The organism is Pseudonocardia tropica, from assembly GCF_040105315.1.
GTDB lineage: Bacteria > Actinomycetota > Actinomycetes > Mycobacteriales > Pseudonocardiaceae > Pseudonocardia > Pseudonocardia alni.
On sequence record NZ_JBEDNP010000016.1, the window covers coordinates 1 to 113,200 of the forward strand.

Sequence of the window (113,200 nt, forward strand, 5' to 3'; positions counted from 1 at the left end):
ACTCCTATCGGACCCGCGCCCGACGCGAGCTACTGGCGAAGCACAACCGCGCCAGCAACGACTGAACACCGACAGGGGTCAGTCCCAGTCCGTCGTTACGGGGTCACTCCAAACCCGCCGTTGACAGGGGACATGGATCGGCAGACGTGGGCGACGATGACGCCGGAGCAGCAGGCGGAGTGGGCCCGCTTCCAGCAATGGCAGTCGCAGCAGCAGCGCGCCACCACTGCGACCCAGATCCCCGCGCCGAGGACCCCGGCCCCCGCCGGCGCGGCCCCCGCCCGGTCGAAGAACCGTCGGATCTGGCCGTGGGTCGCTGTGACCTCGGTGCTCGCCCTCGCCGCGATCACGGGTGTCGCCCTGTCCGCCACCAGCGCTCCGAGCGACATCGCGGTCGCCGAGCCCGCGGCGGCCGCCCCTGCGGCGACGCCGGAGCAGGCCTACCTCGCGGACATCCTCGACACTCCCGGCCTGACCAGCTCCATGAGCGACCAGGACACCATCGCGATCGGGCGGGGCGCCTGCGAGGTGATGGCGTACCAGTCGTACAGCCGCGACGACCTGGTCGCGGAGTTCGGAGCGACGAAGTTCGGCCCCCAGGTCGCGGGCGTGATGATCGACGCCGCCCACCGGAACCTGTGCCCGCAGTACACGTTTCCGCTGGTCTCGTCTGCCGCACCAGTCCAGGCAGGCAGCTCGTCCGCGTCCATGCCGGCCGGTCCGGTGACCTCCGCGTCGGACGGCACCTACGAGGTGGGCGTCGACCTCGAGGCGGGCCGATACAAGACGACGGGCCCGGTTCCGGGCGCCCGGAGCTGCTACCAGGCGCGGCTCAGCGACGACTCCGGTGACTCGTCGTCGATCCTGTCGAACGACCTGACCGACGGCCCGTCCTCGGTGACCGTCGCGGACGGCGAGTTCATCAAGTTCAACGGCGGCTGCACCTGGACGAAGCAGCAGTGACCGTCCGCGGCCCGCGGTGTGAACCCCGCTGAGCCCCTGTCCGTCACGTCGGCACGCGCAGCGCGAGCATGGCCGCCGTGGGGCCCGCAACCACCCCGCGCAGCCGCCGCCCGACCTGCCCAGGCTTGCGGGTCCCGCGGTGGGCGTGCTGTCCTCCGGATGCCGTCGTGATGGTCAGGGGCGCCCCTCCTGTCCAAAACCGAGGCCCCGACCGGAGGTCCTGCCGGAGGCAGGCCGTGGGCCTCCCCGCGGTCCAGGCTCATACTCGGCGACATGACGTGGACGCCCACCGAACCGGCCTGGGCGACCCCGTCACGCCACGAGATCGCGGACCTGCACTGGCTGGCCTACCGCACTCGTCGCGACTCCGGCGGCCCCTGGTTCGCTGGCATCACTAGACCCGGGCCTGGGCCCGCGGTGGCCGGGCGGCACCGATCACCGGCCGCCCGGCTGGACTGGTCAACCGCGAGGTCGCGACCTACGAGGGGTGGGCCGCTACCGCCGCCGCAACACCAGACATCGCGCCGCCGCCGCTGCCGTCGATCGCCGCGGACCTCGGTGTCGATGCGCTCCAGCCGCGACCGGTGGTCCCGGACCTCGCTGACGGGGCCTGGCAGACGATCCGCTGGCTTCTCGGCGAGCCCGGGTGGCGTCCCTCAGGCCTCAACCTTGAGGGACGCCACCGCCTCAGCTCGTTCCGTCTCACCCCTGACCTGGATGAACGTCTAGAACGGGCTCCAGTCTCGCTCGTCTCCCCCAGTCCGAATAGTCCGGATTCTCCGCTCGTATTCGGCCCTGATCTTCGGTGCTTCATCGACGTTCTGCATCAGCCACGTCGTCATCTTGATCGCCTGCACTGGCCGAAGAACTTCGAAGCCCGACCAGCTGGTGACATCGAACCCGTAAGCATCCACGAACTCCCTGTACTGCTTGGCAGTCCAGAAGCCTGCTGTTAGGTACTCGGCAGCCGTGACGTTCAGATCCCACTCCGGCTGCCCGAGCGCCATGTTCTCCAGGTCGATGACGACCGGCCGGCCATCAGCCGGAACCATCAGGTTCTGCACGTGTGCGTCTCCGTGCAGCACTGCAGGGGCAAGCGGGAACTCCAAGTCACCGAGCTGAACCCGAACCTCGTCCAGGGTCTGCGCGAGGAACGCCCGGTCGTCGTCCGGGATGGGTGACTGCTCGATGCGGTGCACGACCCGGGCGAACGGGTCGAACGTCGGCAGCTCCGGCGCTTGGTCGACAGGCAACTGGTGGATGGACCGCAGGATGCGGGCGAGGTCCCCGACGTCGCTCGGCCGCCCCCGCCGACCGTCGATGTGCTCCCAGAACGTCACCGGGTGTTCCCCGACGTCGAACGGCTGGTCCTCAACGCCCGCGAGCCGGACGACACGCACGCCCTGCTCTGAGAGCCACCGTGAGATCCGGACTTCCTTCACCGCATCGGGCCACCGCTGCGCCGACCGCGCGATCCGAACGACTACGGGCACACCGGCGAGGCGGTAGATCGCGTTCTCACCGAGCCGGAGCAGCTCGGCCCCGTCTGACTGCAGGCCGGCCCGACGACACGCCTCGCGCAGGACAGGCAGCGTCGAGTCGCGCCCGAAGGTCGGGGAGCTGGGTGCACCGGCCACGGCCCAACCGTAGTGAGCAGCTACCACCGCAGCGTCATGGGAGCGAGCGGCGACGCCGGGTCCACCGGTGCGACTTCCAGCTCGTAGCGTCCGATCCAGGACTCCCCGGTGTCGGTGTTGCCGGGGTCCTCGATCCTGGCGATGCCGAGCAGGTGGCCGCGGAACCCGTCGAGGTCGGCCAGGCTGCCCGCCACGACTCGCGGCGGGTATCGGACACCGTCCGGCCCGCGGGCCGTGAGCGTCCAGTACGCGGACGCCAGCGGTGCAGGAGAGACAGCAGGCGACGGCTCAAGTTCCGGCTGCTGTGGCGCGTGCGGCGCGCGAGCTGCGACCAGGGGTCGGCCGGCCCCCTCGACGATGTACCCGGTGGCCCGCAGCACGCCCACCGCGCGCCGCGCGGTCGAGAGCGACACCGCGTGCTCCGCCGCGAGCTCCTCGGCCGTCGGGATCGGCTCTCTCGCGGCCAGCTCGCCGGACTCGATCCGCCGCGCTACCGCAGCGGCGACGAGCTCGTAGGGATGCCGCGGCGCGCGCATTACCGGCTCGCCCTCGACCGGGCGCGCCGGCATCCGGCCCCGATTCCGACGGCCGCCCGCTGATCGGCCTCGGAGACCCACGCCGTGTACGTCCGGAGCGTCGTCACCCCGCCGCTGCCGTGGCCGAGCCGTCCGGCGACCGTCCGCAGGTCGACGCCCGCGACGATCAGCTCGGTCGCGGAGTAGTGCCGGAGCTTGTGGAACGTCGTCCCGATGCCCAGCCGCTTCGCCAGGCGCTCGTAGCGTTGCGTCACGCTGTCTGGCAGGACGAAGTCCGCGCCGTCCGGCGAACGGCCGAACACGAAGCCATCGGGGTTCGGGGTCAGCCCCAATGACTCGGCCTGGCGTTCGTAGCGGCGGCGGTGCTCCCGGAGGACCGTCGCGGTCTCCTGGTCGAGCGCGATCCGGCGCTGCTGGTGGGTCTTGAGAGCGCCCTCGACGGGCCGGCCGTCCTCGCCCTTTGCGATCGCTCGGCGGAGCCACAGGGTCTCCCGCCCCTCGTCGAGCACGACCGCGGACCACCGCACGGCGCACAGCTCCCCACGCCGGGCGCCTGTCGTCATCGCCGTCCAGACCAGCGCGCCCCAGTCCGGGTCCTCCCAGGCCGCGGAGACGATCGCGGCGGCCTGGGCCGCGGTGGGTGGCTGCGGGTTCGGCTTGGACGCGGGCGGTGGCTCCGCCTGGCCGATCGGGCTCGTCGCGATCCAGCGCCACCGGACGGCCTTGCGGAACGCGCCGGACAGGATGAAGTGGATGTGCCGGACCGTCGACGCGGACAGCGGGCAGCACCGGTGCGGTCCGCACCGGTCGTCGCAGTCGTGCGGACGCCTCGTCCGGTGGTCGGTCCGACGGGACCCGTCACAGTGGTCCCGACACCGGCGGAGTTCGGCGTAGTAGGAGTCCAGGGTCTCGGGGTCGAGCTGCGCCACCTTGACCGTCCCCAGCAGCGGCAGGACGTGGTTGCGCACGTAACCGCGGTAGAGCGTCCGGGTGCTCGCCGCGCCGTCGAACTGCTCGAGGTAGCGGTCGAGGAGTTGCTCGATCGTCGCCGCTGTCCGCGGGTTCCGGCGCTCCGCGACCTCCTGGACCAGTCGGGCGCGGACCGCCTCGGCCCTGGCCTCGACGTCCGGCCCCGCCGGCACGACCTCGATCAGCCGGTGCTTCTTCTTCGTGACGGGATCGGTCCCGGCGTGCACGCGCACCCGGCGGGCGCCGCTGGGAAGGACGTCGATCGCGCCCCGTGGGCTCCGTCTGCGCTGATCACGAGGGGCCATGTGGTCACGGTAGGTGCTCACGTGGGTCACAAAAGGGGTCATGCGAGCGGTTCCGCCAGGCAGGGTCCCGGAGTAACCGCAGGTCAAGCGTGGAGCCGGAGGTCGGGATCGAACCGACGACCTACCGCTTACAAGGCGGTTGCTCTACCACTGAGCTACACCGGCGGGCGGTCCCAGCCTAACCCGCCCCTCCGTCGCGACCGCTCACCCCGTCCGGCCGTCGGACGGTGTGAGGTCGGCCGACGCCCCGACGCCGGTCCGCGGCCCGCCCCTAGCCTGGTGTGCGACGCCAGACCCGCACGACGGAATGGAGGGATCGTGGCCGAGGAGACGCCGACGGCCGACCGGTTCGCACGGCGACTGCGCGGCGCGCTGCGGCGTGACGCGAAACGGCTGCTCACCCCGGGTCCGTCGACGGTGCCGATGCTCATGCTCGGCCCGCAGGTCCCCGACGACGCCCGTGTGCAGGAGGTCCTGGACCTCTGCATGCGGATCGGTGAGATCGAGCTGTCCTCCGGCGAGTCGGTCGACGAGGTCACGGCGACGATGCTGCGGCTGGCCAACCTGGCGGGTCTGCCCGCCGTCGACGTGGACATCACGTTCACCTCGATCACCATGTGCTGCCACCGGGGCAACGCCGCGCAGCCGGTGACGACGATGCGGCTGGTCCGCTACCGCACGCTCGACCTGTCCCGGCTGGCCGAGACCGAGGAGATCATCCGCGACGTCGAGGCGGGCCGGCTCGACGTGCGGGCGGCGTCGTCGAAGGTGTCGGAGGTCGTGCGGCACCCGCACCCCTACCCGCGCTGGGTGGCGACGTTCGGCTGGGCCGCGCTGGCCGCGTCGATCGCCCTGCTGCTCGGTGGCGGTCCGCTCACGGCGACGACGGCGTTCGTCACCACCGCGATCATCGACCGGATCGGCCGGTTGCTGGCCCGGCGCGGGGTCGCGGCGTTCTTCCAGCAGGTGGTCGGCGGCTTCCTCGTCACCGCCTCGACGGTCGCGCTGGTGCAGCTGGAGGTGTTCCCGCCGGGCACCCGGGCGTCCTACGTCGTCGCGGCGGGCATCACGGTGCTGCTGTCCGGGCTGAGCGTGGTCTCCACCGTGCAGGACGCCCTGACCGGCTACTACCTGACCGCGGCCGCCCGCATGGTCGAGATCTCGCTGCTGTCGGCGGGGCTGCTGACCGGCGTCGTGCTCGGGCTGCAGCTCGGGCTCGCGATGGGCACCCAGATCGAGGTGTCCGGGGACCTGCCGTCCGGGCCGGGCCAGTTCGGGCTGTCGCTGGTCTCGGGTGCGCTGGCGGCCGCGTTCTACGCGCTCGCCGGGTACGCGCCGCTACGGTCGCTGCCGATCGCGGGTGCGGTCGGCGCGTCGAGCTGGCTGGTCTACGGCCTGCTCACGCAGAACGCCGGGCTCGGACAGGTGCCCGCGACCGGGGCCGCGGCGCTCGTCGTCGGCCTGGCGGCGGGCCTGCTGCGCCGGGGCACCCAGACCCCGCCGATGGTCGTCACGCTGGCCGGGGTCACCCCGCTGCTGCCCGGTCTCGCCGCCTACCGGGGCTTCTACCAGCTGGCGATCGAGGGCCCCTCCGAAGGGCTCGTGACGATCACGATCGCGCTGGCCGTCGGGCTCGCGCTGGCGGCGGGTGTCGCCCTCGGGCAGTTCGTGGCCAGCCCCCGGCGCCGGCCGGAGGACCGGCCGGGCGGAGCCGAGAACTCGCCCACCGGCGGCGCGGCCGTCGGTTCCCCGGTGTCGGACGCCACGGCCGACGGGGCCGATCCGAAGTAGGGTCGGCCGCGGGGCGAGCGTCGAGGAGGGCATGTGTCCACAGGGGAACCGGTGACCGCAGCGGATCTGGTGGTGGTGGCCAACAGGCTCCCCGTGGACCTGGAGCGGCATCCGGACGGCAGCACCACCTGGCGTCGAAGCCCGGGCGGCCTGGTCACGGCGCTGGAGCCGACCCTGCGGGCCCGGGAGGGTGCCTGGGTCGGCTGGCCCGGCGTCCCCGACGCCGAGGTCGAGCCCTTCGCCGAGGACGGCCTGTCGCTGTTCCCGGTGACGCTGACCGCGCAGGAGGTCACCGACTACTACGAGGGCTTCTCCAACGGCACGCTCTGGCCGCTCTACCACGACGTCGTCGCGCCGCCGCAGTTCCACCGGCACTGGTGGCGCGCCTACACCGCGGTGAACCAGCGCTTCGCCGAGGAGGTCGCGAAGGTCGCCGCCCAGGGCGCGACGGTCTGGGTGCAGGACTACCAGCTCCAGCTCGTCCCGGGGAAGCTGCGCGAGCTGCGCCCGGACCTGCGGATCGGCTTCTTCCTGCACATCCCGTTCCCGCCGGTGGAGCTGTTCCGCCAGCTCCCGTGGCGGACCCGGATCATGGAGGGCCTGCTCGGCGCGGACCTCGTCGGCTTCCACACCGACGGCGGCGTCCGCAACTTCCACTGGCTCGCCCAGGAGCTCGCCGGGGCCTCCCCCGACCGCGACCCCGAGGTGCTCCACCACGGCGGACGGCGCATCCGGCTCGGCGCGTTCCCGATCTCGATCGACTCGCACCGGCTCGACGAGCTGGCCCGCACCCCCGAGGTCGAGAAGCGCGCCGCCGAGATCCGGACGGAGCTCGGGAGCCCGGAGAAGATCGTGCTGGGGGTCGACCGGCTCGACTACACCAAGGGCATCGACGTCCGGCTCCGCGCGTTCCACGAGCTCCTCGAGGAGGAGCGGGTGTCCGTCGACGACGCCGTGATGATCCAGCTGGCGACGCCGTCGCGGGAGCGGGTCGAGCACTACCAGCAGATGCGCGCCGACATCGAGCAGGCCGTCGGCCGGATCAACGGCGAGTTCGCCCGCGTCGGGCACCCGGCGGTGCACTACCTGCACCGGTCGCTGCCGCGCGAGGAGCTCGCCGCGTTCTTCCTCGCGGCCGACGTCATGCTCGTGACCCCGCTGCGCGACGGCATGAACCTCGTCGCCAAGGAGTACGTCGCCTGCCGTCCCGACGACGGCGGCTGTCTCGTGCTCTCCGAGTTCGCCGGTGCCGCGATCGAGCTGACCAGCGCGCTGCTGGTCAACCCGCACGACACCGACGGCGTCAAGGAGGCGCTCTACGCGGCGCTGACCATGAACGCCGAGGAGGGGCGCAAGCGGATGCGCACGCTGCGCCGCCAGGTCCTCGACCACGACGTCGACCGCTGGGCCACCGGGTTCCTGGAGGCACTCGGCATCCGGGTCGGGCAGTGAGCCCCGATGCCGCCCTGGAGCAGCTCGCCGGGGTGGGGCGGCTGCTCGTCGCCCTCGACTTCGACGGCGTACTGGCCCCGCTGGTCGACGACCCGTCGGCGTCGCGGCCGCTGCCCGCCTCGGCCGACGCCGTCCGGCGCCTCGCCGCGCACGACGCGACGACCGTCGTGATGCTGTCCGGCCGGGGCCGCGACGACCTCGCGACCGTCTCGGGGTTCGGCCCGCCGGTCGGGCTGGTGGGCAGCCACGGCGCCGAGTACGACGACGGGCTCGCCGCCCTGCTCGGGCGCGGCGGCCTGCTGACGCCCGAGCAGGAGCGCCGGCGGACCGCGCTGCTCGACGGCCTGCGCACCCTGGTCGACGGGACCCCCGGGGCGCGGCTGGAGACCAAGCCCGCGGGCGGAGCGGTGCACGTGCGCGGCATGGACCCGTCCGCCGGGTCGGCACTGCTGGAGCGGGTCGACGCCGAGTGGGCCGGTGACGGCGTGGACGCCGTCGCGGGCAAGGACGTGCTGGACCTGGCCGTCGTCGAGACCACCAAGGGCTCCGCGGTCGAGGCGCTGCGGTCGGCCCTGCACGCCGACGCCGTGCTGTTCGCCGGGGACGACGTCACCGACGAGACCGCGTTCCGGGTGCTGGGCGACGGCGACGTCGGCATCAAGGTCGGCGACGGCGACACCGCGGCCCGCTTCCGGGTCGCCGACCCGCAGGAGATGGCCGGAGTCCTGGCGCGGCTGGCCGCGCTGCGCTGCGGATCCTGACCGGGTCGCGGCAGCTCAGTCGAGGTCGGCCAGCGCGGCCGGGGGCTCGCGGCACGGGTCGTCGGCGGCGGGCAGGTCGGAGGCGTTGCCGGGGATCCCGAGGCCCTCGGTGGCGGCGAGCCCGCCCATCTGGGCGTACCAGCGCGGGGCGCGCTCGCGGGCGTGCCAGTAGCCCTTCGCGCTGATCCAGCCGCGTTCGCCAGGGTCGGCGACGCCGTTGCCGTTGGTGTCGCCGAGGAAGCGCATGCCGCCGCCGGGGGCGCGTTCGACGTGCAGCGGGGACGGCAGCAGCCCGATGAGCTGGGCGGACTCGTCCACACTGAGCGAGCGGCTGGACTTGCCGAAGTAGTACCAGGAGGCGGCGCAGACCCCGTAGACGCGCGGCGCGAACTGCGCGACGTTGACGTAGATCTCCAGGATCCGGCGCTTGGACATGACGAGCTCCATCGTCTCCGCCGGCGGGATCTCCAGCGCCTTGCGCACCGGTTCCAGGGGCGGGTAGCGCCCGGCCCAGAGGAACAGGTTCTTCGACGTCTGCTGGGTGATGGTCGACCCGGACGGGTCGTCGGTGCCGTCCAGGTACGCCTGCACGCGCGCCCACTGCATCCCGTAGTCGACGGCGAGGGTGCGCTCCGGGAACTGCTGGTCCTCCTGCCCCATGACGACGACCAGGAAGTTGCGCGACACGTGCTCGGCGTCGGTCCACTGCGCGACGGTCGGCCCGAAGTTCCACAGCCGGAACATCGTGTACGGCGGGTCGACCAGGGTGAACAGCAACACCAGGACCAGCGGGACGGCCTGGGCGACCAGGGCCCACCGCAGCACCCTGCGCAGCCGGGCCCGGGTCGACGGCGGCGGGGTGCCCGGCGGCCGCTGCGGCCGCAGCCTGCGCAGCCGTTCCCGCAGCGCCGCGACCTGCGGCCCGATCGGGCGGCGCGGGGCGCGGGTCTCCTCGGGGCGGGGCGCGGGCGCCGCTCCGCGACGCGGCGGCGGACCGGTCCGGCGGGCGCCGCGGCGGGTGGGCAGTGGCCGCTGGGCCGGGTGGAGCAGGTCCGGGCGGTCGGACGCCACGGGGCGCGGGACCGGACGCGATGCGTCCGGGGAACCGGACAGTGCGGGGCGCGGGGCCGGGCGCAGGGCGTCCGGGCGGTCGGGCGGCGCGGAGGGCCGCGGGGCCGGAGGGGGTGGCACGGCGCGGGGTGGCCGCCCGCCCGCCGACGGACGTCCGGGCGGTGGGGGCGGCACGACGCGTCGCGGCCCGGCCCCGGGACGCGGCGCGGACGGCGGCATCGGGGGACGCCGCCCGGCGGGGCCCGGTGGCGGCGGCGGTGGCGGACGGCGACGTGGGTCGCGCTCGTCGTTCAGCGCGGCCTCCCCTCGCCCCGGTCCGGCCACCCGGACGGGCGACGCGAACCCGACGATACCGACGGAGCGGGAGGTCCCGTGGCCGGTCCGGTCAGCGCGGCGGGCCGCAGGCGCGGTCGACGGCGTCGAGCACCTCGACCTCGTCACCGACGGCGATCTCCGCGCCCGGGTCGTCCGGGATCAGGTTGACCCCGAACCACACCTTGCCGTCGAACCGCCGGTGCCGGGCCAGGGTCGCCATCGGCTCGCGGCCCTTGACCGCCGTGTCCGGGTCGACGGTGGTGAGCACGCAGCGGGCGCAGCCCTTGACCACCCGGAACTCCGCGGCGCCGATCCGGATGCGCCGCCAGCCGTCCTCGGCCCAGGCGGGTGCGCCGTCGACGACGGCGTTCGGCCGGAACCGGGTCATCGGCAGCGGCGCCTCGGCCGCGTTCGGGCCGTCGGCGACGAGCGCGTCCAGCGCGTGCAGCGAGGCCGTGGAGGCGAGCAGCAGCGGGTAGCCGTCGGCGTAGGAGACGCGGTCGTCGTCGTGGGAGAAGTCGGGGTCGGGGCGGCGCCGGGCCGGGTCGTCGAGGTGGATCAGCCGCACCGGGTCGCCGAGCAGCTCGGAGAACCAGGCGTCGGCCTCCGGGCCGGCCGGGACGCCCGCGGTGTCCCAGCGGTGCACGCGGGCCGGTACCGGCTCGCCGTCGGGCAGGGGGACGGTGAGCGGCGGCAGCCCCGGTCCGGTCAGGCGGAGCCCGTCGGCGGCGGGGGTGGGCGCGACGAGCACGAGCCGCGGGTGGGTGCGCGCGGTGACCATGGCGCCGTCGTCGCGGACCAGCATCCAGCGCCGGTCCCCGGCGAGACCGGCCCGTTCGACGACGGCACGGGCGACGTCCGCACCCCGGCAGGACTTGACCGGGTAGCGGCGCAGCCCGGTCAGGCTCACCATCCCGAGAAGAACTCCCCGGACTGGCGCAGCTCGCGGGTGGTCGCCCCGACGATCAGCTCGGTCGGGAGCGTGACGTGCTCGGGGACGTGGCGGTCGCCGCGTTCGAGCAGCAGCCGCCCGGCCTCGAGGCCCTTCTCCCGGAACGGCTGGCGGACCGTGGTCAGGCCGACGCGCTCGGCCTCGGGCACGCCGTCGAACCCGGCGACCGAGAGGTCCTCGGGCACCCGCAGGCCGCGGTCGCGGGCCTCGCGCAGCGCGCCGAGGGCGAGGATGTCGGAGGTGCACACCAGCGCGGTGATCCCGGGGTGGGAGTCCAGCAGGGTGGCGGCGCCGTCCGCGCCGGCGTCGAGGGAGTGCTCGAACCGCTCGATGACCGGGACGTCGGCCCAGTCGACACCGGCCTCGGCGAGCGCCGCGCGCAGCCCGGCGAGGCGCTCGCGCTGCACGGCGTAGGAGCTGCCCTCCTGCCGGGCGACGTCGGCCCTGCCGTCGTGCCGGTGCGAGGACAGGCGCATGCAGAGCACGCCGACACGGCGGTGGCCGAGCTCGACGAGGTGCCGCCCGAGCGCGAGGGTCCCGGCGCGGTCGTCGACGCCGACCCGGTCCACCCCGGTGATCCCGGTGGGCTGGTCGCACACCACCGTCGGCACCGGGCGCTGCAGCACGGCCCGGAAGTGCGGGTCGTCCTCGCTGACCGAGTAGACGACAAAGCCGTCGACCCCGGCCTGGTAGACGGAGTCGACGTCGGAGTGCTCGGGACTGACCGGGATCAGCAGCAGACCGGTGCCCGCCTTCTCGCAGGCCAGCGCGAGCCCCTCGAGGAAGCCGGTGGCGCCCGGGTCGCGGAAGGCGTAGCTGAGCGCCTCGGTCAGCAGCAGGCCCACCGCTCCGGCGCGCCGGGTGCGGAGCGAGCGGGCGACCGGGTCCGGGCCCGGGTAGCCGAGCCGCCGGGCCGCCTCCAGGACGCGCTCGCGCAACGGCGCGGACAGCTGGTCGGGCCGGTTGTAGGCGTTCGACACGGTCGTCCGGGAGACCCCGAGCTCGGCGGCCAGCGACGCGAGCGTCGCCGGACGCCGCGGGTGCTGGGGGCCAGTCATTCCCCGAACGGTAGCGGCGCGCTCACGCACGTGAAAGCCCGCCCCGACCGGCCACGACGGGATCACACGCCGCGTGCGGTCACGGCCCTCCGTACAGCGGTAGAGTGAATCTGAGAATGATTTCCAATAAATCTATGCCGATAAGTTGATGGGAGTTCCGTCCGTGTCCCGATCCCCGCTCCGCCCGGCCGCGCTCGTGGCCGGGCTGGCCGCACTCGCCCTGGGTCTGACCGCCTGCGGCTCCGGCCAGGTCGACGCCCCCACCAGCGCCGACACCCCCCAGGTCAAGATCGTCGCCTCCACCGACGCCTGGGGCGCGGTCGCCCGCGCCGTCGGCGGCAACTACGCCCAGGTCCAGTCGGTCATCAGCTCCCCCGACGTCGACCCGCACGGCTACGAGCCGACCCCGCAGAACGCGGCGACCGTCGGCGAGGCCCAGCTGCTCGTCGTGAACGGCGGCGGCTACGACTCCTTCATGACCGACCTCGTCGCCGCGTCCGGCAACCAGGCCCCGCTCGTCGACGCCGTCGAGGTCTCCGGCATCGAGGGGGCCCAGGAGGCCGCCGCCGACGACCACGGCCACGACCACGCCGCCGGGGCCACCCCCGAGCCGGCGGGCGAGGCGGACCACGAGCACGAGCACGGCTCGTTCAACGAGCACGTCTGGTACGACCCGGCCGCGGTCGGCCGCGTCGCCGAGCAGCTCGCCGACCAGCTCGGCCGCATCGACCCGAGCGCCGCGGAGTACTTCCGCACCAACGCCGAGACCCTCGAGGGCGGCGTCGCCCAGCTGACGTCGAAGGCGACCGAGATCGGCCGCGCGCACCCGGGGGCCCGGGTCGCCGTCACCGAGCCGGTGCCCGCCTACCTGCTGCAGGCCGCCGGGATCGCGAACGCGACCCCGCAGGAGTTCTCCTCGGCCGTCGAGGAGGGCACCGACCCGCCGGCCGCCGTCGTCGCGCAGATGCTGGGGCTGTTCACCGCACAGCCGCCGGTCGACGCGCTGATCCTCAACAGCCAGACGACCTCGCCGACCACCGACCAGGTCCGCGACGCCGCCCAGAGGGCGAACGTCCCGGTGGTCCAGATGTCGGAGACGCTGCCCGCCGGCACCACCGACTGGGTGCAGTGGATGAACGCCAACCTGGACGAGCTCTCCGCGGCGCTGAGCCGCTGACATGGGTTCCTCGCAGCCGTCCGCGCTGTCGCTGCGCGGCGCAGGCCTCCGGTTCGGGGACCGGACCCTGTGGTCCGGCCTCGACCTGGACGTCGCACCCGGCGAGTTCGTCGCCGTCCTCGGCCCGAACGGCTCCGGCAAGACGACGCTGATGCGCGTCCTGCTGGGGCTGCTCCCGCTCTCCGAGGGCACCGTGACCGTCGGCGGGCACACCCCGCGGCGCGGGAGTCCCGAGATCGGCTACGTCCCGCAGCAGCAGCCGCTCGACCCGGACCTGCCGCTGCGCGGGCGCGACCTCGTCGGCCTCGGCCTCGACGGACACCGCTTCGGTCTCGGCCTGGGCCGGCGACGCGAGCGGCGCGAGCGCGTCGACCGCGCGCTGGCCCAGGTCGGCGGGACCGGGTACGCCGACGCCCCCGTCGGGCGGCTGTCCGGCGGCGAGCAGCAGCGACTGCGGGTGGCGCAGGCACTCGTCGGGGACCCGGCGGTGCTGCTGTGCGACGAGCCCCTGCTCAGCCTGGACCTGTCCCACCAGCGGATCGTGACCCGGCTGATCGACGAGCGCCGCCGCGCCGCGGGCACCGCGGTGCTGTTCGTGACCCACGAGATCAACCCGGTGCTGCCGCTGGTGGACCGGGTCCTCTACCTCGTCGACGGCCGGTTCTCGATCGGCACCACCGACGAGGTCATGACCTCGGAGACGCTGTCCCGGCTCTACCGCACCGACGTCGACGTGCTGCGGGTCCGCGACCGGCTGGTCGTCGTCGGGGCCGAGGACTCCCCGGTCACCCGGGACCGGCACGCCGAGCACGGCGTCGCCGCGGTCGGGGGTGGCGCGTGACCGAGTTCCTGGCCCGGATCCTCGACCTGTCCGGCACCGGCACGCTGCTGGGCTACCCGTTCGTCCGCAACGCGCTCATCGCCTGTGCGGTGCTCGGGCTGGTCGCCGGGCTGCTCGCCCCGCTGGTCGTCAGCCGCGGGATGGCCTTCGCCGTGCACGGCACCGCCGAGCTGGCCTTCACCGGGGCCGCGGCCGGGCTGCTGCTCGGCGTCGCCGTCGGGGTGGGGGCGGTGGTGGGCGCCGTCGTCGCCGCGGTGATCTTCGGCGTGCTGGGCCTGCGCCAACGTGAGCGGGACTCCGCGATCGGCGTGGTGATGGCGTTCGGGCTCGGCCTGGGCGTGCTGTTCCTGGCGCTCTACGACGGCCGATCCTCCAACCGGTTCGGCCTGCTCACCGGCTCCATCGTGTCGGTCGACCAGCAGAACCTCTGGGTCCTGGGGGTCGTCGCCGTCGTCGTGCTCGCGACCCTGGCGCTGCTCTACCGGCCGCTGCTGTTCGCCAGCACCGACCCCGACGTCGCGCTGGCGCGCGGCGTACCCGTCCGCGCGCTGACCCTGGTGTTCGGCGTGCTGATCGGCCTGGTGACGGCGCTGGCCGTGCCGATCGTCGGCGCGATCCTGGTGCTGTCGGTGCTCATCGTGCCCGGCGCCGCGGCGAACCGGGTCACCGCGAACCCGCTGCTGGCGACCGTCCTCGCGATCGTCATCGCGGAGGTCGCGCTGGTCGGCGGGACGATCCTGTCGCTGGCGCCGGGGCTGCCGATCTCGGCCTACGTGGCGACCATCGGGTTCGTCGCCTACCTGCTCTGCCGGCTGGTGAGCCGGCTGCGCGGCCGGACCCCCGCCCGCGCCTGACCCCCGGCCCCGCCGGGTGTGATCCGCTGTCCGCGCGGTGATCCGCCCGTCGCGTGCGTCCGGACGCGCGCGGGGAGCGGACCACCGCGCGTCGCGGCGATCACGCGCGTCGGGTCAGCGCCCGACGCGACGGCGGCGGGCCACCTCGGCCAGCACCACACCGGTGGCGACCGATGCGTTCAGGGACTCCACGCGGCCGGCCAGGGGGATCGAGACGGTCACGTCGCAGGTCTCGCGGACCAGCCGGGACAGGCCCTTGCCCTCCGACCCGGTGACGATCACCAGCGGCCCGGTGGCCAGGTCGAAGTCGTCGAGGGAGACGTCGCCGTCGGCGGCCAGTCCGGCGACCATCAGCCCGGCGGAGGCGTACTCCTGCAGGGTGCGGGTCAGGTTCGTGGCGCGCGCGACCGGGACCCGGGCCGCGGTGCCCGCCGAGGTCCGCCAGGCCACCGCGGTCATCCCCGCGGCGCGGCGCTGCGGCACGACGACACCGTGCCCGCCGAACGCCCCCACCGACCGGACGACCGCACCCAGGTTGCGCGGGTCGGTCACCCCGTCCAGGGCGACGGCCAGCGCCGGGCGCCCGGAGTGCGACGCGGCCTCCAGCACCTCGTCGGGGTGGGCGTAGGCGTACGGCGGCACCTGCAGGGCGAGGCCCTGGTGCAGCGCTCCGCCGCTGATCCGGTCGAGGTCGTTGCGCGGCACCTCCAGGATGGAGATGCCCCGCTCCGCGGCCAGCGCGACGGCCTCGGTGACCCGGTCGTCGGCGGACATGCCGGTCGCCACCTGCAGCGCCGTCGCCGGGACGCCGGCCCGCAGGCACTCGACGACCGGGTTGCGGCCGAGCACGGTCTCCGGGGTCTCCCCGTCACCGCGACGGCCCGCGACCGGGCGTCGGCGCTGCTGCTGGTCCTGGGCGGCGCGGCGCGCGGCCGCCCTCGCCTTCGGATGGCCGGGTCGCATCTCGCCGGGCGGGGTCGGACCCTTGCCCTTCAGTGCGCGCCGGGGCTGGCCGCCGGAACCGACGACCATGCCCTTCTTGGTGCCGTCCTTACGGATCGCACCGCGGCGCTTGGAGTTGCCTGCCATGGGTTCTACGAGTCCTAAGCGTCTTTGAGAGTCCAGGTGGAGCCGACGGCGCCGTCCTCGACGGCGATCCCGGCGGCGAGCAGCTCGTCGCGGAGCCGGTCCGCGGTGGCGAAGTCGCGCTCGGCGCGCGCGGCCCGGCGGCGCTCGAGCATCGTCTCCACCAGGGTGCCCAGCGCCTGCCGGGCGGCGTCGCCCGACTCCTCGGCCACACCGCCGACTGCCAGCGGGTCCAGGCCGAGCACCTCGGTCGTCGCACGGACCGCGGACGCGGCCCGCAGCGCGCCGGTGACGTCCCCGGCGTCGAGGGCGGTGTTGCCCTCACGCACCAGGGTGTGCACGGTGCCGAGCGCGAGCGGGGTGCCCAGGTCATCGTCGAGTGCGGCGGTGAACGCGCCGGGCAGCTCCGCCGCGACCTCGGGCAGACCGTGCCGCTCGCGCACCCGGTGCACGAACGACTCGATCCGCCGGTACGCGGCGACGGCCTCGTCCAGCGCGGCGTCGGAGTACTCGATCGCCGACCGGTAGTGCGGGCCGACCAGGTAGTAGCGCAGCTCGGCCGGGCGGACCCGCTCGAGCAGGTTCTCGATCGCCAGGGTGTTCCCCAGCGACTTCGACATCTTCTCCCCGCCCATGGTCACCCAGGCGTTGTGCAGCCAGAACCGGGCGAACCCGTCCCCGGCCGCGTGGCTCTGGGCGCGCTCGTTCTCGTGGTGCGGGAACACCAGGTCGAGGCCGCCGCCGTGGATGTCGAACTCCGGGCCGAGGTAGGCGGTCGCCATCGCCGAGCACTCCAGGTGCCAGCCGGGACGCCCGTTCCCCCACGGGGTGGGCCAGCTGGGCTCGCCGGGCTTGGCCGCCTTCCACAGCGTGAAGTCCAGGGCGTCGCGCTTGGCGCCGCCGTCGCCCTCACCCTGGTGGACGTCGTCGACGCGCTGACCGGACAGCACGCCGTAGTCGGGCAGGGTGCGCACGGCGAAGTACACGTCGCCGCCCGCGGCGTAGGCGTGACCGCGCTCGATCAGCCGCTCGATCAGCTCGACCATCTGCGTGATGTGCCCGGTCGCCCGGGGCTCCACCGACGGCGGCAGGCAGCCCAGCGCGTCGTACGCGGCGGTGAAGGCCCGCTCGTGGGTGGCCGCCCACTCCCACCACGGACGGCCCGCGGCGTGCGCCTTGCGCAGGATCTTGTCGTCGATGTCGGTGACGTTGCGGACCAGCGTGACGTCGTACCCGGACCGGGCCAGCCAGCGGCGCAGCACGTCGTAGTTCAGGCCCGAGCGGACGTGGCCGATGTGCGGCAGGCCCTGCACCGTCGCCCCACAGACGTACATCGACACTGCTCCGGCCCGCAGCGGCGTGAACGCACGCTGCTCCCTGGTCGCTGAGTCGAGAAGTCTGAGGCTCACGTCACCAGGGTACGGGGCTCCGATTCGTCCACTACACGGGCGGTGCCGCTGCGGCAAGGTGTCCGGCATGGCTGTTCAGCGGATGTACCCGCGGCTGGTCGTGCACGACGCCGACGCCGCGATCGACTTCTACCTCGCCGCGTTCGACGCGGAGCTCGTGGAGCGCTACACCGACGGCTCCGGCGCCGTGGTGCACGCCCTGCTGCGGGCCGGCGGCGCGGAGTGGGCCGTCAAGGACGGCGACCACGTCGACCCCGCGCCGTCGGGGCCCGGCGCGGTGATCCTGGCCCTGGAGGTCGACGACCCGGACGCGGTCGCCGCGGCCATGGTGGAGCACGGCGGCCGGGTGCTGTTCCCGGTGACCGACCACGACTACGGGCAGCGCGGCGGCCGGCTCGCCGACCCGTTCGGCCACGCCTGGATGGTGGCGGCCCACGCCGGCGACCTCACACCGGAGCAGATCCAGGAACGGACCGGGCGTCTCTAGCCCGCGGGCAGCAGCAGCGCCGTCGCGACGGCGGCGCGGCCCTCGCCGCGCCCGGTCAGCCCCAGCCCGTCGGTCGTCGTGCCGGACACCGACACCGGGCCGCCGACCACCTCCGACAGCACCCGTTCGGCCTCGGCCCGGCGCTTCCCGATCTTCGGGTCGTTCCCGACCACCTGGACGGCGGCGTTGCCGACGGTCCAGCCGTCGCGGGTGAGCAGGCGGCGGACCTCGGCGAGCAGGGTCGCGCCGCTCGCACCCGTCCACTCCGGACGGCCGGTGCCGAACACCGCGCCCAGGTCGCCCAGCCCCGCCGCGGACAGCAGGGCGTCGCACAGGGCGTGTGCGGCGACGTCGCCGTCGGAGTGCCCGGCGCAGCCGTCGGCCCCGGGCCACAGCAGGCCCGCGACCCAGCAGTCGCGGCCCGGCTCGACCGGGTGCACGTCGGTACCGATCCCGACCCTCATACGTGTTCCTCGTGCTCGGTGACGCGGCCCGCCCCGGCGAGCAGCAGTTCGGCGATGCGCAGGTCCCACGCGGTGGTGACCTTGAACGCGAGCGGGTCCCCGGCGACGGTGGTGACCGGGTCACCGAGCGCCTCGACCAGCCCGGCGTCGTCGGTGCGGGGGTCGGGCGTACCCGCGTGGGCGCGGCGCAGGTCCGCCGCGCGGAACCCCTGCGGTGTCTGCACCGCACGCAGCTCGGCGCGGTCCACGGTGGACACGACGGTCCCGGCGGCGTCGACCCGCTTGACCGTGTCGGTCACGGGGAGCACCGGGATGACCGCGGGTGCGCCCGCACGCACGGCGTCGACCACCCGGCGGACGACGTCGGGCGGTGTGAGCGGGCGCGCGGCGTCGTGCACCAGCACGACCTCGACGTCCGGCCCGGTCGCGGCGAGACCCGCCGCGACGGAGGCGGTGCGGTCGGCACCGCCGGCGACAACGGTCGCCGGGCGTCCGGGCAGCATCGCTGCGGCGTCGTCCACCTGGTCCGCGGGGACGACGACCACCACGTGTCCGACGACGTCGGACGCGAGAAGGCCGTCGACCGCGCGAACCAGCATGGGAACCCCGGCCAGTCCGACGAACGCCTTGGGCACACCTGCACCCAGACGCACCCCGGAACCGGCCGCGGGGAGCACCGCGACGACACCCGCCCCGGAGGACGGTCCGTGCACGCCGGTCAGGCGTTCGCGGTGGCGAGCACCTCGTCGAGCAGGACCTCGGCCCGCTCCTCGTCGGTGCCCTCGGCCAGCGCGAGCTCACTGACCAGTATCTGCCTCGCCTTGGCCAGCATCCGCTTCTCACCGGCGGACAGGCCCCGGTCCTTCTCACGCCGCCAGAGGTCGCGGACGACCTCGGCGACCTTGTTCACGTCACCGGACGTGAGCTTCTCCCAGTTCGCCTTGTACCGGCGCGACCAGTTCGTGGGCTCCTCGGTGTGCGGCGCGCGCAACACCTCGAAGACCCGATCCAGCCCCTCCTGGCCCACGACGTCACGAACACCGACCACCTCGACGTTGTCGGCGGGGATGCGCACCGTCAGATCACCCTGCTGGACCTTCAGGACGAGGTACTGCACTTCCTCGCCCTTGATCGTCCGGGTCTCGATCGCCTCGATGAGCGCGGCACCGTGGTGCGGGTAGACGACGGTCTCTCCGACCTTGAAAACCATGTGTCCTCTGGCCCCTTTCGCTGGGTCCAGATTAACACGTCGCCCGGACGGGACGGTGACCGGCTTTCACCGTCGTCGCAGGTCAGGGGGTTGACAACGGCGGAGGAACGTGTTTCCCGTGGGCGTGGCGCCCATCCGGAGCAGCCCGGCCACGTGCCGGTCGCCGCCGCGTCACGTCCCGGACCACCGGGTCCGCCGCCCCACCGTCCGGCGGGGACGCGGTCGTCACACCCGGGTGCCCGACCGCGCAACACGTCGGAGCGCGCGACTAGGCTGCCCCCGACAGACCCAGCATGTGCGCCGGGGGCACTTCGGGGCACCGGCAAGGAAGGACACGACGACCGTGAGCCGCACCCGCCGTTCCGCCCGTACCCTGGCCGGGGTCGCCGGCGCCGTCGCCCTGACCGGCCTGCTGGTCAGCGGCTGCGGAGCCGGGCAGATCTCGCAGACCGCCCGCCAGGTCGCCGCCGTCAACGGCGCCAACGCCACGGTCGGCTCGGTCGACCTGCGCGACGTCCAGGTCGCCTACCCGACCACTCCCGCGGGCCCGGACGCGCTCTACCGCCAGGGCGGCGCCGCACCGCTCGTCGCCACCCTGGTCAACACCGCCTCGGTCGCCGACCGTCTGGTGTCGGTGACCTCGCCGGCCGCGGCGTCGGTGCAGATCCAGGGCGACGCGACCATGCCGCAGGACATCGCGCTGGTCTCGCCGGGCAACCTGCAGCTGACCCCGACCAACGCCAGGCGCGTGCAGCTCGTCGCCGAGGGCCTGACCCGTCCGGTCCCGGCCGGCGCGCAGATCCCGATGACGTTCGTGTTCGAGAAGGCCGGCTCGGTGACCGTCACCGTCCCGACCGGCGTGCCGCACGGCGAGGGTTCGCCGGGACACGCCCCGGAGCGCGCGTCGTTCGCCGACGGCGAGGAGGGCGCCGACGGCGCCGAGACCGGCGTCAACTCCGAGACCGGCGGCCAGGCCGAGACCCCGCCGGTCGACCGGCCGAACCCGGTCCCGGCCGGCGAGGGCGCCCCCGTCGCGCCCGGCAACGAGGGCAGCGGCGCCGGCGGCGCCGCCGGCAACTGACCCCCCGGTCCCGCGCCGCCCGCTCGGGCGGCTACCGCTGCACCGAGTGCGACCACCGCACGGCGCAGTGGGTGGGGCGCTGCCCGGGCTGCCAGGCCTGGGGGTCGCTGGAGCAGGTCGAGCCGGTGCGCACCGGTGGGGCGGGCCGGACCGTCGTCGCCGGGGCGCCCAGCACCCCGGCCCGGCGGATCGCCGAGGTGGAGCTGGACTCCGCCCGGGCCCGGCCGACCGGCGTCGACGAGCTGGACCGGGTCCTCGGTGGCGGGCTCGTCCCGGGCGCGGTGGTGCTGCTCGCCGGTGAACCGGGCGTCGGCAAGTCGACGCTGCTCCTGGAGGTCGCCGCGCAGGCCGCGGCCCGGTCCCGGGTCCTCTACGTCTCCGGGGAGGAGTCCGCGGGCCAGGTCCGGCTGCGCGCCGAGCGCACCGGCGGCGTCCACGACGAGCTCTACCTCGCCGCCGAGTCCGACCTCGAGTCGGTGCTCGGCCACATCGACGTGCTGCGGCCGTCGCTGGTGGTGATCGACTCGATCCAGACCATGTCCACCGCCTCGGTCGACGGCAGCCCCGGCGGGGTCACCCAGACCCGCGCCGTCACCGTGGGGCTGACCGCGCTGGCGAAGGAACGCGGCCTGGCCGTGCTGCTCGTCGGCCACGTCACCAAGGACGGCGGCATCGCGGGTCCGCGGGTGCTGGAGCACCTCGTCGACGTGGTGCTGCACTTCGAGGGCGACAAGCACTCGGCCTTGCGGATGGTCCGCGGGGTGAAGAACCGGTTCGGCCCGGCCGACGAGGTCGGCTGCTTCGAGCTGCGCGACTCCGGCATCGTCGGTCTCGCCGACCCCTCGGGGCTGTTCCTCGGCCGGTTCGGCCAGGGCGCCGACGTGGTGCAGCCGGGGACCGCGGTGACCGTCGTGATGGACGGGCGACGGCCGCTGCTGGCCGAGGTGCAGGCGCTGGTCGCGGGGGCGAACATCCCGAGCCCGCGCCGCGCGGTGACCGGGCTGGACTCGTCGCGGGTGCCGATGCTGCTCGCCGTCGTCGAGCGGCGGGGCGGGCTCACGCTGCACGACGCCGAGGTCTACACCGCCACCGTCGGCGGGATGCGGATCACCGAGCCCGCGGCCGACCTCGCGATCGCGCTCGCGGTCGTCTCGGCGAAGCGGGACGCGGCGCTGCCCGCGGACCTCGTCGTGCTGGGCGAGCTCGGGCTGGCCGGCGAGCTGCGCCGGGTGCACGGGGTGGACCGGCGTCTCGCGGAGGCCGCGCGGCTGGGCTTCACCCGGGCGATCGTCCCCACCGGGGCCGAGGTCGGGCGGACCGGGATGCAGATCACCGAGGCCTCGTCGCTGCGCGAGATCATGGCCCGCATCCGCTGAACCTCAGCTCATGAGCAGCGGGGCGGGCTCGCTCACGACCCGGTCGAGCCGGGCCAGTACCCGGTAGCCGCCCGGGCCCACCGGGGTGCGCTCGCCCGCGCAGCCGGGCTCCGAGGCGAGCCCGGTCCAGGTCACGGCGAAGGCCACCGGCTGGCCGGGTACCAGGGTGCGCAGGTCGTCCGACGACGGGTTGGAGCAGTCGTTGGACGACCAGAGCTTGGTCGCCCCGTCACCGCTCCAGACGGCGATCTCCTGCTGGGCGCCGTCGAGGTCGCGCACGCAGGGCCGGCCGGAGACGTTGGTGACGACCAGCCGCAGCTCGGGCCGCGCGCCGGAGGGGTAGGTCGGCTGCCCCGTCTCGACGCGCACCTCGATCATCGCGTCGGTGCAGGGCACCGGACCGGTCGGCGGGGACGGTGCGGCCTGCGGCACCTGCACCGACGGACGTGGCGTGTCGTCGGGGCGGACGTTCCCGCCACGGCGGCCGGAGGGGGTCCGGGCGCGGCGGGGTCGACCCGGGGCGCGGACGTGGGCGGTGCCCCCGTCCCCGGGGCTGGGGATGCCGGGGACGGGGACCCCGGGGACGGCGCGGGTGCGGCCGTCCCTGTGTCCGGTGTGGTCTGCGACGACCGGGGGGTCGTCCGTGCGGCCGTCCCGGCGGGCTCGTCGGAGCCACGCGGGATCAGCAGCCAGGTGGTGAACCACAGCAGCGCGAAGAGCGCGAGCAGCGCGATGCCGACCGCGCACGCGCGCCGGCGCCAGTAGACCGACGCCGGCAGGGGACCCACCGGGTGCATGTCACCGACGGTAGAACTCCGGTTACACGAAGTCGCCGCCGCCGCGCCGGGACCGGACATGTCCGGCGAGGTCCACCCGGCGGGGCGACCCGCGCGTCCCGATCGGGTGGGCGCACTGCCGGAACGACCGCGCGCGCACTCCCCGGACCGGCCCGGACGGGGGTCGGCGACCCGGATCGCCCGACCCCCGGGCGGGTGGCACACCGACCCGGGGTGACCGGCGTCCTCCGGCGACAGGGTCCCGCCCGGCCCCCGCGGACGGGAACCGCCCCGGTCGTGGCGCGCGCCCCGGTGGCGGGCGCGGTAGGGACCGTGATCCACACGCGGGCACCGGGACGGTCGCCGGGCGACGCCGACGGTGCCCGGTCCGTGATCACGGCGGGGCCGTCGCCGGGGCCCGGCCCGGGGCGCGGGACACTGGGGCGGTGGTGGCCGATCTGATCTCCCCGTGGTTCCGGGCGCACGCCCGCGACCTGCCCTGGCGCCGCCCGGAGACCACCCCGTGGGGCGTGCTGGTCAGTGAGTTCATGCTCCAGCAGACCCCGGTCGCCCGGGTCGAGCCGGTCTGGCGGGACTGGATGGAGCGCTGGCCGGCGCCGTCGTCGCTGGCCGCCGCGCCGCGCGCGGACGTGCTGCGGGCCTGGGGCAGGCTCGGCTACCCGCGCCGCGCGATCCGGCTGCACGACGCGGCCGCGGCGATCGCCGCCCAACACGGCGACGCCGTCCCCTCCGACGTCGAGGCGCTCGAGGCCCTGCCCGGTGTCGGCTCCTACACCGCGCGGGCGGTGGCGGCGTTCGGCTTCGGGCTGCGCGCCGCCGTCGTCGACACCAACGTCCGCCGGGTCGTGGCCCGCGCGGTGCACGGTCAGGGCGACGCCGGACCGGCCCGCACCCGGGCCGACCTGGCCGACGTCGACGCGCTGCTGCCCGACCAGGACGCCGAGGCCGCCGTCGTCTCGGCCGGGCTGATGGAGCTGGGCGCGGTCGTCTGCACCGCCCGCGCCCCGCGGTGCGCCGACTGCCCGGTCACGGCCCGCTGCGCCTGGGTGGCGGCCGGTAAACCCGCCTACGACGGCCCGCGCAAGCCGGTCCAGGGCTTCGCCGGCACCGACCGGCAGGTGCGCGGCAGGCTCATGGACGTGCTGCGCACCGCGCACGGGCCGGTCGAGCGTGCCGCGCTGGACGCCGTCTGGTCCGACGCGGGCCAGCGCGACCGGTGCCTGCACTCGCTGCTGGTCGACGGCCTGGCCGAGCAGACCGACGACGGCCGCTTCGCCCTCCCCGTCTGAGCGGGGAGACCGATGCCCAGCACCGTCCGCTTCCGGCTCGACGACGACGGCGCCGCCGCGCTCACCGCCCTGCGCGACCGGCTCGCGGCGGCCGGGATCCCGGTCGCGTCCGGGACGCCGCAGGTGACCGTGGCCGCGGCGGGTACGGTCCCGCCACCCGCCGTGCGGGAGCTGACCGCGGAGCTGCGCCTGGTCGCGCTGCCGGTGCTGTGGCTGGCCGGTCTCGGCTCGGTCGGCCCGGACGCGCCGGACGTGCTGGCGCTGACCGCCGTCACCGACCCCGAGGTGCTCGCCGTGCACACCGCGGTGCACGACGCGCTGGCCGGACGGGTGCGGGGCGCGCATGCCGCGCACCTGCCGGGCTCCTGGCTGCCGCACGTGGTGCTGGCGACCGGGCGGCCCGCCGAGGCGTTCGCGCTGCTGCACCCGGTCGAGCCGGTGCGGGCGCGGATCACCGCGGTCGAGCTGCACGACTCGCGCACCGGGGAGACGGCGGTCCTCGGCGGGCCGGCGGAGGACCGGCCCCGACGACCCTAGGCTTGCCCCGTGGCGGACGAACAGGACGTGCGGCGGATCGCGCTCGGCCTCGACGGCGTCGTCGAGAACCCGAGCGAGGGGTTCGACTTCCGGGTGCGCGGCAAGGGCTTCGTGTGGTCGTGGCCCGAGCGGGTGCCCGGCAGGCGGCGGGTGATCAGGACCGACGTCGCCGTGCTGTACGTCGGCGACGAGGCGGAGAAGCAGGCCCTGCTGCTCGGCGAGCCCGACCTGTTCTTCACCGACCCCGGGCACGCGCCGTGGCCCCTGGTGCTCGTCCGCCTGGACGCGGTGGACACCGCCCGGCTGGCCGAACTGGTCGGCGACGCCCGGCGCATGCGCATCGACGACGCCGGGCAGGGATAACGTGGCGGACATGGCCATTGTGAAGATCAACGCGATCGAGGTCCCGGAGAACGCAGGTCCCGAGCTGGAGAAGCGGTTCGCGCACCGGTTGGGTGCGGTGGACGGAGCGAAGGGGTTCCTCGGGTTCGAGCTCCTGCGCCCGGTGGCCGGGGAGTCCCGCTACTTCGTGGTGACCCGGTGGGAGAGCGACGAGGACTTCCGAGCCTGGATGGCCGGCGACGGGCAGGCCGCGCACGCCGGTGAGCGGGCACGTCCGGTCGGCACCGGCTCCTCGGTGCTGGAGTTCGAGGTCGTCGACCTGCAGCAGATCGCGGCGGGGTCCTGATCGACGCTCGCGAGGTCGCCGCTGCCTTCGCCGACGAGATCGCCGCGGCGGCCGGCCTGGTCCGCGACGCGGGCGCGCTGCTGGTCACCGCCGGCGCCGGGATGGGCGTCGACTCCGGGCTGCCGGACTTCCGCGGCGACGAGGGCTTCTGGCGGGCGTACCCGCCCTACGCGCGGCTCGGCCTGCGGTTCTCCGAGCTCGCCGACCCGGAGCACTTCGCCGACGACCCGGCGCTGGCCTGGGGATTCTACGGCCACCGCCTGCACCTCTACCGGGACACCGTGCCGCACCCCGGGTTCGCGGTGCTGCGCCGCTGGGCCGGCCGGGTGCCCTCGAACGTGTTCACCTCGAACGTCGACGGCCAGTTCCAGCGGGCGGGCTTCGCCCCGGACGACGTCGCCGAGGTGCACGGCTCCATCCACCACCTGCAGTGCCTGCGGCTCTGCGGTCACGGCGTGTGGCCCGCCGACGGCGTCGAGGTGCCGGTCGACGAGGCCACGATGCGTGCCGCCGGCGAGCTGCCCCGCTGCCCGGGCTGCGGCGGCATCGCCCGTCCGGCGATCCTGATGTTCGGCGACGGCGGGTGGGACGACTCGCACGCCGCGACGGCGATGCAGCGCCACGTGGACTGGCTGGCGGCGCACCGGACCGAGGTGGTCGTCGTCGAGCTGGGGGCGGGCGGTGCCCTGCCCACGGTGCGTCGCCGCTCGGAGCTGGCCTCGGCCGCGACCGGCGCGCTGGTGCGGATCAACGTCCGCGAGCCGCAGGTGCGCCACGGCCGCGGCGTCGGCATCGCGGCCCCCGCGGCCGCGGCCCTCGCCGCGATCGACGCCGCCCTCTGACCCGACCGCCCCGCGCACCTCCGTGCCGCGGGGCGGGGCGGCTCAGGAGGGGACGGCCTTCTGGTCCGGGACGACGATCGCGGGCAGGTCGGCGAGGCCGGCCAGTGCCGCGTCGTGGACCTCGGTCGCCGCGACGGTGCCGTGCACGCCGGGCAGGTCGCGGGTGGCCGTCGCCGCCGCGACGACGGTCGGCACGTAGCCGCCGGAGAACGCGCTGCGCGCGGTGGAGTTCACGCACATGTGCGTCATGAACCCGGCGAGCACCAGGTCCTGGTAGCCCTCCAGCAGCTCCGTCAGCCCGGTGTGGACGAACGCGCTGGGGAAGTTCTTGGTCACCACGGCCTCGCCGTCGCGCGGGGCGACCGAGTCGTGGATGGCGCCGATCGGCGCGGTGACGTCGTACGGGCTGCCCTCACCGGCGTCGTGCCGGATGTGGATGATCCGGGACCCGGCGGAGCGGGCGCGGTCGAGCAGCGCGGCCGCCTCCTCGAGGGCGGGCTCGACGTTCTCCAGCCGCATCACACCCTCGGTGTAGGTGTTCTGCAGGTCGATCATGATGAGTGCGGAGCGGGACAGCGGCGCCGGTTCCGCCGGCAGGCCCATCAGTCCGCGCAGGGTGTGCGTCATCGCTGCTCCTCGGCCGGGAACGACCACGGCCCGGGACGGATGTCCCGGGCCGTGGTGGGGGTGGTCAGTCCTGCATCGCCCGGTACTCGTCGTCGGTGAACAGCCGCGAGCGGATCAGGAAACGGACGCCTTCCGGCGCCTCGACCGAGAACCCGCTGCCGCGTCCCTTGACGACGTCGACCGTGAGATGCGTGTGCTTCCAGTACTCGTACTGCGACGCCGACATCCAGAAGCCGATCGGCTTCCCGACGCCGTCCACCTGCAGGTCACCCAGGTGGACGTCCTGCTCACCGATCTTGAAGTCACCGTCCGGGTAGCACATCGGGGCGCTGCCGTCGCAGCACCCGCCGGACTGGTGGAACATCAGCGGGCCGTGCAGGTCGGTGAGCCTGACCAGCAGATCGGCGGCGGCCAGCGTCAGCGCCACCCGCTCCACGCGGGTGGCGCCGCCGCCGTCACCCATCAGAAGAAGCCCAGCGCGTTCGGCGAGTAGCTCTGCAGGATGTTCTTGGTCTGCTGGTAGTGGTCCAGCATCATCTTGTGGTTCTCGCGCCCGATGCCGGACTGCTTGTAGCCACCGAAGGCCGCGTGCGCCGGGTAGGCGTGGTAGTTGTTCACCCACACCCGGCCGGCCTGGATCTCGCGGCCCGCGCGGTAGGTGGTGTTCGCGTCGCGGCTCCACACGCCGGCACCGAGGCCGTAGAGCGTGTCGTTGGCGATCTTCATGGCGTCGTCGTAGTCGCTGAAGCGCGCGACCGACACGACCGGGCCGAAGATCTCCTCCTGGAAGATCCGCATCTGGTTGTTGCCCTCGAACACGGTCGGCTTGATGTAGTAGCCGCCCGCGAGGTCGCCGCCCAGCTCGGCCTTCTCGCCACCGGCGAGGACCTTCGCGCCCTCCTGCCGACCGATGTCGATGTAGGAGAGGATCTTCTCGAACTGGTCGTTCGACGCCTGCGCGCCCATCTGGACGTCGGTGTCGAGCGGGTTGCCCTGCTTGATCTGCTCGACGCGCTTGACGGCCTGCTCGATGAACTCGTCGTAGATGCCGCCCTGGACGAGGGCACGCGACGGGCAGGTGCAGACCTCGCCCTGGTTGAGGGCGAACATCGCGAAGCCCTCGAGCGCCTTGTCGTAGAAGGCGTCCTGCTGCGAGGCGACGTCGTCGAAGAAGATGTTGGGGCTCTTGCCGCCCAGCTCCAGGGTGACCGGGATCAGGTTCTCCGAGGCGTACTGCATGATCAGCCGGCCGGTGGTGGTCTCACCGGTGAAGGCGATCTTGCGGATGCGCTTGTTCTGCGCCAGCGGCTTGCCGGCCTCGACGCCGAAGCCGTTGACGACGTTCAGCACACCCGGCGGGAGCAGGTCGGCGACCAGCTCGAGCAGCACGTGGATCGAGACCGGGGTCTGCTCGGCGGGCTTCAGGACGACCGCGTTGCCGGCGGCGAGCGCGGGGGCCAGCTTCCAGATCGCCATCAGGATCGGGAAGTTCCACGGGATGATCTGGCCGACGACGCCCAGCGGCTCGTGGAAGTGGTAGGCGATGGTGTCGGCGTCGATCTCCGACGACGTGCCCTCCTGCGCCCGGATCGCACCGGCGAAGTAGCGCAGGTGGTCGACGGCCAGCGGGATGTCGGCGGCCAGGGTCTCGCGGCAGGCCTTGCCGTTGTCCCAGGACTCGGCGATGGCGATCAGCTCGAGGTTGGCCTCGACCCGGTCCGCGATCTTGTTCAGGATGTTCGCGCGCTCGCCGGCGGAGGTCTTCCCCCAGGCCGGGGCGGCGGCGTGCGCGGCGTCGAGCGCCTTCTCCACGTCCTCCGCGGTGCCCCGGGCGACCTCGGTGAAGTTCTCACCGGTGATCGGGGTCGTGTTCTCGAAGTACTGGCCCTTCACCGGAGCGACGTACTCGCCGCCGATGAAGTGCTCGTAGCGCGGCTTGAAGGAGACGACGCTGCCCGGCTGACCGGGGTTGGCGTAGACGGCCATGAATGGTCCTTCCCTGAGGTGCTTCGTCGAACCGAGGGCGCGGTGCAGAACGCACGTTGCGCGTGACCGCCGACACTAGGAAGGTAGGGGTTGCACAGAAGTTGCACGCAGATGCGGAACCTGATCCTCCGGTGAGTACCTATGGCGCGGACTCGATTCAGGTAAGGCAAAGCTGACCGTAAGGTGAGGACGTGACAGCGCAACACGCGGATCGCCGGGTGTACGAGCGGGCGCGCGACGCCGTGCTCGGCGGCTCCCCCGGTGCGCGCCCCGCCGGGATCCGGCCCGAGGTCCGCGCGTCCTGGGCCCGCTCGCTGGCCGCGGCGGTCGACCCGGAACACTCCCGTCCGCCGCACGACTACGACCGCGCCGAGCTCACCGACCGGCGGACGGCGCACCCCCTCGCGTCGGTGCTGCCGGTGCTGCGCGACACGCTCACCGAGGCCGCCGAGCAGGCCCGGCACATGATGATCGTGACCGACGGGCAGGGGCGGATCCTGTGGCGCGAGGGCGCCCGTGCGGTGCTGACCAGGGCCGAGCGGGTCGACCTCGTCGAGGGCACCCGGTGGAGCGAGGACGCCGTCGGCACCAACGCGATGGGCACCGCGCTGGCCGGCGCCGCCCCGGTCCGCATCCACTCCGCCGAGCACCTGGTCAGCGCCTACCACCCGTGGACCTGCGCGGCCGCCCCGGTGCGCGACCCGGCGACCGGCCGGGTGGTGGGCACCGTCGACGTCACCGGGCCGGAGGAGAGCTTCCACCCGACGACGCTGGCGCTGGTCACCGCGGCCGCGCGGTTGGCCGAGCACCGGCTGCTGGCCATCGCCGAGGCGCACGACCGGCGGCTGCGCGAGGAGTACTGGCCGCACCTGACCCGGCTCGGCGGCGCCCCGGGCGCGCTGCTGTCCGCGCACGGGCGGGTGCTGGCCGCGTCGCCGGGCAGCGAGTTCCCGGAGCGGATCGCCCTGCCCGACGGCGGGGACCGGGTCGTCGTCGACGGCGTCGCGGTCGGCGGGGTGCCGCTGGGCGGCGGGCCCGTCGCGGGGGTGCTGGAGCCGCTCGGCGAGGGCTGGCTGCTGCGGCTGCCCGCGGGCGGACCCGTCCGGACGGCCCTGACGCTGCCGCTGCTCGGGGCGCGCACCCCCGTCGTCGCCCGCCGGGACGGGCGCCCGGTGCGCCTGGGCCTGCGGCACTCCGAGGTCCTCGCGCTGCTCGCGCTGCACCCGGAGGGGCTGACCGCCGACCAGCTCGCCGCCGCCCTCTACGGCGACGGCGGCCGGGCCATCACCGTGCGCGCCGAGGTGCACCGGCTGCGCCGCGCCGTCGGCGAAGACACCGTGCGGACCCAGCCCTACCGGCTCGTCGCCGATGTCGACGCCGACTTCCTGCGGCTGCGCGCCGCGCTGCGGGAGGGCCGGATCCACGACGCCGCGGCCGAGGCCGCCCGCGGGCCGCTGCTGCCGACCTCGGAGGCGCCGGAGATCTGCCGGGCCCGCGAGCAGCTCGCCGTCGCGGTCCGGTCGGCGCTGCTGCGGGCCGACGACCCGGACGCGTTGTGGACCCTGGTCCGGGCCGGCCGGGGCGACGGCACCGACGACGAGGAGCTGCGCCACCGGCTGCGGGCACTGCTGCCGTCGTCGGACCCGCGGCGCGACGAGCTCGGCTGAGCGCTCAGTCCGGGTCGGTGTGGTCGGGGATGCCGTCGTCGTCGGAGTCGGGCAGCCGCGGGTCCTCCTCACCGGCACGCACCGCCTCCAGCTGCGCGGACAGCGCCACCCCGGCCAGCAGCGCGACCCCGGTGATGTTCGCCCAGATCAGCAGGGCCATCACCGCCGTCAGCGGGCCGTAGGTCTCGCCGAAGGTGTCCGCGACGGCGACGTAGAGGCCCAGCAGCCCGGACGCGACCAGCCACAGCAGCACCGTCACCGCGGCCCCGACCCCCAGCCAGGACAGCCCCGGCTGGCGGCGGCGCGGCGCGAACCGCAGCAGCACCGTCACCGCGACGACGAGCAGCGCCAGCCCGACCGGCCAGCGCACGACGTCCCACACCGTCTCGGCGACCGCGCCCCACCGGTACACCTCGCGCACCGCGTCCCCGAACGGCTCCCCCGCCACGATCAGCAGCAGCCCGGCCGCCATCGCGACGCCCGCGGTGGCGGTGAGCGCCGCGGCACGGGCGTACTTGGCGAGCGCGGGCCGGTCCCGCTCGGTGCCGTAGATCCGGTTCGCGCCCCGCTCCAGCTGCGCGAACGCCGAGGTCGCCGCGGCGAACGCGGTGAGCAGGCCCAGTACGAGCACCAGCTCGCCGCGCTCGCCGGTGGGGGTGTCGTCGCGTTCGAGCTGCTCGCCGGGGTCCTCCGGGTCACCGGTGCCGGGGCCCGTCGCCCCCGAGCCTCGGACCGCGTCGGCGACCAGCTCGTCGCTGGTGCCCGGGGACAGCGCGAGCACCGTCCGGGCGACGACCTCCGAGGCGCCCTCGGCGCCCGCCGCGGCGGACAGCCCGACCCCGGCGATGATCAGCGGGACGGCGGCGAGCGCGAGCTGCAGGCCGAACGCGCGGGCGTGGGAGAAGCCGTCGCCGTAGCGGAAGCGCAGGAAGCCCGCGGACAGCAGGTGCCCGAGGCCGTAGCGGCGCAGCGTGTGGGCGGCGTCGTCGGCGGAGAGCTCCTCGCCGGTCATCAGCCGGGTCTCGGGGACCGGGCGCACCGAGCTCATGCGCAGAACCTAGCCGCAGGCGGGCGAGAATGACGGTCGTGGACACCCCGGCACGGATCGACCGCTTCGACGAGCTGGTGGAGCGCGCGCGGGCGCTCGCCGCCGGACGACGACGGGCGGTGCTCGGCATCGCGGGCGCCCCCGGGGCCGGGAAGACGACCGTCGCGCTGGCCCTGGTCCGGGCGCTCGCCGCCACACCCCCGGACGGGCTCGGCCCGGGCCGGGTCACCCACGTCCCGATGGACGGCTTCCACCTCGCCGACGTCGAGCTGGACCGGCTGGGCCGCCGTCACCGCAAGGGCGCCCCGGACACCTTCGACGCCGACGGCTACGCCGCGCTGCTCGCCCGGCTGCGGGTCACCCCGGACGACGGCGCGGGCCCGGTGTACGCCCCGGCGTTCGACCGGGAGATCGAGCAGCCCGTCGCCGGGTCGGTCCCGGTGCACCCGGAGTGCCGGCTCGTGGTCAGCGAGGGCAACTACCTGCTCCTCGACACCCCCGGCTGGCGGGCGGTACGGGCCGGATTCGACGCGGTGTGGTTCCACGAGACCGACGAGGCACTCCGGCTGGAACGCCTCGTCGCGCGGCACGTGCACTTCGGCAAGACCCCGGAGGCGGCCCGGGCCTGGGTGGAGCGGACCGACGAGCCGAACGCCCGGCTCGTCGAGGCGTCGCGGGACCGGGCCGAGCTGGTCCTCGCGCTGCCCCCGGCGTAGGACCCGCACACGACGGCGGGCCGCCCCGGAGTCTCCCGGGACGGCCCGCCGTCGTCATGCGTGGGTCTGTCTCACTCCTCGCCGGCCAGCGCGGTGGGCGGGGAGTCCGGCACCGGCTCGGACGGCTTGCGCTCACCACGGAAGGTGAACTTGGCCTTGTCCGACCAGGCGTTGGAGCCCTCCTCCGCGGAGGTGTCGAGGCCCTCGACGTCGACGATGACGATCTGCCCGGCCTCGATCTCGCCGAACAGGATCTTCTCCGACAGCTGGTCCTCGATCTCCCGCTGGATCGTCCGGCGCAGCGGCCGGGCGCCCAGGACCGGGTCGAACCCGCGGTGGGCCAGCAGCTTCTTGGCGGAGTCGGTGAGCTCGATGCCCATGTCCTTGTTCGCCAGCTGCTTCTCGACCCGGTTGATCATCAGGTCGACCATCTGGATGATCTGGTCCTGGGTGAGCTGGTGGAAGACGATGATGTCGTCGATGCGGTTGAGGAACTCCGGCCTGAAGTGCTTCTTCAGCTCGTCGTTGACCTTCGTCTTCATCCGCTCGTAGTTCGACTTCTCGTCGCCACCGGAGGAGAAGCCCAGCCCCACGGCCTTCGAGATGTCCTGGGTGCCCAGGTTCGAGGTGAAGATCAGCACGGTGTTCTTGAAGTCGACCGTGCGGCCCTGGCCGTCGGTGAGACGGCCGTCCTCGAGCACCTGCAGGAGCGTGTTGTAGATCTCCTGGTGCGCCTTCTCGATCTCGTCGAACAGCACCACCGAGAACGGCTTGCGCCGCACCTTCTCGGTGAGCTGGCCGCCCTCCTCGTAGCCGACGTACCCGGGAGGGGCACCGAACAGCCGCGAGGCGGTGTAGCGGTCGTGGAACTCACCCATGTCGATCTGGATGAGGGCGTCGTCCTCGCCGAACAGGAAGTTCGCGAGCGCCTTGGACAGCTCGGTCTTACCGACACCGGACGGGCCGGCGAAGATGAACGAGCCGGACGGGCGCTTCGGGTCCTTCAGACCGGCGCGGGTACGGCGGATCGCCTGCGAGACGGATCGGACCGCGTCCTCCTGGCCGATGATCCGCTTGTGGACCTCGTCCTCCATCTTGAGCAGACGGGTCGTCTCCTCCTCGGTCAGCTTGAACACCGGGATGCCGGTCCAGTTCCCCAGCACCTCGGCGATCTGCTCGCCGTCGACCTCCGCGACGACGTCGAGGTCGCCCGACTTCCACTGCTTCTCACGCTCGGCCTTCTCGCCGAGCAGGGTCTTCTCCTGGTCGCGCAGGTGCGCGGCCCGCTCGAAGTCCTGCGCGTCGATCGCCGACTCCTTGTCCCGGCGGACGTTCGCGATCTTCTCGTCGAACTCCCGCAGGTCCGGCGGAGCGGTCATCCGGCGGATGCGCATCCGGGCGCCGGCCTCGTCGATCAGGTCGATCGCCTTGTCCGGCAGGAAGCGGTCGTTGATGTAGCGGTCGGCCAGCGTCGCGGCCGAGGCCAGCGCGTCGTCGGTGATCGTGACGCGGTGGTGCGCCTCGTACCGGTCACGCAGACCACGCAGGATCTCGATCGTGTGCTCGACCGACGGCTCGGACACCTGGATCGGCTGGAAGCGGCGCTCCAGCGCGGGGTCCTTCTCGACGTACTTGCGGTACTCGTCGAGCGTCGTCGCACCGATGGTCTGCAGCTCGCCGCGGGCCAGCATCGGCTTGAGGATCGAGGCGGCGTCGATCGCGCCCTCGGCGGCACCCGCACCCACCAGGGTGTGGATCTCGTCGATGAACAGGATGATGTCGCCGCGGGTGCGGATCTCCTTGAGCACCTTCTTCAGGCGCTCCTCGAAGTCACCGCGGTAGCGGGAACCGGCGACCAGCGAGCCCAGGTCGAGGGTGTAGAGCTGCTTGTCCTTCAGCGTCTCCGGGACCTCGCCCTTGACGATCGCCTGGCCGAGGCCCTCGACGGCGGCGGTCTTGCCGACGCCGGCCTCACCGATCAGCACCGGGTTGTTCTTGGTCCTCCGCGAGAGGACCTGCATGATCCGCTCGATCTCCTTCTCCCGGCCGATGACCGGGTCCAGCTTGCCCTCACGGGCCTGCTGGGTGAGGTTGCGACCGAACTGGTCCAGCACCAGCGACGAGGACGGGGTGCCCTCGCCACGGCCACCGGTGCCGCTCTCCTGCGGCTCCTTGCCCTGGTAGCCGGACAGCAGCTGGAGCACCTGCTGACGGACACGGTTGAGGTCGGCGCCCAGCTTGACCAGCACCTGGGCCGCGACGCCCTCGCCCTCGCGGATGAGGCCGAGCAGGATGTGCTCGGTCCCGATGTAGTTGTGGCCGAGCTGCAGCGCCTCGCGCAGCGACAGCTCCAGCACCTTCTTCGCCCGGGGGGTGAAGGGGATGTGCCCGGACGGGGCCTGCTGCCCCTGGCCGATGATCTCCTCGACCTGCTGTCGCACGCCCTCCAGAGCGATACCGAGGGACTCGAGCGCCTTCGCGGCGACGCCCTCTCCCTCGTGGATCAGGCCAAGGAGGATGTGCTCGGTCCCGATGTAGTTGTGGTTGAGCATCCGGGCCTCTTCCTGGGCCAGGACGACAACACGTCGCGCTCGGTCGGTGAACCTCTCGAACAATTCGCACTCCTTGCCTGCTGCGCCTCACTGACGGCGCGACCAGCATCTCCGTACGGTCCGGGCTCGCCCGAACCGACACTGTGCCTTCGGGAAACCCTGCGCCCTCGCGTGACACCGCGCCAGGCCACCCTCTCGGGAGACCTCATACCACTGTATCGGTCGAAGGGGCCCCGGCGCCTCCACCTGACGTGCACCGGGGTACGTGCCCGCAGTAACACGGGTGACACCTGCCGTGTTCCCGACGGCCGTCAGCCGGTCGTGGCGGTGACCTCCTCGCGTTCCCGCTCGGCCGCCTTGAACTGCCGGAACCCCTCCTCGTCGCGGCCGCGACGCCAGTAGCCGGAGATCGACAGGTCGTCCTTGGCGACGCCGCGCTCGCGGGTGAGGTGCCTGCGGAGTTCGCGCACGGCGATCGCCTCACCGTGCACGAAGGCGTGCACGCGCCCGGGGAGGAACTCCAGGTCCGCGACGACGGCGGGCAGCTGCTCCGAGTCCGGGTCGCCACCGGCGTCGGTGCGGTACAGCCACCGCACGTCCACCCCGGGACCCGCGGGCACGTCGATCTCGTCGCCGGGACCGTCCACCTGCAGGACGGCGACGACCGGCCGACCGGCCGGGATCCGCTCGAGCGCGGCGCAGATCGCGGGCAGCGCCGCCTCGTCCCCGACGAGCAGGTGCCAGTCGGCGTCCGGGTCCGGGGCGTAGGCGCCGCCCGGGCCGAGCATCCGCAGCCGGTCGCCCGGGCGGGCGGCGGCCGCCCACGGGCCGGCGAGGCCGGTGTCGCCGTGGTGGACGAAGTCGATGACGAGCTCGCCCGCGGCGTGGTCGAGCGAGCGGACGGTGTAGGTCCGCTGGGCGGGCCACCGGTCGCGCGGCAGCTCGGCGTGCACCCGGTCCATGTCCAGCGGATCGGGGTACTCGACGCCGGGGAGCGGGAAGAGGATCTTGACGTAGCGGTCGGTGTGCTCCGTGACGGGGAACGCCGCCAGGCCGTCGCCGCCGGCGACGACGCGCACCATGTGCGGGCTCAGGCGTTCGGTGCGGAGCACCCGGAGATCGGTGACGGGGCGGGCCATCAGGCTGCCTCCCAACGACGAGAGGGGAAGGGGCCGTCGCGACGGTACCCCTCCCCCGCCCCGCGAGGTAAGGCAGACCTTAGTTCTCCTGGTGGTAGGCCTCGAGCACCTCGGCCGGGATGCGGCCGCGGTCCGAGACCTTCATCCCGCGGTTGCGGGCCCACTCGCGGATCGCCTGGTTCTGCTCGCGGTCGACCGACGGGCGGCGGGCCGCCCCGCCCGACGAGCCGCTGCTGCGCCGGCGGGCCGCGCCACCGGCCCGGCGGGCCGCCGCGACGTAGTCGGCGAGCACGTCGCGCAGCTTCTTCGCATTCCCGTCGGACAGGTCGATCTCGTAGTTGCGTCCGTCGAGACCGAACTCGATCGTCTCGTCCGCGGCGTCGCCGGTCAGATCGTCGACGAGCCGGACTTCCTTGATCTGCGCCATCTCCGCAGCCTCCCTGAATGGCCGAACACGTTCATGATGAGGGACCGGGGCGGACATCGGCGACTGCGCGGTGCAATAGCAGGACGCAATATGAGGCCACCGGGTACCGGTTCCGACTCGAATCAGAGAGTATCCGAGAAATGTTCGTGACGTCGACCTGGGTACGGAGAATCGGCGAAACGAGTTCGACACCACTCGTACGGGTCCGACAAACACACGGCGTCCCCGGCCGCTCTCCGCGGCCGGGGACGTCGTCGGATGTGCGTTCGGAACCGGTTCAGGACTCCCCGCGGACCAGCGGGAACAGGATCGTCTCGCGGATTCCGAGGCCGGTCAGCGTCATCAGGAGACGGTCGATACCCATTCCCATCCCACCGGTGGGCGGCATGCCGTACTCCATCGCGCGGAGGAAGTCCTCGTCGAGCTGCATGGCCTCCGGGTCGCCGGCCGCGGCCTTGAGCGACTGGGCGTGCAGGCGTTCCCGCTGCTCGACCGGGTCCACCAGCTCGGAGTAGGCCGTGGCCAGCTCCACACCGAAGACGATGAGGTCCCAGGACTCCGACAGCCGTGGGTCGTCGCGGTGCGCGCGGGTCAGCGGCCGCACCTCGACCGGGAAGTCGCGCACGAAGGTCGGCTCGCGCAGGGTGTGCTCGACCAGCTTCTCGAACAACTCGAGCACGATCTGTGCGGCCGTCGGATAATCGGTGATGTCGACGTCGTGCTCGTGCGCGATGCCCTGCAGTTCCGACAGTTCCGTGTCCGGCGTCACGTCCCGGCCGACGGCCTCGGACACCGATCCGTAGATGGTCACCGAACGCCACTCGCCACCGAGATCGTGCTCGGTGCCGTCGTGGTGGCGCACCGTGGTGGAGCCGAACAGCGCCCGCGCCGAGGACTGGATCAGCTCCCGGGTCAGGACCGCCATGTCGTCGTAGGTCGCGTAGGCCTGGTAGGCCTCCAGCATCGCGAACTCCGGGGAATGCGTGGAGTCGATGCCCTCGTTCCGGAACACCCGGTTCAGCTCGAAGACGCGCTCGATACCACCGACCACGCAACGCTTCAGGAACAGCTCCGGTGCGATCCGCAGATACAGATCGGAGTCGAGTGCGTTCGCGTGCGTCACGAACGGGCGGGCGGTGGCGCCGCCGTGCAGGTTCTGCAGCATCGGCGTCTCGACCTCGATGAAGTCGCGGCCGGTGAGCGACTCGCGCACGGTCCGCAGCACGGTGGACCGCGCGCGCACGGTCTCGCGGGCCTGCGGGCGCAGGATGAGGTCGACGTAGCGCTGCCGGACCCGGTTCTCCTCCGACAGCTCCTTGTGCGCGGTCGGCAGCGGCCGGACCGACTTCGCCGCGACCGACCACTCGTCGACCATCACCGAGAGCTCGCCCCGCCGCGAGGTGACGACCTCACCGCGCACCGCGACGAAGTCGCCCATGTCGACGACGGCCTTCCAGCCGGCCAGCGCCTCGGCCCCGACCCGGTCGAGCGAGAGCATGGCCTGCAGCTCGGTGCCGTCGCCCTCGCGCAGCGTCGCGAAGCAGAGCTTCCCGGTGTTCCGCACGAAGATCACCCGGCCGGCGACGGCGACGGTCTCGCCCGTCGCGGTGTCCGCGGGCAGGTCCGGGTGGGCGTCGCGGACCTGGCGCAGCGAGTGCGTGCGGGGGACCTCGACGGGGTACGGGTCGGTGCCCGCGGCGATCAGCTCCGCGCGCTTGGCCCGGCGCACCCGCATCTGCTCGGGGAGGTCGGCCTCGGTCGCCGGGTCGGACGGTGTGCCGGGAGTGTTCACGGCAGGTCAGGCTATCGGCGGTACCCGGGGGCGCCCGTCGTCACCCCCCACCCCCGCGCCGCGGTCTCGCGCCGCGGCCGATCACCGGCCTACCGTGCGGAGGTGCCCGACGACGAGGTGGACCGCGGCCGCACGTTCGGTGCCGTCGCCCGCGCCTACGACGACCACCGTCCCGCCTACCCCGACGCCGCCGTCGACGTGGCGCTGGCCGGGACCGCGGAGCGGCCCCGCGTGCTCGACCTGGGCGCGGGGACCGGGAAGCTGACCCGCGTCCTGACCGCGCGCGGGCTCGACGTCGTCGCGGTGGAGCCGGACCCGGCGATGCTCGCGGTGCTGCGCGAGCGCTCCCCCGGCGTCGAGGCCCGGACCGGGTCCGCGGAGCGCATCCCGCTGCCCGACGGCCACGTCGACGCCGTGCTGGTGGGCCAGGCGCTGCACTGGTTCGACCTCGACCGGGCCGCCCCGGAGATGGCGCGGGTGCTGCGGCCCGGCGGAGTGCTGGCCGGGCTGTGGAACGGCGGGGACGACGACGTCGCCTGGATCCGCGAGTTCGGCGAGCTCACCGTGCGCGGGCGGCGGGTGCCCGACAACCCGGCCGGCGGCGGCAACGCGACGCCGCACCCGGGCTCCCCCTGGTTCGTCGACGACGCGGAGGACCGCGTCACCTGGAGCCGCCCGACCACCGTCGACGAGCACCTCGCCGACATCGCCACGCACTCCTGGGCGCTGCTGAGCACCCCGGAGGACCGGGACGCGGTGTTCGCCGCCGCCCGGGAGTTCCTGACCGGGCGGGTCGCCGACGCCGACGGGCGCTTCACCCTGCCGATGCGCACGATCGTGCGGCGGTCCCGCAGGCTCTGAGCCCCGGTCGGCGGGCGCGATCCGGGGCGCCGGCCGGCGGGCCCGGCCGGCCCAGCCGGTCGGCGGGGCCGGGTCGGCGGGCCGGGACCGCAGGGCCGGGTCGGCGGGGCCGGGTCGGCGCAGCCGGTCGGCGGGGCCGGTCAGCGGGGCCGGTCAGCGGGGCCGGTGGTGGCGCAGGTGGGTGAGGCGCAGCCCGTGCAGCGTCAGGTCCGGGACGTGGTCGGTGACGGTGTCGGCACGGCCGTGGACGAGCTCCGCGAGCCCGCCGGTGACGATCACGGTGACCGGCAGCGCGTCCGGGCCCAGTTCGGCGAGGATCCGGCGGACCAACCCGTCGACCTGTCCGGCGGCGCCGTAGAGCACCCCGGCCTGGACGGCCTCCACCGTCGTCCGGCCGATCACCGAGCGCGGCTCGACCAGGTCGACCGGCCGCAGCGACGACGCCCGCTCGGCGAGCGCCTGCATCGCGATGTCGATGCCCGGGGCCAGCGCTCCGCCGAGGAACTCGCCCCTCGCGGTGACCACGTCGATGTTCGTGCAGGTCCCGAGGTCGACGCAGATGCAGGTGGTGCCGAACAGGTGGTGCGCGGCGAGCGAGTTCACGACCCGGTCCGCGCCCACCTCGCGCGGGTGGTCCACCAGCAACGGCACGCCCGTGCGCACCCCCGGCCCGACGACGAGTGTCCGCATCCGGTCCGACCAGCGCGAGAGCAGCGTGCGCAGCTCCCGCGACGGCCCCGGCACCGTGGACAGCGCGGCGACCGCGGTGACCTCGGGGAAGTGCGCGCCGAGCATCCCGGTGACGGTCAGGTCCAGCTCGTCGGCGGTGGCGGAGGTGTCGGTGCGCAGCCGCCAGCGGCGCTCCGGCGTCGGGTCCAGCGGCTCCGCACCCGTCCCGGTGTCGGGGTAGAGCCCCAGCGAGACGTGGGTGTTCCCGACGTCGATGCAGAGCAGCACCGCGTCGACCTCAGCGGGCCGCGCTGGTCAGCAGGCCCGAGCCCTCCGGGGCGTGCCCCGGGTCGGCGCCCAGGTCGGCGATCCGGTTGTCGGCGTCGACGAAGACGACGCGCGGGGTGTAGTCGCGCAGCTCGGCCTCGTCGTAGGAGCCGTAGGAGATCAGGATGACCAGGTCACCGGGGTGCACCAGGTGCGCGGCGGCACCGTTGATGCCGATCACCCCGGAGCCGGGCTCACCGGTGATCACGTAGGTCTCCAGGCGGGCACCGTTGGTGATGTCGACGATGCTGACCTGCTCGCCCTCGAGCAGGTCGGCGGCCGCCATGAGGTCGGCGTCGACGGTGACCGAGCCGACGTAGTGCAGGTCGGCCTGCGTCACGGTGGCGCGGTGGATCTTGGACTTCATCATCGTGCGGTTCACGGCGGTTCTCCTCGGGACGCGGTCAGAACGCGATGGGGGCGTTGTCGATCAGGCGGGTGGCGCCGACCCGGGCGGCGACGAGCAGGCGGCCGTCCCCGGCGCCCGGGGCGGGGGCCGGTCCGAGGTCGGTGTCGCGCAGCTCGAGGTAGTCGACGTCGACCTCCGGCTCGGTCGCCAGCTCGGCGCGGGCGGCGTCCAGCACGGCGTCGTGCCCGCGGACCGACACCGCGGCACCGGCGGCGAGTGCGCGCGACAGCACGGCGGCGGCGCGGCGCTGCCCGGGGTCGAGGTAGACGTTGCGCGAGGACAGGGCCAGGCCGTCGTCCTCGCGGACGGTCGGGACGCCGACGACCCGGGTCGGGAAGTCCAGGTCCCGCACCATCCGCCGGATCAGCGTCAGCTGCTGGTAGTCCTTCTCGCCGAACAGCGCGACGTCCGGGCCGACGATGTGGAACAGCTTCGACACCACGGTCAGGACGCCGTCGAAGTGGCCCTTCCGGGAGGCGCCCTCCAGCTCGTCGCCGAGCGGCCCGGCGGTGACGCGGGTCTGCGAGCCCGGCGGGTACATGTGCTCGACCTGCGGGGTGAACACCAGCTCGACGCCCTCGTCGCGGCAGGCGTCGAGGTCGGCCTCGATCGGGCGCGGGTAGCGGTCGAGGTCCTCGCCCGCGCCGAACTGCAACGGGTTCACGAAGATCGACACGACCGGGACGACGGCGCCGGGGATCCGCTTCGCGTGCCGGATCAGCTCGCGGTGGCCCTCGTGCAGGGCGCCCATCGTGGGGATGAGGACGACCTTGCGGCCCGCGCCGCGCAGCGCGCGGGTGACCGCGGCGAGCGTCGCCGGGTCGGCGTGCACGGTCAGCCGGCCGGTGCCGTAGCCGTTCCGGGTGGAGCCGGGGGTGCTCACTTCTCCTCCAGTGCGGTCTCGATGTCGCGGACGCCGTCGGGGCCGAGGAGCCCGGCGGCGGCGGCGCGGTGGGCGGTGCGACCGGCCAGCGCCCGGTAGACGGCGGCCAGGTCGGGGTCGGCGTCGCCGATGTGCTCCAGGTGGGTCCGGACGGTGCCGGCGTCGCCGCGGGCGACCGGTCCGGTCAGCGCGCGGTCGCCGTGGCGCAGCGCGTTGTCCAGCGCGGCCGACAGCAGCGGCGCGACGAGCCGCTCCGCGGGCCGGATGCCCGCGGTCTCCAGCAGCTGCACGCAGTCCCCGACCAGGGTGGTCAGGTGGTTGGCGCCGTGGGCGAGCGCGGCGTGGTAGAGCGGGCGCATCGCCTCGGGGATGCGGACGGGCTCGGCCGACATCTCCAGCACGAGTGCCTCGGCGACGCTCCAGCCGACGGCGTCGCGCGGGTCGCCGTGCTCCGGGTCGCCGGGGGCGGTGACGCCGATGCAGCAGGCGGCGAGCCGGTCGACGTCCTCGGGCCGGCCGGTCACCGTCATCGCCGGGTGCAGCGCGAGCGGCAGCACACCCCGCTCCGTCGCCGGGTCCAGCACCGCGACGCCGCGCGACCCCGCCGTGTGGACGGCGATCTGGCCCGGGCGGAAGCAGCCGGCGGCGGCGAGGCCGCGGACCAGGCCGGGCAGCACGTCGTCGGGGACGGCGAGCAGGACCAGGTCGGCGCGCGAGCAGACCTCGTCCGGCGGGAGCAGGGGGACGTCGGGGAGCAGGGTCTCCGCCCGGCGCACCGAGGCCTGCGAGACCCCGGAGGCGGCGACGACGTGGTGGCCCGCACGGGCGAGCGCGGCGCCCAGCACCGCACCGACCCGACCGGCCGAGACCACCCCGACCGCGAGCCGCGCGGGGCGACCGCCGTCGATCGCAGAGTCCATCACGAGAATCCGTTTCCTCCCGTTCCGGTCCTGGTGGGGTACCGGTCGGGCAATCCGCGGGTGGCGCGACCTCCGGTGGCCGCGCGCCGGACGCGAGGGTAGACGGGCGCCGGGTGGCGGGGCGTGCTCCTGAGACCGGCCTCACCCCCGGCCCCGTCGGTGATCGACGGTCGTGGAGTTCAGCGCCCGCCTCGCGAACGCTCCGCTCCACAACCGGTGATCATGGGACGGGGTGGGGGCGGGCGGTCCCCGGCGCCCCGGATCGGCCCCGGATCGGCCCGGATCAACGGGCGGCGGGACGGTCCGGGTCGTCGTCGGGGCGGAGCATCGGGCGGGTGGGGCCGGGGTCGGAGGGGTTGTCGTGGTGGCGGCCGCGGGGCTCGGGGGCGGGTGGTTCCGGACGGCGGACGGCACGGGTCAGGTGCTCGTCGCGTCCCCCCGGGGCGGGTCCGGCGGCGTCGGGGACCGCGGGGCCCGGCGCCGCAGAGGCGGCCGGTGCGGGACCGGACACCGGGGAACCGGGCGGCCGGTGTCCGGCCGGCGGCGAGCCCGCCCCCCGGCCGCCGGGGACCGGACCGGGGCCGGTACCCGGGGGGCCGGGACGTCGGGCCGGCTCCTGCGGACGGCCGGGCGGGGTGGGGGTCCGCGGCGCGCCCGACCACGGAGCGGCCCGCGGTCCCTCGGGGCGCCCCCAGGGCGCCGCGGTCATGAGCGTGTCCGGGCCGGGCGGGAGCGGCGGCACGGCGGGTCCCGCGGAGGCGGACGCGCCGCCGCCGTCGGGGAAGGTCGGGATGCGGAACTGGCCGGAGAAGCTGCCGTCCGGCGCGGCCGGGGGCGGCGGCTCCCAGTCCGAGGGACGCTTCCGCGCCCAGGCCGCGACCAGCGCCTCCGGCACCCCGACGGCGACGGCGCGGGCCCGCAGCAGCGCGGCCAGCTTCTCGTCGTGCAGGGCGTGGGCACTCTCCCGCACCGCGCCGCGCGCGATCCGGTTCCGCATGAACGCCAGCTCGGTGACCGCGGACTGGTACTCGGCGACGGCCTTGGCCGCGGCCGGGCCGGAGCGGCGCCGCACCAGCGTGCGCCAGCCCTTCCGCCGGGACAGCCGGGCCAGCAGGGTCACCTCGCTCGGCGCGATCCAGCCCGCGGCGGCGAAGCCGGGCAGCTGCGCGGCGACGATCCGCGCCTCGCGGCGACGCGCGAACACCACGAGCAGGATCAGCCCGACGAAGATCGGGACCATCACGAACAGGTAGATCTGGAAGAAGCCGCCGGGCGTCGCGGCCAGCACCGACGCGCCGTTCCACAGCGCGTGCAGCACCACCGCGGCGACGTAGCCGGCGATCATCGCCAGCACCCGCACCCCGATGCTGCGGCTGGTCACCGCGATCCCGGCGGCGATGCCGATCATGCAGGTGAACAGCGGGTGCGCGAACGGCGAGGCGACGCCGCGGACGAACAGCGTCGCGAGCACCCCGGCCGACTCCGGCTCGGACACCGCGCGGCCGAGGTAGAGGATGTTCTCGCTGAACGCGAACCCGGCGGCGACGATCCCGGCGTAGACGACGCCGTCGACGATCCCGTCGAACTCGCGGCGCCGGAACAGCAGCAGCCCGACCAGGAACAGCCCCTTGGTGAACTCCTCGACGACCGGGGCGACCACGACCGGGCCGAACAGGTCGCCCGCGCCGCGCCCGGCGGCCGCGTCGAGCACCGCCGAGGCGCTCGTGTTGATCAGCAGGGCGACCAGCGCGGCGAAGCCGGCGCCCCAGAGGAACGCGCCCATCAGCATCCGCGGCGGCTCGGGCTCCCACCGGTCCACCCAGAGGAACGCCGCCACCACGGGCACGACCGGCAGCAGCGCGGCCAGGGTCCCGACGATCACCCCCGGCGTCCCGATCGCGCGTTGCAGCACCCCGATCGTGATCACCGCGAGCAGGGCCAGCACCACCAGGCCCACGACCGGCAGCAGCACGCCCCGTCGCTTGGCGGACGGCGCCGGCACCGGGGCGTAGGGGCGGCCGAGCGTCGGGGACGTCATGACCGTCCAGCGTAGAGAACCGGCCCGGTCCGCGCGGGGGGACGCGCCTCAGCCCGCGCGGATCCCGCCGTCGGTGTCGTCCGGGTCGTCGGGCGACCGGCAGCAGTGCTCCAGCCAGAACGCGGCGCAGACCAGCAGCAGCGCGCTGACCACGCCGACCCCGGCGACGACGCTGTCCCGGAACGCGGCCACCACGACCGCGGCCCGCGGCAGCGTGTGCATCAGCACGCCCACCCACAGCCCGGCGACCACCGCGCCGCCGACCGCGGACGCCTTGGCGAGCAGCACCGCCCGGGCCGCGACGAGCGGCGGTACCGGGACGGCCCCGTTCCGGCGCTCGATCCGGCGCCGCAGCACGACCCCGCCCGCGGCCTCGGCGGCGGCGAGGACCGCGACGACGACCGCCGCGGCGACCGGCAGCGTCGGCAGCGACCCGTAGGTCAGCTGGACGAGGATGTTGCCGAGCAGGGCCGCGACCACGGCGATCGCGGCGACGTCGCGGACCCGGGTCGGGCGCACCGTCGGGCGCGGGTCGTCGTCCGGGCCGCGGCCGGGGCGCCGTCCGCCCGGTCCGGGCGCGGTCATGCCGGGTCCCGCAGGACGACGTCGTCACGGCGGTGCACACCGGCACGGCCGTCCGGGCCGAGCCGGTCCAGCAGGTCGGCGACCGGCCCGTGCCCGTGCAGGACGGCGCCGGGCTCGGCGAGCAGCCACGGCAGCAGCACGGTGGCCCGGTCGGGGGTGCCCGGGTGCGGCAGGAGCAGCTCCGGGTCGTCCGAGGTGACCGGCGCGCCGTCGTCGGTCACCTGCACGACGTCGACGTCGAGGGTGCGCGGCCCCCAGCGCTGCTCGCGGATCCGGCCCGAGGCGTCCTCGAGGGCCTGCCCGCGGCGCAGCCAGCCCCGGGCGTCGAGCGCCGGGTCGTCCGCGACGAGCACCGCGTTGAGGAAGTCCGGCTGGTCGGTCACGCCCCACGGCGCCGTCTCGAACACCGGCGACACCGCCACGACGGCCGCCCCCAGGTCCGCGACGACCGTGCGCAGGTGCGCGGCCCGGTCGCCCAGGTTGGAGCCGAGGGACAGGACCGCGCGGGTCACGCCCGGCTCCGGGTCAGGACGACCGCGACGTCGTCGAAGGTCAGCGGGATCGGCGCCGACGGTTTGTGCAGCGTCACCTCGACGGCGGTGACCCGGGCGTCGGAGTCCAGCACGGCCTGCGCGATCTCCCCGGCGACGGCCTCGACGAGGTCCCGGGCCGGACCGCCGACGATGCCCGCGGCCAGCTCGGCGAGCTCGCCGTAGTGCAGCGTGTCGGCCAGGTCGTCCGAGGCGGCGGCGGGCGCGAGGTCGGCGTGCACCACCAGGTCGACGACGAACTCCTGGCCGTCGCGGCGCTCGTGGTCGAACACGCCGTGGTTCCCGCGGACCCGCAGTCCCCGTAGCTCGATCCGGTCGCTCACCGCCCGGTCTCCCGCGGGGTGCGGGCGCGCGAGGCGCCGAGCCGGCAGGCGGCGGCGACCGCGATGGCGTCCATCGTGGACTCGACGTCGTGCACCCGCACGCCCCAGGCGCCCGCGTTGGCGGCGAGCGCGCTGACCGCGGCGGTCGCGATGTCGCGGCCCGGCGGGGTGCGCGGCTCGCCCTCGGCCGAGGCCAGCAGCTCGCCGAGGAACCGCTTGCGCGAGGCCCCGACCAGCACCGGGAAGCCCAGGTCGACGAACACGTCGAGCCGGCGCAGCAGCGCCCAGTTGTGCGAGGCGTTCTTGGCGAACCCGAGACCGGGGTCGAGCACGATGCGGCCGGGGTCGACCCCGGCCATCACGGCGTGGTCGACCCGGGCGACGAGCTCGGACCGCACCTCGCCGATCACGTCCTCGTAGCCCGCGAGCTGCTGCATGCCGGCGCTGTGCCCGCGCCAGTGCATGATCACCCAGGGCGTCCGCGCCTCGGCGACGACCGCGGCCATCCGCGGGTCGGCCAGGCCGCCGGAGACGTCGTTGACCATCGCCGCTCCGGCCTCCACGCAGGCCCGCGCGACCTCGGAGCGGGTGGTGTCGACGCTGACCCGCACGCCCGCGGCGACGAGCTCGCGCACCACCGGCAGGACGCGGTCCCGCTCGGTCGCCGCGTCGATCCGCTGCGCGCCGGGCCGGGTCGACTCCCCGCCGACGTCGACGAGGTCGGCGCCGGCGTCGCGCATCGCGACGCCGTGCGCGACGGCGTGCGACCGGTCGAGGTAGCGGCCGCCGTCGGAGAACGAGTCGGGGGTGACGTTCAGGATCCCCATGACCGCGCAGCGGCCGAGTTCCGGCAACGCCCCGCCGGGGGCGACCACGTCAGCGCCCCCTGATCAGCGAGAGCGCCTCCGCGCGGGAGGTCGCCGAGCTCTTGAACAGCCCGCGCACCGCCGAGGTGGTGGTGCGCGACCCCGGCTTGCGGATGCCGCGCATGGCCATGCACAGGTGCTCGGCCTCCAGCACGACGATCACCGCGCGCGGGTCGAGCTTGCGCACCAGGGCGTCGGCGATCTGCGCGGTCAGCCGCTCCTGCACCTGCGGGCGCTTGGCGTACAGGTCGACCACCCGGGCCAGCTTGGACAGGCCGGTGACCTGGCCGTCGACGGCCGGGATGTAGCCGACGTGGGCCACCCCGTGGAAGGGCACGAGGTGGTGCTCGCAGGTGGAGAACATCGGGATGTCCTTGACCAGCACGAGTTCGCCGTGGCCCTCGTCGAAGGTCTTCTCCAGCACCGTGTCCGGGTCGACGAACAGCCCGGCGAAGATCTCGCCGTAGGCGCGCGCGACCCGGGCCGGGGTCTCCTTGAGGCCCTCGCGGTCCGGGTCCTCCCCGACCGCGATCAGCAGCTCGCGGACGGCGCGCTCCGCGCGGTCCAGGTCGACCCCGCCGGGTACGGCCCGGGTCACCCCGGCCGCCACCGCGGCGGACTCCACCGGTCCGGAGCGTCCGTCCGTCGTCGACGTGCTCAGTGTCCTGCCTCCGGGTCGTGTCCGCGCCGCTGCTCGCCGGCGCCGGGGTCGTTCGCACCACCCGGCGCGCCGTTGCCGTGCGCGCCGTTGCCGTTGCCGCCGTCGCCCGGTCCGGGACCGGGCCACGGACCGCCCTGGCCGGGGCCCTGCGGCCCGCCCTGCTGCGGCGGCTGCGCCCAGTTCGGCGGCGGCCAGCTCTGCCCCTGCGGGGTTGTCGCGGGCCGCCAGTCCGGCGGGGCACCGTAGTTCGGGGCGACGGCGGGCGGCGGGGGCTGCCCCGGTCCGCCGTAGGACCCGGCCCGGCCGTAGCCGTGGGCCGGGGCGCCGTGCCCGTTGCCGGGCGCGCCGTAGCCGTTCCCGTTCCCGTTGCCCGGGCCGCCGTCGCCGGGGCCGTAGCCACCGTCGTTCGGGGCGTCCGGGCGGCTCGGGACCGAGCCGCCCGACGGGAACGGGGAGGCACCGGGGGTGCCGGGCGCGTCGCCGTAGCCGTTCGCGGAGCCCGAGCCGACCTCGGCCGGGGTGCGCTCGTCCTCCTCGGGCGGCAGGACCTCACCGCGCTCGTGCGCCAGCTCGCGCCGGGTCTTGATCGGCGGCTTCTCCGACGGCGTGCGCACGCCGAAGTCGTCGAACGCGGTGATCCGCGGCCGCTTCTCCACCGAGCCGAAGATCCGCTCGAGGTCCTTGCGGTTCAGGGTCTCCTTGTCCAGGAGCTCCAGCACCAGGTCGTCGAGCACGTCGCGGTAGGTGTTGAGGATCTCCCACGCCTCGGTGTGCGCGGCCTCGATGAGCTTGCGCACCTCCTCGTCGATCTCGTGGGCGACCTCGAGCGAGTAGTCGGCCTGGTTGCCCATCGAGCGGCCGAGGAACGGGTCGCCCTGCTCGCGGCCGTACCGGACGGCACCGAGCTTGGCGCTCATGCCGTACTCGGTGACCATCGCGCGGGCGATCTTGGTGGCCTGGTCGATGTCGGAGGACGCGCCGGTCGTGGGCTCGTGGAAGACGAGCTCCTCGGCCGAGCGCCCGCCCATCGCGAACACCAGCCGCGCGATCATCTCGGCACGGGTCATGAGGCCCTTGTCGTCCTCGGGGACGACGAGCGCGTGCCCGCCGGTACGCCCGCGCGGCAGGATCGTGAGCTTGTAGACCGGCTCCAGGTCCGGCATCGCCCACGCGGCCAGCGCGTGCCCGCCCTCGTGGTACGCGGTGATCTTCCGCTCGCGCTCGGAGACGATCTTCGACTTGCGCCGGGGGCCGCCGACGACACGGTCGACCGACTCCTCCAGCGCGGCGCCGTTGATCGATGTCCCGTGCTCGCGGGCGGTCAGCAGCGCGGCCTCGTTGATCACGTTGGCCAGGTCGGCACCGGACATGCCCACGGTGCGCTTGGCCAGCGACTCGAGGTCGACGTCGTCGGCGAAGGGCTTGCCCTTGGAGTGCACGCTCAGGATCGCGCGACGGCCCGCCAGGTCGGGGGCACCGACCGGGATCTGCCGGTCGAACCGGCCCGGGCGCAGCAGCGCCGGGTCCAGGATGTCCGGCCGGTTCGTCGCGGCGATCAGGATGATGCCGCCGCGGGCGTCGAAGCCGTCCATCTCGACGAGCAGCTGGTTCAGGGTCTGCTCGCGCTCGTCGTGCCCGCCGCCGAGGCCGGCGCCGCGCTGGCGGCCGACCGCGTCGATCTCGTCGACGAAGATGATGCAGGGCGCGTTCTGCTTGGCCTGCTCGAACAGGTCGCGCACCCGGGAGGCACCGACACCGACGAACATCTCGACGAAGTCGGACCCGGAGATCGTGTAGAACGGCACGCCCGCCTCGCCGGCGACCGCACGGGCCAGCAGCGTCTTGCCGGTGCCGGGCGGGCCGTAGAGCAGCACGCCCTTGGGGATCTTCGCGCCCAGGGCCTGGTAGCGGCCCGGGTTCTGCAGGAAGTCCTTGATCTCGTAGAGCTCCTCGACCGCCTCGTCGGCGCCCGCCACGTCCGCGAACGTGTTCTTCGGCATGTCCTTGTTCAGCTGCTTGGCCTTGGACTTGCCGAAGCTCATGACCCGGTTCCCGCCGCCCTGGGCGTTGTTCAGGAACCAGAACAGCAGGATCAGGACCAGCGCCAGCGGGATCATCGTGATCAGCAGCGTGGAGAGGAAGGAGTCCTGGCGGACGACGGTGTCGTACTCGGCGATCCCGGGGACCTGGCGGACCTGGTCGAAGATCTGACCGGAGATCTGTGCCGGGTACTGGGTGAGGATCTGGGTCGTCTCGTTGCCGTCGACCTCGATCGGGCGGTCCAGCGTGAGGCGGAGCTGCTGCTCACGGTCCTCGACGAGGGCGTCCTTGACGTTCCCCGACTGGACCTGGGAGAGCGCGACCGACGTCGTGACCTCGGTGTATCCGCGGGTGTCGTCGAACAGCTGGCTGAACCCGAGGTAGATCAGGAGTGCGACGAGGATCCAGATCAGCGGGTTGCGGAGCAGGCGCTTGCGGTCCATGCAACGTCGGCCTGGGTGGCCTTCACCTTCCCGGGAGTGGTTCTCGGCAGCGGCGGCGGACGGTGTACCGCCCCGCCGGAGGGCCCTGACCCGCCAGGATAGCCCCACGGTGGGTGGAGTGCTCCGGACGGACCTGGCCGGACCGCCCGGTGAGCGGGCGGCCGATCCGTGAACGAACCGACGACCTGCCCGGTTCCCCCACAGGGGTGTCCCGACGCACACGTCGACACCGTGGTGTGGGACAACTGTGCAGCACGCTCGGTACCCGGACGGCGGCGGAGGGCAGCGGCGCCCTGCTCCGTCCGGGCCGGCGGCGATGGTCTGCGGGTCGGGAGGGACGATCGGATGGCGCTGCACGCGGTGGCCGGACCCCGGCGGACGGTGTCGGCGCTCGCCGCCGGTCTCGCCGCCGCGGCGGCACTGGCGGTGTTCACCGTTCCGGTGGGGACGGCCGCCGCCGTGCCCGTGATCCCGCCGCCCGCGGCCGCCGCACCGACGCCGCCGGTCGTGACCGCACCGCCGGCGACCACCGCCCGGGCCGAGGCGAGCGACCTCGTGCCGCACCCGGCCGTCGTCGCGGGGCCGGGGTCGATCGGGCCGGGCACCGTCACCGAGACCACCGGCGCGGGCCTGTGCACGGCCGGGTTCGTGTTCACCGCGGGCGAGCGCACCTTCCTCGCGCAGGCCGCGCACTGCGGCGGCACCGGCGACGAGACCGAGACCGACGGCTGCACCTCCGACGCGGTGCCGCTGGGCACCCCGGTCCTGGTCCACGGCCGCGACGGCACGGTCACCGGGACGCTGGCGTGGAGCTCGTGGAACACCATGCAGGCCCGCGGGGAGCGCGACCCCGACGTCTGCGCCTACAACGACCTCGCACTCGTCGAGCTGCCCGCGGGCGCCCGCCCCTCGGTGGGTGCCGCGGTGCCGTTCTTCGGCGGCCCCGGCGCGGTCCGCACCGCGCCGCTGCCCGCCGGCTCCCCGGTCTACGGCCTCACCAACCCGCCCGGCGCCGGCGGCGTCCGCGCGGTCGGGATGCGCGCCGGCACGGCCGCCGCCGAGGTCGGTGGCGGCTGGGGGCACGCGGTGTTCGCCGTGCAGGACGGCGTCGCCGGGGAGTCGGGCAGCCCGCTGCTCGACGCGCAGGGCCGCGCGATCGGTGTGCTGTCCAGCCTCACCACCACCGACGACCTGCCCAGCATCGAGTACACCGACCTGGCGAGGGCGCTGGACTACGCCGCCCGCACCGACGGTCCGGCCGGCCTGGCGCTCGCCGGCGGGCCCGCGTTCACCGCGTCGCCGGCCGGGGTGGACCCGCGGGCGCTGGCCACACCCGCCGGGCCCGGGCTCGGCTGAGCCGCCCTCAGGCGTAGACCGACGGGTCGAGCGTGCCGATGTAGGGCAGGTCGCGGTAGCGCTCGGCGTAGTCGAGGCCGTAGCCGACGACGAACTCGTTCGGGATGTCGAAGCCGACGTAGCGGACCGGGACGTCGACCTTCACCGCGTCCGGCTTGCGCAGCAGCGTCACGACCTCCAGCGACGCGGGCGAGCGGGTCTGCAGGTTGCCCAGCAGCCAGTTCAGCGTCAACCCGGAGTCGATGATGTCCTCGACGATCAGCACGTGCCGCCCCGCGATGTCGCGGTCGAGGTCCTTGAGGATCCGCACGACCCCCGACGACGAGGTGGACGAGCCGTAGGAGCTGACCGCCATGAACTCCAGCTGGGCCGGGATGGGCAGCGCGCGGGCGAAGTCGGTCATGAACATGACCGCGCCCTTGAGGACGCCGATCAGCACGAGGTCGGACTCGCGGCCGTCGCGCACGCGGTCGGCGTAGTCACCGGCGATCTGCTGCGCCAGCTCCGCGGTCTTCTCGCGCACCTGCTCCTCGGTGACCAGCACCGAGGAGATGTCCCCGTCGTACACCCGACCCCCTCGCACGGCCCGCGTCTGCGACCCGGTCGACTCCGACCACCGGGCCCGCGGTCACGCCCGGTCACGCGGCCGGCTGTGGCGGCGCAGCACGAGCCTGCCACGCGCGCGGGTCAGCTCCAAGCCGCCGCCCAGCGCCGGTCCGCCCTGCCCGCGCCAGGCCCCGACGAGGTCGTCGGCGGCGCGCAGCTGCGCCTCGGTGAGCGCCCGCGCACCGCCCCCGGCGAGCCATTCCCGCAGGACCCGGCGTCGTACGGCGGGCTCGGCGGCGGCGAGGACCCCGATGTCGATCGCCGTGCCGACGGCCTCCCCGACCCCCGCCGCGGCCCCGGTCGGGTCCGTCGCGGCGGTACCCGGTGGTGCGCCGTTGTCGCCGGAATCACCCGGCCCGGGCTCCCCCGCCGGTGCGCGCCGCTCACCGTCCGTGGCCGCGCGGGCGGCGGACAGCAGCCGTGCCGCGGCGGCGGAGAGGGCGGCGTCGTCGTCGTGGAGCTGGTCCGCGGTGCGGGCGAGCGCGGCCGCGACCCCGCCGCCCAGGACGTCCTCCAGCAGCGGCAGCACCTCGTGACGCAGCCGGGCGCGGACGAAACGGGGGTCGGCGTTGTGCGGGTCGGCCCAGACCGCGACGCCGGCGGCCGCGCAGGCGGCGGCCGTGTCGGCCCGGCGCACCCCGAGCAGCGGCCGCAGCCACGGCTCGGTCCACTCGCGCATCCCGGACAGCGACCGGGCCCCGGAGCCCCGGCCGAGGCCCAGCAGCACGGTCTCGGCCTGGTCGTCGAGGGTGTGCCCGAGCAGCACCGGCGACGACGGCGACGGCCGCGCCGCCCGCAGCGCGGCGTACCGGGCGGTCCGGGCCGCGGCCTCGGGGCCACCCGCGACACCGACGACGACCGGGTGCACCGCGGCCGTCACCCCGAGCCCGCGCAGCCGCGTGGCGAGCCCGGCCGAGCGCTCCGCGGACCCGTCCTGCAGCCCGTGGTCGACGACGACGGCGTGCACCGGCCCCTCGACGGCCTCCCGGACGGCGAGCACCAGCGCGGTGGAGTCGGCGCCGCCGGAGCAGGCGACCAACGGTGGGGCGGCGGCCGCGTCACCGGGCAGCCGGTCCAGTGCGGCCCGCACGGCGCGCCGGACCCGGCCCGCCGCAGCGGGCTCGTGACCCGTCAGGCGACGCGGCGCAGCCACGCGGGCGGGTCGTCCAGCTCGGCGCGGGTCGGCAGCGTCTCCGGCGACTCCCAGACCCGGTTGATCCCGGCCATCCCGGACTCGCGCTCGACGGCCCGGCAGAACGCGGCGCCGACGGCGTACTGGCGCATCTTCGCCTCGACCCCGAGCAGCGCGCGCAGGACCCGGTCGATCAGCCCGCCGCCGCGGCGGCGCTCGGTGAACCGGCGCCGGATGAGCGCGACGTCGGGGACCACGTCCGGCCCGACGGCGTCCATGACGTGGTCCGCGTGCCCCTCCAGCAGCGTGGACAGGGCGAGCAGCCGGTCGAGCACGGCCCGCTGCTCGGGGCCCTGCAACAGCTCGACGAGCGCGAGCACGTCGGCCTTGCGGCCGTCCTCGCCGCGCAGCGCGCGGATCGCGTCGGGCAGCCGGGCGAGCCGCGCGGTGTCCGGCTCCTGCAGCGACAGCAGCTCGGTGACCAGCCCGGCGAAGTGGTCGCGCAGCCACGGCACCGCGGTGAACTGGAGCCGGTGGGTGGCCTCGTGCAGGCAGACCCAGAGGCCGAACTGGTCGCCGTCGACGTCGAGCGAGCGCGAGGCGGCGTAGACGTTCGGGGCGACGACGATGAGCCGCCCCGCTCCGCCGGGCCCGCCGAACGGGTCGTACTGGCCGAGCACCCGGGCGCCCATGTAGGCGAGCAGCGCGCCGAGCTGCACCCCCGAGCCCGCCGCGGTGACCGCGCGCAGCGGCCACGGCGAGTCGGGCAGCCGGGCGCCGGAGGTCAGCGCCTCCATCCCCCCGACGGCGGCACGCGCCCAGGCGGGCCGGTCCAGCACGTCGGCGGGCAGCAGCGGCAGGTCCGCCCCGAGGCCGGTGACCTCGCGGACGTGCCCCTCGGCGCGGGCGGAGTCGGTGCGCAGACGCTCCACCAGCGCACCCGCCACCGCGGGGGTGGTGCGGGGCCCGGCAGGCATCAGCGAGGCCGCCGTCGACGCGGCCAGGGACCAGTTCACCGGCAGTCCGGCGCCGGTGCGGTCGGGCCGGCGGCCGGTGACCGGGCCGGTCGTGTCGGTCTCCATGCGTCCCACGCTACCCGCGACGACGGGTGCGCGAGACCGGGTCAGCCGCGGCAGCCGCAGCGCGACAGCGTCGCCGCGACGCGGTCCAGCGCGGGCCGGGCGTCGGCGGGCGAGGTGCCGTTGGACAGCAGCGCGAACACCAGCAGCCTGCCGTCGACGTCGGTGACGACCCCGGCGAGGCTGGAGGCGCCGGACAGCGTGCCGGTCTTGGCGCGCACGACACCGCGTCCGGCGACCGACCGCGGGTCGCCGAAGCGGTCGGCGAGTGTCCCGCCACCGCCCGCGACCGGGAGCCCGGTGAGGATCGGGCGCAGGAACTGCACGTCGGTCGGGCTGTCGGACTGGGCGGCGGCCGAGGACAGCACCGCGCCGAGCAGCCGGGCCGGGATCAGGTTGTCCCGGGACAGGCCGCTGCCGTCGGCGAGCTGCAGCCCGGACACGTCGTAGCCGGCCTGGACCAGCGCCTCGGTGACGGCCTTCGAGGCTCCGTCGAACGAGGCCTCGCCGTCCTTGGACACCGCGACCTGGCGGGCCATCGCCTCGGCGGTGACGTTGTCCGAGGCGGTGAGCATGTACTCGATGAGGCTCGCGATCGGCGGGGAGGACACGCTCCCCAGCACCGGCGCGTTCGCGGCGGCGACGCCCTCGCGGACGTCGGAGGCGCCGAGCGCGCGGGCCAGCGCCTTCCCGGCGGCCGTGGCGGGGTCGGTGCTGCGCGGGCCGTCCTGCTGCAGCGGGTCGGTGCGGCCGCCGTCGAGCATCAGCGCCGACATCGGGGCGACGTAGCCGTCCGCGACGTCGGTGGGCCCCCAGCCCGGGGACTCGGCCGGGCCCTTCCAGAGGCTCGCGTCGGTGTAGACCGTCGTGATCGGACGACCGACGGCCTTCGTCACCTGCTCGGCGAGGTCGGCGATCCGCGCGGGCTCGGGGTAGAGCCCGTCCTGCCCGTCGGGCAGCGCGGTCAGCGACGGGTCGCCGGACCCGACGAGGACGACCGAGTCCGGTGCCGGGCCGGGCACGACCCGGGTCGCGAGCCGGTCGGTCGGGTTCAGCGACAGCAGGGCGGCCGCGGCGGTGAGCAGCTTCGTCGTGGAGCCGGGGACCATGCCGCGGTCGCCGTCGCGCTCCCAGATCGGCTTCACCCCGCGCGGGGCGGCGGAGTCCATGACGACCCCGGTGACCTCGCCGAGCTCGGGCGCGTCGAGCTGGGAGGACAGGGCCTGGGTGATCCCGGCGGCGCTCGGCACCGGCGCCGTCGGCGTGAGCGGGCGCAGGGCGGGCATCGGGACCGGCGGGTACCGGGTGGCGGTGGCGCCGAGCCCGAACGAGCTGCGGGCGTCCGGCCCGGCCAGGGCGACGGCGCCGAACAGCGAGGCCAGTGCCATCACCGCGACCGCGACCACGGCGAACCGCCGGTAGCTGCGCTCCGGCCGGCGATGCCTGCGTCCCACGGACCCTCCTGTACCTGCTCGTCCGGCGGCCGACCTGCCCGCACGGTGGTGCGACGCGGGCCACATCGGCCCACTCGGCGCTCACCGGCGTGCACCCGTGCCCACCCGGTCCCTCACACTAGGGGGCAGCACCGACACCGCCGGAGCGGGCGGGCCAGCGGCCCCGCCCGTATCCGGTGGAACCGTGACACAAGACCGCTGACCCTCTTCAAGGAGCAACGAACCGTGGACTTCGACGTCACCATCGAAATCCCCAAGGGCGGCCGGAACAAGTACGAGGTCGATCACGAGACCGGACGTATCCGGCTCGACCGCACCCTGTTCACCGCCACCCAGTACCCCGCCGACTACGGGTTCATCGACGACACCCTGGGCGAGGACGGGGACCCGCTGGACGCCCTGGTCCTGGTGCAGGAGCCGACCTTCCCGGGGTGCGTCATCCGCTCCCGCGCGATCGGCATGTTCCGGATGAAGGACGAGAAGGGCGGCGACGACAAGGTCCTCTGCGTCCCCTCGGACGACCCCCGCCAGGAGCACCTGCGCGACATCCACCACCTGGCCGAGTTCGACCGGGCGGAGATCCAGCACTTCTTCGAGATCTACAAGACCCTCGAGCCGGGCAAGAGCGTCGAGGGCGCGTCCTGGGTCGGCCGGGCCGACGCCGAGCGCGAGATCAAGGCGTCCTACGAGCGCGCGAAGAACGCCGGGCACTGACCGGTCGCCGGGGCGGCCGCGCACGGCCGCCCCGGCTACGGGTCACACCTTCTCGAACACCGCGGCGAGCCCCTGGCCGCCGCCGATGCACATCGTCTCCAGCCCGTAGCGGGCGTCGCGACGCTGCATCTCGCGGGTGAGGGTGGCCAGGATCCGGCCGCCGGTGGCACCGACCGGGTGCCCCATCGAGATCCCCGAGCCGTGCACGTTGGTGCGCTCGAAGTCGGCGTCGGTGAACGTCCACTCCCGCGCGCAGGCCAGGACCTGCGCCGCGAACGCCTCGTTCAGCTCGATCAGGTCGATGTCGGCCAGGGTCAGCCCGGCCGCGTCCAGGGCCTTGGCCGTCGCCGGGACCGGGCCGATCCCCATCGTCCTGGGCGGGACCCCGCCCAGTCCCCAGGACACGACCTTCGCCAGCGGGCGCAGCCCCAGCTCGGCGGCCTTCCCCGGGCTGGTCACCACGCAGACCGCGGCGCCGTCGTTCTGACCGGAGGCGTTGCCCGCGGTCACGGTGGCGTCCGGGTCGTCCTTGCCCAGGATCGGGCGCAGCGTCGCCAGCTTCTCGACCGTCGAGTCGGGGCGGACGTGCTCGTCGCGCTCGACGACGGTGTCGCCCTTCCGGCCGGGCACGGTCACCGGGACGATCTCCTCGGCGAACACCCCCGACTCCTGCGCGGCCGCGGCCCGGTGGTGCGAGCGGACGGCGTACTCGTCCTGCTCGGCGCGACCGATCGCGTAGTCGCGGCGCAGGTTCTCCGCGGTCTCCAGCATGCCGCCCGGCACCGGGAAGTCCTTCCCGCCGGCGGTGACGCGGCCGCGGGCCAGCGAGTCGTTCAGCGTGACCCCGCCGCCCGTGACCCCCCACCGCATCCCCGTGGAGTAGAACGACGCACCCGACATCGACTCGGCGCCGCCGGCCAGCACGACCTCCGCGGCGCCGGTCCGGACCTGGCCGGCCGCGTAGAGCACGGCCTGCAGGCCCGAGCCGCAGCGGCGGTCGACCTGGATGCCGCCCGCGGTGACGGGCAGGCCCGCGTCGAGCGCGGCGACCCGGCCGATCGCGGGGGCGTCCATCGTCGGGTAGCAGTGGCCCAGCACGACGTCCTCGACGACGTCGGGATCCAGCCCGGTCCGCTCCATCAGGGCGCGGACGACCGTCGCGGCGAGGGTGTGGGCCGGGACGTCGCGCAGCGACCCCCCGAACCCGCCGACCGGGGTCCGCAGCGGCTCGCAGATCACCGCATCACGCACGGGCCCCTCCGACCTAGACGTACTGCCTGGTCAGCCATTCGGCGACCAGGGCGGGCTTCTCGGATCCCTCGGTCTCGACGGTCACACCGACGGTGAGCTGGACGCCGCCGGGGGCATCGCTGACGTCGGTCAGCTCGATCCGGCCGCGGATCCGGGCGCCCACCGGCAGCGGGCTGGTGAACCGGACCCTGTTGAGGCCGTAGTTCACACCCATCTTGACCCCGTCCACCGTGAAGACGGAGTGGACCAGCTCGGGCAGCAGCGACAGCGACAGGAAGCCGTGGGCGATCGTGGTGCCGAACGGTCCGGCCGCGGCCCGCTCAGCGTCGACGTGGATCCACTGGTGGTCCTCCGTGGCGTCGGCGAAGCCGTCGATCCGCTCCTGCGTGACGGTCAGCCAGGGCGAGGTCCCGATCTCGGTCCCCTTGGCCGCCCGCAGCTCGTCCACTCCGTCGAAGACGCGCATCTGTCACTCCTGTTCATGGTGTGTGAAGGGTGATCCGCTTCCCGCTCTCCTTACCGCACCGCGGGCCGCCGGTGGGTGAGACGTCGCCGAACACACACGCCCCGCACCACACGACCGGTGCGGCTTGGTTATGGTCACCCCGTCAGGAGCCGCCTTGAGCAGATGGGCACAGCTTCGACGTGGAAGGCCTACGCCCCATGACCCCGACCGCCACCGACCGCCGATGACCGCCACCACCACCCCGCGCCCCGACCCGGACGGCCTCGTCCACCGGGCCGTGCCGTACCGGGACCCCGACCACCAGGCCGCCGCCCTCACCGCACCGGTGACCGAGGCACTGGAGGCGGGCCGTCGTGCGCTCGTGGTCGTCGACCCGCGGTGTGCGACGGTGCTGCGCCGCGTCCTCGGCCGCGACGCCGGGGTGGAGTTCCGCACGCCGGACCGGATGCACTCGGCCCCGCCGTTCACGGTCGCGGGGCGCTGGAGCCGCGCGGTGCGCGAGGCGCTGGCCGACGGCGCGTCCGGGGTGTGCACCGTCGGCCAGCCGGTCGAGCTGCCCGGTGCGGACGCCGCCTACTGGACCCGCCTCGACCTCGCCCTCTCGCACGCCCTGCGCGCGCTGCCCGTCGAGCTGCTGTGCTGCTTCCCCGACGTCGAGGCGGACCGCGCGCACGCCGGGGCCCTGCACGACGAGTTCCTCGTCGACGGTGCCCCGGTCCCGAGCGGCTGCCGGCGCGACGACCACGAGCTGCTGGCCGAGAACCCGCAGTGCCCACCGGCGGAACTGGGGCCGGCGATCGTGACGCTGCCGGTGACCCTGGACGACCTCGGGTCGATGCGGCGCGTCGTCGAACGGCAGGCCGAGCTGTCCGGGCTGGGGCCCAGCCGGATCGACGACCTCGTGCTGGCGGTCAACGAGCTGATCAGCAACGGCGTCGAGCACGGGTCGGGGCACCCGGTCCTGCGGATGTGGCGCACCGAGGCGGGGCTGGTCTCGGAGATGAGCGACGCCGCGACGTGCCGGCTCGCGTTCCCCGGGCTCGCCGCGCCGCCGGTCGCCGGGAACCGTGGCCGGGGGATGTGGCTGGCCTCGGAGCTGTCGGACGTGCTGCAGGTGTGGACCGCGGAGGACGATCCCGGTCAGGTGACGGGCACGGTCGTGCGCGTCACGATGTCGCCCCCGTGAATCCCGGTACGGTCCCGGGGTGACCCGGCACGACCGCGCCGACCCGGTGACCCGCTTCCTGCGGATGGTGACCGGGCCCGAACCGCAGCTCGACGAGGCCGCACTGGCGATCGCCGCCGGCGCCGCCCCGGACCCGGAGGTCGCGGCGGTGTCCACCGCGCGGGCCCGCGCGACGCTCGACGAGCTCGCCGACGGTGTCACCGGGTTCGAGTCGCTGCTGCACCGGCTGTTCACCGAGGCCGGGTTCCGCGGCAACTCCACCGACTACGCCGACCCGCGCAACTCCTTCCTGCCCGACGTGCTCGAGCGCCGCACCGGTATCCCGATCACCCTGTCGGTCGTCGCGATCGAGGTCGGCCGCCGGGCCGGGGTAGCGCTGGAGGGCGTCGGCATGCCCGGTCACTTCCTGGTGCGGGTGCCCGGCACCCAGCGCCTCGTCGACGCCTTCGACGGCGGCAGGCGGCTCGACCCGGCGGGCTGCGAGGAGCTCTTCCGCGCGACGACGGGTGCCGGCCCGGAGGTGCCCTTCGACCCGGGCATGCTGTCGCGCACCTCGACCCGCCAGATCCTCGCCCGGATGCTGGAGAACCTGCGGGCGACCTACGGCCGCTCCCGCGACCACGACGGCCTGGAGTGGGTGCTCCGCATGCGGCTCGGCCTGCGCCACCAGGGCCCGGAGCTCATCCGCGAGCTCGGCGAGGTGCTCGCCGCGCAGGCCCGCTGGGACGAGGCGGCCCGGCTGATGGAGTCCTGGGTGGACGGTCCGGGCCGCGGGTCGCGCTCGGGCGCCGCGGTGCTGGACGAGGTGCGCACCGAGGCGATGAAGCACCGGGCGCACCTCAACTAGCTCCCCGGTCAGGTGTGCGGGGCCCGGGTCGGCGCGCCGGAGTCCTCGCCGAAGCGCCACGGCTGCCCGGTCGACTCCAGCACCGCCATCCACAGGTCGCCGTGCGGGTCGACCTGGTTGCGACGGCTGACGGCCAGGCTCATCGGGATGTGCACGAACCGGCGCCGCACCCGTCCGACCACCATCGCGGTGCGCCCGGACATGGCGGCGTGCACCGCGGCCTGGGCCAGCCGGACGGTGTAGACGCTGTCGTAGGGGTTCGCGGGGACGCTGCGGATGATGTAGCTCGGGTCCACGTAGCGGACGGTGGTCTCCATCCCGGCCTCGGCGAACGAGTCGGCGATGCGCTCCTTGAGCCAGGGGCCGACGTCGGAGAGCTTCGCGTTGCCGGAGGCGTCGGTGCGCCCGACCGGCGGCAGCATCTCCTGCCCGGCCCCCTCCGCGACGACGACGACCGCGTGTCCGCGCTGGGACACCCGTCGTCGCAGGTGGTGCAGCAGACCGGTCTCGCCGTCCAGCTCGAAGGGCACCTCGGGGATCAGGACGGCGTCGGCGTCGGAGCGCACGAGCGAGGCGTAGCAGGCGATGAAGCCGGAGTGCCGGCCCATCAGCTTGACCAGCCCGACCCCGCCCGGGGTCGACTTGGCCTCCACCGTCACCGACCGGATGGCCTCGCTGGCCTGCGAGAACGCCGTCTGGAAGCCGAAGGACTGGTCGATGAACGGGATGTCGTTGTCGATCGTCTTCGGGATGCCGACGACGGCGATCCGCAGACCCCGCTCAGACACCACCCGGGCGATCTCCATGGCGCCGCGCATGGTGCCGTCGCCGCCGATCACGAACAGCACGTTGAGGTGCATCTGCTCGAGGCAGTCGACGACCTCCTCGGGGTCCTGGGGGCCGCGGGAGGTACCGAGGAAGGTGCCGCCGTCGACCGGGATGTCGCGCACCGACTCCGGGGACAGCTCGACGACGTCGTGGCCGTAGGAGGAGACGAAGCCGCGGTAGCCGTTGCGGAACCCGACGACCCGGCGCACGCCGTAGTGGTAGGTCAGGGTGCGGACCAGGCCGGAGATGACGTCGTTGAGTCCCGGGCACAGACCGCCGCAGGTGACGATCCCGGCGCGGGTCTTCGACGGGTCGAAGTAGATCTGCCGGCGCGGCCCGCACGGCTCCAGGCCCGGCAGCTCCTCCGGTTCGACGCCGCGGGCGCGGATCCCGGCGGCGGTGTCGTCGAGCAGGACCCGGTCACCGGAGTCGACGTAGTGCTCGGTGGTGCGGCGGGCGTCGAGCAGCGGCGCCAGCGGTGAGGTGATGCGGGCCGGGCCGAGCGTGGCGATGGCCAGGTCCTCGGGCGTGATGCTGCTGTACTCCGAGGTGGTCACGCGCACACTCCGTCTGGATCGATTCGCCGGGGGGCCGGGCGATCATCGTGACGCACACCGGGCGAATCGTCGATCCGACCCCCGGGGACGACGCCGCGGGACCACCCGCGGGTGCGCCGGGTCCCGCCGAGAGGACCATCGTCGTCGCCGCTGCGTCACCGGCCGGCCCGCGGAGCGTCCCGCGTCGTTGCGGTGTGCATCGGCAGACGTCACCGGTTCCGCCCACCCTCTCGCACACGCGCTGTGAACGTGACGAGCACCCGGGGTGAACACCCCAGGTCGCGTAGGGCAAAATTCGTCCATGCGGAGCATCGACCCCCGTCACACCTGGTCCACCGGATTCGCCCGCACCATCGCCGAGGAGCTGCGCCACGGCGTCGCGACCGGCGCGGTCACCTGGAGCGAGGCCGACGAGCTGCTCAACCGCCTGCGCACGGTGATCGACCAGGCGCTGGACGTGCATCCGCAGCCGCTGTGACCGCGTCGGCGTCCTCGACGGGGACGCCGCGGTAGGCGCGTCCGACCCACACCAGGGGTCGGCCGCGACGGCGCAGCCCGAGCAGCTCGACGACTTCGGCCGCGATCAGCAGCGACGCCCCGACCTCGGTGACCGACAGGACCCGGCAGCGCAGGGCGGTGCCCACGTCGACCAGCCACGGCTCCCCGGTCGGCAGGGCCATCCACCGGACGCCGTCCCCGAACCGTTCCGCGCCCGGGACGGCGAACGCCGCCGCGAGACCGGTGTCGGTGTCGTCGAGCAGGTGCACGACGACGGTCCCGCCCCCGGCGAGCGCACCGGCCAGCCGCGAGTCACGGGCGGTCGCGAACGACACCGCGGGCGGGTCCACCCCGACCGAGGCGACCGACGACGCCGTCATCCCGACCGGGCCGTCGGGCCCGGTCGCGGTGAGCACGGCGACCCCGGCGGGGTGCCCGCGGAACGCCGTCCGCAGGCCCCCGGCCGGATCCGCGACCGTCACGCCCGCGCCCGGGCGAACCGCTCGGCGGCGTCGGCCCAGTTCACGACGTTCCACCAGGCCTTCACGTAGTCGGGCTTGACGTTCTTGTACTGCAGGTAGAAGGCGTGCTCCCACATGTCGAGCAGGACGATGGGGGTCTGGCCTGCGGGGAGCTGGGACTGCTGGTCGTAGAGCTGGTGGATGAGCAGGCGGCCGCCGAGCTGGTCGTAGCCCAGGACGGCCCAGCCGGAGCCCTGGATGGTGGTGGCGGCGGCGGTGAAGTGGGCCTGGAAGCCGTCGAAGGAGCCGAAGTCGGCGTCGATGGCGGTGGCGAGGTCGCCGGTGGGCTTGTCGCCGCCGTCGGGGGAGAGGTTGTTCCAGAAGGCGGAGTGGTTGACGTGGCCGCCGAGGTTGAACGCGAGGGTCTTCTCGAGTCCGACGACGGCGCCGAAGTCGTTCTTGTCGCGGGCCTCGGCGAGCTTGTCGAGGGTGGTGTTGAGGCCCTGGACGTAGGTGTTGTGGTGCTTGGAGTGGTGGAGCTCCATGATCTCGGGCGCGATGTGCGGGGCGAGCGCGGAGTAGTCGTAGGGCAGGTCCGGAAGCGTGTAGTCGGCCATGCCCGCAGCCTGATAGCTGAACCGGGCTTCAGGTCAAGTGTGACGGCGGACGCAGTGGTCAGCCGAGCCTGCCCGCGGCGATGATGCGGGCGAGGAACCGGCGGGTGCGCTCCTCGACCGGGTCCCCGAGCACCTGCTCCGGCGGACCCGACTCCAGGACGACACCCTCGTCGAGGAAGCAGACGCGGTCGGCGACCTGGCGGGCGAACCCCATCTCGTGGGTGGCCATCAGGATCGTCACCCCGTCCCGGGCGAGCTCGCGCACGATCTCCAGGACCTCCCCGACCAGCTCCGGGTCGAGCGCGGAGGTGATCTCGTCGAGCAGGAGCAGCCGCGGCTGCACGGCCAGCGCCCGCGCGATCGCGACGCGCTGCTGCTGGCCGCCGGAGAGACGCTCCGGGTACGCGCCCGCGAAGCCGTCGAGCCCGACCCGGTCCAGCAGGGCCCGGGCCCGCCCGTCGGCGTCGTCCGCCGGGACACCGTGCACGACGCGCGGGGCCAGCGCGACGTTCTGCAGGGCCGTCATGTGCGGGAACAGGTTGTAGGACTGGAAGACGACACCCATCCGCCTGCGCGCCGCGGCGTCGTCGGCGCGGGGGTCGGACACGTCGGTGCCGTCGAGCAGGATGCGGCCGTCGTCGATGTCCTCCAGCAGGTCGACGCAGCGCAGCAGGGTGGACTTGCCCGAGCCGGAGGCGCCGATCAGCGTGACGACCTCGTGCTCGGCGACGGTCAGGTCGATACCGCGCAGCACGACGCGCTCGCCGTAGGTCTTCACCAGACCCGCCACCTCGAGCACGGGGGTCACGAGCCGCTCCGGGCGCGGACGGCGCGACGGGCGAGCGCGTCGGCGATCCGCCCGGTCGGGGCGGCGAGCGCGACGAACAGCAGCGCCGCCACGACGTAGGGGGTGAAGTTGAAGGTGCGGGCCGACTCGATCTGGGCGGCCCGGATCGCGTCGACGGCACCGAGCACGGAGATCAGACCCACGTCCTTCTGCAGCGCGACGAAGTCGTTGAGCAGCGGCGGCAGCACGTTGCGCACCGCCTGCGGCAGCACCACCAGGCGCAGCGACTGCCGGTGGGTCAGCCCGAGCGAGCGGGCGGCGGCGCGCTGGGAGGGGTGCACCGACTCGATGCCGGCGCGGAAGACCTCCGCGACGTACGCGGAGTAGACGAGGACGAGCGTGAGGGTGCCGAGCACGGCGGCGTCGGTGGGGACGCCCTGCAGCCGCAGCGCCGGGAGCCCGAACCCGATCAGGTAGAGGGCGACGAGCAGCGGGACGCCACGGAACAGGTCGACGTAGCCGGTCGCGAGCAGCCGCACCGGGAGGAACACCGGACCGCGCAGCGTCCGCAGCACCGCGATCAGCAGGCCGAGGACGAGCACCCCGACCTCGGCGACCACCAGGACCCGCAGGTTCAGCCACAGTCCGGACAGCACCGCGGGCAGCGACTCCCACGCGATCCGCGGGTCGAGGAAGGTCTCCCGGACCCGTGGCCAGCCGGGCGACCCGGCCACCGCGGCGACGAGCAGCGACGCGAAGACCAGCGTCGACGCCAGCGCGATCAGCGTGGACCGGCGGGACCGGGAACGGCGGTACGCGGCGCGCTCCCGGGCCAGCGGGCTCGGGGCCGGCGGCCCGGTGGCCGCGGCGGGTGCGCTCATCGCAGCTCGGGGGCCGCCCCGTCGGCCTGGATCCACTGCCGCTCCAGCCCCGCGAGGGCGCCGGTGTCGCGGAGCCGGTCGACGGCTCCGGAGACGCAGGCGGTCAGCGGGCTGTCCTTGTCCAGCACCGCGCCGAACTGCTCGGGCGTGCCCCCGGCGGGGAGCTGGCCGACGATCGTCGCCTCGGGCAGGTCGCTGCCGACGATCTGGAACGCGGTGGGCAGGTCGACGACGAGACCGTCGATCTGGCCGTTGGACAGCGCGAGCTTGCCGTCGTCGTTGGTGTTGTAGACCGCGGCCGGGGTGGTCGGGGCGACGGAGGTGTTCAGCTGCTCGAGGCTCGTCGTGCCGATCTGCGCACCGAGCCTGGCCTCCTTGAGCTGGGCGACGGTCGTGGCCCGGGCGAGCGGCGAGGTCTTCAGCGCGACGACGGCCTGCCGCACGTCGTAGTACGGGCTGGAGAAGTCCACGGCCCGCCTGCGCTCCTCGGTGATCGAGAACTCGGTGAGGTTCAGGTCGTAGCTCTTCGGGCCCGGCTGGATGGCGGCGTTGAACGGGACGCGCACCCAGGCGACCCTGTCGCGCGGGTAGCCGAGCTCGTCGGCGACCGCGTACGCCACGGCGGACTCGAAGCCGCGCCCGGACGCCGGGTCGTCGTCGAGGTACCACGGCGGGTAGACCGGCTGGTCGGTGCCGATCGTCAGGGTGGCCTGCGCCAGGGTCGGCAGGGCACCGGGTGCGCAGTCCGCCGCGGCGCCGCCACCGGTCGCGGCCGGTTCGGACTGCGGGGCACACCCGGCGACCGTGGCTGCGAGCAGTGCTCCGAGCAGGACCGTCGTCGTGCGGGCGCGCGTCATCGGCACATCATCCACAGGCCGGCCGCGCGGGTCGTCGTGAACCGCGTCACGACACGGTGACGTCAGTGCTCGTCGCGCCCGGTGAGCGCGTGCTCCAGCTCGTCGGCGAGGTGGACGACCTGGCGGAACGGGAACTCGAACCCGTCCAGCGCGGCCGGGCCGAGCGGGATCGAGTGGCGGAACACCACGACGCCCTCCTCCGCGGCCAGCCCACCGACCACCGACGGCCCCGCGAGCTCCAGGGCGCGGCCGAGGTCGACCTCGCCGAGCCGCGCGACCGGGGACTCGATCTGCACCCACTCCTGGTCCGGGTCGGCGACCGCGGCCGCCGCGTCGGTGACTTCGACGCCGGGGCGGCCCGCGCCCTCCCGCACCCGCTTCACCACGACGAGCTGGTCCCGGTCCTCGGTCGTCGGCAGCCGGAACCGCAGCTCGTCCGCACCCTGGCGGACGATCTCGTACCGGACCACGACGTAGGCCTTCAGGTCCTCCCAGGTCGCCACGCCCGTCTCCCCCTCGATCGTCCGACGGGGCCCACCGGACCCCGTCGCCGACCCTAGCGTGATCCGGACCCCGCGCGGCCGGGCCTCGCCTCCCGGTGGGGCGCTGCTCTCGATGGGCCTCGCCGCTCGATGGACCCCACCTCCCGGTAGGCCCCGCCTTCCGGTGCGCCGGCCTCCCGCGAGGCTGCTCAGCGACGGCCCGAGTCGTCCGCGCCCGGACCGATTCCAGCGAGATGCAGCCGAGGGTCCTCACGGCGGTCCGCGGACCACCCTGAGCTGCATCTCGACGAACGGGGCCGCCAGGCCGCCGGATCGTCTGTGCTCGGATCACCTGCGCCGAGATGCAGCTCAGCGGGCCCTGGAGATCCACAATCCCCGCTGAGCTGCATCTCGGCGCGGCGGGACGCGGTGCGGCGGGACGCGGTGCGGCGGGACGCGGTGCGGCGGGACGCGGTGCGGCGGGCGCCCGGCCGACCGCACCGGGGGTGCGGCACAGCGGGCCGGGCAGGGCGGGGGCGGTCCGCGCGGGACGGGGCGAGCAAGGCGAGGGCGGGCCGAGCAGGTCAGGCCGAGCGCGGCAGGGCGAACCGGGGCACAGCACCCCGGGGCGCGCAGAGGGCGGCGCCCTACCCCGTCAGCCCGGTGGTGATCAGCTGGTCCACCGGGGCGCGGTCGTCGGTCAGGACCGGCGCTCCCGCGGTGAACGCGGCGGTGCGGGCCGGGTCGAGGACCGCGCCGGCCGGTTCGGAACGGGCGACGGCGGCGCCGAGGGCGGCCGGGGCGAGCGGCCGGTCCGAGGCGACGACCACGACGTTCCCGCCGCCGCCGGGGGCGAACTCGTCGGGGCGGGCGAGGAGCATCGTCGTCGCGAACCGGGACCCGACGGTCGCGGTGGCGGCCTCGACCAGGTCGAGCGGGTACCGGTCGATCACGTTGAGGACGTAGAGCCCGTCCGGGCGCAGCACCCGCTGCACCTCGTCCAGGAACTCCGCGGTGGCCAGGTGCCAGGGCACCGAGCGGGCACCGAAGGCGTCGCCGACGACGAGGTCGGCGGAGTCGTCGGGCAGCGCGGCGAGGTTCACCCGGGCGTCGCCGGTGCGCACGGTGGTGCCGGGGATCCCGCCCGCGTCCAGGGAGCGGACGCCGAGGTCGATCACGCCCTGGTCCAGCTCCAGCACGGTCGAGGTGCTGCCGGGGCGGGTCGCGGCGAGCCAGCGCGGCATGGTCAGCGCGCCGCCGCCGATGTGCACCGCGTCGACCGGACGCCCCTGCGGGAACGCGGTGTCGACGGCCGCGGCGAACCGCTTCGTGTAGGCGAACTCCAGGTGCCCGGGATCGCCGAGGCGGACGTAGGAGTGGCGCAGGTCGTCGAGCACCAGGTAGCGGCCGGCCGGGTCCGCGGGGTCGGTCCGGACGGCGGCGCAGTAGTAGGTGGTGTCGGCGTCGCAGCGTCCCGGCAGCGCGACGAGCGCGACGGCCAGCAGCAGCGCCGCGGCGCCGCCCTTCGCGATGTCCGAGCGCCGCCGCCGGGGCGCCAGGACGAGCCCGAGCACGAGGCAGGCGGCCGCGGCGACCAGCAGGATCGCGCTCACCGGCAGCAGCGCGACCAGCACGAACCCGGTGAGGAAGGTCCCGGCGAGCGACCCGAGGGTGCCCGCCGCGGACAACCCGCCGACGACCTCGCCGGAACGGTCCAGCCCGGTCAGCCGGGCCTTGGTGACGGCCGGGGTGACCGCGGCCAACGCCGTCACCGAGACCAGGGTGGACGCGGCGACGAGCACCACGGCGGCGTACGGCCCCGCGCCGAGCAGCGGCCCGAGCAGCCGGACCACCGGCCGTACGGCGAGGGTGCCGAGCCCGCCGACGACCATCATCAGCGCGGCGACGGCCACCGGGTCGCGCTCGTCGGCCCACCGCCCACCCAGCGAGGCGCCCGCCGCGATCCCGGCGAGGGCCACCCCGATCACGGCGGTGGTCGACTCGAGCGTCAGTCCGACGTAGGGCGCGACGAGCCGGGTCGCGAGGGTCTCGACGACGAGGATCGCCGCCCCCGAGACGACGACGGCGGTCCGGGCCAGGGCGAGGCGCACCCCGCCATGGTGCCGGTCGGGATCAGGCCCGGTTCAGCCGGAGCACGAGCTTGCCGGTGTTCTCGCCGCGGAACAGCTTTCCGAACACGTCCGGGAAGTCGGAGACGGCGCCGTCGACGACGTCCTCGCGGCTGTGCAGACGCCCGTCGGCGAGCCAGCCGGCGAGCTCGGTGCCGGCCTCGCCCCAGCGGGGGATGTAGTCCCCGACCAGGAAGCCCTCCATGCGGGCCCGGTTGACCAGCAGGTTCAGGTAGTTCTTCGGGCCGGTCACGGCGCCCTCGGCGTTGTACTGGCTGATCGCGCCGCAGATGACGACGCGGGCGTGCATCGCGAGCCTGCCGAGCACGGCGTCGAGGATATCCCCGCCGACGTTGTCGAAGTAGACGTCGACGCCCTCGGGGGCGAGCTCCTCGAGGCGCCGCGACACGTTGTCGGAGCGGTAGTCGATCGCGGCGTCGAACCCGAGGTCGTCGGTGATCCACGCGCACTTCTCGGGGCCGCCCGCGATGCCGATGACCCGGGCGCCCTTGACCTTCGCGAGCTGCCCGACCACCGACCCGACGGCGCCGGCCGCACCGGAGACGACGACCGTCTCCCCCTCCTCGAGGGCGCCGACGTCGAACAGCCCGAAGTAGGCGGTCATGCCGGTCATGCCGAGCAGCGCGAGGTAGCGCTCCGGCGGCACGTCCGCGGTCGGGGAGACCTTCTGCAGGCCGCGGCCGTCGCTCTCCAGGTACTCCTGCACGCCGAGCACACCGGTGACGGTGTCGCCGACGGCGAAGTCGGCGTTCTTCGAGGCGACGACCTCACCGAGGCCGAGCGCGCGCATCACCTCGCCGATCCCGACCGGGGGCGCGTACGAACGCCCCTCGTTCATCCAGCCGCGCATCGCCGGGTCCAGCGAGATGTGGCTGATCCGGACGACGATGCGGCCCTCGCCGGGCTCGGGCACCGGCTCGGTGGTGTGCTCCCACACCTCCGGGCCGGGGGTGCCCTGCGGGCGTGCGGCGAGCCGTACCTGGTGGTTGACCTCGTTGCTCATGGCACCGGTCTACCCCCGTCACGCGCGCGGTACCGCATCACGGTCGTCACGCGCGTGACGGGAATGTCGTCCGGTGACCGAACGGATCGTCGCTACAGGCCCAGGTGCCGCGCGATCAGCATCTTCTGCACCTCGGAGGTGCCCTCGCCGACCTCGAGGATCTTCGCGTCGCGGTAGAACCGCCCGACCGGGTACTCGTTCATGAAGCCGTAGCCGCCGAAGATCTGGGTGGCGTCGCGCGCGTTGTCCATCGCGGCGTTCGACGAGACGAGCTTGGCGATCGCCGCCTCCTTCTTGAACGGCTCCCCCGCGACGAGCAGCCGCGCGGCGTGCTGCCAGGCCAGCCGGGCGGTGTGCGCGCGGGCCTCCATGTCGGCGATCTTGAACTGGATCGCCTGGTAGGAGCCGATGGTGTTCCCGAACGCCTCGCGCTCGCCGGCGTAGCGGACGGACTCGTCGACGCAGCCCTGGGCCAGCCCGGTCGCCAGCGCCGCGATCGCGACCCGGCCCTCGTCGAGGATGGACAGGAACTGGGCGTAGCCGCGGCCGCGCTCGCCGAGCAGGTTCGCCTCGGGGACGCGGACGTCGTCGAAGAAGAGCTCGCGGGTGTCGGAGCAGTTCCAGCCGACCTTGGAGTACTTCTCGCTCACCGTGAACCCGGGCGTGCCCGCCGGGACGAGGATCGCCGAGATCTCCTTGCGGCCGCCCGCCTTCTCGCCGGTGACGGCGGTGACGGTGACGACCGAGGTGATGTCGGTGCCGGAGTTGGTGATGAAGCACTTCGACCCGTTGATCACCCACTCGCCGCCGTCGAGCCGGGCGGTGGTGCGGGTGGCTCCGGCGTCGGAGCCGCCGCCGGGCTCGGTGAGGCCGAACGCGCCGAGCGTGCGGCCCGCCGCGAGGTCGGGCAGCCAGCGCGCCTTCTGCTCGTCGGTGCCGAACCGCAGGATCGGCATGGCACCGAGCCCGACGCCGGCCTCCACGGTGATCGCGACCGAGGAGTCGACCCGGGCCAGCTCCTCCAGGGCCAGGCAGAGGGCGTGGTAGTCGCCGCCCATGCCGCCGTAGGACTCGGGGACGGGCAGGCCGAACAGGCCCATCTCGCCCATCTTGGCGGTGATGTCGTAGGGGAACTCCTCGCGGATGTAGAGGTCGCCGATGACGGGCGCGACCTCCTTGCGGGCGAACTCCTCGACCGAGGCGCGCAGCGCCTCGTACTCCTCGGCGGTGGTGGTGTCCTGGGCGGTGGTCATGCCTGCTCCTCCTGGGTGGCGGGCTCGACCACGAGCAGCACCGCGTCCTTCGCGACGGTGGCTCCGGCCCGGGCCCTCAGCTCGCGCACCGTCCCGTCGACGGGGGCGGTGAGCACGTGTTCCATCTTCATGGCCTCGACGACGACCAGCTTCTGACCTGCGACGACGGCGTCCCCGTCGGCGACCTCGACGACGGTCACCGTCCCCGGCATCGGCGAGACGACCGGCCCGCCCGCACCGCCGGCGGCCGCGGCGGCCTCCGTCGGCGCCTGCTCGCGCACGCCCCAGGCGTGCCCGTCACGGCCGATCCAGACGACCCCGTCGGCACCCTCGGCGACGGCGAACCGGCGGGTGCGGCCCTCCTGGGTGTGCTCGACGACCCCCGGTGCGACGGCGGCGGTGCGGCACCGCGCGACGGCTGCGGCGGGTGTCGCCGACGCCGGGACGGCGGTGTCCCCCGCGTCCCCGTCCGCCCCTCCACCGGCGGCGGGCAGCGCCAGGTCGAACCCGGCCGCCCGACCGCGGGCCCGCACCTCCACGGCGCCGTCGGCGCCCCCGGTGAGCAGGCGGCTCACGGTCCAGGCGGGCTCCCCGACCCGCCAGCCACCGGGGACGTCGAAGGGGTCCACCACGGGCCCGGCCGGCTCCCGGCGCAGCAGCCCGAGACCCGCGACCGCACCGAGGACGTCGGCGGGCACCGTGTCGTCGACGAGCGCGGCGCCACGCCGGGCGATCAGCCCGGTGTCGAGGTCACCGGCGCGGACGTCGTCGTCGGCCAGCAGGGCCCGCAGGAACCCGATGTTGGAGTCGAGCCCGAGCAGAACCGTGTCGCGCAGCGCGGCGTCGAGCCGGCGCAGCGCCTCGTCGCGGGTGGCGCCGTGGGCGACGACCTTGGCCAGCATCGGGTCGTAGTCGGACCCGACGACGGTGCCGGTCTCGATCCCGGCATCGACCCGCACCCCGGGCGGCGGCGTCCAGTCCAGCACCGGCCCGCCGGAGGGGAGGAAGGTGAGCGCGTCGCCGGCAGCGTCGATGCCTGCTCCGCCTGCGCTGCGCGCGACGGCGGTCGCCTCGGCGTACACCCGGGCCTCCATCGCGTGCCCGGTGAGCACCACGTCGTCCTGGGTGATCGGCAGCGGCTCCCCCGCGGCGACGCGCAGCTGCAGCTCGACCAGGTCCAGGCCGGTGACCTCCTCGGTGACCGGGTGCTCGACCTGCAGGCGGGTGTTCATCTCGAGGAAGAAGAACTCGTCGGGACGGTCCGAGCTCACGATGAACTCGACGGTCCCGGCGCCGGTGTAACCGACGCTGCGGGCGGCCTCGCAGGCGGCGCGGCCCATCTCGTCGCGCTGCGCGGGGGTGAGCAGAGCGGACGGCGCCTCCTCGATGATCTTCTGGTGGCGGCGCTGCAGCGAGCACTCGCGCTCGCCGAGGTGCACGACGGCGCCGTGCGCGTCGGCCATCACCTGGATCTCGATGTGCCGCGGCGTGGTGACCAGCCGCTCGACGAGCAGGGTGTCGTCGCCGAAGGAGCCGCGGGCCTCGCGGCGCGCACCGGCGATCGCGTCGGCCAACTGCTCCGGGGCGTGCACCTCGCGCATGCCCTTGCCCCCGCCGCCCGCGGACGGCTTGAGCAACACCGGGTAGCCGATGTCGGCGACGACGGCGGTCAGGTCGTCGTCGGTGAGGCCGGAGCCGTCGGAGCCGGGCACGACCGGCACCCCGGCCTTGGCGACGGTCTGCTTGGCCCGGATCTTGTCGCCCATCGCCTCGATCGCCGACGACGGCGGCCCGACGAAGGCGATCCCCGCCTGTTCGCAGGCGGCGGCGAACGCGGTGTTCTCGGACAGGAAGCCGTAGCCGGGGTGGATCGCCTGCGCACCGGTCGCCCGCGCGGCGGCGATCACGTTCTCCACCGACAGGTAGGACTCGCCGGCGGCGGCCGGGCCGATCCGGACGGCCTCGTCGGCGGCGCGGACGTGCGGGGCCGCGGCGTCGGCGTCGGAGTAGACGGCGACCGACCGGACGCCCAGCGAGCGCAGGGTGCGGATGACGCGGACCGCGATCTCGCCGCGGTTCGCGACCAGGACGGTGTCGAACATGGGGGCCCTCACATCCGGAAGACGCCGAAGGCCGGGTCGGCCAGGGGCGCGTTGGCGGCGACGGACAGGGACAGCCCGAGGACGGTGCGGGTGTCGGCGGGGTCGATGACGCCGTCGTCCCACAGCCGGGCGGTGGAGTAGAGGGGGTGGCCCTGCTCCTCGTACTGGGCGCGGATCGCGTCCGGGTCTGCGTCGCCGACGGTGCCGAGCACGGTGGCGGCCTGCTCGCCGCCCATGACCGAGATGCGGGCGTTGGGCCACATGAACAGGAACCGCGGCGAGTAGGCCCGCCCGCACATCGCGTAGTTGCCGGCGCCGAAGGACCCGCCGATGACGACGGTCAGCTTCGGCACCCGGGTGGAGGCGACGGCGGTGACCATCTTCGCGCCGTTGCGGGCGATGCCGCCCGCCTCGTACTCGCGGCCGACCATGAACCCGGAGATGTTCTGCAGGAACACCAGCGGGATGCCGCGCTGGTCGCACAGCTCGACGAAGTGCGCGCCCTTGGTCGCGGACTCGGAGAACAGGATCCCGTTGTTGGCGACGATCCCGACCGGGTGGCCGTGGATCCGGGCGAAGCCGGTGACCAGGGTGGTGCCGTACTCGGACTTGAACTCGGCGAACCGGGAGCCGTCGACGACGCGGGCGACGACCTCGCGCACGTCGTAGGGGGTGCGGGTGTCGGTGGGCACCGCGGCGTAGAGCCCGGCGGGGTCGACGGCGGGCTCCTCGGTGGGGCGCACCTCCCACGGCCGCGGGGCGCGCGGGCCCAGCGTCGCGACGATCGCGCGGACCCGGGCGAGCGCGTCGGCGTCGTCGACGGCGAGGTGGTCGGTGACGCCGGAGACCCTCGCGTGCAGGTCCCCGCCGCCCAGCTCCTCGGCGGTGACGACCTCGCCGGTCGCGGCCTTCACCAGCGGCGGGCCGCCCAGGAAGATCGTGCCCTGGTTGCGGACGATGACGGCCTCGTCGCTCATCGCGGGGACGTAGGCGCCACCCGCGGTGCAGGAGCCGAGGACGGCGGCGATCTGCGGGATGCCCTGCCCGGACATCTGCGCCTGGTTGTAGAAGATCCGGCCGAAGTGCTCGCGGTCGGGGAACACGTCGTCCTGCTCGGGCAGGTACGCGCCCCCGGAGTCCACCAGGTACACGCAGGGCAGCCGGTTGTGCAGCGCCACCTCCTGCGCGCGCAGGTGCTTCTTGACCGTCATCGGGTAGTAGGTGCCGCCCTTGACGGTCGCGTCGTTGGCGACGACCACGACCTCCCGGCCGGCGACCCGCCCGACCCCGGTGATCATCCCGGCGCCGGGGGCCTGGTCGTCGTACATGCCGTGGGCGGCCAGCGGGGACAGCTCCAGGAACGGCGACGACGGGTCGACCAGAGCGTCCACCCGGTCGCGGGGCAGCAGCTTCCCGCGCTCGACGTGCCGGACCCGCGAGCGCTCCGGCCCGCCGAGCCGGGTCCGCTCCAGCCGGTCGCGCAGGTCGGCGACCAGGGCGCGGTGTGCGGCGTCGTTCTCCGCGGCGCGCGGGTCGGCCGGGTCCACCGCCGTGCCGAGCCGCGGGGCCTCCGGGGCCGGCGCGGGTGGGGCCTGCGGTGCCGTCATCGGACCTCCCGGGGAGCGCTGTCTGTTAATGACCGTTAACAGGTTAGCGGTTGTTAACACGTGGCGTCCAGAGCGGGCGTCCCGCGGACTAGGCTGGGGTGCGTGCGCCTGCTACTGGTCGAGGACGAGAAGCCGCTCGCCGAGCTGGTCCGCCGTGGCCTCGCCGGGGAGGGGCACGAGGTGGAGGTCGCGCACGACGGCCCCACCGGGCTGCAGCTCGCGCTGACCGGCCGGCACGACGTGGTCATCCTCGACATCATGCTGCCGGGCCTGTCGGGCTACCGGATCCTGCAGCACCTGCGCGACCGCGGCGTGTGGACGCCGGTGCTCATGCTGACCGCCAAGGACGGCGAGTACGACGAGGCCGACGCCTTCGACCTCGGCGCGGACGACTACCTGACCAAGCCGTTCTCGTTCGTCGTGCTGCAGGCGCGGCTGCGCGCGCTGCTGCGCCGGGCCGGGGAGGCCGCACCGACCGCGCTGCGGGTCGGGGATCTCACCCTGGACCCGGGCACACACCGGGTGCACCGCGGCGAGACCGAGATCCCGCTGACCCCGCGCGAGTTCGGCGTGCTCGAGCACCTGATGCAGAACACCGGGCAGGTCGTGACCAAGACCGACATCCTGCGCTCGGTCTGGGACGCCCACTACGACGGCGAGGTCAACGTCGTCGAGGTCTACGTCGGCTACCTGCGCCGCAAGATCGACGCGCCGTTCGGGACGCACAGCATCGAGACGCTGCGCGGCGTCGGCTACCGGATGTCCGAGCCCGCGCCCGCACCGCCCCGCTGACCCGCGGGGACCCGCTCAGCGACGACGGTCGAACGGCCGCCGCGGCGACGGCGTCCCGACCGGCTCCCGCTCGTCCCGGGCGGGCTCGCGCCCGGTGTCCCGGGTGTCACGGGCCGTCTCCCGGCTGGCGACGGCGGTGCCGCCACGGCCCCGCCGCCCGCGCGGCGTGACGACCGGCAACGGGCGGGTGGCGTTCTCGTCGAACGGGCTGCCGACGGTGTTCGGCCGGATCGGCAGCGGGCCGGTCGGCGGGTCGAGACGACCGTGGGCGGGTGGTGCGGACACGTCGTCCTCCGGGTCGGGCGGGGTCGTCACCGGACCGCTGTCCGGGGTCCGACCGTCCGTGCCCGAGCCGTGGGTGACGGCCGGGTCACCGGGCGTGCGGATCATGCCATCCGGACCGGCGGTCCCGCGCGCCGACGCGCCCGCCCCCACGGAGCCCGGGGGCACCGGACGGGCCGGGGCCCCGGGAGCGACCCCGGGGCCCATGACCGGGCGGCCCGGGGCGGTGCCGTTCGACGCCGCGCCGCCCTGCGCCGCACCGTTCCGCGCCGGGTCCGGCTGCGCCGTGCCTTCCTGCGCCGTGCCGTGCTCCGGCGTCCCGTGGTCGGCCTCGTCCTGCCCCAGCCACGCGTCCGGACCGAAGTCGGCGGGCTCCTCGGCCCGCGCCCACGGCGACCGCGCGGTCACCCGCGGGATCGGGCCGGAGGGCCGGTCGTCGCACAGCTCCGCGGCCGGCTCGCCGTCGAGCCCGGCACCGGCGTGCTCGTCGCCCACCGGTTCGGGGGTCTCCTCCTCGGGCAGCGGCGCCGTCGCGGCGGGCACGGTGACCCGGAACCGGGCCCCGCCCAGCTCCGACGAGGTCGCCTCCACGGTCCCGCCGTGCGCCGCGACCAGCTCGGCGACGATCGCCAGGCCGAGCCCGGAGCCGCCGTCGCCGCGGGAACGGGCCTCGTCGAGCCGCACGAAGCGCTCGAAGACCCGGGCGCGGTCGGCCTCGGGGACGCCGGTGCCGTCGTCGTCGACCTCGATCACCGCGAGGTCGCCCTCGGCCCGGACCGACACCGCGACCGTCGACGACGCGTGCCGCTTGGCGTTGTCGACCAGGTTGCGCAGCACCCGGACCAGCTGCCCGCGGTCACCGACCACCCGCACGGGCTCGCTGGTCACCCGGACCGCGACGGCGGTCTCGGCCGACGGACGCTCCCGCTCGGCGTCGGCGATCTCGTCGAGGTCGACCTCCTCGCGGCGCGGCGCGATGCCGCGCTCGTCGGCCCGGGCGAGGAACAGCAGGTTCTCGACCAGGCCGGTCAGCCGGGAGGCCTCCCCACGCAGGACGTCGACGGTGGCCCGGTCCGCGGACGCCTCCGGCATGCCGGAGCCGAGCAGCTCCAGGCCGGTCGACACGGTCGCGAGCGGGCTGCGCAGCTCGTGGCTGGCGTCGGCGACGAAGCGGCGCTGGGTGGCCTGGGAGGACTCGATCCGCCCGAGCATCTGGTTCATGGTGCGGGCGAGACGACCGACCTCGTCGCGGGCGACCGGCTCGTCGACGCGCTGGGAGAGGTCCTTGTCGCCCATCCCGGCGACCCGGGACCGCATGTCCTCCACCGGACGCAGCGCGCGGCCGGCGAACAGGTAGGTGAAGCCGCCCGCGACCAGCACCAGGAGCGGGACACCGCCCGCGACGAGCCAGGTGACGAGGTCGACGGCGTTGTGCATCTGGTCGGTCGGCTGGGCGGAGTAGATCGTGATCGGCCGGTCGAAGGCCCGCACACCGAGCCCGACGACCATCATGTTCTCGGTCTCGAGCGGGCCGGGCTCGGGCTCCGGGCCGCCCGCGTCGTGGAAGGTGACCGGCACGTCCATCTGGGAGCGCGTCTCGTGCGGGGCGAGGACCCAGTCCACCAGCTTCGGCTGCCCGTCCAGCGGCTCGGACGAGGCGAACACCTCGATGTTGCGGCCCTCGCCGTTCGACCCGACCCGGTCGTCCGGCGCGCCGGTCCGGTCGCTCCAGGCCGTGACGACCTGCACCAGGTCGGTCCGGCGGGCGGTGGTCACCACCGCGTTCTCCTTGGCCGGGTCGCCGGGGCGGTAGTCGGCGAAGTTGGCCTGGATGCGCTCGGCCACCTGCTGGGCGTTGGCCAGCAGCGCCTCCTCGGTGTTGCGCTTGAGCTGGTTCTCCAGGATCAGCACCAGCGACACACCGGCGACGACGAGCACCATCGCGACCGCCGTCGCCGCCGCGAGGGCGGACGCGGCGCGCACGCCGAGACGCTCGCGCATCCGACGCAGGGTCCTCATCACGCCCACGAGGGTATCGCCGTCGACCTGTGCGGAGCCTGAGACGGACCGCACTCCGGCGTTAACAACCGTTAACAGACGACGCTACGATCGCCCGATGGTCGCAGCAGGACCCTCCCCCGCGGACGGCGCGGGCGCGCGCACCGAGGCCCCGTCGCGGCGCGAGCAGATCCTCACCGAGGCGGCCCGGCTGTTCGCCCGGCACGGCTTCCACGGGGTGAGCATCGCCGACCTGGGCGCCGCGGTCGGCGTCAGCGGCCCCGCGCTCTACCGGCACTTCCCCGGCAAGGAGGCGCTGCTCGCGGAGCTGCTCATCGACATCTCCGAGCGCCTGCTCGACGGCGGCCGAGCCCGCGTGGACCACGACGACCCCGGTGCCGCGCTCGCCGACCTCGTCGACTTCCACGTGGCGTTCGCGACCCGCGAGCCGGAGCTGATCGTCGTCCAGGACCGGGACCTGGCGAACCTGCCCGAGGAGCCGCGCCGCACCGTGCGCCGGCTGCAGCGCACCTACGTCGAGCTGTGGGTGGACACGCTGCGCCGGGCGCACCCCGACATCGCCCCGGCCGAGGCCCGCACCGTCGCCCACGGGGTGTTCGGCCTGCTGAACTCCACGCCGTACGCACCGCGGGCCGAGCAGCCGTCCCCGCGCGGGGCGGACGCCCGGGCCGCGGTGCTGCGCCGGATGGCGCTGGCCGCGCTGGCGGTCGCCCCGGCCTGAGCACCGGTCAGACCCCGATGCGCTCCCGTTCGGGAACCACGGCGACCGGCGCGACGGCGGCCCGGGCCCGCCGGTCCTCCCGGCGCGTGACGACGAGCAGCCGCAGCCCGTTCAGGCACACCAGCACCGTCGACAGCTCGTGCCCGGCGACGCCGACGACCAGCGGCAACGTCCCGACCAGGTCCCACCCGACCAGGACGACGACCACCGCGGCGGCGAAGGCCAGGTTCGCCCGCGCGATCCGCCGCGCCCGCCGGGCCAGCACGACCAGTGGGGCCAGCGAGCCGAGCGGGTCACGGGTGAGCACGCCGTCGGCGGCGTCCAGGGACAGCGCCCCCGCCCCCTCGGAGACGACGAGCCCGACGTCGGCCGACGCGAGCAGCGGCGCGTCGTTGATGCCGTCGCCCGCGGCGAGCACCCGGCGGCCCCGTGCCTGCTCGGCGCGGACGACCTCGACCTTGCCGCCGGGCAGCAGCCCGGCCCGCACCCGGGTCAGGCCGAGCCGGTCGGCGAGCACCCGGGCCGGGCGCTCGGCGTCGCCGGTGAGGACCTGCGGCTCGCCGCCGACCTCGCGGCGCAGCGCGGCCAGCGCGGTCGCGGCGCCCGGACGCGGCTCGTCGGACAGTCCGACCACCCCGGCGGGCTCGCCGTCCACCAGCACGACGACGGCGGTCCGCCCCGCCTCCTGCAGCGCGGCGACCCCGGGGACCTCCACGTCACCGGCGAGCTCCGGGCGCCCGACGGCGACGCTCCGCCCGTCGACGACCGCCCGCACACCCTCGCCCGGGATCCCGGTGAACCCCTCGGCGTGGGGCAGGTGCAGGCCGCGCTCCAGGGCGTGCGCCCGCACCGCCCGGCCCAGCACGTGCTCGCTGCCGGCCTCCGCCGCCCCGGCCAGGGCGAGCAGCTCGTCGGCGCGACGGGACCCGAGCGGGGTCACCGACACCACCTGCGGGCGGCCGGAGGTCAGCGTGCCGGTCTTGTCGAGCACCACGGTGTCGACCTCGGCGAGCGCCTCCAGCACGGTGACGTCCTTGACCAGCGTCCCGCGCCGGCCGGACACCGCGACCGCGGCGAGCAGCGGCGGCATCGTCGCGAGCACGATCGCGCACGGCGATGCCACGATCATGAAGACGATCGCGCGCAGCAGCGTCTCCTGGAACGGGGCGCCGAGCAGCAGCGGCACGGCGAGCAGCAGCACCGTCCCGGCGACGACCAGCACCGAGTAGCGCTGCTCGACGCGCTCGATGAACAGCTGGCGGCCCGCCTTGGTCTCCGCGGCCCGCTCGACCTGCGCCGCGACCCCCGCGACGACGGTGTCCGCCGCGTCCCGCGAGACCCGGACCCGCAGCACGCCGGTGCCGTTCACGGTGCCCGCGAGCACCGCGTCGCCGGGCACGGTGCGGGCCGGGACCGGCTCGCCGGTCAGCGCGGAGGTGTCGACCTCCGACACCCCGTCGAGCACGGTGCCGTCGCCGGGGACCCGCTCCCCCGGGCGCACCACGACGACCTGCCCCGCGACGAGCCCGGCCGCCGGGAGGGTGCGCTCGGAGCCGTCCTCGTCGACGACGGTGGCCGTCTCCGGGGCGAGGTCGAGCAGCGCGTGGATGCCGGCACGGGTGCGGGCGGTCATGACCGACTCCAGCGCGCCGGACGTCGCGAAGATGACGACGAGCAGGCCGCCGTCGAACCACTGTCCGATCGCGGCCGCCGCGACCGCGGCGACGATCATCAGCAGGTCGACGTCGAGCCGTTTCTCCCCGAGCGCGCGCAGCCCCTCGAGCGCGGGCTCCCAGCCGCCGAGGACGTAGCAGGCCAGGTACAGACCGACGACCACGGCGGACGGCGCGCCGAGCAGGTCGGCCCCGAGCGCGGCCAGGAAGGCCAGCAGGGAGGCCCCGGCCCAGCGGACCTCGGGGAGGGTCAGAACGGATCGCATGCGTGGAACCGTACCTGCGCACACACGAAGATACGCAGTCAGCCATCCAGATGGTGAGACGGTGGACCATCCGCGCAGTCACGCAGGTATCCTCGGCGTCGTGCACGAGTCCATCCACGGCTTCGCGATGCCGCCCGAGGACGAGGTCCGCCGGGTGGCGGACGCGATGCGCATGCTCTCCGACCCGACCCGGGTCAAGATCCTCTGGGCGCTGCTGCAGGGCGAGTCCTCGGTGGCCTGCCTCGCCGACCTGGTCGGCGCCGCCCCCACCGCGGTGAGCCAGCACCTGTCCAAGCTGCGGCTGTCGGGCCTGGTCGGGAACCGGCGCGAGGGGACCTACGTGTACTACACCGTGGAGGACGCGACCGTCCGCGCAGTGCTGGAGCGGCTGCTCGGGCAGGGCACGGCCGTCGACGGGTAGGTCCACGGCGGGACGGGTACGCGGATCGGGAGGACACGACCGATCTTCCCGGAGGAGCGCACCCCATGCCCCAGCTCAGCATCGGCACCGAGAACGGCAGCCCGGTCGAACTGCACTACACCGACCAGGGGTCCGGCACCCCCGTCGTACTGATCCACGGCTGGCCGCTGTCGGGGAGGTCCTGGGAGAAGCAGGTCCCCGCGCTGGTCGACGCCGGTCACCGGGTCGTCACCTACGACCGTCGCGGCTTCGGCCAGTCCTCCCAGCCCTGGGACGGCTACGACTACGACACCTTCGCCGACGACCTGCACGCCCTGCTCGTGCACCTCGACCTGCGCGAGGCCACCCTCGTCGGGTTCTCGATGGGCGGCGGCGAGGTCGTCCGCCACATCGCGCGGCACGGCACCGACCGGGTCGCCCGCGCCGTGCTGGCCGCGGCGGTCCCGCCGTACCTCTACCGGTCCGACGACAACCCCGACGGCGGTCTCGACGACGCCACGATCGAGCAGTTCCAGGCCGGCGTCACCGGTGACCGGATCGCCTTCCTGGAGGAGTTCACGTCGAACTTCTTCGCCGCCGGCGACCGGACCGACCTGATCAGCGAGCCGAACCGCGCCTACCACCGCGCGATCGCCGAGTTCGCCTCGCCGAAGGGCACCCTGGACTGCATCACCGCGTTCGGACGCACCGACTTCCGCGACGACGTGCAGAAGGTCTCCGACGCCGGCATCCCGACCCTGGTCATCCACGGCGACGCCGACGCGATCGTCCCGTTCGAGGTGTCCGGCAAGCGCTCGCACGAGGCGATCGAGGACGCGCAGCTCGCCCTGATCGAGGGTGGCCCGCACGGCCTCAACGCCACCCACCCCGACGAGTTCAACGCCGCGCTGCTCGACTTCCTGAAGTCCTGAGCGCCCGCCCCGGGTTTCCGCTGTGGGCGGAACCCGGGGACCGCGGCCGCCGTCCGGCCCTACCGTGCTCCCATGAGCGAACCCCTCTGGCGGCACGCACTCGGCCGTGAGCTGCGGCGACGGCGGCACGCCCGCGGCGAGACCCTGCACGCGACGGCCGGGCGCGCCGGGGTGTCCCCGCAGTACCTCTCGGAGGTGGAGCGGGGCCGCAAGGAGCCCTCCAGCGAGATGATCGCCGCCGTCGCCGGGGCACTCGGGACCGACCTGGCCGGGCTGACCCGCGGCGTCGCCGACGGTCTCGCGACGGCGCCGCGGGCGCGCGGACCGCAGTGCGCCTACACGCTGGCGGCCTGACCCGGCGCCGCTCAGCGACGCTCGCGGGTGCGCGGCGCCTGCGGTTCGAGCACGGTGTCGAGCAGGCCGTAGTCCCGGGCCGCGGACGCGGTGAACACGCGGTCGTGGTCGGTGTCGGCGCGCAGCCGCTCGACGGTCTGCCCGGTGTGCCGGGCCAGGATCTCCTCGATGTCGGCGCGGATCCGGACCAGCTCGTCGGCCTGCAGGATCAGGTCCGGGATGGACCCGCGGCCCTGCGCCGCCGGCTGGTGCAGCACGACCCGGGCGTGCGGCAGCGCGCCGCGGCGCCCCTCGGTCCCGGCGGCGAGCAGCACCGCGCCCACCGACACGGCCTGGCCGACGCACGTCGTCGCGACCGGGCAGCGGACGTGGCGCAGCGTGTCGTAGATGCCGAGCATCGCGCTGGGGTCGCCGCCCCCGCAGTTGACGTAGAGCTGCACCTCGCGGTCGGGGTCGTCGGCCTCCAGGAACAGCAGCTGGGCGATCAGCGCGTTCGCCACGCCCGCGTCGATCTCGGTGCCCAGGTAGACGACCCGCTCGGTGAGCAGGTGGGAGTAGACGTCGAGGACCCGCTCGCCGCCCGGGGTGCGGGCGATGACGTTCGGGATCGTGTAGGTGCTCACCGCCGTCACCGCCCCACGCCGAAGCCGGTCGGGACGGCACCGCGGCGCGGCACCACCTGGTCGAACCGGTCGACGACGGCGTCGACGAAGCCGTAGTCGAGCGCCTCGGCCGCGGAGTACCAGCGGTCGTGCAGCGAGTCGGTGAAGATCCGGTCCACCGGCTGCCCGGTGTCCTGGGCGATCAGGCCGAGCACGGTGTCGCGGGTGTGGCGCAGGTCGTCGGCCTGCAGCTCGATGTCGACGGCCGTCCCGCCGATCCCCGCCGAGCCCTGGTGCATCAGCACCCGCGAGTGCGGCAGCGCGCGGCGCTTGCCCGGGGTGCCCGCCGAGAGCAGGAACTGCCCGGCGCTGTAGGCGATGCCGAGCACGAGCGTCGAGACGTCGCAGGGCACCAGCCGGAACAGGTCCCGCAGCGCCAGCATGGCCGGCACCGACCCGCCGGGCGAGTGGATCCAGAAGGCGATGTCGGCGTCCGGGTCGCGGGCGGCGAGTGCCACGACCTGGGTGGCGAGCAGGGTGCCGTTGTCGTCGTCGAGGGGACCGTCGAGCACCACGACGCGCTGGTCGTAGAGGTCGCGGCGGGCGCGGTCGTCGAAGCGCGGGGTGCGCGGTGAGTCGCTCATGACCCCACCGTGGCCGGGGGACGGCCCGGTCCGCGCCCGGTTCTGCCCTGGGCAGCTCCGCCCAGGGCGAACGCGCCGGTCAGCCGGGGTGACCGCCGTTGTCGCGGTGCCGGTCGGCGAACACGTCGTAGCCGGCACCCTGGTCGCCCTGGACCAGGCGGCGCAGCGCCTCCTGCGCCGCGGCGCGCGGGTCGGCGGGCGCCTCGCCGGTGACCGACTGCGGGCCGGTCGAGGACGCGTCGAGGTAGGGCCGGGGCCGCGACGGCGGCGGGGCCGGCGCCGGCCGCGGCGGCGGGGCGTGCGCGTCGGGCGGGGGCGCGACCGGGTCGTCGAACCCGCCGCCGTGCCCGGCCGGGCGCGGGCGCGGCGCGGCGTCGTCCGGACCGCGGTGCCGGGCCGCGGCCGACGGCTCCGGGGACGGCCGCGCCGGAGCGCTCTCCCGGCCGGTCGGGGCGACGACGATCCGGTCCCCGGCCGGGTTCCGCCCGGCGTCGACCGGGCCGGCGTCGCCCGGCTCCTCGGGCAGGTGGGCCAGCGCCTCGCGCAGGTCGGCCAGCGGCAGCGGCCGGGTCGTCGTGACCGCGAACGCGACCCGCCCGGCCAGCGCGATGCCCGGCCAGCCCTGCGAGGCCAGCGCCAGCCGCTCGCCGACCCGGTCGCAGAGCCCGGCCAGGTGCCGGTCGGAGGCACCGGGCACGACCAGCGCGAACTCGCGCTCGCACAGCCGCAGGGCCGCGTCGACCGGGCCGAGCGGCTGGGTCATCGCCGCCGCGACCTGGTGGGCGGCGAACCAGGCGGCGCGGTCGTCGTCGTGCACGACGGAGCCGTCGAGGCCGGGCAGGTCGAACAGCGCGAGGCCGACGGGCAGCGTCTCCGGCCCGGCCGGACCGGCGAAGCGGTCCAGGGCCTCGGCGGTGGGCAGACCGCTCGCCGGGTCGACCGCGGCGGTGGTCCGGGCGGCCGCGGCGCGCTGGGCGTCGGCCAGCTGGGACCGCAGCTCACGGGTACCGGCCCGGGCCGACAGCAGCCGGTCGATCATGTGGTTGAGCGAGGTCGTCGCCCAGGCCTCGCCGGTGGTGCCCGCCGACGCCGCCGGGTCGCCGCCGGTCGGCATCGAGGAGCCGAGCAGCTCGTCCACCGTGCGCCGCACCGAGGCCGGCAGCCGGTCCCCCAGCGCGAACCGCAGCCGCGCGAGCTCGGTCCCGGCCTGGGCGCGGGCGTAGCCCCAGCGGCCGAGGAACACCCGACCGGCCTCGCCCTGCTCGCGCGGGTCGCGGGTGTACTGGTCGGTCGCGACCAGGAACGCACCCGCCCCGGGCCCGAGCGCGACGACGCTCCACTCCGACGCCAGCGGCTCCGCCGGGTCCAGCACCACGAGGTGGACGCCGTCCGGCACGTCGTGCACCCCGCCGTCGGCGAAGGCGACGACGACGTGCATCCCGGCCTGGGCCATCCGCGCGTAGACCTCGCGCTCGCGGTCGAAGAAGCGCAGCTGCTGGAACAGCGCGACGACGACGGTCGGGTCCTCCCGCGGCCCGGACATCACGGCGCGCTCGATGGAGTGCGACAGGTGCACGAGCAGCCGCTTCGACGCCGGTTCCGGACGGGCGCCCGAGGCCCGTTCCCAGGCCTCGCGGCGGCCCTCGGACAGCCCGTCGACGTAGGCCTGCTCCGAGGCCACCCGGACGGCGTGGGCAAGCGGTCCCTCGGACATGGGTGACCTCCGGTCGTCGGACGGCGCCCCGGTTCGCGACTGCGGGATCACGCCGTGTGTCGAGCCAACAACCGCGGGTCGCCGAGGGCAACCGGCGGCCGGGTACGTCCGGTGGGACCGCAGGTCACTGCGACCAGCGGCGTGACGACCGCCGGTCCGCCCACCACACGGCCGGGCGGGAGGACGAACGGACGATCAGCCGTCGAGGGCGGCGACCGCCCGCCGGGCCGCGATCGGGTCGGCCGCGGCGCAGGCCGCGCGGGCCCGCTCGCGGCACTGCTCCACCGTCAGCCCGGCCAGGTTCGCCCCGACCGCGGCGAGCGCGCCAGAGCCCATCGACAGGCTCGCGACACCGAGCCCCACCAGCACCGCGGCGAGCCCCGGGTCGGCGGCGGCCTCGCCGCACACCCCGACCGGGGTGCCGGTGCGCGCCGACGCCTCGCCGAGCAGCCCGAGCAGCCGCAGCAGGGCAGGCTGCCACGGGTCGTTGAGCGCCGCCACCGGCCCGGACTGCCGGTCCGCGGCGAACAGGTACTGGGCCAGGTCGTTGGTGCCGACCGAGACGAAGTCGACCTCGGCCATGATCTCGTCGGCGGTGAGCACCGCGGCCGGGATCTCGATCATCACGCCGGCCTGCTCGATGCCGTGCGCTCGGCAGCGCTGCACGAACCAGCGTGCCTCCTCGGCGGTGGCGACCATCGGCGCCATCACCTTGAGCGCGACGCCGGTCTCCTTCGCCGCGGCGGCGAGCGCGGCGAGCTGGCGCTCCAGCACGCCGTCGCCGTTGCCGGGGACGCGGGCGATCCGCAGGCCGCGCACGCCCAGCGCCGGGTTGGGCTCGCCGTCGAGCGACAGGAACGGCAGCGGCTTGTCCGCGCCCGCGTCGAGGGTGCGGGCGGTGACCGGCTTGCCGGAGAACGCGGACAGCACCGCGGTGTAGACCTCGCGCTGGGCGGCCTCGGTCGGCTCCTCGGCCGCGGAGAGGAACGCGAGCTCGGTACGGAACAGGCCGACGCCCTCGGCCCGGGCGTCCGCCGCCTTCGCCGCGCCGGGGCCGTCACCGACGTTGGCCAGGACCGGCACGACCAGGCCGTCGGCGGTCCGGCCGACGCCGTCCCACTCGGCGGTGACCGAGGCGGCGGCGGCGAACGCGGTGGCCTCGTCGAGGGTGGCGACCTCGACGACCTCACCGGTGCCGCCGTCGACGGTCAGCGCGGCGCCCTCGGCGATCCGGGTCGCGCCCGCGCAGCCGACGACCGCCGGGATCCCCAGCGAGCGCGCGAGGATCGCGGTGTGGCTGGTCGGGCCGCCCTGCTCGGTGACCAGGGCGAGGGCGACGCCCGGCTTCAGCCCGGCGGTGTCGGCCGGGGCCAGGTCGGTCGCCACCAGAATCGCCGGCGCGGCCGGGTCGACAAGGTCGGCGACGCCCGGCGCCGGGAGCCCCAGCAGCTCGGCGACGATGCGGTCCCGCACGTCGTGGATGTCGCGGGCGCGCTCGGCCATGTAGCCGCCCATCGACGACAGCATCTCCGCGAAGGAGTTCGCGGCCTCCCACACCGCGCGCGCGGCGGGGCGGCCCTGGCCGGTGACCAGGTCCTGCGCGCTCTCCAGCAGGGCCGGGTCCCCGACCATCGTCACGGTCGCCTCGAGCACCTCCCGCGCGTCCCCGTCGACGGTCGCGGCGCGCGCGGTCAGGCGCTGGGAGACCAGCTCGACGGCCGGCGCGATCCGCGCGGCCTCGGCGGCGGCGTCGGCCGGGGCGGGGCCGGCGGCCGGCTCCCCCGGCGGCTCGGCGACACGGACGACGCGGCCGCCGGCACGGCCGGGGCTGGCGGGGATTCCGGTGAGGGCGGTCGTGCTCGACATGAGTGGCTCCCGGGGTTACTTCGACGTGACCCGTTGACAAACACAGTAAAACCCACATACTCAGACACAAGCAAGCATCGAAGCGGGAGCGAACAAAGATGTACGCAGCGGAGCGTCAGCAGTGGCTGCTCGACCGGACCCGGGATCGGGGCCGGGTCGACGTGGCCGCTGTCGCCGAGGAGCTCGATGTCACCCCCGAGACCATCCGCCGGGACCTCGGGGCCCTGGAGCGCCAGGCCCTCGTCCGGCGGGTGCACGGCGGGGCGATCCCGTCGGACCTGCTGAACTTCGAGCCCGGGGTCGGCCAGCGCGACAGCCAGTTCGGCGCGGAGAAGGAGCGGATCGCCAAGGCCGCCCTCGCCGAGCTGGGCACCGCCGCGACCGTCCTGCTCGACGCCGGGACCACGACCTCCCGGCTCGCGAGCACCCTGCCCCGCGAGCGCGACGTCACCGTCGTCACCAACTCGCTGCCGATCGCGTCCTCGCTGGCCGGGCGCCCGAACGTGGACCTGCGGCTGCTCGGCGGCCGCGTCCGCGGGACGACGCTCGCCACCGTCGACGACTGGGGCACCGAGGTGCTGGCCGGTCTCACCATCGACGTCGCCTTCCTCGGGACCAACGGCTTCTCCGTGGCACGCGGCCTCACCACACCCGACACCGGCGAGGGCGCGACCAAGCGGGCGATGCTGCGCGCCGCCCGCCGCACCGTCGTCCTCGCCGACGCCAGCAAGTTCGGCTCCGACCAGTTCGTCCGCTTCGGCACGCTGGCCGAGGTCGACACGCTGATCACCGACACCGGCCTCGACGCGGCGGACGCCGCCGCGCTGGAGGCCGCCGGCCCCAAGGTGGTACGCGCATGACACCCCGTTCCGTCCCCGCTCCACGGATGTTCGTGACGGTCACCCCGAACCCGAGCCTGGACCGGACCATCGCGCTGCCGCACCTGGTGCGCGGCGAGGTCCACCGGGCCGAGTCGGTCCGGATCGACCCCGGCGGCAAGGGCGTCAACGTCGCCCGCGCCCTGGCCTCGGCCGGGCACCGCACGGTGGCCCTGATGCCGTCGGGCGCGACGCCCGGCGAGCGGCTGGCCGCACTGCTGGAGCCGACCGACGTCACCACCGTCGCGGTGCCGATCACCGAGGCCACCCGGGTCAACATCACCCTGGTCGAGCCGGACGGCGTCACCACGAAGATCAACGAGCGGGGCCCGCACCTGGCCGCCGACGAGGTCGAGGCCCTGATGGACCGGGCCTGCGCGCTCGGCGCGGGCGCGACCTGGCTGGTGGGCTGCGGCTCGCTGCCGTCGGGCGTCGGCGACGACTTCTACGCCGAGCTGGTCCGGCGCTGCCGCCGGCCCGGCCTGCGGATCGCCGTCGACACCTCGGACGCGCCGCTGCACCACGCCGTCGCGGCGGCCCCCGACCTCGTCAAGCCCAACCACGCCGAGCTGGCCGAGCTCGTCGGGCGCCCGCTGGGCAGCCTCGGCGACGTGCTGCTGGCCGCCCGCGAGCTGCGTGCCCGCGGGATCGGCGCGGTCCTGGTCAGCCTGGGCGCCGGTGGCGCCCTGCTGGTCGACCGGTCCGGCGAGTACCACGCCCGGACCCCTCCGATCACCGTGCTCAGCACGGTGGGCGCCGGTGACTCCACCCTGGCCGGGTTCCTGGCCGCGGGTGGGGAGGGACCCGACGCCCTGCGGCAGGCCGTGGCCTACGGCGCCGCCGCCTGCCGACTGCCCGGCTCCGCCACGCCGGGTCCGGCCGACATCCGAATCGACGACGTCGAACTGGCACCCACGCCGGACGTCACCCTCGCCCTCACCGGAGATGCCGCATGACCGCACTGATCACCGCAGATCTGGTCGACCTCGACGTGCCGTCGGCCGACCGCAGGACCGCCGTCACCGCGCTCGCCGAGCGCCTGGTGAAGGCCGGCCGGGTCACCGATCTGGACGCGTTCCTCGCCGACATCGAGGCCCGCGAGGCCCAGATGCCGACCGGCCTGGAGGGCGGCATCGGCATCCCGCACTGCCGCTCCGCGGCCGTCACCGAGCCGACGCTGGCCTTCGGCCGGGCGCCGTCGGGTGTCGATTTCGGCGCCGAGGACGGCCCCGCCGACCTCATCTTCATGATCGCCGCCCCCGAGGGCGGCAACACCGACCACATGACGGTGCTCGCCGCGCTGGCCCGTCGCCTGGTCCGCGCCTCGTTCAAGAACGAGCTCCGCAACGCCACCGACCCGGCCGCCGTCGCGACCTTCATCCAGCAGGAGGTGGGAGCGTGAAGCTCCTCGCCGTCACCGCGTGCCCGACGGGCATCGCCCACACCTACATGGCCGCCGAGGCCCTCGAGGTCGCCGCCGAGGAGGCGGGCCACGAGATCGTCGTCGAGACCCAGGGCTCGGCCGGCTCGACGCCCTTCACCCGGGCCCAGCTCGACGAGGCCGACGCGATCATCCTCGCCGCCGACGTCGAGGTACGGGACAAGGAGCGCTTCGCGCACCTGCCGACCGTCACCTCGCCGGTGAAGAAGGCCATCGGCGGCGCGCCGGGCCTGATCGAGCAGGCCGTCGCGAAGGCCACCGCGCAGCCGAAGGGCTCGGCCGCGGCCGCCGTCCCGGCCCCGCGCGACGGGTCCGACCTGGACACCAAGAACTTCGGCGCCGGCTTCGGAGCGAAGCTGCGCGGCTGGCTGATGACCGGCGTCTCCTACGTCATCCCGTTCGTCGCCGCCGGCGGTCTGCTGATCGCGCTGGGCTTCGCCCTGGGCGGCTACCAGATCACCGAGGCGCCCGACGTCGTCTCCTTCGGTGACGACGGCGTGGCCTCGGTCGCGTTCGACCCGGGTGCCCTGCAGTCCTGGGCCGCGCTGTTCTTCCAGGTCGGTGGCCTGGCGTTCGGCTTCCTGGTCCCGGTCCTGGCCGGCTTCATCGCCTACGCCATCGCCGACCGCCCGGCCCTGGTGCCCGGCTTCGTCGGCGGCATGATCGCCGTCCAGACCCACGCCGGGTTCCTCGGCGGCCTGGTCGCCGGTCTGCTCGCCGGTGCGGTCATCTACGGCCTCAAGCTGTGGCAGCCGCCGCGCGCCCTGGCCGGGATCATGCCGGTGCTGGTGCTGCCGCTGATCGGTACCGCCGTCGTCGGCGCGATCATGTTCCTGGTCGTCGGCACGCCGCTCGCGGCCGCCACGACCGGGCTGACCAACTGGCTCAACGGCCTCTCGGGCACCAACGCGATCCTGCTCGGCGCCCTGCTCGGCCTGATGATGGCCTTCGACATGGGCGGCCCGGTCAACAAGGCCGCCTACGCCTTCGCCGTCGCCGGGCTGTCCACCGGCTCCGAGACCGCGCTGATGATCATGGCCACGGTCATGGCCGCCGGCATGACCCCGCCGCTGGCGCTGGCCCTGGCCACCGCCGTCCGCAGGAACCTGTTCACGAAGGCCGAGCAGGAGAACGGCCGCGCCGCCTGGCTGCTGGGCGCCTCGTTCATCACCGAGGGCGCGATCCCGTTCGCCGCGGCCGACCCGCTGCGGGTCATCCCGTCGCTGATGGCCGGGTCCGCGGTGGCCGGGTCGCTGTCGATGGCCTTCGGGGCGACGCTGCGGGCCCCGCACGGCGGCATCTTCGTGGTCCCGCTGATCGGCAACCCGTTCGCCTACCTGCTGGCGATCATCGCGGGCACCCTGGTCTCCGCCGCCCTGGTCGTCGGCCTGAAGTCGGCCCGCCGCACCCCGGCCCCGGCCGCCGCCGAGCAGACCGCCACCGCCCCGGCCGCCGCGCCGGTCGCGGGCTGACCCACCCGAGAGAAGGAGCACCCACCATGGCCGAGCGCCGTGTGAAGGTCGGTTCGTCGGTCGGGCTGCACGCCCGCCCCGCCAACCTGTTCGTGACCGCCGCCAAGGAGCAGGGGGTCAAGGTGAGGATCGGGACCGCCGACGGTGAGCGCGGTCCGGTCGACGCCGCCTCGATCCTGTCGGTGATGGGTCTGGGCGTGAAGTCCGGCGAGGAGGTCGTGCTGACCTCCTCCGACGACGAGCGGGGCGAGGCCGCCGTCGCGGCGCTGGCCGCGCTGCTGGAGCAGGACCTCGACGCGAGCTGACCCCGCGTCACCCCGCACGTCCCCGACGCCCCGCCGCGCCTCCCGCGCGGCGGGGCGTCCGGCCGTCCGCACCCCGATCCCACCGCCGCCGAGGAAGGCACCGGGGGTGCGACGGAGCCAGCGGGTCGTGCGCCCAGTGCGACCGCGACGATGTGCGATGTCGTTCGGATGTGTCCGAGTCCGTGCTAATCAGGTTTCCCGGGGGTTACGGGGGGCGCCAGCGATGGCCCCGCCCCGCGCCGGCGGGGGACGATGCCGCTGCCCGAACCCGTTCCCGACGACGCGAGCGGTCCGTCCCCGCCCCGCGCCACCGCGCGGAGAACCGGAGAGCCTGCGTGAGCCCCTCGGAGACCACCGCACTCGCCCCCGACTCGTTGACCGCGCACTCGGGCGTCGTCAGCGAGAGCGAGCAGAAGGCGCTGCGCGCCGACATCCGGCGGTTGTCGACGATGCTCGGGCGGACGCTGTCCGACGAGTCCGGTCCCGAGGTCCTGGAGCTGGTCGAGCAGGTGCGCCGGGCGGCCCGGGACTCCGCGCGCGGCGAGGCCGGGCCGGACGTCGTCGCGGCCCTGCTCGACGGGATCGACACCGGCACCGCGGTGCTGCTGGCGCGGGCGTTCTCCCAGTACTTCCAGCTGGCCAACGTCGCCGAGCAGCTGCACCGGTCCCGTGAGCTGCGGGAACTACGCCCGGCCGACGCGCGACCGCTGCGGACGGTGCTGCGCCGCCTGGCCACCGAGGCCGACCCGGACGAGGTCGCCGACGTGCTGGCCCGGGCCGAGCTGCGCCCGGTGTTCACCGCGCACCCGACCGAGTCGACCCGGCAGTCGGTGCTGGGCATCCTGCGCCGGGTCGTCGACGCCCTCGACGACCGGGCGCCCGACGAGGAGCTCGCCGCGCTGGTCGACCTGCTGTGGCAGACCGACGACATCCGCCCCGGCAAGCCGATGGTGATCGACGAGGCCCGCAACGTCGCCTGGTTCGCGGCCCGGCTCGGCGAGCGGACCGTCCCGGACCTGCTGGGCGAGTTCGCCCGGGAGGCCGCCGAGGCCGGGCTGGAGATCCCGGACGACGCGCGTCCGCTCGTGCTGGGGTCGTGGGTCGGCGGCGACCGCGACGGCAACCCCAACGTCACCCCCGCGGTGACCCGCGAGGTGCTGGAGCTCAACGCCGACCGGGCGATCCGGATCCACACCGCGCTGGTGGAGAAGCTGGTCTTCGAGCTGTCGGTGTCGACGCGGGTGATGGGGGTGTCGGAGGAGCTGCGCGGCTCGCTGGCCCGGGACCGCCGCGCGCTGCCCGCGGTGCACGACCGCTACATCCGGCTCAACGCGCACGAGCCGTACCGGCTCAAGCTGTCCTACGTCGCGGCCCGGCTGGAGAACACCCGCCGGCGGATCGCGGCCGGCGCCGCGCACGAGCCGGGCGTCGACTACCTGGGGTCGGCCGGCCATCTGGAGGACCTGCTGGTCGTCGACCGGTCGCTGCGCGGCCACCACGGCGCCCGGATCGCCGGCGGCACCCTGGCCCGGGCGATCCGCTCGGCCCGCGCGCTGGGCCTGCACCTGGTCGAGATGGACGTGCGCGAGCACTCGCAGAAGCACCACGACGCGCTCGGCGCGGTGTTCGACGGGCTCGGCGAGCTGGGCAAGCCCTACGCCGAGCTGACCCGCGACGAGCGCCGCGAGCTGCTCTCGGCGGAGCTGCGCAGCAAGCGGCCGCTGTTCCGCCGCCACTACGGCGTGCCCGAGGCCGCCGCACCGGTGCTGGACCTGTTCGACACGGTGCACGCGCTGCAGCACGAGTTCGGCGACGAGGTCGTGCGGACCTACATCGTCTCGATGGCCCGCGACGTCGACGACCTGCTCGCCGTCGCCGTGCTGGCCCGCGAGGCGTACATGGTCGAGATCGGCGACGACCCGCGCTCCTCGATCGACCTCGTGCCGCTGTTCGAGACGGTGGAGGAGCTGTCACGGGCCGGGGAGCTGCTGGAGGGGCTGCTGTCGGACCCGGGGTACCGGCAGCAGGTCCGCAACCGCGGTGACCTGCAGGAGATCATGCTGGGGTACTCCGACTCCAACAAGGGCGCGGGGATCACCGCGTCGCAGTGGCAGATCCACCGGGCGCAGCGGCAGCTGCGCGACGTGGCGGCCGAGCACGGGGTGCGGCTGCGGCTGTTCCACGGCCGCGGCGGGTCGGTCGGGCGCGGTGGTGGTCCGGCCGGTGAGGCCATCGCGTCGGCGCCGTTCGGGTCGGTCGACGCCACGATGAAGCTCACCGAGCAGGGCGAGGTCATCTCCGACAAGTACTCGCTGCCCAGCCTGGCGCACGACAACCTGGAGATCCTGCTGGCGTCGATGCTGGACGCGTCGCTGCTGCACCAGGCGTCGCGCTGGCCGGCCGAGACCCTGAAGCGCTGGGACGAGGTCATGGACTGCGTGTCCGAGGCGGCCACCGCGACCTACCGGACGCTCGTCGACGATCCGGGTCTGCCGCTGTTCTTCACCGCGGCCACGCCGGTGGAGGAGCTGGGGCGGCTCAACGTCGGGTCGCGGCCGTCGAAGCGACCGGGGCAGGGCGAGCCGACGGTCGACGACCTGCGGGCGATCCCGTGGGTGTTCGGCTGGACCCAGACCCGGATGGTCGTGCCCGGCTGGTACGGCCTGGGTACGGGCCTGAAGGCCGCCCGCGAGGCCGGCTACGCCGCCGAGCTCGCCGAGATGCGGGAGTGGGCGTTCTTCCGGAACCTGATCGGCAACGTGGAGATGACGCTGGCGAAGACCGACCTGCGGATCGCGTCGAACTACGTCGCGACCCTGGTGGAGCCGGAGCAGCAGGGACTGTTCGCGCAGATCCGGGCCGAGCACGAGCTGACCCGCCGCGAGCTGCTCGCGGTGACCGGGGAGGACCAGCTGCTCGCCCGGCACCCGGTGCTGCGGGGCACGCTGTCGGTGCGCGACACCTACCTCGAGCCGCTGCACCACCTGCAGGTCGAGCTGCTCGCCCAGCGCCGGGCCGCGGGCGACGACCCGGATCCCGACCTGGAGCGCGCCCTGCTGCTGACGATCAACGGGATCGCGGCCGGGATGAAGAACACCGGCTGAGCCCCGGTACCGGCGCCCGCGGGAGCCCGGGCCGGACCCGGGCCGGCACCGCCGCGTCGCCCGACCGGTACGTTCCGGACATGGAGCACGATCGGAACACACCCGGCCCGGAGGGCCCCGCGACCCGCCGGGTGGTCGCCTGGGTGCTGATCATCGCGCTGGCCGGGCTCCCGCTCAGCTACCTGGCCGGGACCGCGGGCCCGCAGATCGTCGGCGCGCTGGTGGTCGTCGCGCTGCTGGTCGGCGGTGTGGCGTTCTGGCTGCACCGCCGCACCCGCTGACCGGCCACCCGCCGGAACCGGTGCGGCCGCGGGCTGCTGGACTGCCCGGGTGCAGTACCGCCACGCCCCGGCCGCGAACCACGCGGCGCTCGACGCGGTGCTGGCGTCGGCGCCGGGCCGCCCGACCCTCCCGGTACGCCTGACCGTCGAGCTCGCCGGCCGCGCCCGCACCCACCTGCCCGCCGACGCCCCGCTCACCGTGTGGGACCCGTGCTGCGGCGCCGGGGTCACGCTCACCGTGCTGGGTCTGCTCGTGCCCTGCCTCGCGCGGCTGGTGGGCACCGACGCCGACCCCGAGCCGCTCGACCTGGCCCGCCGCAACCTCGCCCTGCTCGACCCCGGCGGCCTCGCCGCCCGAGCCGCGGACCTCGACGCCCTCGCGGCCCGGCACGACAAGCCGTCCTACGCCGACGCCGCGACCGCCGCCCGGACCCTGGTCCCGGCGAGCACCCCGGCCTGGTCCGTCGCGCCCGCCGACGCCCGGGACACCGCCGCCGTCCGGCGCGCACTGGCCGGCGCCGGTCTGCGCGACGCGGGCGGCACCGGGATCGGCGGCACCGGGATCGGCGGCACCGGGTCGGTCGGGGCCGCGTCGGATGCGGCGCCCCGGGCCGCCACCGGCCCGGACCTCGTCCTGGCCGACCTGCCGCACGGGCACCGGACGGCCTGGGCCGCCTCCCCGACCCGGCCCGGCGGGGCCGACGCCCCGGCCCCCGACGCCGGGCCCGTCCGCGGCACCGGGCCCATCCGGGACACAGCCGACAACCGGGACCCCGGGGTCGAGTTCCTCCGCGCGGTCGCGACCGTGCTGCGCCCGGACGCCGTGGTCGTGGCCGTCGGACGCGGCCGGACGGTGCCGCTGCCGGGCGGGGTCCGCCCCCTCGAACGGGTCCGCGTGGGGCACCGGGCCGCCGTCCTGGTGCGGGCGGGTGCGTTGCAGGAGGGCTGACCGGGACAGGGGTGCCGGCGGGGCGACGCCTCCACGCCGGGACGGGCCGGGTGCCCGGACACCCCTCTTCTCCGAATTCGCTTACCGGGTAAGCGAACTCGGAGAACCAGTACCCTGCCGTGCCCCCCGGTTCCGGGCGAGATGGCACGATCCCGGGCGGCTCACCGGATCGCGCCCCCACACAGCCCCGTCCACGCTCCGGCACGGATCGGAGCGGACCGGACCAGACCGGACCCGAGGCACCCGACCATCCGACTGCCGGGCCGGGCTGCCGGGACCGGTCACACTGGACCCCGGACCGACACCGACACCGAGGACACGCCCGTGAGCACGATCGACCTGAACGCCGACCTCGGCGAGTCCTGGGGCCGGTGGACCCTCGGCGACGACGAGGCGATGCTCGGGCTCGTCACCTCGGCGAACGTCGCGTGCGGGTTCCACGCCGGGGACCCCTCGACGCTGCGGGTCACGACCGCGGGGGCGGCCGGGGCGGAGGTCGTCGTCGGGGCGCAGGTGTCCTACCCGGACCTGCGCGGGTTCGGGCGCCGGTTCCTCGACATCGAGCCCGACGCGCTCACCGACGACGTGCTCTACCAGATCGGCGGCCTCGAGGCCCTGTGCCGGGCCGCGGGCACCCGGGTCCGCTACGTCAAGCCGCACGGCGCGCTCTACAACGCCACGCGGACCCACACCGCGCAGGCGCGCGCGGTCGTCCGGGCGGTGCGGGCGTACGACCCGTCGCTGCCGGTGCTCGGGCTGCCCGGGTCCGAGCTGCTCGCGGAGGCCGAGCGGGCCGGGCTGCGCGCGGTGGGCGAGTTCTTCGTCGACCGCGGCTACACCGGTCAGGGCGGGCTCGTGCCGCGCGGCGAACCGGGTGCGCTGCTCGACGACCCCGCGGAGGCGGCCGAACGGCTCGTCCGCGTGGTCGGGACGGGGACGGTGCGCGCGGTCGACGGCAGCGACGTCGTCGTCCGTGCCGAGTCCGCCTGCCTGCACGGCGACTCCCCCGGCGCCGTCGCGACCGCCCGACGGGTCCGTGACGAGCTCGCCCGGGCCGGGATCACTGTCGCGCCGTTCGTGTGAGCGATGATCGGGTCATGACGAACGACCCGCACGCCTGGCTCGAGGACGTCACCGGCACCGAGGCCCTGGAATGGGTGTCGCAGCGCAACGCCCGCACGGAGGCGCGGCTGACCGGCACCCCACTGTTCGCCGAGCTGGAGTCGGGGATCCGCGAGGTCCTCGACTCCCGCGACCGGATCCCGTTCGTCACCGCCCGCGGCGGGCACTACTACAACTTCTGGACCGACGAGCAGCACCCACGCGGCCTCTGGCGGCGCACCACCCCGGAGTCCTACCGGAGCGCCGACACCGAGTGGGAGGTGCTGCTCGACGTCGATGCGCTCAACGCGGCCGAGGGCGAGAACTGGGTCTGGCACGGTGCCCGGTTCCTGCGCCCGGACCTCGACCGCGCGCTGGTCGACCTGTCCCGCGGCGGCGCCGACGCCGACGTCACGCGCGAGTTCGACCTGCCGACCCGCAGCTTCGTCGACGGCGGGTTCTCCCGCCCCGAGGCGAAGGGCGGGATGAGCTGGATCGACCGCGACACCGTCTACCTGTCCACCGACCTCGGCCCGGGCACCATGACGACCTCGGGCTACCCGCGCACGGTGCGCCGGCTGCGCCGCGGCGATGCCCTCGAGTCCGCCGAGCTGGTCTACGCCGGCGAGGAGACCGACCTCAGCATCTCGGCGTTCCGCGACCACACCCCCGGCTTCGAGCGGGACTTCCTGCGCCGGGCGATGGCCTTCTACGCCGACGAGCTCCACCTGATCGGCGCGGACGGGACCCTCACCAGGATCGACGTCCCCGACTCCGCGATGACCGACGTGCACCGCGAGTGGTGCACCGTCGAGCTGCGCGAGGACTGGGGCTCGTTCACCGCGGGCTCGCTGCTCGCCGCCCGCTTCGACGACGTCCTGGCCGGCACCCCCTCGTGGGAGGTGCTGTTCGAGCCCACCGACTCCTCCTCGCTCGCCGGGTACACCTGGACCCGCCACCACCTCGTGCTCGACGTGCTGGAACACGTCGTCGACCGGCTCGTCGTGCTCACCCCGGGCGAGCAGGGCTGGACCCGCACGCCGTTCACCGGGGCACCGGAGTTCGGCAGCGTCACCGTCGCCGCGGTCGACGCCGACGAGAGCGACGACGTCTGGCTGATCGTCACCGACTACCTGACCCCGTCGACGCTGTCGATCGCGACGATCGGCGAACAGCCCCGTCCGCTGCGCAGCGCGCCCACGTTCTTCGACGCGTCCCGCCACGTCATCGAGCAGCAGTTCGTGACCAGCGACGACGGCACCCGGGTCCCCTACTTCCTGGTCCGGGCGAAGGACCTGCCCCTCGACGGCTCCGCCCCCACCCTGCTCTACGGCTACGGCGGCTTCGAGATCCCGATGACGCCCGGCTACTCCGGCGGCACCGGCCGGTCCTGGCTGGAGCGCGGCGGCGTGTACGCGGTCGCGAACCTGCGCGGCGGCGGCGAGTACGGGCCGCGCTGGCACCGGGCGGCGCTGCGCGAGAAGCGGCCACGGGCCTACGAGGACATGGCCGCCGTCGCCCGGGACCTGGTCGACCGCGGCATCACCTCGCGGGCGCACCTCGCCGTGCAGGGCGGCAGCAACGGCGGGCTGATGGCCGGGAACATGCTGGTCCGCTACCCGGAGCTGTTCGGCGCGGTGGTGATCCAGGTGCCGCTGCTGGACATGAAGCGCTACAGCCACCTGCTCGCCGGCGCCTCCTGGATGGCCGAGTACGGCGACCCGGACACCGACGACTGGGAGTTCATCCGGACGTTCTCGCCGTACCACCTGATCGACGACGCGGCCGACTACCCGCCGACGATCCTGCTGACCTCCACCCGCGACGACCGGGTGCACCCCGGCCACGCCCGCAAGTTCACCGCCGCGCTGGAGGCCGCCGGTCACGACGTGACCTACTACGAGAACATCGAGGGCGGGCACGGCGGCGCCGCGGACAACGCGCAGGCCGCGAGGATGGCCGCACTGGCCTACGGATTCCTGTGGGAGAAGCTGGCATGAGCGACGTCGTGATCAGGGTCCGGGGCGAGCACGAGCGGCAGGTGCCCGCCGAGCGCGGCACCGCGCTCGTCGTCGTGGAGGCGCAGGGCCCCGAGGCCGCCCCGGTGCGGGCGGAGGTCGAGCGCGGCACCGCGGCGCTCGTCGCCGACGTGCGCGGCCTGCACGACCCCGACGCCGGTCCGGTCCGGCGCTACGTCGTCGACCAGGCCCGCAGCTGGGTCGAGCAGCCGCAGTTCGAGGGACGCCCGCAGCCGCCGGTGCACCATGCGTCGGTGTCGGTGTCGGTGGAGTTCGACGACGTCGCCCGGCTCGGCGCGTGGCTGTCCGGTGTGGACCGGTTCGCCGGTGCGCAGGTCCAGGGGATCACCTGGGACCTGGCCCGCGACCACCGCCGCGAGGTCGAGCGCGCGGCCCGGCAGGACGCGCTGCGCCAGGCCGTCGAACGCGCCCAGGACTACGCCGACGCCCTGGACCTGGGCACCGTCGCCCCGCGCTCGGTCGCCGACACCGGGATGCTCGGCACCCGGGCGGTCGCGATGAGCGCCCGGGCCGTGAGCGCGCCCGGCAGCTGGGGCGCCGGATCCGACGACGGCGGGCTCGGGACGCTGCTCGCCCCGGACGACATCACCGTCCGGGCCGAGGTGGAGGCCGAGTTCGTGGTCCGGCCGGGCTGCTGACGCCGGAGCGGGCTCAGCCCTCCCGGGCGGCGATCCCGGAGTGCTCGGTGCGCAGCTCCCGCTTGAGTATCTTGCCGCTGGGGTTCTTCGGGAGGGCGTCGGCGAACACGACGTACTTGGGTCGCTTGTAGCCGGCGAGCCTGTCCTTCGCGTGCGCGTCGACCTGCTCGCGGGTCAGCGTCACGCCGTCCTTCGGGACCACGACCGCGGTGACGGCCTCGATCCAGTGCGGGTGGCTGACGCCGAACACCGCCACCTCGGCGACGCCGTCGAGCAGGTAGAGCGCCTCCTCCACCTCGCGGGAGGCCACGTTCTCCCCGCCCGTCTTGATCATGTCCTTCTTGCGGTCGACGACGGACAGGTACCCGTCGGCCGTCATCACGCCCAGGTCACCGGAGTGGAACCAGCCGCCGGCGAACGCCTCCGCGGTCTTCTCCTCGTTCTCGTAGTACCCCAGCGTCACGTGCGGGCTGCGGTGCACGATCTCGCCGACCTCACCCGGCGGGACCTCGTCGCCCTCGTCGTCGACGACGCGCGTCTCGACGTTCAGCGACGCCCGCCCGGCCGACCCGGCACGGCCGAGCTGCTCGTCCGGGCCCAGCAGGGTCGCCAGCGGCGAGGTCTCGGTCTGGCCGTAGAAGTTCCACAGCCGCACGTCCGGCAGCCGCCGGGACAGCTCCTGCAGCACCTCGACCGGCATCGCCGCCGCGCCGTAGTAGCCCTTGCGCAGGCTCGACAGGTCCCGGGTGTCGAAGTCCGGGTGGCGCAGCAGCGAGATCCACACCGTCGGCGGGCAGAAGAGCTTCGTGACCCTCTCCCGCTCGATCGTCTCCAGCAGCCGGGCCGGGTCCGGCGACGGGAGGATGATGCTGGTCGCGCCCAGGTAGACGTCGACGGACAGGAAACAGTCCAGTTGCGCGCAGTGGTAGAGCGGCAGCGAGTGCAGCTCGACGTCGTCGTGGGTCATCCCGCCGTCGACGACGCACGACACGTACTGGGTGATCAGCGACCGGCTCGGCAGCATGACGCCCTTGGGCCGCGACTCGGTGCCGGAGGTGTACATGAGGCGCAGCGGGTCGTCGTCGGCGATGTGCACGTCGGGCTCGCCGGGGTCGCCGTCGCCGTCGATCCAGGCGTCCAGGTCGGCCCAGTCGCCGGTCGACGCCTGCCCGGACAGACCGATCCGGGCCCGGACCGACGCCGGCGCCGACGACTGCGCGAGCGCCTTCTCCCCGGTGGCGGCCAGCGCGTCCTCGACGACGAACGCCGTCGCCCGGGAGTGGTCGAGGATGAAGGCGATCTCCTCGGCGTTCAGCATGAAGTTGATCGGCACGAGCACCACGCCGAGCCGCGCGGTGGCGTAGACGAGCACCGCGAACTGGCGGCAGTTGTGCGAGAGCAGCGCGAGCCGGTCGCCCTTGGCCAGCCCCTGCTCCGTCAGGGCGGCGGCGCACCGGTTCACCGCCGCGTCGAACTCGGCGAACGTCCAGCGGGTGTCGCCGTCGACGACCGCGGTCTTGCCCGGATACCGGACGGCGGTCCGGTGCAGGAGGTCCCCGAGCGAGTGCCGTCGCACCCGCCGGATCGCCGCGGCGGTCTGCTCGCCGAACTCGGTAGCGCCGTTGCCCATGGCGGCATCCTGCCCGAGGACATGCCGGCAGTCACGTACGACTGTTTTCCCGGGATGCGACGGGTGCGGCGGTGTCCCGGGCGGTGTCCCGGGTGTGCTCGGCCGGCACACAGACGCCGGTCGGCTCGTCCCGCCCGCGCAGCGTCACCGACTCCCCGGCCCGCCACCGCGCGGCCTCCGCACCGGCGGCGTCGACGGCCCGCGCGGACGCGACGACCATCCCCGGCTCCGACTTCGCCAGCTCGGTGAGCCGGGCGGCCTCGTTCACCGGGTCGCCGATCACGGTGTACTCGTAGCGGCGGGGGTCCCCGATGTTGCCGGCCACCGCGTCTCCCGCGGAGACGCCGATCCCGGCCTCGACCTCGGGCATCTCCTCGGCCAGGCGGGCGCCCAGGCAGCGGGCGGCGCTCAGCGCGGCGCCGGGGGCGTCGTCGAGGTCGAGCGGGGCGCCGAAGACCGCGAGCGCGGCGTCGCCCTCGAACTTGTTGATCCACCCGCCGGCCTGCTCGACGCACTCCACGACCACCCCGAAGAAGCGGTTCAGCACCGCCACGACCTCCTCGGGCGGGCGGCGGGCGGCCATCGCCGTCGAACCGACGAGGTCGACGAACAGCACGGCGACCGGGCGCACCTCGCCGCCGAGCCGGATGCCGTCGCCGCGCGCCGAGGCGGCCTCGGCGACGTCGCGGCCGACGTGACGGCCGAACAGGTCGCGGATCCGCTCCCGTTCGCGCAGTCCCTCGACCATGCTGTTCGTGCCGGCCTGGAGCTGGCCGAGCTCGGTGTTGTCGTAGACGGGCAGGCGGACGTCGAGGTCGCCGTCCTGCACCCGGGCCAGCGCGCGGCGCACCGCCAGCACCGGGTCGGCGATGGCGCGGGCGGCACCGAGGGTCGTGAGCAGCCCGACCCCGATCGCCGTACCGCCCAGCGCGAGCATGGTGACCGCGAGCTGGGTGGGTGAGGAGTCGCCGAACACCAGCGCGACGAGCCCGGCCAGCATGATCCCGGAGATCGGGACCGCGGTGCCGAGCGCCCAGAACCCGACCGAGCGCAGCATGACCCCGGTGACCAGGCGACGCCGCTTCGGCGGCCGCCCGGACAGCACCCGGGCCGCGGCGCGGCGCAGCATCCGCTCGACCAGCAGGTAGGACAGCGCCGACGTGGTCACGCCACCGATGAGCACGGTGGCGGTCACCGAGAAGCCCAGCCGGCCGGAGTAGCGCAGGTTCAGGAAGCAGAACAGGACCGCGGCCACCATCCACAGCAGCGCGACCATCGAGGTGATCCGGGCCGGTGCCCGCAGCACCAGCCGTCGCTCGTCCGCCTGCGGGTCGCGCGAGGAGCGGCGCACGGTCAGCTTGCGGCGGCCGAACCAGATCCCGACCGGGACCGCCACGAGCAGGTAGACACCCAGCACGACGAGGTTGACCAGCCGGATCTCCACGGCGTCGAGCAGCTGCTCACGGGGCAGCACGAAGGCTGCGATGACCAGCACCACGGCCGCGCCGATGACGTTCGCCGACGCCACGACGAGGGCGAGCAGGGCCCGCACCGGCAACCCGACGACCTGACGGCCCGGCCGCGTCGCGGGTCGCTGCGCATCCATGGGCCGGAGTCTAGGCCGATCGAGTGATCCGGGCCGTCGGAGATCGGGACCGCATTCCGGCCCCGGTGGGTGGAGAGCCGATCTCCACCCGGGGTCGGCCCCCGGGTGGATCCGGGAGGGGGTGCGCGCGCGGGACCGTCGTCGGGTCCGATCCGCCGTACCCCGGAGGCACCGATGACCCCGACCACCACACCGACGGCCACCCCGGCGGCCCCGGCCCCCGCGGGCCGCGGCGCCGTGCTGCGGCAGACCGTGGGCTCGCTGCTGGTGGACGCGGCGCTGCCCTACCTCGTCTACGTCGTGCTGACCGGGCAGGGCATGTCCGACGTCGCGGCGCTGGCCTGGTCCGCGCTGCCGCCCGCGCTGAACGTGCTGGTGCAGGCGGTGCGGCACCGCAGGCTCAACCCGGTCGGGGTGATCGTGCTGGTCACCATCGCGGCCGGGCTGGCGACGTCGCTGCTCAGCGGCGACGCCCGGTTCGCCGTCGCCCGCGACGCGATCCAGAGCGTCGCGTTCGGGCTGCTGCTCGCCGGGTCGCTGGTGGTCGGACGTCGCCCGCTGGTGTTCCACGTGTGCCGCTTCTTCGGCAGCGCCCAGCGGCCCGACCTGCCTGCGCTGATGGAGCGCCAGTGGGCCGCCAACCCGGTGTTCCGCCGGACGCTGCGCCGTGCGACGGGCGTCGCCGCGTGCGTGATGGCACTGGAGGCGACCCTGCGGATCGCGCTGGCCTACACGCTGGCCCCGGTGGTGGCGCTGCCGATCCTGTCGGTGCAGTCGATCGTGGTGTGGACGGGTCTGTCCGCGCTGCTGGTGGTCAGTGTGAAGCGGGCGGTGCGGGCGGGCCGGTGACCTCCAGCAGGTCCCGCAGCCGCTCCAGGTCCGCGACGACGGCGGCGACGTCCGCGGCGTGGTCGGCGTCCGGTGCCCCGGGGGTGCGCCGCACGCCGAACACGACCTCGGCGCCGCCGGGGTGCTCCACCACCCGCACCGGGTTGTGGAAGCGCTCCCCGGCGAACGCGTAGACCCGCTCCGGGGCGGCGCCGACGACCACCGACACCCAGCTCGCCGCGACGCTCACGCCCGCAGCTCCGCCAGCCGCTCCGCCGCCCGTTCCAGCACGTCGTCGCGCTTGCAGAAGGCGAACCGCACGAACGGCCGGTACGCCCGCACCGCCTCCGCGGACGGGCAGAACACCGAGACCGGGACCGCGGCCACCCCGCACAGCGAGGGCAGCTTCCAGGCCAGGTCGACGCCGTCGTCGAACCCGAGGGGGCGCGGGTCGGCGACCACGAAGTAGGTCCCGCGCGGGGTGAGCACGTCGAACCCGGCCGCCCGCAGCCCGGCGGAGAGCAGGTCCCGCTTGCGGGCCAGGTCCGCGGTGAGGCCGGTGTAGAAGTCGTCGCCCAGGGCCAGCGCATGGGCGACGGCGGGCTGCAGCGGGGCGCCGCCGTGGAAGGTGAGGAACTGCTTGACCGCCCGCGGCGCGGCGACGAGCTCGGGCGGGCCGTGCACCCAGCCGACCTTCCAGCCGGTCACCGAGAACGTCTTGCCCGCCGAGGAGATCGTGAGGGTGCGCTCGGCGAGCCCGGGCAGCGACGCCATCGGCACGTGCCGGGCGTCGTCGAAGACCATGTGCTCGTACACCTCGTCGGTGACGACGACGGCGTCGTGCGCGACGGCGAGCTCCCCGACCCGGGTCAGCTGGTCGCGGGTGAGCACGGCGCCGGTCGGGTTGTGCGGGGTGTTGACCAGCACCACCCGGGTGCGGTCGGAGAACGCGGCGGCCAGCGCGTCGTCGTCGAAGCCGAAGTCGGGCGGGAGCAGCGGCACCGTCCGCAGCGTGGCGCCCGCCAGCGCGACGGCGGCGGCGTAGGAGTCGTAGGCGGGCTCGAACGCGACGACCTCGTCGCCGGGACCGCAGAGCCCGAGCAGGGTCGCGGCGATCGCCTCGGTCGCCCCGGTGGTGACGACGACGTCGGCCGGGTCGACCTCGAGGCCGTACCAGCGGTGCTGGTGCGCGGCGACGGCCTCGCGCAGCGCGGGCACGCCCGGGCCGGGCGGGTACTGGTTCAGGCCGCGCTCGGTGATGTTGGCGGCGGCGTCGGCGAGCAGGGAGGCCGGACCGTCGGTGTCCGGGAAGCCCTGGCCGAGGTTGATCGCACCGGTGTCGACCGCGAGGCGGGAGATCTCGGTGAAGATCGTCGAGGTGAACGGGCGCATGCGCTCGACCAGCATGGGCCCGACACTATCCGGGTGAGCGGGTGGCGCAGCTCCTGATCGAGGGTCTGCGCGAACCCGTGCCGGTCCTCGTGCGGTGGTGGGTTCCACCCCGCCGGGACGAGCTCCTGCCGGATGGTCAGTCGAGTCCGCGGACGATGTGCGACTCGTCGTCGTGCTGGTCGTCGATCTCGATCGGGGTGTCCTCGTTCATCGCATGGCCTCCTCACGGATGTCGGATGACGAATGGTGGACACAGAGGAAGACGTTCGTCATCGGGGGAACGTTGCTGTACCGGCCTGTGGACCGATCCAGAATCACCCGAACGGGTGAGCGGACCTGCCCACCCGGTCGGGGTCGTTCCTCGTCCATGCATCCGGTCTACCCGCCGATGCGGCCGACCAGGTGGAGCTTGTGCGCGTCCTCGGCGCTGCGCAGGGCCATTCCCCACGCACCGCCTGCGGCCTGCTCGGTCACGAGCTCGGCCGTCGCCGGGAGCAGCACCGGCTTGCGGAAGACGACGTCGTAGGTGCAGGCGTCGGGGACCCGGCCCTCCAGCGCGGCGGCGGCGTGCGCCGCGGTCCACATGCCGTGCGCGATCGCCCGCGGGAAGCCCATCGCCTTCGCGGTGAGCGGATGCAGGTGGATCGGGTTCACGTCACCGGAGACGGCCGCGTAGCGGCGCCCGATGTCGCCCGGGACCCGCCACAGCGCGTTCGCCGGACCGGTGGGGACCGGGGGTTCGGCGATGTCGGCCGTGCCGTCGCCGCCCGCCGGGCCGTCCGGGGCCGTCGCCCCGCGGGCCAGGTAGGTGCTGCGGCCCTCCCAGACGGTCTCCCCGTCCGCGGAGACCTCGCCGATCAGGTCCACCTGCGCACCCTTGGGGTGGCGGGTGTACCGCTCGGCCCACACCCGGACCTCGAGTGTCTCGGTCGGGGCGATCGCCCGGTGCACGGTGATCCGGTTGGCGATGTGCACCAGCCCGGGCAGCGGCAGCGGGAACGACCGGCCGGCCATCAGCGCGACCTGCAGCGGGAAGGTGAGCATGTGCGGGTAGGTCACCGGCAGGGCGTCGCCGACCCGGAACCCGCAGACCCGGGCGTAGTCGGCGAGGTGCCCCTGCTCGACGGTCACGCCGCGGCGGACCAGCTCGGTCGCGGGCAGCGACCGGCCGGCGCCGCCGGGCAGCGCCGCCCGGGCGGCCGCGGAGGCGTAGTACCGCCCCAGCGACGGCGGGCCGGGCAGCTCGGTGACCTTCCGGTCCTCGGCCACGGTCATCAGGCCCCCAGCATCGACTGGCCGCAGACCCGCACGACCTGCCCGTTGAGCCCACCGGACTCGGCGCGGCCGAACCAGCCGATGGCCTCGGCGACGTCGACCGGCAGCCCGCCCTGCTTGAGCGAGTTGATCCGGCGGCCGCCCTCGCGGGTGGCGAGCGGCATCGTCGCGGTCATGTCGGTCTCGATGAACCCGGGTGCGACGGCGTTGATCGTCGCGCCGCGCTCGGCGAAGCGCGGGGCGAGCGCGCGGACCATCCCGATCACACCGGCCTTCGAGGCGGCGTAGTTGGTCTGGCCGCGGTTGCCCGCGATGCCCGACTGCGACGACACGCAGACCACGCGGCCGGCCTCGTGCAGCGGGGAGCCCGTCGCCAGCAGCGCCTCGTTGATCGTCAGCTGGGCGCCCAGGTTGACCGCGAGGACCGAGTTCCAGCGGTCGGCGGTCATGTTCGCGAGCAGCTTGTCGCGGGTGATGCCCGCGTTGTGCACCACGATGTCGACGCCGTCGTGCCGGTCGGCGAGGTGCGAGAGCAGCCGGTCCGCCGCGTCCGACGCGGTGATGTCCAGCTGCAGCGCGGTGCCGCCGGTGCGGTTCGCGGTGCGGGCCAGGCCCTCGCCGGCCGCCGGGATGTCGACGGCGACGATCGACGCGCCGTCGCGGGCCAGGGTGTCGGCGATGGCCGCGCCGATGCCCCGTGCCGCCCCGGTGACCACCGCGATGCGCCCGGCGAGCGGCTGCTCCTCGGCGCGCGGGTCGTCGACCTCGGCCGGCTCGCGCGGCGTCCCGACGGGGGCGGCGACGTGCGCGACCTGGCCGTCGACGTAGGCCGAGCGGGCCGAGAGGAAGAACCGGACCGAGGAGTCGATCGCGGCCGGGGTGACGTCGGCGGCGGCGACGAGCAGGTTCGCCGTCGCGCCGAACCGCAGCTCCTTGCCGATCGAGCGGACCAGGCCGTCGAGCGACTGCGCGACGGCGGCCGCCTCCGCGCCGGACGCCCCGTCCGGCTCGGCGCCGATCAGCAGCACCCGGCCCGACGGGCCGAGCCTCTTCACCGCCGGGGTGAGGATCTGCTGGGCGGCGGCGAGGTCGGCCAGGGTGGTGGCCCCGGACAGGTCGACGACGACGCCGTGCAGCTTCTCCTCGCCGACCGCGGCGAGCGCGGGCACGCCGTGGCTCTCGACGAACGCGGTGAGGGCCTCGGCGAACCGGCCGTCACCGACGGCGGCGACGAGCACGGGGCCCGCCAGCAGCGGGTCGCCCGGGCGGTGCCGGCGCAGGGTCGGCACCGTGGGCAGCCCGAGCTGCCTGGCGATGCCGGTGTTGGACAGGGTGGCCAGGAAGTCTGTGCTCATGGCTCCTCCACGGAGAAGAGTGTGTCGTCGCTCATGCCTTCGCCTCCAGGATCGCGACGACGCCCTGGCCGCCCGCGGCGCAGATCGAGATCAGCCCGCGCTGGTCGGACTTCTCCGTGTCGGCCTTCTCCCGCAGGAGCGTGGCCAGGGTGGCGACGATCCGCCCGCCGGTCGCGGCGAACGGGTGCCCCGCGGCGAGCGAGGAGCCCGCGACGTTGAGCTTCGCGTCGTCGATGGCGCCCAGCGGCGCGTCGAGGCCCAGGCGCTCCTTGCTGAAGCGGGCGTCCTCCCAGGCCTTGCGCTGCACGAGCACGACCGAGGCGAACGCCTCGTGGATCTCGTACAGGTCGAAGTCCTGCAGGGACAGGCCGTTGCGCTGCAGCAGCCGCGGGACCGCGAACACCGGCGCGGTGAGCAGCCCGTCCGGGCCGTGCTGCCGGTCGGTTCCGCGAGCTCCACCTCCGTGCACGTAGTCCACGGCCGAGGTCTCGGCGTCGACGACGTGGGCCAGCACCGGCAGCTTGTGCTCGGCGGCCCACTCGTCGGAGCCGAGCAGGACCAGCGCGGCGCCGTCGGTGAGCGGGGTCGAGTTGCCCGCGGTCATCGTCGCGTCCGGGCCCTTGCCGAAGACCGGCTTGAGCTTGGCCAGCTTCTCCACCGACGAGTCGGCGCGCAGGTTGTTGTCGCGGGTCAGCTTCAGGTACGGCGTGACCAGGTCGTCGAAGAAGCCGCGGTCGTAGGCGGCGGCCAGGTTGTGGTGGGACCGGGCCGTGAGCTCGTCCTGCTCGGTGCGGCCGATCCCCCACTCCAGCGCGGTGCGCGCCGCGTGCTCGCCCATCGACAGGCCGGTGCGCGGCTCGGAGTTCTCCGGGATCTCCGGGACGATCTGCCCCGGGCGCAGCTGCCCGACCAGCTTGAGCCGGTCCACCGCCGTCTTCGCGGCGTTGAGCTTGACCAGCACGCGACGCAGGTCGTCGTTCAGCGCGATCGGCGCGTCGGACGCGGTGTCCACACCGCCGGCGACGCCGGACTCGATCTGGCCGAGCGCGATCTTGTTGGCGACGGCGATCGTCGCCTCCAGGCCGGTGCCGCAGGCCTGCTGCACGTCGTACGCCGCGGTGGCGGGGTTCAGCCGGGAACCGAGGACCGCCTCGCGGGTCAGGTTGAAGTCGCGGGAGTGCTTGAGCACGGCGCCGGCCACGACCTCACCCAGGCGCTCGCCGGCCAGCCCGAAGCGGGCCACCAGACCGTCGAGCGTCGTGGTGAGCATGTCGAGGTTCGAGGCGGAGGCGTAGGCACCGTTGGCCCGCGCGAACGGGATGCGGTTGCCGCCGATGACGGCGGCGCGCCGGGTGCTGGCTGGCATGGGGGTCGTCCCTCCTGGATCGGGTCCCGCCCCGCCCGATCGGGTCGCCGCACTGCACGCGGCTCCGGGCGGGCGGAGCATCAGCTCGTGGTTCGTCGTTACCACGGGGTAGCCGGTACTCAAGGTACACGGTACTATGGGTTTCGTGAAGGTCGGACGCGACAGACGTGACAGCCGATGGGACGCCCACCGCGAGCAGCGGCGGGCGGCGCTCGTCGGGTCCGCGATCGGGGCCATCCGCCGGCACGGCGCAGGCATCGGGATGGACGAGATCGCCGCGTCCGCCGGGACCAGCAAGACCGTGGTCTACCGGCACTTCGGCGACCGGGCCGGGCTCTACACCGCGATCTGCGAGTCGGTGGCCGGTGTCCTGCTGGCCGAGGTCCGGCGGGCCACGGCCGAGGCACTGTCCGACTCCGGGCGCGGGCCGCGGGCGGCCGTCGCGGCCGGCATCGACGCCTACCTCAGGCTGATCGAGATCGACCCGGAGCTGTACCGGTTCGTGGTGCAGCGACCGCTGCTCACCCAGGGCACCACCCGGCGTGTCCCCTCCGCCGACACCGCTCGCACCGAGGCGAGCGACCCGGTCAACGACCTCGTGACCGTGATCGGCGACGAGGTGGCGGTGGTCATCGCCGGCAACCTCGGCACCGCGGCGGGGACCGGCACCGACCCGCGGGCCGCGGCCCGCATCTGGGGCCACGCGATCGTCGGCCTCGTCCGCGGAGCGGCCGACGACTGGCTCGCCCGCCCGGACGGCACCCCCCGCGAGCGGATCGCCGCCCATCTCACCGACCTGGCCTGGTCCGGACTGTCCGGCCTGGCATCGCACGTGCAGCAGGAGGTTCAGTCATGACCCGCAGCACCCTTCCGAACCCCGACGCCGTCCCCGCCGAGGCGCTCCGCACCGTCGTCGACGGGCGCTGGGCCCGGGCCCGGCAGGAGACCCGCGAGCAGCTGGCGGCCAACGCCGAGATGCGCGCGGACCCCGACCTGACCTCGGCGCAGTACCGCGAGTGGATCACCGACTCGCTGAAGTTCCTCACGTCCTCGGGCCGCCCGCACACCGGGTTCGACCCGTCGGTCGGTGGCCAGGGCGACGTCGGCGGGGTCGTCGCCGCGTTCGCGATGCTCGCCTACGGCGACCTGTCGCTGCTGGTCAAGGCCGGTGTGCAGTGGGGACTGTTCGGCGGCGCGGTCCAGGTGCTCGGCACCGAGCGGCACCACGAGCAGTACCTCCGGAAGATCATCGACGGCGAGCTGCTCGGCTGCTTCGCGATGACCGAGACCGGGCACGGCTCCGACGTCCAGCACCTGCACACCACCGCGACCTACGACCGGGAGGCGGGCGAGTTCGTCGTCCACACCCCGTACCCGCAGGCCCGCAAGGAGTACATCGGCAACGCCGCGCGGGACGGCCGGATGGCGGTCGTGTTCGCCCAGCTGATCACCGGCGACGCGAAGCCCGGCGTGCACGCCTTCCTCGTTCCGCTGCGTGACAGCGACGGCCGGGCCCTGCCCGGCGTGCAGATCGGCGACGACGGCCGCAAGGCGGGGCTGAACGGCGTCGACAACGGCCGGCTGGCCTTCGACCACGTCCGCATCCCGCGGGAGAACCTCCTCAACCGCTTCGCCGACGTCGCCCCGGACGGGACGTACTCGTCGTCGATCGGGAACGAGACCGCGCGGTTCTTCTCCATGCTCGGCACGCTGGTCCGCGGCCGCATCTCGGTGGCGGGCGGCGCCGGCGCGGCGACCGAGAAGGCGCTCACCCTGGCCGTGCGCTTCGGCGAGCGCCGTCGCCAGTTCGCCGACCCGGCGACCGGCGAGGAGATCGCCGTCCTCGACTACCTCGCCCACCAGCAGAAGCTGCTGCCCGCGCTGGCGACGACGTTCGCCCTGCACTTCACCCAGGACGACCTGGTCCAGCGGATGCACGACATCCAGGCCCCGGGTGCCGGACCGGTCGGCGCACGCGCGCAGCGCACGCTGGAGCAGTCCGCCGCCGGGATCAAGGCGATCGCGACCTGGCACGCCACGCACACCATCCAGACCTGCCGGGAGGCCTGCGGCGGCGCGGGCTACCTGGAGGAGAACCTGCTGCCCGCCCTCAAGGCGGACACCGACGTGTTCACCACGTTCGAGGGCGACAACACGGTCCTGCTCCAGCTGCTGGCCAAGGAGCTGCTGTCGGACTACGGCCGCACGATCAAGAAGGGCAACCCGCTCGAGATCGCGCCGCTGCTCGGCCGTCAGCTCGCCGGACTGCTGGCCGAGCGGACCGGGGCGGCGTCGCTGACCCGGCGGCTCCCGTTCCGCGGGATCGACCTGACCGACCGCGCGCGCCGCCGGGAGCTGCTCGCGGTCCGTCGCGGGGACACCCTGGCCGCCGCGATCCGCAACCTGGCACCGGCCGTGCGCAAGGGCAACGACGAGTTCGCCGTCTTCAACGCCGCCCAGGACCTGCTGCTCACCGCGGCCCGGGCGCACGTGGACACGGTGGTGGAGGCGTCGTTCGCGGACAAGCTCGCGACCGTCGAGGACCCGGCGGTGCGCGCGCTGCTCGAGCGGGTCTACGACCTGCACGTGCTCACCGTGATCGACCGCGAGCGGGCCTGGTACCTGGAGACCGGCCGGCTCACCGCCGCCGAGTCCCGCTCGATCCGGCCGCTGGTCAACGCGCTGTGCGCCGAGCTGCGGCCCCACGCCCGCACGCTGGTCGACGGCTTCGGCGTCCCGGAGGAGTGGCTGGCCTGCCCGATGCTCGACGACGAGGCGTGGGCCCCGGCCCCCGACCGCCCGGTCGAGCCGCTGACCGACCAGGTCGAGACCGGCTGAGCCGCGACCACCCGCACGACCGACGGCCGGCCCCGGGCATTCCCGGGGCCGGCCGTCGGTCGTGTGCGTCAGGGACGGGTCAGGCCTCGAACCCCAGCGCGTCGACCACGGCACCGATCGTCGACGAGAGGTCGGCGACGGTGTCGTCCACGTACTCGGCGATCGGGGTGATCTCCGCGGCGTTGGCGGTGCCGGTGACACCCAGCATCACGAGCGGTGCGGCGACGGCGGCAGCGGCCAGACCGGCGATACGGCGCTTGTCCATGGCGATTCCTTCCTTCGGGGGAGCGTTCGTTCCTCCTGAGCCTGTACCCCCGGACCGTCCCTTTTCCAGGTACCGACGGGACCTGTAACCGATCGCTTACGTCGGACTGTTGTCGGTCATCTGTCGGAAATACTCGTGGAGACCGGTGTCACCCAAATCCTGGACATGAATCATCCTGGATATGTAGTGTCCGGGACATGCGGATGAGCCAGGGCGTCGAGTGGGCACTGCACTGCTGCCTGAACCTCGCCTGGGTCGGCGGGCCGGTGCCCGGCGCCCGGCTGGCCGGCTTCTACTCCCTCCCGCCCGCCTACCTGAACAAGCAGCTCCAGGCGCTGGTCCGGGCCGGGGTCTGCGAGTCGGTGCCCGGCCCGCGCGGCGGCTTCCGCCTCGCCCGGGGCCCGGCGGAGGTGTCCCTGCTCGACGTCGTCGTCGCGCTGGAGGGCCGGGAGGACGCGTTCCGCTGCACCTCGATCCTGGGTGCCACGCCCGGCGGGGACCCGACCGTGGACCACTCCGGGTCCTGCGCGATCTCACTGTCCATGCGCGCCGCCGAGCTCGCCTGGCGTCGGGAGCTGGCCGCGCGGTCGCTCGCCGACGTCGCCGCCGACGTCGTCCGTTCCGCACCCGACGCGCCCCGGCGCACTCGGGCCGCACTCACCCCCTGAGGAGACCATCGTGGAACCCGCATCACCCGCCCCTACGCCCACGTCCCGGCCGGCTACCGCGCCCTGACCGCGCTGGAGGCCTCCACCCGCGACGACGCCGTCCTCCCGCACGCCGTGCAGGAGCTCGTGCGGCTGCGGGCGTCGCAGATCAACGGCTGCGGCTTCTGCGTGGACATGCACTCGCACGACGCGCTGGACTCCGGCGAGACCGTCGAGCGCCTGTTCTCCGTCGCCGCCTGGCGGGAGGCCCCGTGGTTCACCCGCCAGGACCGGGCTGCGCTGGCCCTCACCGAGGAGGTGACCCGGCTGGCCGACCGGCCCGACGCCGTCCCGGACGCGGTGTGGGACGAGGCCGCCGCGGTGTTCGACGAGCGGGCCCTGACCCTGCTCGTCACCACGATCGCGACGATCAACGCCTGGAACCGGATCAGCGTCGCCACCCGACAGGTCGCAGGGAGCCACCGGCGCGCCGCGGCCGCGGGCCGTCCGTGACCTTCCCGGCGCATCCGCGGACCGGCTGGGCGCCACGTCCCACGCTGGGGCAACATCGTTTCGGTGCCCCGCACGCGTGGGTAGTCCGACCTGTTCCGCCGTCGTCGTGTTCCAGATGAGGTGCCCGTGTCCCCCACCCCGGTCAACAGCGCCCCGATCCATCCCCCGGTCGACACCGAGGAGTCCGATCTGCGTGTCTCGGAGCGGAAGACCTCCGCCGCCGGGGCGAAGGCCGTCGCGATCTCCATGAAGCGTTCCCTCGCCGAACAGGGCGTGGTGAAGACCGCCACGAACCTGCTCGCGATGAACCAGGTCGACGGCTTCGACTGCATGAGCTGCGCCTGGCCGGATCCGGCCCCGGGGGAGCGGCACACCGCCGAGTTCTGTGAGAACGGCGCGAAGGCCGTGTCCTGGGAGGGTGACCGCCGACGGGTCACCCCGGAGTTCTTCGCCGAGCACTCCATCGCCGACCTGCGGGACCGTAGCGCGCACTGGCTGGAGAGCCAGGGCAGGCTGACCCACCCGATGGTCCGCCGGGCCGGCGGCACACACTACGAGCCCATCTCCTGGGACGACGCGTTCGACCTGGTCGGGACCCACCTGCGCGGCCTGTCGAGCCCGGACGAGGCGCTGTTCTACACCTCCGGCCGGGCCTCGAACGAGGCCGCGTTCGTCTACCAGCTGTTCGCCCGCGCCTACGGCACGAACAACCTGCCCGACTGCTCGAACATGTGCCACGAGTCGACCTCGGTCGGCCTGGCCGAGGCGATCGGCGTCGGCAAGGGCTCGGTCTCGCTGCAGGATCTGCACGACGCCGACCTGATCGTCATCTCCGGGCAGAACCCGGGCACCAACCACCCGCGCATGCTGTCCGCGCTGGAGATCGCCAAGAGGAACGGCGCGCGGATCCTCGCGGTCAACCCGCTGCCCGAGGCCGGGCTGTTCAAGTTCGACAACCCCCAGACCCCGCGCGGCATGTCCGGCATCGGCACCCACCTGGCCGACGAGTTCCTGCAGATCCGCAGCAACGGCGACCTCGCGCTGTGGCAGGCGTTCGGGCACCTGCTGCTCGCCGCCGAGGACCGCGACCCGGGCAGCGTGCTGGACCGCGACTTCGTCGAGCGGCACACGAACGGCTTCGAGGCCTACGCCGCGCACGTGAAGGACCTGGACCGCGACGCCGTCGTCGCCGCGACCGGGCTCACCTGGGGCGAGATCGAGAAGGCCGCGGAGATGCTCGCGACCTCGAAGCGGATCGTGAACTGCTGGGCGATGGGCATCACCCAGCACCGCAACGCCGTGAACACGATCAAGGAGATGGTGAACGTCGCCCTGCTCCAGGGCATGATCGGCAAGCCGG

General features: G+C 74.5%; 108 protein-coding genes and 1 tRNA gene (1 of these 109 cut by a window edge). 45 read left to right on the plus strand and 64 right to left on the minus strand.

The window, feature by feature from the left end:
* Positions 1-132: 132 nt before the first annotated feature.
* Positions 133-963 carry a DUF732 domain-containing protein gene (locus WHI96_RS22305; protein ID WP_345645594.1) on the plus strand — a complete coding sequence of 277 codons (831 nt, stop codon included), beginning with the start codon at positions 133-135 and terminating at the stop codon, positions 961-963.
* 725 nt (positions 964-1,688) lie between these two features.
* Here the strand turns inward: WHI96_RS22305 and WHI96_RS22310 are convergent.
* From WHI96_RS22310 to WHI96_RS22325, 4 genes are all read right to left on the minus strand, one after another.
* Positions 1,689-2,600, minus strand: coding sequence for a phosphotransferase enzyme family protein (locus tag WHI96_RS22310; protein WP_345645591.1), 912 nt, complete (start codon positions 2,598-2,600; stop codon positions 1,689-1,691).
* Between the two features lie 20 nt (positions 2,601-2,620).
* Positions 2,621-3,136 carry a GntR family transcriptional regulator gene (locus WHI96_RS22315; protein ID WP_345645588.1) on the minus strand — a complete coding sequence of 172 codons (516 nt, stop codon included), beginning with the start codon at positions 3,134-3,136 and terminating at the stop codon, positions 2,621-2,623.
* On the minus strand, positions 3,136-4,410 hold the full coding sequence (locus tag WHI96_RS22320; protein ID WP_345645584.1) for a tyrosine-type recombinase/integrase: 1,275 nt from the start codon (positions 4,408-4,410) through the stop codon (positions 3,136-3,138). Before WHI96_RS22320 ends, WHI96_RS22315 begins: the two co-directional genes overlap by 1 nt.
* A 90-nt stretch (positions 4,411-4,500) precedes the next feature.
* Positions 4,501-4,575, minus strand: a tRNA-Thr gene (locus WHI96_RS22325).
* 153 nt (positions 4,576-4,728) lie between these two features.
* On the opposite strand from WHI96_RS22325, the gene WHI96_RS22330 reads away from it, so the two are divergent.
* From WHI96_RS22330 to otsB, 3 genes are read left to right on the plus strand one after another with little or no spacing between them, the layout of a single operon-like run.
* Complete coding sequence (locus tag WHI96_RS22330) at positions 4,729-6,201, plus strand: threonine/serine exporter family protein (RefSeq protein WP_251783634.1); 1,473 nt, start codon at positions 4,729-4,731, stop codon at positions 6,199-6,201.
* Between the two features lie 33 nt (positions 6,202-6,234).
* The gene (locus WHI96_RS22335) at positions 6,235-7,653 is read left to right on the plus strand and encodes an alpha,alpha-trehalose-phosphate synthase (UDP-forming) (RefSeq protein ID WP_425571599.1); all 1,419 of its coding nucleotides are present in this window, start codon (positions 6,235-6,237) and stop codon (positions 7,651-7,653) included.
* The gene (gene otsB / locus WHI96_RS22340) at positions 7,650-8,414 is read left to right on the plus strand and encodes a trehalose-phosphatase (RefSeq protein WP_345645578.1); all 765 of its coding nucleotides are present in this window, start codon (positions 7,650-7,652) and stop codon (positions 8,412-8,414) included. The genes WHI96_RS22335 and otsB overlap by 4 nt, the downstream gene beginning before the upstream one ends.
* 15 nt (positions 8,415-8,429) lie before the next feature.
* Here otsB and WHI96_RS22345 read toward each other — a convergent pair whose 3' ends face one another.
* The 3 genes from WHI96_RS22345 to WHI96_RS22355 form a co-directional block, all read right to left on the minus strand.
* Positions 8,430-9,485: a transglycosylase domain-containing protein gene (locus tag WHI96_RS22345; protein WP_345645575.1), complete on the minus strand. Its 1,056-nt coding sequence runs from the start codon at positions 9,483-9,485 to the stop codon at positions 8,430-8,432.
* 385 nt (positions 9,486-9,870) lie between these two features.
* The gene (locus tag WHI96_RS22350) at positions 9,871-10,713 is read right to left on the minus strand and encodes an MOSC domain-containing protein (RefSeq protein ID WP_345645571.1); all 843 of its coding nucleotides are present in this window, start codon (positions 10,711-10,713) and stop codon (positions 9,871-9,873) included.
* Positions 10,707-11,810 carry a LacI family DNA-binding transcriptional regulator gene (locus WHI96_RS22355; protein WP_345645568.1) on the minus strand — a complete coding sequence of 368 codons (1,104 nt, stop codon included), beginning with the start codon at positions 11,808-11,810 and terminating at the stop codon, positions 10,707-10,709. Before WHI96_RS22355 ends, WHI96_RS22350 begins: the two co-directional genes overlap by 7 nt.
* A gap of 163 nt (positions 11,811-11,973) precedes the next feature.
* Between WHI96_RS22355 and WHI96_RS22360 the strand changes: the two genes are divergently transcribed.
* From WHI96_RS22360 to WHI96_RS22370, 3 genes are read left to right on the plus strand one after another with little or no spacing between them, the layout of a single operon-like run.
* Complete coding sequence (locus WHI96_RS22360; protein WP_345645565.1) at positions 11,974-12,987, plus strand: metal ABC transporter solute-binding protein, Zn/Mn family; 1,014 nt, start codon at positions 11,974-11,976, stop codon at positions 12,985-12,987.
* Position 12,988: 1 nt separating this feature from the next.
* Positions 12,989-13,828 (plus strand): metal ABC transporter ATP-binding protein, encoded by an 840-nt coding sequence (locus WHI96_RS22365; RefSeq protein ID WP_345645562.1) that lies wholly within the window; start codon positions 12,989-12,991, stop codon positions 13,826-13,828.
* Between the two features lie 8 nt (positions 13,829-13,836).
* Entirely contained in the window at positions 13,837-14,682 is an 846-nt protein-coding gene (locus WHI96_RS22370) for a metal ABC transporter permease (protein WP_345645615.1), read from the plus strand.
* Positions 14,683-14,796: 114 nt separating this feature from the next.
* Here the strand turns inward: WHI96_RS22370 and rlmB are convergent, their stop codons facing one another.
* Entirely contained in the window at positions 14,797-15,771 is a 975-nt protein-coding gene (rlmB, locus tag WHI96_RS22375) for a 23S rRNA (guanosine(2251)-2'-O)-methyltransferase RlmB (protein ID WP_179761651.1), read from the minus strand.
* Between the two features lie 14 nt (positions 15,772-15,785).
* Complete coding sequence (gene cysS, locus WHI96_RS22380; protein ID WP_345645559.1) at positions 15,786-17,177, minus strand: cysteine--tRNA ligase; 1,392 nt, start codon at positions 17,175-17,177, stop codon at positions 15,786-15,788.
* Positions 17,178-17,244: 67 nt separating this feature from the next.
* Here cysS and WHI96_RS22385 point away from each other — a divergent pair, with 67 nt between their 5' ends.
* On the plus strand, positions 17,245-17,664 hold the full coding sequence (locus tag WHI96_RS22385) for a VOC family protein (protein WP_345645556.1): 420 nt from the start codon (positions 17,245-17,247) through the stop codon (positions 17,662-17,664).
* Here WHI96_RS22385 and ispF read toward each other — a convergent pair.
* The 3 genes from ispF to WHI96_RS22400 are packed head-to-tail and all read right to left on the minus strand — an operon-like array spanning position 17,661 to position 19,338.
* Positions 17,661-18,128 (minus strand): 2-C-methyl-D-erythritol 2,4-cyclodiphosphate synthase, encoded by a 468-nt coding sequence (gene ispF, locus WHI96_RS22390; protein ID WP_251783619.1) that lies wholly within the window; start codon positions 18,126-18,128, stop codon positions 17,661-17,663. The two genes, WHI96_RS22385 and ispF, sit on opposite strands and share 4 nt — an antisense overlap.
* A complete protein-coding gene (gene ispD, locus WHI96_RS22395) occupies positions 18,125-18,841 on the minus strand; it encodes a 2-C-methyl-D-erythritol 4-phosphate cytidylyltransferase (RefSeq protein ID WP_345645549.1) in 717 nt (238 codons plus the stop codon). The genes ispF and ispD overlap by 4 nt, the downstream gene beginning before the upstream one ends.
* 5 nt (positions 18,842-18,846) lie before the next feature.
* Positions 18,847-19,338 (minus strand): CarD family transcriptional regulator, encoded by a 492-nt coding sequence (locus WHI96_RS22400; protein WP_020625956.1) that lies wholly within the window; start codon positions 19,336-19,338, stop codon positions 18,847-18,849.
* Positions 19,339-19,681: 343 nt separating this feature from the next.
* Between WHI96_RS22400 and WHI96_RS22405 the strand changes: the two genes are divergently transcribed.
* Positions 19,682-20,419 (plus strand): copper chaperone PCu(A)C domain-containing protein, encoded by a 738-nt coding sequence (locus tag WHI96_RS22405; RefSeq protein ID WP_345645546.1) that lies wholly within the window; start codon positions 19,682-19,684, stop codon positions 20,417-20,419.
* Positions 20,416-21,795 carry a DNA repair protein RadA gene (gene radA, locus WHI96_RS22410; protein ID WP_345645613.1) on the plus strand — a complete coding sequence of 460 codons (1,380 nt, stop codon included), beginning with the start codon at positions 20,416-20,418 and terminating at the stop codon, positions 21,793-21,795. Before WHI96_RS22405 ends, radA begins: the two co-directional genes overlap by 4 nt.
* Positions 21,796-21,798: 3 nt before the next feature.
* On the opposite strand, the gene WHI96_RS22415 is transcribed toward radA, so the two are convergent.
* Positions 21,799-22,233, minus strand: a complete 435-nt coding sequence (locus tag WHI96_RS22415; RefSeq protein WP_349302438.1) for a hypothetical protein — start codon at positions 22,231-22,233, stop codon at positions 21,799-21,801.
* A 784-nt stretch (positions 22,234-23,017) separates the two neighbouring features.
* Here WHI96_RS22415 and WHI96_RS22420 point away from each other — a divergent pair.
* From WHI96_RS22420 to WHI96_RS22440, 5 genes are all read left to right on the plus strand, one after another.
* A complete protein-coding gene (locus tag WHI96_RS22420) occupies positions 23,018-23,881 on the plus strand; it encodes an HhH-GPD family protein (RefSeq protein ID WP_345645541.1) in 864 nt (287 codons plus the stop codon).
* Positions 23,882-23,893: 12 nt separating this feature from the next.
* Complete coding sequence (locus tag WHI96_RS22425) at positions 23,894-24,418, plus strand: 2'-5' RNA ligase family protein (RefSeq protein ID WP_345645538.1); 525 nt, start codon at positions 23,894-23,896, stop codon at positions 24,416-24,418.
* Between the two features lie 9 nt (positions 24,419-24,427).
* Complete coding sequence (locus WHI96_RS22430) at positions 24,428-24,781, plus strand: MmcQ/YjbR family DNA-binding protein (protein WP_345645536.1); 354 nt, start codon at positions 24,428-24,430, stop codon at positions 24,779-24,781.
* Between the two features lie 10 nt (positions 24,782-24,791).
* The gene (locus WHI96_RS22435; RefSeq protein WP_345645533.1) at positions 24,792-25,106 is read left to right on the plus strand and encodes an antibiotic biosynthesis monooxygenase family protein; all 315 of its coding nucleotides are present in this window, start codon (positions 24,792-24,794) and stop codon (positions 25,104-25,106) included.
* A gap of 101 nt (positions 25,107-25,207) precedes the next feature.
* The gene (locus WHI96_RS22440) at positions 25,208-25,948 is read left to right on the plus strand and encodes an SIR2 family NAD-dependent protein deacylase (protein ID WP_345645530.1); all 741 of its coding nucleotides are present in this window, start codon (positions 25,208-25,210) and stop codon (positions 25,946-25,948) included.
* A 42-nt stretch (positions 25,949-25,990) separates the two neighbouring features.
* On the opposite strand, the gene WHI96_RS22445 is transcribed toward WHI96_RS22440, so the two are convergent.
* The 3 genes from WHI96_RS22445 to exaC all read right to left on the minus strand — a co-directional run bounded on the left by WHI96_RS22445 (position 25,991) and on the right by exaC (position 28,561).
* On the minus strand, positions 25,991-26,575 hold the full coding sequence (locus tag WHI96_RS22445; protein ID WP_345645527.1) for a cysteine hydrolase family protein: 585 nt from the start codon (positions 26,573-26,575) through the stop codon (positions 25,991-25,993).
* Between the two features lie 64 nt (positions 26,576-26,639).
* Positions 26,640-27,038, minus strand: a complete 399-nt coding sequence (locus WHI96_RS22450; RefSeq protein WP_345645524.1) for a DUF779 domain-containing protein — start codon at positions 27,036-27,038, stop codon at positions 26,640-26,642.
* Positions 27,038-28,561, minus strand: coding sequence for an acetaldehyde dehydrogenase ExaC (gene exaC, locus WHI96_RS22455; RefSeq protein ID WP_345645520.1), 1,524 nt, complete (start codon positions 28,559-28,561; stop codon positions 27,038-27,040). The genes WHI96_RS22450 and exaC overlap by 1 nt, the downstream gene beginning before the upstream one ends.
* Before the next feature lie 191 nt (positions 28,562-28,752).
* Between exaC and WHI96_RS22460 the strand changes: the two genes are divergently transcribed.
* Positions 28,753-30,228, plus strand: coding sequence for a helix-turn-helix domain-containing protein (locus WHI96_RS22460; protein ID WP_345645517.1), 1,476 nt, complete (start codon positions 28,753-28,755; stop codon positions 30,226-30,228).
* A gap of 4 nt (positions 30,229-30,232) precedes the next feature.
* On the opposite strand, the gene WHI96_RS22465 is transcribed toward WHI96_RS22460, so the two are convergent.
* Positions 30,233-31,276 (minus strand): YihY/virulence factor BrkB family protein, encoded by a 1,044-nt coding sequence (locus WHI96_RS22465; RefSeq protein ID WP_345645514.1) that lies wholly within the window; start codon positions 31,274-31,276, stop codon positions 30,233-30,235.
* Positions 31,277-31,332: 56 nt separating this feature from the next.
* Here WHI96_RS22465 and WHI96_RS22470 point away from each other — a divergent pair, with 56 nt between their 5' ends.
* The gene (locus WHI96_RS22470; RefSeq protein WP_345645611.1) at positions 31,333-31,992 is read left to right on the plus strand and encodes a nucleoside/nucleotide kinase family protein; all 660 of its coding nucleotides are present in this window, start codon (positions 31,333-31,335) and stop codon (positions 31,990-31,992) included.
* Positions 31,993-32,063: 71 nt separating this feature from the next.
* Here WHI96_RS22470 and WHI96_RS22475 read toward each other — a convergent pair whose 3' ends face one another.
* From WHI96_RS22475 to lysS, 4 genes are all read right to left on the minus strand, one after another.
* A complete protein-coding gene (locus WHI96_RS22475) occupies positions 32,064-34,607 on the minus strand; it encodes an ATP-dependent Clp protease ATP-binding subunit (RefSeq protein ID WP_345645512.1) in 2,544 nt (847 codons plus the stop codon).
* 248 nt (positions 34,608-34,855) lie between these two features.
* Positions 34,856-35,683 (minus strand): siderophore-interacting protein, encoded by an 828-nt coding sequence (locus tag WHI96_RS22480; RefSeq protein WP_345645509.1) that lies wholly within the window; start codon positions 35,681-35,683, stop codon positions 34,856-34,858.
* 79 nt (positions 35,684-35,762) lie between these two features.
* Positions 35,763-36,110 (minus strand): histone-like nucleoid-structuring protein Lsr2, encoded by a 348-nt coding sequence (locus WHI96_RS22485; RefSeq protein WP_073576759.1) that lies wholly within the window; start codon positions 36,108-36,110, stop codon positions 35,763-35,765.
* A gap of 277 nt (positions 36,111-36,387) precedes the next feature.
* Positions 36,388-37,845, minus strand: coding sequence for a lysine--tRNA ligase (gene lysS, locus WHI96_RS22490; protein WP_345645609.1), 1,458 nt, complete (start codon positions 37,843-37,845; stop codon positions 36,388-36,390).
* Positions 37,846-38,004: 159 nt separating this feature from the next.
* Here lysS and WHI96_RS22495 point away from each other — a divergent pair, with 159 nt between their 5' ends.
* The gene (locus WHI96_RS22495; protein ID WP_345645507.1) at positions 38,005-38,763 is read left to right on the plus strand and encodes a class I SAM-dependent methyltransferase; all 759 of its coding nucleotides are present in this window, start codon (positions 38,005-38,007) and stop codon (positions 38,761-38,763) included.
* A gap of 153 nt (positions 38,764-38,916) precedes the next feature.
* On the opposite strand, the gene WHI96_RS22500 is transcribed toward WHI96_RS22495, so the two are convergent.
* From WHI96_RS22500 to ftsH, 11 genes are all read right to left on the minus strand, one after another.
* Positions 38,917-39,720 (minus strand): type III pantothenate kinase, encoded by an 804-nt coding sequence (locus tag WHI96_RS22500; protein WP_345645504.1) that lies wholly within the window; start codon positions 39,718-39,720, stop codon positions 38,917-38,919.
* A gap of 10 nt (positions 39,721-39,730) precedes the next feature.
* Complete coding sequence (panD, locus tag WHI96_RS22505) at positions 39,731-40,141, minus strand: aspartate 1-decarboxylase (RefSeq protein WP_345645501.1); 411 nt, start codon at positions 40,139-40,141, stop codon at positions 39,731-39,733.
* A 22-nt stretch (positions 40,142-40,163) separates the two neighbouring features.
* Positions 40,164-41,051, minus strand: coding sequence for a pantoate--beta-alanine ligase (gene panC / locus WHI96_RS22510; protein WP_345645498.1), 888 nt, complete (start codon positions 41,049-41,051; stop codon positions 40,164-40,166).
* The gene (locus tag WHI96_RS22515; protein WP_345645495.1) at positions 41,048-41,971 is read right to left on the minus strand and encodes a Rossmann-like and DUF2520 domain-containing protein; all 924 of its coding nucleotides are present in this window, start codon (positions 41,969-41,971) and stop codon (positions 41,048-41,050) included. The genes panC and WHI96_RS22515 overlap by 4 nt, the downstream gene beginning before the upstream one ends.
* Positions 41,972-42,254: 283 nt before the next feature.
* Positions 42,255-44,009, minus strand: a complete 1,755-nt coding sequence (locus WHI96_RS22520; protein ID WP_345645492.1) for a PrsW family intramembrane metalloprotease — start codon at positions 44,007-44,009, stop codon at positions 42,255-42,257.
* A 48-nt stretch (positions 44,010-44,057) separates the two neighbouring features.
* A complete protein-coding gene (locus tag WHI96_RS22525) occupies positions 44,058-44,594 on the minus strand; it encodes a DUF3180 domain-containing protein (RefSeq protein ID WP_345645489.1) in 537 nt (178 codons plus the stop codon).
* The gene (gene folK / locus WHI96_RS22530) at positions 44,591-45,106 is read right to left on the minus strand and encodes a 2-amino-4-hydroxy-6-hydroxymethyldihydropteridine diphosphokinase (RefSeq protein WP_345645486.1); all 516 of its coding nucleotides are present in this window, start codon (positions 45,104-45,106) and stop codon (positions 44,591-44,593) included. Before folK ends, WHI96_RS22525 begins: the two co-directional genes overlap by 4 nt.
* The gene (gene folB, locus WHI96_RS22535; RefSeq protein WP_345645483.1) at positions 45,103-45,468 is read right to left on the minus strand and encodes a dihydroneopterin aldolase; all 366 of its coding nucleotides are present in this window, start codon (positions 45,466-45,468) and stop codon (positions 45,103-45,105) included. Before folB ends, folK begins: the two co-directional genes overlap by 4 nt.
* Positions 45,465-46,295, minus strand: a complete 831-nt coding sequence (gene folP / locus WHI96_RS22540; protein ID WP_345645607.1) for a dihydropteroate synthase — start codon at positions 46,293-46,295, stop codon at positions 45,465-45,467. Before folP ends, folB begins: the two co-directional genes overlap by 4 nt.
* Positions 46,296-46,344: 49 nt before the next feature.
* Complete coding sequence (gene folE, locus WHI96_RS22545) at positions 46,345-46,959, minus strand: GTP cyclohydrolase I FolE (protein WP_425571596.1); 615 nt, start codon at positions 46,957-46,959, stop codon at positions 46,345-46,347.
* Between the two features lie 32 nt (positions 46,960-46,991).
* Entirely contained in the window at positions 46,992-49,478 is a 2,487-nt protein-coding gene (gene ftsH / locus WHI96_RS22550; protein WP_345645480.1) for an ATP-dependent zinc metalloprotease FtsH, read from the minus strand.
* Between the two features lie 345 nt (positions 49,479-49,823).
* Here ftsH and WHI96_RS22555 point away from each other — a divergent pair, with 345 nt between their 5' ends.
* Complete coding sequence (locus WHI96_RS22555) at positions 49,824-50,834, plus strand: serine protease (protein ID WP_345645477.1); 1,011 nt, start codon at positions 49,824-49,826, stop codon at positions 50,832-50,834.
* 7 nt (positions 50,835-50,841) lie between these two features.
* On the opposite strand, the gene hpt is transcribed toward WHI96_RS22555, so the two are convergent.
* The 4 genes from hpt to dacB form a co-directional block, all read right to left on the minus strand.
* The gene (hpt, locus tag WHI96_RS22560; protein ID WP_345645474.1) at positions 50,842-51,402 is read right to left on the minus strand and encodes a hypoxanthine phosphoribosyltransferase; all 561 of its coding nucleotides are present in this window, start codon (positions 51,400-51,402) and stop codon (positions 50,842-50,844) included.
* A 60-nt stretch (positions 51,403-51,462) separates the two neighbouring features.
* On the minus strand, positions 51,463-52,575 hold the full coding sequence (gene tilS, locus WHI96_RS22565; RefSeq protein WP_345645603.1) for a tRNA lysidine(34) synthetase TilS: 1,113 nt from the start codon (positions 52,573-52,575) through the stop codon (positions 51,463-51,465).
* Positions 52,572-53,549 (minus strand): Rv3626c family coenzyme F420 biosynthesis-associated protein, encoded by a 978-nt coding sequence (locus tag WHI96_RS22570; protein WP_345645600.1) that lies wholly within the window; start codon positions 53,547-53,549, stop codon positions 52,572-52,574. The genes tilS and WHI96_RS22570 overlap by 4 nt, the downstream gene beginning before the upstream one ends.
* 146 nt (positions 53,550-53,695) lie before the next feature.
* Positions 53,696-55,105, minus strand: a complete 1,410-nt coding sequence (gene dacB / locus WHI96_RS22575; RefSeq protein ID WP_345645471.1) for a D-alanyl-D-alanine carboxypeptidase/D-alanyl-D-alanine endopeptidase — start codon at positions 55,103-55,105, stop codon at positions 53,696-53,698.
* Between the two features lie 225 nt (positions 55,106-55,330).
* Between dacB and WHI96_RS22580 the strand changes: the two genes are divergently transcribed.
* Entirely contained in the window at positions 55,331-55,819 is a 489-nt protein-coding gene (locus WHI96_RS22580) for an inorganic diphosphatase (RefSeq protein WP_073576771.1), read from the plus strand.
* A 42-nt stretch (positions 55,820-55,861) separates the two neighbouring features.
* On the opposite strand, the gene WHI96_RS22585 is transcribed toward WHI96_RS22580, so the two are convergent.
* Positions 55,862-57,070: an acetyl-CoA C-acetyltransferase gene (locus WHI96_RS22585; RefSeq protein ID WP_345645469.1), complete on the minus strand. Its 1,209-nt coding sequence runs from the start codon at positions 57,068-57,070 to the stop codon at positions 55,862-55,864.
* A 13-nt stretch (positions 57,071-57,083) separates the two neighbouring features.
* Positions 57,084-57,536: a MaoC family dehydratase gene (locus WHI96_RS22590; RefSeq protein ID WP_345645466.1), complete on the minus strand. Its 453-nt coding sequence runs from the start codon at positions 57,534-57,536 to the stop codon at positions 57,084-57,086.
* Between the two features lie 223 nt (positions 57,537-57,759).
* Here WHI96_RS22590 and WHI96_RS22595 point away from each other — a divergent pair, with 223 nt between their 5' ends.
* Both WHI96_RS22595 and WHI96_RS22600 read left to right on the plus strand, forming a co-directional pair.
* A complete protein-coding gene (locus WHI96_RS22595) occupies positions 57,760-58,722 on the plus strand; it encodes an ATP-binding protein (protein WP_345645464.1) in 963 nt (320 codons plus the stop codon).
* A 19-nt stretch (positions 58,723-58,741) separates the two neighbouring features.
* Complete coding sequence (locus WHI96_RS22600) at positions 58,742-59,569, plus strand: SirB1 family protein (protein ID WP_345645461.1); 828 nt, start codon at positions 58,742-58,744, stop codon at positions 59,567-59,569.
* An 8-nt stretch (positions 59,570-59,577) separates the two neighbouring features.
* Here the strand turns inward: WHI96_RS22600 and WHI96_RS22605 are convergent, their stop codons facing one another.
* The gene (locus WHI96_RS22605) at positions 59,578-60,954 is read right to left on the minus strand and encodes an ATP-dependent 6-phosphofructokinase (RefSeq protein WP_345645458.1); all 1,377 of its coding nucleotides are present in this window, start codon (positions 60,952-60,954) and stop codon (positions 59,578-59,580) included.
* 301 nt (positions 60,955-61,255) lie between these two features.
* Here WHI96_RS22605 and WHI96_RS22610 point away from each other — a divergent pair, with 301 nt between their 5' ends.
* Positions 61,256-61,432: a hypothetical protein gene (locus tag WHI96_RS22610; RefSeq protein WP_168172146.1), complete on the plus strand. Its 177-nt coding sequence runs from the start codon at positions 61,256-61,258 to the stop codon at positions 61,430-61,432.
* Here WHI96_RS22610 and WHI96_RS22615 read toward each other — a convergent pair.
* The 11 genes from WHI96_RS22615 to WHI96_RS22665 all read right to left on the minus strand — a co-directional run bounded on the left by WHI96_RS22615 (position 61,374) and on the right by WHI96_RS22665 (position 73,652).
* The gene (locus WHI96_RS22615; protein WP_345645452.1) at positions 61,374-61,934 is read right to left on the minus strand and encodes a flavin reductase family protein; all 561 of its coding nucleotides are present in this window, start codon (positions 61,932-61,934) and stop codon (positions 61,374-61,376) included. The genes WHI96_RS22610 and WHI96_RS22615 overlap by 59 nt on opposite strands.
* Positions 61,931-62,530 (minus strand): superoxide dismutase, encoded by a 600-nt coding sequence (locus WHI96_RS22620; protein WP_349302439.1) that lies wholly within the window; start codon positions 62,528-62,530, stop codon positions 61,931-61,933. Before WHI96_RS22620 ends, WHI96_RS22615 begins: the two co-directional genes overlap by 4 nt.
* Positions 62,531-62,588: 58 nt before the next feature.
* Entirely contained in the window at positions 62,589-63,338 is a 750-nt protein-coding gene (locus WHI96_RS22625) for an amino acid ABC transporter ATP-binding protein (RefSeq protein WP_345653017.1), read from the minus strand.
* Positions 63,335-64,198 carry an amino acid ABC transporter permease gene (locus WHI96_RS22630; protein WP_345653020.1) on the minus strand — a complete coding sequence of 288 codons (864 nt, stop codon included), beginning with the start codon at positions 64,196-64,198 and terminating at the stop codon, positions 63,335-63,337. The genes WHI96_RS22625 and WHI96_RS22630 overlap by 4 nt, the downstream gene beginning before the upstream one ends.
* Complete coding sequence (locus WHI96_RS22635; protein WP_345653023.1) at positions 64,195-65,055, minus strand: ABC transporter substrate-binding protein; 861 nt, start codon at positions 65,053-65,055, stop codon at positions 64,195-64,197. The genes WHI96_RS22630 and WHI96_RS22635 overlap by 4 nt, the downstream gene beginning before the upstream one ends.
* Before the next feature lie 62 nt (positions 65,056-65,117).
* Complete coding sequence (locus tag WHI96_RS22640; RefSeq protein WP_073576786.1) at positions 65,118-65,558, minus strand: hypothetical protein; 441 nt, start codon at positions 65,556-65,558, stop codon at positions 65,118-65,120.
* Positions 65,559-66,184: 626 nt separating this feature from the next.
* The gene (locus tag WHI96_RS22645; RefSeq protein WP_345653026.1) at positions 66,185-67,648 is read right to left on the minus strand and encodes a fused MFS/spermidine synthase; all 1,464 of its coding nucleotides are present in this window, start codon (positions 67,646-67,648) and stop codon (positions 66,185-66,187) included.
* Positions 67,649-67,670: 22 nt separating this feature from the next.
* Positions 67,671-68,690: an NADP-dependent oxidoreductase gene (locus WHI96_RS22650; protein WP_345653027.1), complete on the minus strand. Its 1,020-nt coding sequence runs from the start codon at positions 68,688-68,690 to the stop codon at positions 67,671-67,673.
* A 92-nt stretch (positions 68,691-68,782) separates the two neighbouring features.
* Positions 68,783-69,943: an acyl-CoA dehydrogenase family protein gene (locus tag WHI96_RS22655; protein ID WP_345653030.1), complete on the minus strand. Its 1,161-nt coding sequence runs from the start codon at positions 69,941-69,943 to the stop codon at positions 68,783-68,785.
* A complete protein-coding gene (locus WHI96_RS22660) occupies positions 69,940-72,045 on the minus strand; it encodes an acetyl/propionyl/methylcrotonyl-CoA carboxylase subunit alpha (protein WP_345653033.1) in 2,106 nt (701 codons plus the stop codon). The genes WHI96_RS22655 and WHI96_RS22660 overlap by 4 nt, the downstream gene beginning before the upstream one ends.
* An 8-nt stretch (positions 72,046-72,053) precedes the next feature.
* Positions 72,054-73,652, minus strand: a complete 1,599-nt coding sequence (locus WHI96_RS22665) for a carboxyl transferase domain-containing protein (protein WP_345653036.1) — start codon at positions 73,650-73,652, stop codon at positions 72,054-72,056.
* A gap of 102 nt (positions 73,653-73,754) precedes the next feature.
* Here WHI96_RS22665 and WHI96_RS22670 point away from each other — a divergent pair, with 102 nt between their 5' ends.
* Positions 73,755-74,444 (plus strand): response regulator transcription factor, encoded by a 690-nt coding sequence (locus WHI96_RS22670; protein ID WP_345653039.1) that lies wholly within the window; start codon positions 73,755-73,757, stop codon positions 74,442-74,444.
* Between the two features lie 15 nt (positions 74,445-74,459).
* Here the strand turns inward: WHI96_RS22670 and WHI96_RS22675 are convergent, their stop codons facing one another.
* Positions 74,460-76,745, minus strand: a complete 2,286-nt coding sequence (locus WHI96_RS22675; RefSeq protein ID WP_345653041.1) for an ATP-binding protein — start codon at positions 76,743-76,745, stop codon at positions 74,460-74,462.
* Positions 76,746-76,842: 97 nt separating this feature from the next.
* Here WHI96_RS22675 and WHI96_RS22680 point away from each other — a divergent pair, with 97 nt between their 5' ends.
* Positions 76,843-77,466: an SACE_7040 family transcriptional regulator gene (locus WHI96_RS22680; RefSeq protein WP_345653043.1), complete on the plus strand. Its 624-nt coding sequence runs from the start codon at positions 76,843-76,845 to the stop codon at positions 77,464-77,466.
* Positions 77,467-77,473: 7 nt separating this feature from the next.
* Here WHI96_RS22680 and WHI96_RS22685 read toward each other — a convergent pair whose 3' ends face one another.
* Positions 77,474-79,405, minus strand: a complete 1,932-nt coding sequence (locus WHI96_RS22685) for a heavy metal translocating P-type ATPase (RefSeq protein WP_345653045.1) — start codon at positions 79,403-79,405, stop codon at positions 77,474-77,476.
* A gap of 100 nt (positions 79,406-79,505) precedes the next feature.
* Between WHI96_RS22685 and WHI96_RS22690 the strand changes: the two genes are divergently transcribed.
* The 3 genes from WHI96_RS22690 to WHI96_RS22700 all read left to right on the plus strand — a co-directional run bounded on the left by WHI96_RS22690 (position 79,506) and on the right by WHI96_RS22700 (position 81,091).
* Entirely contained in the window at positions 79,506-79,826 is a 321-nt protein-coding gene (locus tag WHI96_RS22690; RefSeq protein ID WP_345653047.1) for an ArsR/SmtB family transcription factor, read from the plus strand.
* 65 nt (positions 79,827-79,891) lie between these two features.
* Positions 79,892-80,737, plus strand: coding sequence for an alpha/beta fold hydrolase (locus WHI96_RS22695; protein WP_345653048.1), 846 nt, complete (start codon positions 79,892-79,894; stop codon positions 80,735-80,737).
* Between the two features lie 72 nt (positions 80,738-80,809).
* Positions 80,810-81,091, plus strand: a complete 282-nt coding sequence (locus WHI96_RS22700; RefSeq protein ID WP_345653050.1) for a helix-turn-helix domain-containing protein — start codon at positions 80,810-80,812, stop codon at positions 81,089-81,091.
* 11 nt (positions 81,092-81,102) lie between these two features.
* Here the strand turns inward: WHI96_RS22700 and WHI96_RS22705 are convergent, their stop codons facing one another.
* The 4 genes from WHI96_RS22705 to WHI96_RS22720 all read right to left on the minus strand — a co-directional run bounded on the left by WHI96_RS22705 (position 81,103) and on the right by WHI96_RS22720 (position 85,917).
* The gene (locus tag WHI96_RS22705) at positions 81,103-81,714 is read right to left on the minus strand and encodes a ClpP family protease (protein ID WP_345653053.1); all 612 of its coding nucleotides are present in this window, start codon (positions 81,712-81,714) and stop codon (positions 81,103-81,105) included.
* A gap of 5 nt (positions 81,715-81,719) precedes the next feature.
* Positions 81,720-82,337, minus strand: a complete 618-nt coding sequence (locus tag WHI96_RS22710; protein WP_345653056.1) for a ClpP family protease — start codon at positions 82,335-82,337, stop codon at positions 81,720-81,722.
* A gap of 79 nt (positions 82,338-82,416) precedes the next feature.
* Entirely contained in the window at positions 82,417-84,051 is a 1,635-nt protein-coding gene (locus WHI96_RS22715) for a DICT sensory domain-containing protein (RefSeq protein ID WP_349302440.1), read from the minus strand.
* A gap of 195 nt (positions 84,052-84,246) precedes the next feature.
* On the minus strand, positions 84,247-85,917 hold the full coding sequence (locus tag WHI96_RS22720; RefSeq protein WP_345645694.1) for a putative PEP-binding protein: 1,671 nt from the start codon (positions 85,915-85,917) through the stop codon (positions 84,247-84,249).
* A gap of 98 nt (positions 85,918-86,015) precedes the next feature.
* Between WHI96_RS22720 and WHI96_RS22725 the strand changes: the two genes are divergently transcribed.
* From WHI96_RS22725 to WHI96_RS22775, 11 genes are all read left to right on the plus strand, one after another.
* Positions 86,016-86,777, plus strand: coding sequence for a DeoR/GlpR family DNA-binding transcription regulator (locus tag WHI96_RS22725; RefSeq protein ID WP_345645697.1), 762 nt, complete (start codon positions 86,016-86,018; stop codon positions 86,775-86,777).
* 26 nt (positions 86,778-86,803) lie between these two features.
* The gene (pfkB, locus tag WHI96_RS22730) at positions 86,804-87,751 is read left to right on the plus strand and encodes a 1-phosphofructokinase (RefSeq protein WP_226356598.1); all 948 of its coding nucleotides are present in this window, start codon (positions 86,804-86,806) and stop codon (positions 87,749-87,751) included.
* Complete coding sequence (locus tag WHI96_RS22735) at positions 87,748-88,197, plus strand: PTS sugar transporter subunit IIA (protein ID WP_345645700.1); 450 nt, start codon at positions 87,748-87,750, stop codon at positions 88,195-88,197. Before pfkB ends, WHI96_RS22735 begins: the two co-directional genes overlap by 4 nt.
* Positions 88,194-89,708, plus strand: coding sequence for a PTS fructose transporter subunit IIC (locus tag WHI96_RS22740; protein ID WP_345645703.1), 1,515 nt, complete (start codon positions 88,194-88,196; stop codon positions 89,706-89,708). Before WHI96_RS22735 ends, WHI96_RS22740 begins: the two co-directional genes overlap by 4 nt.
* 26 nt (positions 89,709-89,734) lie before the next feature.
* Positions 89,735-90,013 (plus strand): HPr family phosphocarrier protein, encoded by a 279-nt coding sequence (locus WHI96_RS22745; protein ID WP_345645706.1) that lies wholly within the window; start codon positions 89,735-89,737, stop codon positions 90,011-90,013.
* Positions 90,014-90,348: 335 nt separating this feature from the next.
* Positions 90,349-93,117 carry a phosphoenolpyruvate carboxylase gene (ppc, locus tag WHI96_RS22750; protein ID WP_345645709.1) on the plus strand — a complete coding sequence of 923 codons (2,769 nt, stop codon included), beginning with the start codon at positions 90,349-90,351 and terminating at the stop codon, positions 93,115-93,117.
* Between the two features lie 80 nt (positions 93,118-93,197).
* Complete coding sequence (locus WHI96_RS22755) at positions 93,198-93,398, plus strand: hypothetical protein (protein WP_062398523.1); 201 nt, start codon at positions 93,198-93,200, stop codon at positions 93,396-93,398.
* A 49-nt stretch (positions 93,399-93,447) separates the two neighbouring features.
* Positions 93,448-94,347: a hypothetical protein gene (locus WHI96_RS22760; RefSeq protein WP_345645713.1), complete on the plus strand. Its 900-nt coding sequence runs from the start codon at positions 93,448-93,450 to the stop codon at positions 94,345-94,347.
* Between the two features lie 324 nt (positions 94,348-94,671).
* Complete coding sequence (locus tag WHI96_RS22765) at positions 94,672-95,430, plus strand: LamB/YcsF family protein (RefSeq protein WP_345645716.1); 759 nt, start codon at positions 94,672-94,674, stop codon at positions 95,428-95,430.
* A gap of 14 nt (positions 95,431-95,444) precedes the next feature.
* Positions 95,445-97,448 carry a prolyl oligopeptidase family serine peptidase gene (locus WHI96_RS22770; protein WP_345645719.1) on the plus strand — a complete coding sequence of 668 codons (2,004 nt, stop codon included), beginning with the start codon at positions 95,445-95,447 and terminating at the stop codon, positions 97,446-97,448.
* Positions 97,445-98,125 (plus strand): SIMPL domain-containing protein, encoded by a 681-nt coding sequence (locus WHI96_RS22775; protein WP_345645722.1) that lies wholly within the window; start codon positions 97,445-97,447, stop codon positions 98,123-98,125. The genes WHI96_RS22770 and WHI96_RS22775 overlap by 4 nt, the downstream gene beginning before the upstream one ends.
* Before the next feature lie 13 nt (positions 98,126-98,138).
* Here WHI96_RS22775 and WHI96_RS22780 read toward each other — a convergent pair whose 3' ends face one another.
* Positions 98,139-99,755 (minus strand): acyl-CoA synthetase, encoded by a 1,617-nt coding sequence (locus WHI96_RS22780; RefSeq protein WP_345645724.1) that lies wholly within the window; start codon positions 99,753-99,755, stop codon positions 98,139-98,141.
* Positions 99,756-99,786: 31 nt separating this feature from the next.
* Entirely contained in the window at positions 99,787-101,361 is a 1,575-nt protein-coding gene (locus tag WHI96_RS22785) for an adenylate/guanylate cyclase domain-containing protein (RefSeq protein ID WP_345645727.1), read from the minus strand.
* A 174-nt stretch (positions 101,362-101,535) separates the two neighbouring features.
* On the opposite strand from WHI96_RS22785, the gene WHI96_RS22790 reads away from it, so the two are divergent.
* Positions 101,536-102,210 (plus strand): VC0807 family protein, encoded by a 675-nt coding sequence (locus WHI96_RS22790; RefSeq protein ID WP_345645730.1) that lies wholly within the window; start codon positions 101,536-101,538, stop codon positions 102,208-102,210.
* Here WHI96_RS22790 and WHI96_RS22795 read toward each other — a convergent pair.
* The 5 genes from WHI96_RS22795 to WHI96_RS22815 form a co-directional block, all read right to left on the minus strand.
* On the minus strand, positions 102,176-102,439 hold the full coding sequence (locus WHI96_RS22795) for a hypothetical protein (protein ID WP_345645733.1): 264 nt from the start codon (positions 102,437-102,439) through the stop codon (positions 102,176-102,178). The two genes, WHI96_RS22790 and WHI96_RS22795, sit on opposite strands and share 35 nt — an antisense overlap.
* Positions 102,436-103,596 (minus strand): pyridoxal phosphate-dependent aminotransferase, encoded by a 1,161-nt coding sequence (locus WHI96_RS22800; protein ID WP_345645736.1) that lies wholly within the window; start codon positions 103,594-103,596, stop codon positions 102,436-102,438. Before WHI96_RS22800 ends, WHI96_RS22795 begins: the two co-directional genes overlap by 4 nt.
* Positions 103,597-103,959: 363 nt before the next feature.
* The gene (locus WHI96_RS22805) at positions 103,960-104,856 is read right to left on the minus strand and encodes a MaoC family dehydratase (protein ID WP_345645739.1); all 897 of its coding nucleotides are present in this window, start codon (positions 104,854-104,856) and stop codon (positions 103,960-103,962) included.
* Positions 104,856-106,211, minus strand: coding sequence for a 3-oxoacyl-ACP reductase (locus WHI96_RS22810; RefSeq protein WP_345645741.1), 1,356 nt, complete (start codon positions 106,209-106,211; stop codon positions 104,856-104,858). The genes WHI96_RS22805 and WHI96_RS22810 overlap by 1 nt, the downstream gene beginning before the upstream one ends.
* 31 nt (positions 106,212-106,242) lie before the next feature.
* Positions 106,243-107,577: an acetyl-CoA C-acetyltransferase gene (locus WHI96_RS22815; RefSeq protein ID WP_345645744.1), complete on the minus strand. Its 1,335-nt coding sequence runs from the start codon at positions 107,575-107,577 to the stop codon at positions 106,243-106,245.
* A 136-nt stretch (positions 107,578-107,713) separates the two neighbouring features.
* Between WHI96_RS22815 and WHI96_RS22820 the strand changes: the two genes are divergently transcribed.
* Together WHI96_RS22820 and WHI96_RS22825 are read left to right on the plus strand one after the other, a co-directional pair.
* The gene (locus WHI96_RS22820; RefSeq protein ID WP_345645747.1) at positions 107,714-108,433 is read left to right on the plus strand and encodes a TetR family transcriptional regulator; all 720 of its coding nucleotides are present in this window, start codon (positions 107,714-107,716) and stop codon (positions 108,431-108,433) included.
* Positions 108,430-110,415, plus strand: a complete 1,986-nt coding sequence (locus tag WHI96_RS22825; RefSeq protein WP_345645750.1) for an acyl-CoA dehydrogenase family protein — start codon at positions 108,430-108,432, stop codon at positions 110,413-110,415. The genes WHI96_RS22820 and WHI96_RS22825 overlap by 4 nt, the downstream gene beginning before the upstream one ends.
* A gap of 79 nt (positions 110,416-110,494) precedes the next feature.
* Here WHI96_RS22825 and WHI96_RS22830 read toward each other — a convergent pair whose 3' ends face one another.
* A complete protein-coding gene (locus tag WHI96_RS22830) occupies positions 110,495-110,680 on the minus strand; it encodes a hypothetical protein (RefSeq protein WP_345645753.1) in 186 nt (61 codons plus the stop codon).
* Positions 110,681-110,877: 197 nt separating this feature from the next.
* Between WHI96_RS22830 and WHI96_RS22835 the strand changes: the two genes are divergently transcribed.
* The 3 genes from WHI96_RS22835 to WHI96_RS22845 all read left to right on the plus strand — a co-directional run.
* Positions 110,878-111,348, plus strand: a complete 471-nt coding sequence (locus tag WHI96_RS22835) for an RrF2 family transcriptional regulator (protein ID WP_345645756.1) — start codon at positions 110,878-110,880, stop codon at positions 111,346-111,348.
* A 21-nt stretch (positions 111,349-111,369) separates the two neighbouring features.
* A complete protein-coding gene (locus WHI96_RS22840) occupies positions 111,370-111,840 on the plus strand; it encodes a carboxymuconolactone decarboxylase family protein (RefSeq protein WP_345645789.1) in 471 nt (156 codons plus the stop codon).
* 126 nt (positions 111,841-111,966) lie between these two features.
* Positions 111,967-113,200: the 5' portion of an FdhF/YdeP family oxidoreductase gene (locus tag WHI96_RS22845; RefSeq protein ID WP_345645758.1), read on the plus strand. Its footprint extends 1,088 nt past the window's final position; 1,234 of the gene's 2,322 nt are visible here — the first part of the coding sequence; it begins with the start codon at positions 111,967-111,969; the stop codon falls past the right edge of the window.

Coding starts and splice junctions, on each gene's coding strand:
- WHI96_RS22770 (WP_345645719.1), top strand. CDS start 95,445: ATGACGAACGACCCGCACGCCTGGCTCGAGGACGTCACCGGCACCGAG.
- WHI96_RS22835 (WP_345645756.1), top strand. CDS start 110,878: ATGCGGATGAGCCAGGGCGTCGAGTGGGCACTGCACTGCTGCCTGAAC.
- WHI96_RS22630 (WP_345653020.1), bottom strand. CDS start 64,198: ATGAGCGCACCCGCCGCGGCCACCGGGCCGCCGGCCCCGAGCCCGCTG.
- WHI96_RS22650 (WP_345653027.1), bottom strand. CDS start 68,690: ATGAGCAACGAGGTCAACCACCAGGTACGGCTCGCCGCACGCCCGCAG.
- WHI96_RS22655 (WP_345653030.1), bottom strand. CDS start 69,943: ATGACCACCGCCCAGGACACCACCACCGCCGAGGAGTACGAGGCGCTG.
- WHI96_RS22400 (WP_020625956.1), bottom strand. CDS start 19,338: ATGGTTTTCAAGGTCGGAGAGACCGTCGTCTACCCGCACCACGGTGCC.
- WHI96_RS22445 (WP_345645527.1), bottom strand. CDS start 26,575: ATGACGCACACCCTGCGCGGACTGATGGGCCTGCCGGCGGAACCGGCG.
- WHI96_RS22315 (WP_345645588.1), bottom strand. CDS start 3,136: ATGCGCGCGCCGCGGCATCCCTACGAGCTCGTCGCCGCTGCGGTAGCG.
- WHI96_RS22665 (WP_345653036.1), bottom strand. CDS start 73,652: ATGACGGCACCGCAGGCCCCACCCGCGCCGGCCCCGGAGGCCCCGCGG.
- WHI96_RS22525 (WP_345645489.1), bottom strand. CDS start 44,594: ATGACCGCGCCCGGACCGGGCGGACGGCGCCCCGGCCGCGGCCCGGAC.
- WHI96_RS22820 (WP_345645747.1), top strand. CDS start 107,714: ATGGGTTTCGTGAAGGTCGGACGCGACAGACGTGACAGCCGATGGGAC.
- WHI96_RS22635 (WP_345653023.1), bottom strand. CDS start 65,055: ATGACGCGCGCCCGCACGACGACGGTCCTGCTCGGAGCACTGCTCGCA.
- WHI96_RS22695 (WP_345653048.1), top strand. CDS start 79,892: ATGCCCCAGCTCAGCATCGGCACCGAGAACGGCAGCCCGGTCGAACTG.
- ispF (WP_251783619.1), bottom strand. CDS start 18,128: ATGAGGGTCGGGATCGGTACCGACGTGCACCCGGTCGAGCCGGGCCGC.
- WHI96_RS22480 (WP_345645509.1), bottom strand. CDS start 35,683: ATGGCCCGCCCCGTCACCGATCTCCGGGTGCTCCGCACCGAACGCCTG.
- WHI96_RS22465 (WP_345645514.1), bottom strand. CDS start 31,276: ATGAGCTCGGTGCGCCCGGTCCCCGAGACCCGGCTGATGACCGGCGAG.
- lysS (WP_345645609.1), bottom strand. CDS start 37,845: ATGCGGGTGCGCCGGGCCAAGCGCGCGGAGCTGATCGCCGCGGGCACC.
- WHI96_RS22780 (WP_345645724.1), bottom strand. CDS start 99,755: ATGGGCAACGGCGCTACCGAGTTCGGCGAGCAGACCGCCGCGGCGATC.
- pfkB (WP_226356598.1), top strand. CDS start 86,804: ATGTTCGTGACGGTCACCCCGAACCCGAGCCTGGACCGGACCATCGCG.
- WHI96_RS22440 (WP_345645530.1), top strand. CDS start 25,208: ATGGGCGTCGACTCCGGGCTGCCGGACTTCCGCGGCGACGAGGGCTTC.
- WHI96_RS22790 (WP_345645730.1), top strand. CDS start 101,536: ATGACCCCGACCACCACACCGACGGCCACCCCGGCGGCCCCGGCCCCC.
- WHI96_RS22620 (WP_349302439.1), bottom strand. CDS start 62,530: ATGGCCGACTACACGCTTCCGGACCTGCCCTACGACTACTCCGCGCTC.
- WHI96_RS22810 (WP_345645741.1), bottom strand. CDS start 106,211: ATGAGCACAGACTTCCTGGCCACCCTGTCCAACACCGGCATCGCCAGG.
- WHI96_RS22355 (WP_345645568.1), bottom strand. CDS start 11,810: ATGACTGGCCCCCAGCACCCGCGGCGTCCGGCGACGCTCGCGTCGCTG.
- WHI96_RS22570 (WP_345645600.1), bottom strand. CDS start 53,549: ATGCCTGCCGGGCCCCGCACCACCCCCGCGGTGGCGGGTGCGCTGGTG.
- WHI96_RS22700 (WP_345653050.1), top strand. CDS start 80,810: ATGAGCGAACCCCTCTGGCGGCACGCACTCGGCCGTGAGCTGCGGCGA.
- folP (WP_345645607.1), bottom strand. CDS start 46,295: ATGGGGATCCTGAACGTCACCCCCGACTCGTTCTCCGACGGCGGCCGC.
- WHI96_RS22450 (WP_345645524.1), bottom strand. CDS start 27,038: ATGGGTGACGGCGGCGGCGCCACCCGCGTGGAGCGGGTGGCGCTGACG.
- ftsH (WP_345645480.1), bottom strand. CDS start 49,478: ATGGACCGCAAGCGCCTGCTCCGCAACCCGCTGATCTGGATCCTCGTC.
- WHI96_RS22785 (WP_345645727.1), bottom strand. CDS start 101,361: ATGGATGCGCAGCGACCCGCGACGCGGCCGGGCCGTCAGGTCGTCGGG.
- WHI96_RS22320 (WP_345645584.1), bottom strand. CDS start 4,410: ATGGCCCCTCGTGATCAGCGCAGACGGAGCCCACGGGGCGCGATCGAC.
- rlmB (WP_179761651.1), bottom strand. CDS start 15,771: ATGGCAGGCAACTCCAAGCGCCGCGGTGCGATCCGTAAGGACGGCACC.
- WHI96_RS22720 (WP_345645694.1), bottom strand. CDS start 85,917: ATGTCGAGCACGACCGCCCTCACCGGAATCCCCGCCAGCCCCGGCCGT.
- WHI96_RS22815 (WP_345645744.1), bottom strand. CDS start 107,577: ATGCCAGCCAGCACCCGGCGCGCCGCCGTCATCGGCGGCAACCGCATC.
- WHI96_RS22660 (WP_345653033.1), bottom strand. CDS start 72,045: ATGTTCGACACCGTCCTGGTCGCGAACCGCGGCGAGATCGCGGTCCGC.
- WHI96_RS22350 (WP_345645571.1), bottom strand. CDS start 10,713: ATGGTGAGCCTGACCGGGCTGCGCCGCTACCCGGTCAAGTCCTGCCGG.
- WHI96_RS22725 (WP_345645697.1), top strand. CDS start 86,016: ATGTACGCAGCGGAGCGTCAGCAGTGGCTGCTCGACCGGACCCGGGAT.
- WHI96_RS22675 (WP_345653041.1), bottom strand. CDS start 76,745: ATGAGGACCCTGCGTCGGATGCGCGAGCGTCTCGGCGTGCGCGCCGCG.
- WHI96_RS22610 (WP_168172146.1), top strand. CDS start 61,256: ATGCGGAGCATCGACCCCCGTCACACCTGGTCCACCGGATTCGCCCGC.
- WHI96_RS22825 (WP_345645750.1), top strand. CDS start 108,430: ATGACCCGCAGCACCCTTCCGAACCCCGACGCCGTCCCCGCCGAGGCG.
- WHI96_RS22520 (WP_345645492.1), bottom strand. CDS start 44,009: ATGACGTCCCCGACGCTCGGCCGCCCCTACGCCCCGGTGCCGGCGCCG.
- WHI96_RS22830 (WP_345645753.1), bottom strand. CDS start 110,680: ATGGACAAGCGCCGTATCGCCGGTCTGGCCGCTGCCGCCGTCGCCGCA.
- WHI96_RS22385 (WP_345645556.1), top strand. CDS start 17,245: ATGGCTGTTCAGCGGATGTACCCGCGGCTGGTCGTGCACGACGCCGAC.
- WHI96_RS22680 (WP_345653043.1), top strand. CDS start 76,843: ATGGTCGCAGCAGGACCCTCCCCCGCGGACGGCGCGGGCGCGCGCACC.
- WHI96_RS22590 (WP_345645466.1), bottom strand. CDS start 57,536: ATGCGCGTCTTCGACGGAGTGGACGAGCTGCGGGCGGCCAAGGGGACC.
- WHI96_RS22755 (WP_062398523.1), top strand. CDS start 93,198: ATGGAGCACGATCGGAACACACCCGGCCCGGAGGGCCCCGCGACCCGC.
- WHI96_RS22305 (WP_345645594.1), top strand. CDS start 133: ATGGATCGGCAGACGTGGGCGACGATGACGCCGGAGCAGCAGGCGGAG.
- WHI96_RS22805 (WP_345645739.1), bottom strand. CDS start 104,856: ATGACCGTGGCCGAGGACCGGAAGGTCACCGAGCTGCCCGGCCCGCCG.
- WHI96_RS22435 (WP_345645533.1), top strand. CDS start 24,792: ATGGCCATTGTGAAGATCAACGCGATCGAGGTCCCGGAGAACGCAGGT.
- WHI96_RS22800 (WP_345645736.1), bottom strand. CDS start 103,596: ATGCTGGTCGAGCGCATGCGCCCGTTCACCTCGACGATCTTCACCGAG.
- WHI96_RS22425 (WP_345645538.1), top strand. CDS start 23,894: ATGCCCAGCACCGTCCGCTTCCGGCTCGACGACGACGGCGCCGCCGCG.
- WHI96_RS22685 (WP_345653045.1), bottom strand. CDS start 79,405: ATGCGATCCGTTCTGACCCTCCCCGAGGTCCGCTGGGCCGGGGCCTCC.
- WHI96_RS22745 (WP_345645706.1), top strand. CDS start 89,735: ATGGCCGAGCGCCGTGTGAAGGTCGGTTCGTCGGTCGGGCTGCACGCC.
- WHI96_RS22735 (WP_345645700.1), top strand. CDS start 87,748: ATGACCGCACTGATCACCGCAGATCTGGTCGACCTCGACGTGCCGTCG.
- WHI96_RS22775 (WP_345645722.1), top strand. CDS start 97,445: ATGAGCGACGTCGTGATCAGGGTCCGGGGCGAGCACGAGCGGCAGGTG.
- WHI96_RS22515 (WP_345645495.1), bottom strand. CDS start 41,971: ATGGACTCTGCGATCGACGGCGGTCGCCCCGCGCGGCTCGCGGTCGGG.
- WHI96_RS22595 (WP_345645464.1), top strand. CDS start 57,760: ATGACCGCCACCACCACCCCGCGCCCCGACCCGGACGGCCTCGTCCAC.
- WHI96_RS22715 (WP_349302440.1), bottom strand. CDS start 84,051: ATGTCCGAGGGACCGCTTGCCCACGCCGTCCGGGTGGCCTCGGAGCAG.
- WHI96_RS22710 (WP_345653056.1), bottom strand. CDS start 82,337: ATGAGCGACTCACCGCGCACCCCGCGCTTCGACGACCGCGCCCGCCGC.
- WHI96_RS22555 (WP_345645477.1), top strand. CDS start 49,824: ATGGCGCTGCACGCGGTGGCCGGACCCCGGCGGACGGTGTCGGCGCTC.
- exaC (WP_345645520.1), bottom strand. CDS start 28,561: ATGGCCGTCTACGCCAACCCCGGTCAGCCGGGCAGCGTCGTCTCCTTC.
- WHI96_RS22485 (WP_073576759.1), bottom strand. CDS start 36,110: ATGGCGCAGATCAAGGAAGTCCGGCTCGTCGACGATCTGACCGGCGAC.
- WHI96_RS22365 (WP_345645562.1), top strand. CDS start 12,989: ATGGGTTCCTCGCAGCCGTCCGCGCTGTCGCTGCGCGGCGCAGGCCTC.